This is a genomic window from Phocaeicola vulgatus ATCC 8482, assembly GCF_000012825.1.
GTDB lineage: Bacteria > Bacteroidota > Bacteroidia > Bacteroidales > Bacteroidaceae > Phocaeicola > Phocaeicola vulgatus.
Map to the genome: position 1 here is coordinate 230686 of NC_009614.1, position 115343 is coordinate 346028.

Consider the following 115343-nt stretch of genomic DNA (forward strand, 5'->3'; position numbering starts at 1 on the left):
AGTGCTGTTTCAAGTTCTTGCCATCCCAATCGAATGCCGCCAGCACAGTGCGGGTATAATATCCGCGGCACATCACCACACTGGGATGTACTCCATCCAGATAAGCCACACAAGCCAGGAAACGGTCACTGCGGTTGGCACGATTGTCTCCCCAGTCGGTCAGCTTACCACGAGCCGGAACATAATCAATTGTTTTCATCGCTTCTCCTGTCAGTCCGTTGAATACGGTCAAGTATTCGTTACCAGTCAGGATACGTCCTTGGTTACGAGGTGTATTCCCGTGGGAATTTCCGTCTGTGATACCCGGTTCACGGTAATCAGCCTTGGCATCACCTATTATCTTTCCTTTTCCATCCTTTGTTCCATCAGAAGTCTTCATGACTACTTCTGCTTTACCATCTCCATCCAAATCAAACACCATAAACTGGGTATAGTGTGCTCCGGCGCGGACATTATGCCCCAAGTCAATACGCCATAGTTTTTCTCCGGTCAGGCGATAACAGTCAAAATAAACATTTCCTGTATAACCATCATGTGCATTATCATGTGCATTGGAGGGGTCCCACTTCAAGATAATTTCATATTCACCGTCGCCGTCCACATCACCTATAGATGCGTCATTAGGACTATAGGTGTATTTTTGTCCCGAAGGAGTCACACCTTCCGCCGGTCTGTCCAGAGGAATATCGATATAACCTGACGGAGCATTAGCCGGCAAAGTATAATTTCCATTCAACTTACCTGTTTCAACCCCATTTATCACCGGTTTTACAGTATATACCGCTTTTTCATTACCTGAGTAAGTATCCCGGTAAAAAGTACCTGTAGAATGGGGAACTTCCGCTATTTTCTCTCCATTTCTATATACATTGAAAGAAGTATTGATCGGATCGGAAGACAGGTAACGCCACGACACCACTACGTCCGATGGATTTTCACGAATGGCCACAACGCCACGCCCCAACTGCTCTTTTTGCAGTTTGGAATAATTGTAGGCCGGTTGGGCAACCGTACCGGTTGCCACACACAGAGCTGCTAAAGCACTCCATAGTTTTTTTTGTGTTTTCATTGTTTATCTTGTTTCTCCTTGTAAATTATATTTTCCTCCACCACATTCTCCGCATTTACCACATTCTTCACAAACTTTGTCACTTCCCCCACAGTCACATTCCTTATTTCCACGTTTTTGATAGGAAGGCGGGCATCGCCTTTCAAATCATAAACAGCCTCGGTACGGTCGCAAGTCACACTATCCATATAAAGTCCGTTGATGAATGTAATGCTATCCTGATAGGTAGGTACCAAATCACGCCACTGGTAAAGCACATCCGTATCCACTTCGAGTACACGTTGCATCTTTCCCGCCTTCACATTTTTCATCCAGATATTTTCAATAAATCCACCACGACGATGATTGGTTTTGGCAAAGAAAAGACGGAATACAGAATCGGGAGCCGTACAATTGTGCATGTACACATTCCGTACACCACCAGACATTTCACTACCGATTCCCAGTAACGTATGTCCTTTCAAGATATTACAATGGCGTATCACAATATTCTCACAAGGAGTATTCAGACGCCATGCATCCTGGTTACGCCCTGCCTTTATAACCACAGCATCATCCCCCTGATCGAATACACAGTTCTCTATCAGGAAGTTACGGCTCATTTCCAAGTCAATTCCATCATTATTATGGCCATGAGCCTTTACATCCAGATTACGTACGATACCACCATCACACATATAAAGATGTATCGTCCAGAAAGGACTCTGGCGAATCTTGAATTCATCCAGAAGCACATTTTTACACCGGTTGAAATGAATCAGATGAGGACGAAGATGGTTTTCTCCTTTTGCCATCTGACGCTGTTCTACAGGTACATCGGTAGAAGCCATCGTATATAACTCTTTCAAAGCATCCATGTGAGGTTTAGGACGTTTGAACCAGATTTTCCAAGTATCCATGATAGGAGCCAGTGTCCCTTTTCCGGTAATAGCAATATTCTCACAATCCATAGCATACAGCAACGGAGAATAGTTATAACATTCCATACCTTCCCATGAAGTCATCACAGCAGGCAGATAATCAGAGGGATTATCTGTAAAGCGTAATATGGCATTTTCTTCCAAATGAAGATTTACATTACTTTTAAAATGAACAGGTCCTGTCAGCCATTCCCCTTCAGGAATAACCACACGGCCTCCTCCGGCCTTATTACAAGCTGCGATGGCTTTGGCGATGGCCTCCGTATTCACTGTTTCCCCACCTTTCACCGCACCATAATCCACAATGGAAAAATCTTGTTCGGGAAAAACACATTCTTTGATGGGTTCCATAGCAAAAGGAGCATCGACAACCACCGTTTTATACTTTGGAGCCGGTGCCGTACATGATACGGCAAAAGCTACGGCCGCAATACCAGCCAAGGATTTTAAAAAAGTCTTCTTCATTTTATCAGTTGTTTTTCATTGTAATTTCTGTATGCACAAATATCCTGAATATCTTTGTTCACCCTATTTTATCCGAGGCATATAAAGGTATATCTGATCCAATACCACACCTTCATCCAATGCGGTAAAAATTAAACGATGGGAAGCTTTCCGTGCAACAGGAAGAACCATCCGTCGGACAGCCTGATTACACAAAACATTCTCCTTCCATTCTTCACTGCGTCCTTTGGTTTCATACGAAACAGCCTCCGTGGCACTTCCATCCAATGAAATGGTAAAACGCAACCGTTCTCCTTCCACCGGATGATTAGGCAACAATCGTACTTCCACCTCTACAGAATCCGTTTCCCATGCAGTAAATTCAAAAGTCAGTTCTTTATTCTTTGACACCGCCACCGCCTTCCCTTCATAGCCTAGCCCTTCACAAATTGCCGATACCCCTTCAGCGCAATCAGCGCCATTCCATGTATAGACAGCCTGACGTTTTTCAGGCAACCCGGACGATAGTGCCTTTCTTTCCACCCGGTTGAAAACCGGAAGTCTGCGTGGTTGGAAATCCATCATACGGTTCCATTTTGTTGTGTTATAGCGTTTTGTCAATGAAACTATACTGTCATACGCCCTGTCACTATCCGCCCAATCAGCCTTTCCATGACGCGCCAACTGGGCTGTCAGCAGTTTGTTATTCATCTGAGCAGCCGCCTGGACAGGATACTTCACCAACTGAAAATAAGTTTCTTTTTTCTGTGCAGGAAGTGCATGCCATTCCTGCTCCACCTTATCTGACAATTGTCTGTATGCTGCCAGACGTTCATTGATTTCCTGCTCACTCCAAGGCAAATCACTGATCACTTTAAACTTAGGATCCTTCTCTTCCGTGCGGGTATTCCCCATAAATTCCGGCTTACGGATATAAGCCAAACGATAAGCTTCCTGCATGACGGGCTGTAACCGGTCAGCCCTATTTTTTCCAAACTCACGCTCCAGGAAATGACGTTGATGAGCAGCAACTCCCTGCTGCTTCACCGCTTCCAAGTTCCATGCCATATCCAGGAAAAGTTCTACCTGATATTCAGCCGGTTTAATATCTCCGACATTCAATATCCACATTTTCTGTATACCCCGCTCATATGCCAAAGACATTTGCTGGTATACCAAGGAAGGATGGACAGTCCCCAACCAAAGATAATCATGCGGACGCCCCCAATAAGATATATGATAATATACCCCGTTTCCTCCCTTACGGGCACGTTCTTCTGCTGTAGGGAAATGACGGATATAACCATAATTGTCATCACACCACATTAGCGTCACTTCATCGGGCACTTGCAGCCCGGCATGGTACACATCCAACACTTCCTTATAAGGAATAAAGACTTGAGGCACTTGGGTCACATCCTTATTTACATATTTAGTCAACAAATCGCGCTGATCCTTCAAGACCTTGGTCAAAACAGCTTTTTGTTCTTCTATGGTCTTAGCACCATTCATCGCACCGTCGTGCACGCCACGCATACCTAAAGTATACAGATTATCCAACCCTGCAACCTCCTTTACACGTTGTTCCCAAAAGGACAAGACATGAGCACTGTTGTGAACATAGTCATACTCTCCCACTCCATCCCGTTTCCACTCACCATTGGTATTCCGCATCATCGGTTCACAATGAGAAGTTCCAATGAAAATACCAAACTTATCAGCCACTTCTTTGTTGCCCGGTGTAAAATAAAAAGGTACAGAACAGCCATGCATAGCCGGCCAGAAGGTATTGGCACGCAGACGAAGCAATAACTCAAAAATCCGCTCATGTGTTTTCGGACCGATTTGTCCTTTCACATCACTTGGCTCGTATGTCTGCCAGCTCCAAGGGGTAAGCCCCCAGTCCTCATCGTTGATAAAAATCCCCCGATATTCTACGGAAGGAGACTGCATATTCCGATAAGAAGCCGGTAGTTGAAAAATCTCTTTCTTTGCAGGGGTCGCATCTGCCCACCACTCCCATGGAGAAACGCCTATCAACCGTGAAAGTTCCATGACGCCGTATGCAGTACCACGCTTGTCACTGCCGGCTATAACTAATTTACCAGTGGAAGAAACAGCCAGCAGAAAAGCTTCTTTTTTATTTTTTATAGGAGATAAATCAACACCTGCCTTATCGATCAAATCACTTTGTCCGATGGTTCCGACTATAATCATTCCTTTTTTACTTTCCGGAGTAACGATTATGCGGGTAGAAAAAACAGACTCTACATCACGATTGAGCAAATTCAAAGCTGTATGTACAACTTCTTCCTCTGAATTACCACAGGCAATAGTCACCGGTTCACCTGATTTCAAGATAAAAGGGTTCTGTCCATATACTGACAAAACAGCTAAAAAGAAAGCTAGAAAAGAAATGAGTTTTTTGTATTTCATAGTTTTTATTTTCAATATTGCAAAAATAAGACGAAATAGGATTGGATTCCATAGAATAAGATACAATAATATGGAAATTCGTCCATAAAGCCTGTATTATTTATCGTATTTACGGTGCTTTTTACACTTACAATAAATTTATAAAAATATAGGGAAGAGCATATAGGAATTTTCTCTTCCCCACATTAAGTATCAATTTTCGTATCCGGGATTCTGTTTTAAATTACTATTTTCATTCAATGAAATCACAGAATATATCTTCCAAAACGGTAGATTACAGAATTCAACAGGCACTAAAACAATTACGGAAAGAATTAAAAGACTACTTACCCTTACTTCTATTCTTTTTTGCCCCTTAATAGGAACCCGTACATCCTATTATATCCTTGTACCCTATCACTTCATAACTGATATGATGATAAGAAGTGTTTCTGCCGGGAATATATGCCTCTCCAAAAGTTGTGTCAATGTTCCCAACGCTTTACCCCGAAACAGAATAGTAGGTTCTTATCTTTCTGATTATGTTCTTCATACAAAACGCTCCTTTTTACAAAAATACAAAATAGGTGCGATAAAATATTACCCTATCCGTCTAAAGACATCTATAACCTAAGAATACAGTAATTTTTCTAACTCTATAGATTTCAAAGAGGCATATTTCTTATACAGATTTGCAGAACAAGTTGGAAGACAATATGCTCTCATGCCCTCATTAACGATGATAATCATCTCATTAACAATGCACTATATTATGAGTGTATCATCTTTATGCTCTCATAAATGCCCTCATGCCCTCACAGTGTTTACTTTCTCACACAGACGTATATTACTTACTATCAGATACATACATTAATATTTATCTATTTCCCGAAATTCAAGAAACAGCCGTTTTTCAGGCTTTTTCTCTTCCATGTCATGCCCAATGCAGCCTTTACGGATTTATACCGATAGCACAAAGCATATCTCCCGATTATACGATACAAACATAGGGATGTAGTTACGCAAGGATAGGAACAGGTTTACATCAAAATTCCTTCATGATTGCTCAACCAAACTACAGGGCCGACGCATTAAAAATTATTGTCCTGCAAAAGTTGTGACAAATAGTTTTCATCCCATCCCGCTTTTAGTCTTTTCAGATTCATACTTCCTTTTGTTGTTTTCTCATTCTTAAGTATGGTAAGCGCCATCTTTGTTGCCACCGAAAAGTTTCCGGCAGCATTTTTCACCTTTTTACTGTAGTCTTCTCGAAAGGTAACATCCAGTTGCCAATGAAGATTATTCCCAATAGACCAATGCTGCCTGATGGCAGATGCAATCTTCTCAGGTCGGGTATTATCAAGTGAAGTTACATAGTATCTGACCTCTTGAGTATATTCCCCTATTGCGACTATTGTTCTTTCCGACTTTATCCTTACAACAGACTTCAACCCCACAAGTTTCTTCTTGAACATTTTCTCCATTATAGATCCATAACTGACTACAGTACAGTTTCTTTTCTCAATCCTTCCATGTCCGGCATTTTTCCGACACATGCCTGATGACTCTATTGATTATTTCATCTCTATCCTGATAATCATCAATGATTTGTTTAGCCGGTTGATATTTTTTTTTCTTATTCTCCTTTATAGCGATAATATAATTTGCATCATGCCCAATAATGGTCTGGGTTATATCTTTCTGGCATCCCATCGCGTCAATTGTAACAATACAACCACTTAGTTCCAAAGAGTTAATCAACAATGGAATAGCTGTAATCTCACTGCTTTTGTCATCTACTTTCACCTGACCTAAAGAAATTCCATTAGCGGCAGACCAGGCGGAAACCATCCATAATTTGAATCCTTCTTTTCCCCTAGTATGTTCTCCATCACATTGGCTTGGACCACGCATGAGCTTGCCATCTATAGCTACAACGCCTTTCACCTCCTGACAGACCTGTTTTACCCAATTACGGAAGATCAACTCAAAATAATCGGGCTTTATCATACTGAAGAATCTGTTAAAAGTATCATGACTGGGGATGAACTCCAGGCTAGGTATGCGACTCTTGAAAAAAGCAATTTTCGCATTGCCAAATTCCTCAATCTCATTCCAGGATTGGGCGCCACAGATTACAGCAGCAATGGATATATAGATAATAGTTTCCATTTTATGGACTTTTTTGCGGTTCATCCTAGGATCTTCTATTTGTTTACAAAGGTCAATTATACCAATTTTCATGTTAGTTTATGTTTTAATATATCTTATAAAGACAAGAAAAACAATCGACATAATCAAATAATAACGCATTAATAATCAACAATATAACAAATAAATAACAAGGAATAATATAGTAAAAAATATAATGCATCCGCCATAACCACGGATGTGATTAAGTCTAGTCACCTTTGTGGTTAACTTTAACCACTCTTGTGGTTAGACTTAACCACCTAGGTAGATAAGCAATTACAAACATATAAAAAGTAGGAAAAGAAAAGAAAGAAAAGAAATAAGAGACAGGGAAATATGCACACATAGACTACCACCAACTCGATTCACAAGCCATGCAGCTGCTTTATAAGAACGAACGTTAGGGGGTGAATGATGAAAAAGAGTAGGGTATTGTGGCAAAACAACACCGAATTTGAGCAAATTTTGCCTTTGGAGCAGTTTTTCAAATATCACTTTTCTTCTGCTACTTCAGAGAAGAAGGAAGAAGGGAGACCGCTCATGAAGATTTTCAATTACCCGAAAGGACATACGCATAAAAAGAACTATAAATCAACAATATAAATTATTCCAGACGCATTCCCTGCAAGCTGAGCATTCCCCCAAAAGCCAGCAATAAAAGTACTTTGTATCATGCGATAAAGTCTGAATAATTTATTTTTAAGCATCGGTGTTAGTGAGGGCAATGCCCTCACTAACACCGATGCTACCACCACTAATAAGCAGTTCATTATAAATAAGTTATGGCAAAAAATGAGGGCATGATGGCATTTTCGCGTCCAACTTTCTATTATTTTTTGCCATGTCCCAATAAATTTCTTCAGATGAACCCATTTTTGCCTGTTACTGATTATTTCTAATAAGGTATCTCATAAATTATACTTTATCCACATCAACCATCGACATAAATTAAGAAACAAAAGATCATAAAATCCTTTTAGGAGAGAACAAAAGATGAAAAGTTTCTGTATTCCCCTCTGTGACATACCTACTTAAAAACAAAACATTATTCCAAAAGAATTCGCTGAAAATACAGGAAATAAAAAGGAAATCAGTAACTTTGTATGTTATCATTTAAAAACAAAAAAGTATGGGCAATAAGATTTATCCTATCGGTATACAGAATTTTGAAAGTCTCCGCCTGGATGGCTATTTCTATATTGATAAAACAGCATTGATTTATCAATTGGTGAAATCCGGACGCTATTATTTCCTGAGCCGCCCACGCCGCTTCGGAAAAAGCCTGCTTATCTCCACTCTGGAAGCTTATTTCCAAGGGAAAAAGGAACTTTTTCAAGGACTGGCTATGGAAAAACTGGAAAAGGACTGGACAAAATATCCCATACTGCACATTGACCTGAATACACAGAAATATGATAGTCCGCAAAGTTTGGAAAGCAAACTGAACCGTACATTGGTAACCTGGGAAAAGCTATATGGAAGCGAGCCTGCCGAAGATTCCTTGTCCATGCGTTTTGAAGGCACCATTCAGCGCGCTTATGAACAAACAGGCCAACGTGTAGTGATTCTGGTAGACGAATATGACAAGCCCATGTTGCAAGCCATCGGCAATAAAGAATTGCAAAATAGTTTTCGCGAAACACTTAAAGCATTCTACGGAGCATTGAAAAGCAAGGATGGCTGCATCAAATTCGCCATGCTGACAGGAGTAACTAAGTTTGGAAAAGTAAGTGTATTCAGTGATCTGAATAACCTGGATGATATTTCGATGTGGAATGAATATATAGAATTATGTGGCATCAGCGAAAAAGAAATTCATAAGAATTTGGAAACCGAACTTCATGAATTTGCAGATGTACAAAAGATGACCTATGACAGCTTCTGCGAAAAACTAAGACAATATTATGATGGCTATCACTTCACCCACAACTCCATCGGCATGTATAATCCGTTCAGTCTGCTCAATGCTTTCAAGCGCAAGGAATTTGGCAGTTACTGGTTCGAGACGGGGACTCCTACTTACTTGGTGGAACTGCTAAAAAGACATCATTACAATCTGGAACGGATGGCACACGAAGAGACCAATGCCCAAGTGTTGAACAGCATTGATTCGGAGTCAACCAGTCCCATTCCTGTTATCTATCAAAGTGGATATCTTACTATAAAAGGATATGATGAAGAGTTCGGTATCTATCATTTGGGCTTTCCAAACAAAGAAGTGGAAGAAGGGTTCATACAGTTTCTTGTACCTTATTATACCAGCATGAACAACGTTGAATCTCCATTTGAGATATAAAAGTTTGTCCGTGAAATACGTTCCGGCGACTACAATTCTTTCTTCCAACGCCTGCAAAGCTTCTTTGCAGACACTACATACGAGATTATCCGTGAACAGGAACTGCATTACGAGAATGTACTTTTCATCATCTTTAAGCTGGTAGGTTTCTATGTCAAAGTGGAGTATCACACCAGCAGGGGCCGCATAGACCTCGTTTTGCAGACAGACAAGTTTATCTATATAATGGAGTTTAAACTGAACGGAACAGCGGAAGAAGCCTTACAGCAGATTAACGACAAGCATTACGCACTTCCTTTTGAAACAGACGGACGAAGACTGTTTAAAATAGGAGTGAACTTCAGTGCTGAAACACGGAATATTGAAAAATGGATTGTTGAATAATGATTCTGTCATTTCTATTATTTTGAATATTAGTGAAGAATCTGTAAACAATAAAAGAGTTGTTGTAAACAGATTCTTCACTCATGTTCAGGATGATAAGCTATACAATGATATCATCAAACAGATACGAAAATATCCTATCTCATACCATCCACCGGAATCACTTCCTGCATATAAATGGCATCCAGACTCCAAAGGGCGGCATCATTGGTACTGATACTTGTACATTCATCCAAAGGAGCGGGAACTTCCGGCGGAAGAACAGTTTCTATACGGAAAGGTGGAGCCGGAGTATGTTCCAAGCGGGAAAACAAATCAGTCCAAGCCTCTTCCGCCATTTTTGCATTACGGGTATGATAGGCTGCATATCCCAACAAACGGGATATACGGAAACGATTTTTCCTTAACTCCCATGCTTTCTGCTTATAACGGGCGGCAAGATCAAGCCATGCCTCATTCCATTCGGGATAATCAACCATACGGATCATTTCATTCATGACTTCAAAACCTCCCATGATGGTCATCAAATGATTTGTACTTTCTAACTTGGGATCACATTCGCTGGTAATAATCCCTGTAGCCGGATCATAACCTAAAGCCAACGGACCTGTAAAGATACGGTTGGGCAGTGCCACAATACTTTTCATCCCGGCTATAATTTTGTCACGGTAAACCGTATTGCCGGTACGTTCCCATTCAGTCATCCAGTTTCCGGCGTATGCCAACCAGTCGGGACCGATGCGGAGACGTGCAGGTGCCGTACAAGGATACTGACTGCGAGGTTGCGCCAGACGCATGGGGTCCAGCGTGTACAGTTTCTGATCGGCATCTTTTACTTCGGTCATTAAATCACCGCATCGGTCGTCCGTAGTAAGATAATAGTAGAAACGATTCCAGGCAGCCTGACTGATCCGTGCTTCTTTGGCTCCACATCCCCAATGACTGACGTTGTGCCGGCTACCCAATCCTGCATTCGGACCGATATGATACACATCCACTTCCGCCGTATGACGGGTCATAGCTTCTGCCATGCGCCAGATATCAGCACGTCCGGTACGCAGGAAATTATACCATAGCCACATATTAGAAGCCAGTTCCGTGTTATCCCATGCAAAACCTCCGATGTCATAACGCCAGGTATGGCGGACAGGATCGTATGCATGCATCACATCCCCATAATTCCAGAAACCATACCATTTATTTTGTTCTATCGCTTTTTGATAGAAGCTGATATAAGCATCCAGCCTGTCTTCCACCCGGGCACGGAAAGGAGTACTACGATCGGGAAGGCTCCAAACACCAAATGCCTGCTTGGCATGCAAATAGTCAGGTACAGGCATCAGCACTCCCGGTCCGGCAAGTTGTTTAGCTTGTTCTGCAAAAGCTTTCTTTCCGCTATAACCACCCTGAGGTATCAAGGTAAGAGTCGTTGTACGGGCAATCCCGTAAGGGGTGCTCATTCCTTCTTGCACATCTTCGTAACTGGCATTCAAGTCATGGGCCACATTATCATAATGGCGCAAGTCCATCGGTTCAGCATCCGGACTCCATATCCATGCGGTAAGAGCAGCCACCGGAGTTTTTGCATCCGAGATTTCAATAGAAGACGGATAAGACTGCCAGAAATCATGCAACTCAAGCCCCATGCCTCCGGTTATATCTCCGGCAAAGGCATAACCCTCACTACGTGTACCGGAAAAAGTACCTATCCAAGGATTATTGTCATTGGCACGTTTACGGATTGAAAATGCATCCGCTGTCAGTTGGGACAGACGATAACTGTCCCAAGAAGCCCAATGATCAAGCAAAGCACGGTTCTTTTCGTCAAAAGCTTCATAAGAAGGAATGCGTTTTCCTTCCATCTGCTGTTGCTGTAATGAAGATTCTCCATTTCCGGTTTTACCCAATGTAAGTATGCGTCGTCCCACCAAAGGCTGAACGGGCTCGCTCCAGACTCCACCATCGGCACAAGAGAAAGCTACATGGCGATTGTATAAAGCCTCACGCATAGGAACGTCAAAACGAACTCCCAAGGCGCGAATGAAATCTTTGTTCTGATCTCCGTCATATACAAAGCTATGCACCATTTTCACTTGCTCACTGCCACCATAAAAATAAAGCCGTACCACAAAGGGCAACCACTCACGACCATTCGGACTTTTGTGTACCCCTTCCAATTTAACAAGCGCACGCACAGAACCGGCACGCTCTACAGTCACAGATTTCAGTTCTCCTATATAATTAGTGAAAGAAACTTGAGAAGTACTTTCAAGTACCGGTTCGCTTTGCGTATGGCAGATAAGCCTAGCCTTTTCTCCTACTTTCACACCTTTATATAACAGACTATCTATCAAAAATTCGCCTTGACGAGGTATATATGCTGAAATGACTCCGGTAGAAATATGAATACCCTGTGATGTTTCTGCCACAGAAACGGACTTCTTTTTATCTGTATCCGGCAGTTTGGATTTCGCTTTAGATTTCTTTACCGCCTTTTCCAGAGTCAGTTTTTCTGTTCCGGCAGGAATAACTCCAGCTATTCCTCCCCACTTTACAGAACCATCCGGCCAATAAGCCAAAGTCCAGGTATCAATAGGAATATCCTCACCACTTTCTGCAGATAGCCGTAACTTGTTTTCCGGAAAAACTTCCCCTTTATCAAAAGGCACTCCGAAACTTACGACCTTATCCTGCCGGGGAGTCTCACCAATCCATTGCAAGGGAACAGCAGTCGCCTCTTGCGATGAGCATTCATAACTGAAATTTGTAATACGAGTACGCGACAAAGTGGTACGAAAACCAAACCAGCCTTCCCGTAACGGTTCAGCATCCCTGAAGTCCACCAAGCGCTCACCGTCTATGTAATAACTAACCCTATTGTTCTCGTTGGTAATCTTGATGTGATACCAATGATTCGGCTTCAGCAAATGTCCGGCATCCGTATATTCCTTTAGAATAGCAGGACGGGCTTTAGGATTTGTAATACCCGACTCATCCCCATCATAACGACGGAAACGTGTAGTAGAGTTATGATTGCCACCATATCCCAAATAGTAAAGCTGTAAAGAATAACAATTCAAAAATATACCGCTACGCCATTTTTCGCGCTTCCATAAATTATCGGGATATTGAGGGTCTGATGCCATCCAGAAGCAGTTCAAATCACTCAGACGATCTCCATCCGACTCCACCACCACACATGCATCATATTCAATGGTCACTTTTCCACTCATCTTCTCTTTTCTCCAAAGAGTCAATCCTTTGGGAGATACTATTTCAGCGGTATCTCCCTGAAACGTCACTTTATAATCAGGCGATTCCGATTCAACCTTCCAGTATTTAGTAAACTGACGGGAATTTAAACCGGAAACCCTATTATCCTGTGCCTTTGACGTAAAGACAACTAATAGAAATAAAAACAGAAACAGATTTTTCATACGATGTTGTTTTGTTTTCATTTACTTTAAAAAGTCTTTTAACGGACAGTCCGTAGCTTTCAGCCCGTCAGCAATACTCCGGGCATTCATACGGGCACCTTTCAAAGAGGTATGGGTATGGTCATGATTGAAATACGTTCCTACTACACGCAAACCTTGATTGTATCCCATATCCTGGAGCTTGTCTCCTGATATTTTATTCAAATCTATAAAATAAGCCCCGGCCGCTTCTGCCGCTTCACGCGTCCATTTACCAAAAGAACTGGTATTGCGCTCTATCTCACCATTATCAAACTTATTGCGGGGTGTATGACTCAGGACAATAGGAACAGCTCCCTTTTCTTTTACATCCATAATAAACTTACGCAAATACCAGCCGAAAGAATAAACCACTTGATAGCTGCCGGTTTTCTCCATTTTGAAGACCTTGCTTTCATTTCCTGAACCGGGTAATTCCGCACGCGCTTTCCCTGTGTTTATGTCACCTGCATCATTATGTCCGAATTGTATCAAAACAAAATCTCCCGGCTGAAGTGCATGATAGATTTTATCCCAACGCCCTTCATCTAAATAAGTACGCGCACTGCGGCCCGCTTTCGCATGATTCTCTACAGAGATCCTTTCCGTGTCAAACAGTTCGTGAATAACACTTCCCCATCCCCACATACCCTTTTCATCTTTATCGGCATTCTTCACAGTACTGTCTCCCACCGTAAACAATACAGGATTCCCCTTTTTACGGGTAGCCCCCGTAACCGTATCTTTTTCTACCGGTTTCAAATAACGAGCCAGTTCCAACCCTTTATAATTACGGATTCCTTCGGCTGCTGATTCTGCATTGACACGTGCGCCAAAAGCACTTGTGTGAATGCGGTCCAGATAGAACATATACTTTACTTTTTCTTTGCCGAATTTCTCAAATTTGCGTGCCGAGATATCATTCAGATCAATAAAAGGAACTCTCGCTTTTTTAGCTACCTGCTTCGCCCATAATCCAAATGTCTGATTTACCCGGGTAATAATAGTGCTGTCTGCATCTTCCCAAGCGTTGCGAGGAGTCAGGGACATCAAAATAGGATGAGCGCCTTTTTTCTTCACATCATGAATAAAACGACGCATATATTCCCCATACGTATATACGGTCTCTTTTGCTCCTGTCTCTTTAATAGTCACATTCAGACTGTCTTTGCCAATTCCCGGAATAGAGGCACGGGCACGGCCACTATCGTACGGACCATTGTCATTATGTCCCAATTCTATGATAACCCAGTCACCTTTACGAACTCCTTTCAAGACATCAGGCCATAACCGGTTATAAAAAGTACGGCTGCTGGTTCCTCCCAATGCGTGATTTTCAACGGTTATCTTATTTTCATCAAAATACTCGTGTTCAAAATATCCCCATCCCCATTGACCGTTATTTCCATTGCCCAACGTACCGGTACGCATCGTTGAATTTCCAACAAGGAACAACACCGGATTATCCCCTTTCCGGCTGGAACCTGAAACAGGACGGGCGGAACGCGCCACATTCAAACTATCAAGTGTATTATCAACGACTTGATTCACATCCTTCATCGGAGCAGCTATTTTATTTTGAGCATGTGCTCCCAATCCTACTCCGGCAGCTAACAAAAAGCATAAACAAAGTTTGTTTCCTTTCATGACATTTATAGTGTTTTTCTTTTATTGCATTTCAAATTTCTCACAAAAATAAGATGAACGAACAAACCGGAGAATAGAAATTCATTCATTTTCCTGTTTATTCGTTCAACCAATAGTACATATATCCTAATCAGAGTAGCGACAAGGCTAGAAACTAGGGTGCGGCGGTTGGTTATACGCTACATTCTGCCAAGCTATCGCCAACCTGTACTGACGGTCATTCATCCATGTGGCACGTCTGTCCACAGCCGGTATGGTAGTAGAATAAATACGTAATTCCGTCTGGTCTTCGGAAGGCCAAATGACCTCTTCTCGCCAATCTCCTAAAATATCACCCGACAAACACGGATTACCTTTTGTTCCATTATTGGAAACAACTCCCTCGGCTTTCAATAATAAATCCGTACTTTCCGCATTCCAATTCCATTTACTGATGGAAACATGATCCAGTAATTCCGCTAAGGGATCAGCGTCCCAATAAATGGTAAAATTACAGGAGTCAGGCTTTCTATTACAGATTATTTCTCCGGTATCCCCTCTTCTCAAACCTCCTATATTGCACCAACACTCTGCTCCATCATAACGCGGATCGATATCGGCAGCTACTCCACGACCGGCATCTTGTCCCAAACCATCCTGCCAGATAATTTCTCCGGTCGCTCCATCAAACATAGCTACGGCAGGAGTACGCTTTACAATTTCATTATCGCCTTCATTTTCATGCACGCCAAAAACCTGCATACCTTGACGGGAAGGAATAAAACGTCCGGCATGTAAAGCATCACCGTGACGCAAGCCCGTAGTAAACAGTCCTTTACCATCATGGTCTACAGTCATAGCCCCCACACAGATTTCATCACAACCATCACCATCAAAATCCGCTACGGTCACACTATGATTTCCCATGCCCGAATAGGCCTCCCACCCCGGTGCCGCACTATCAAAAGTCCATGTATGTTTCAATGCCCCGTTTGTAAAAGTCCATGCAGCCACCACCGTCCGTCCGTACCATCCTCTTACCATGATAGGTGAAGGCGTTTTTCCATCCAGAAAAGCTACTCCAGCTGTAAAACGGTCTGAACGACCACCAGTATTATCATTACCACAATTGCCACCGACACCTCCCCAACCATCCAAGGGATAACGGGTTGGAATATATTCTTTCGAATCCAGTTCTTTTCCGGTACGTCCCTCAAAAACCGTGAGGTATTCCGGGCCATTTACTATCTTACCATACGTAGGACTTTTTTTATCCCATGTCCTCCAGTCGGCTTGGGCATCTCCTATCCGATGTCCCAGCCCATCGACAGTACCATCTCCTGTCTTACAACAGATTTCCGCACATCCATCTCCATCAAAATCAAAAACCAAGAAATTAGTAGTGGCTGCTCCGGAACGTACATTCGGTCCCAAATCAATACGCCACAATCTTCTTCCATCCATTTTATATGCGTCCAAATAGGTATTACCGGTAAAGCCACGTTGTGGCGGTCGCTTTGAATTAGAAGGAGACCATTTTAAAATAATCTCATACTCTCCATCACCATCCAGATCACCTACACTACAATCATTAGCTGTATAAGTGAATGATTCACCTGCTATTTCTCCGTCCTCCGGTTTACAAACAGGAATACTTAAATAAGGATTCCGTTTCTCTCCCTTCAAACGGGTCCAGGTAGCGACTTCCCCGGTAGTTGCTTTTAAAGTCCAACGATTATCCACCGTATAATCAACCGTACGGTCTAAAAAATCGGAAGTCCGATCTATCGGTTCTTTATTTAATTTTACCTCCGCACCTCCACCGGAACTACGGTATAAATCAAATTGTAATCCGGCTGCATCCTCCAAGGTCATGCGCCAGCTAAAATACATTCCTTCCTCTGTAGGAATTCCAATCAATCCTCTTGAAAGCTTTTCTCCACTATAAGGTTGGGAGAAAGCGAATATGCTTCCGACAAGCAGAAGCATATTCATCATAACCCAATGTTTCATCTAACAATTTATAAAACCTTAATACAAGCGGGGAGTTTCCCCGCCTATCTACTTAAAAAAGAAACTCCTGTCTATCAATCTTTACCTCTAAAAAATATCCACATCTCTATTGCCACAAATTCTCTTTAAACTCAATTTCAACAATGCGTAACTCGTGATTGGTTTTATCGCCATTTTTTGCCTTAAACAAATCCAATTCACCCGCAGCAGGCGCAGCAACCTCTACAATTTGTCCGAAACCGTCACCTTCCTTGCTGGCACCTTTCAAACGAATGGTTATCTCATTTGTCAATACAGGTTTTACATTCAGGTGGATATATCCCAAACTCTTTTCAGTCTCACCACTCCAAATCAGTTCATCACCTGCATATATTTCCAAAGGATAGCTACGCAAACGCCAACCGGTAAGTTTCATGCAAATTTCATCCACACGGGCCGCACGTTCCAAACTATAAGTTATCCATGCACTGTTCAGTCTGCCATCATTCTTCCATTCACTCAATTCATTATCATCGAAACTTTTTATCGTTTCATCCTGGTTGGCTCCGGCAACCGCCGATAAGATATTCACATCGACTTTCGTATCTTTGTAAGAAGGAGTCAACGGAGTTTCTCCACGGGTCAGCCTGCCCTCCAGTTCATCTCCCGGAATATAGTTACTCAAGCCATTCTTCACTTCAACCGGTGCGGAAGAAAGACTGATTTCGGCAGATTGCAATCCATCAGCCTTGGCTGTTATACGAACTGCTCCCGGAGTCGTAAGAGAGCGTATCAAAGCCCGGTTGATTCCACATTCTACAGGCAAATCTTTTGAAAGAATATAATTATCTTTGCCCTGTGCTATTCCACCACGCCATTCAGCCGGTCCCTCTACGTCAAAATGTATCAGATCATTAGCCAGCGGGCAACGTCTGCCATCTTTATCCATCACTTCCACTTGAAGCAATACCATATCAGCTCCATCCGCTTTCCAGCCTTTAGGACTTTGAATCACACTAAGTTTAATCTGTTCCGGCTTGCCGGCAGTCTGCAATTCAGCGCGGCAACATTCTTTTCCATTCTTATCATACCCTACAGCTTCCAACTTGCCCGGAACAAATGCCACATCTTTGAAAGTATACAAGAAATGATAATCTCTTTGACCGTTTCCTAAAGATTTACCATTCAGGAACAATTCCACTTTTTCAGCACTGGATACCACATAAACAGGTTTAACCACATCTTCTTTATAGTTCCAATGACCAACGATATGAATACGGGGATTCTCTATATCCACCCATCCGTCCCACATCACCTGATGTGCATAGAAAGGATCTTTAGGGATACGCATGGCATCTGTCACACCACTACGACGATAATTCTCCACACCACGATAATGTGTATTCGTATCCGAGAAGATGATTTTCACACCTCCTGAGCTGACACGGTCACCTGTACCCGGGCGTTCACGCCAATAATCAAACCAACGAATCACATTCTCAATAGTAAAGGAATCCTGATTGTGATTATAAGCACGGGCATCCACCTTTTTCTGGACCTTATTAGTCATTGCAGAACGGAATGAATTATTTCCTTCCCCATTTTTATGATATGGATAAGAATATTCATCCCAATATTTGCGCAGACCTTCATCACGGCAGTATTCCATGGCCCACATCGGATGATGTTTGCTCTTATTGATATAAAGCATCTCGCCACCATATTCGGCTTCACGAATATCAAGCATTTCACGGGAACCGATGGCACGGCCTCCATGAGGGTCATACTTATCACGAATCGCTTTCATTTCTATCATGTGTTCACGACTGATTGATTCGTTTCCACATTCATAGAATAAAATACTCGGATTATTACGGTTGTAAATAATGGCATCACGCATCAATTCTGTACGTTGTTCCCATTGACGGCCTTCACGGTCCTTTTCTGCATCACCGGCCTGCATCGCCTGAATCAATCCGACACGGTCACACGATTCAATATCCTGCTTCCAAGGGGTGATATGCATCCAACGAACCAAGTTGGCATTATCTTCCACCATCAGACCGTTGCTATAATCACTCAGCCATGCAGGAACACTCATACCGACTCCCGGCCATTCATTACTGGTACGCTGTGCAAAACCTTTCATCTGAATCACCCGGTCATTCAACCAAATCATTCCTTTGCCGAAACGAGTTTTACGGAAACCGGTACGGGTAGCCACTTCATCTACTTTTCTGCCATCCACCCATAAACTGGTTTTTACTGTGTACAAATATCCGTATCCCCAACTCCAGAAATGAAGTCCGTCTATTTCTGCCGAAGCTTCCAAAGTCGCAGTTTCACCCGGTTTTACTACCGTCTGAGTACCCTCAAAACTTTTTATGCTTTTCCCGTCACGATCAAACACTTCAACCTTATAAGCGACTTTCTTATCCCGATTATATTCATTTTTTATTTCAGACTCCGCATGAACCACAGCCTTACGAGACTTCACACGGATATCTTCCGCATAGATATAGACACCGGTAGTTTTTAAATTACTGTACAAGGGAAGTGTCTGATAAAGTTTATCAGTAACATGAAGCCATACATTCTTTGGTATACCTCCATAATTGGCGTTGAAATTACGGTCACTCCATTGATATTTGGTGCCGGTAGCACGTTCCTTATAATTCCAATTGTTATCAATGCGGACCGCCATTACATTCTCTTGTCCATATTTAATATAAGGAGTCAAATCGAAACCTACAGCCATCGCACCATTTTCATGCAAGCCGATATATTCGCCATTGATATAAAAATCAGCTCCTTGACGAACCCCTTCAAATTCAACAAAGACTTTTTTGTTCTTGCTATCGGCAGGCAGACGGAAATGTTTACGATACCACATCACAGTATCTGTCAGTTGTTCTATACTCAAACGAAAAGCTTCATCTTCATTAAAAGGACGGGGTAATGTTACTTTCTTCCAATCCGTATCCTGGAAACGTACCTCTTTGGCTTCCGGTGTATCGCCAACATAAAGTAACCATTCAGAATTAAAATTGTATTTATCACGGACAGATGATGCTGCCGCAATCTGACTTATTCCTATAAAAGTCAATAAAAATAAAAGAATTTTGTTTCTCATAGCTATCTCAAATTGTTTGTTGCAAAACTAGCATAAAGTCCTCTTGCCTACCATAGAATAAGATACATTTATATAGAAATTCGTTCAAAACGAAATTTCAGGGTATTCATGTTGCGCATATTCACATATTACATTAATACTCAACATATTACACAAACACCCTGAAACATTTATTCTATAGGTTGCAACATCAGGACTATATAATTCATTGCTTCACCATAGCCGGAGTCAACGTTACAGGTCCCAATAGTCCTGAAGATTTTGGTTCCCAATCAGAAGCATCAAAGATACCATTTTTCACATTTTCCTTTTTTCTTGCAGACATATTTACATTATAGAAAATCTTCCAGTCCACTCCCTTCTTATCCATATAAGCAATTCGATTCGCCATAGAGTTGGCTACTCTGACAACTAACTCATCCTGTCCTTTGAATTTTTCAGCAGGGATATACAATTGATAAGGAGAGTCAATCACTGTACCGATATAATCTCCATTCAAATAGACAGATGCATTTTCCGCTACAGAGCCAAGATCCAATTTGATCACATCCGCTACAGGCACCTTATTTATAGTAGTCGTATAAACGGCTGTTCCAGAAAAAGCTTTATATTCATCCCCTACAAAATCAGTCCATGAGCCCAAACTATCAACCGTTATAGAAGCAGGAAGTTGAGGACCTCCTTGAACAAAAGAAACAGTCCAACTGCCGGAAACTGGATTTGGCTCACCTGCATTTTGATAATAAGCATAGGCATCTCCTGTAAAATTCTGACTGGAAGTTGATACAATGACAGTTTCACCCGGATTCAATTCCAGGTAAACATCTGTTTGCCCGTCATTGCGTTTCATAGCAGCCAAACCACTGGCACCAGTCATTGGATTGAAAATCGCCGCACTCCGAGCTTCTGTACGAAGTGGAATCCAATCCTCTATTTTACGGTCGCTACTATTTTCTATAAAGTAATATTTTCCCGTCGCACTATTTCTTCGGATACATTGCAGACCTGCCTGATACATTTTCTCGGCACCCACATTCGCCTCATTCATCAGAGCATTAATATCATCTGACAAACAAATCTTCCCCTTACCTACACGAGCACATTTAACAGCACCTTCAGCATGAAAGTCCAGAGCATCCAGCATTTCTTTAAAATGAGCCTGTTTCTCTTCCGAAAGAATCATTCCGGCCATATCTTGAGGAATTCCCTTATAAAACACAACGGTAGCACCTTCATCAGCCAAAGCCATCAGTTTTTCCATTGTTTCATAAGGAATATATTGCGCCGCCGAAACAAGAACGGTTTTATATGCGGCACCGGGCGTTACAATCATTTCTTTCTCAACATTAGTTTTAAGAAGTTGCTTGTCAGAAATCATATCCCACGCATAACCATTCTCTGTTAAAGTTACCGCACTTTCTCTGACCGAAGATTCCAACATATTACGATCCAATCCGCTAAAGTGTTGAAGGCTTCTGTTCCCTTGTTCAGACATCACATCGGCTATGTTATAGTATAAAAGAACATCATTATCAGGAGTGCCATCCTGTAAAAATGACTGCACACGAGTAACATACTGATTCAAATATTTAAAATCCTCCCAAAACGGATTGTTCGGATGAAAATGGACTGCCGCATAAAATAACCATCCCGGCCAGGGAGCCTCCTGCGGACTGAAACAAGTGCCATGATAAAAAATATGATTCACCCCGCCCAGAAAGAAAAGGTCAAGTGCTTTCTTTACATCTCCCAGATTCGATTGGAAATGTTCATCCAGCCAAGTCGCACTTTCCGAAGATGAGAGTTTCTTTCCTTCCGTATGGGCTACAGACGGAGCCGCTTTTATACTGACCAAATCACGCCCTTCTATTTCGGGCACATCACTCACTGCATACAAATCCAGAATATTGGCAGGAGAACCATGAGCCTGATTCCTTATACCCTTTCCTTGTTTTGCCGCCCAATGTTGCCAACGAATGGAATAATGATTTATCAATAAATCGTTTATGGTTTGTCTATAATCATACAACACCCTTGCATTCTTGTCCGGTGTATCCATACCTAACAATGCAGGTAAGTGCTGACGCAAGTCATATCCCCTATACTTTTGGAATTCGTCAAAAAAAGCAGGAGTCCAATTTGACTCGCCTCTTGCATCGTCCACTTCATAAGAGTCATTAAAATAATACCTCAGATAACTGATATCCTTTCCTTTAAAAGCCTCATCAAATTTACTGAGATAATGATCAATGGCCGAAGCTGAAAAATGGTCTATCACATCACCTTCACCACCAGGCCCTGCACGTTCTACCATTTTTCCATGATGACCTTGGAACAGAGCGCAAATAGTCCAGTCACCTTGAGGAGCCGTCCAGTCCAATGTACCATCCGGCTTTATTTTTGAAGTCAAGTCAAGACATTCACCTTTATCACTATTAGCGGTCACTATAATCAAAGGCAGTTCCTTTTTATATCGTACCTGATCCAATGCCAATGTCTGTAAATCAGCATTCGCACTGACCGGTTCTTTCAAATCCGCCAGTTTTACCGGAGTATGCCCTGCCAATCTGACAAAGCCTTCTTCCTTATACCGGACAGGTTCACTTAGTTGTTCGCCTTCTTTCAATTGATAAGTTTTATAAGCCACCGTCTTGCACGCATCTTCGGGAGGGACCCAAGGTCCTCCAAACGGCCATCCCGAAGCATTAGCCAAATCAATTCCTAACCCCAACTGCTTCGCTTCCTGCAAAGTATACAGAAACAAATCAACCCATTCCGGAGAAAGAAAATCTTTAAAGCGATCCTCATAACCATGTATTCCATAAATAGGAGTGATCTCCAATCCACCCAGATTTGCCTCCTGGTACTTACGCATAACCGTATCCAAGTCAGTAGTCCTGACCGCATTGCCTTCCCACCACCATCGCGTCCAAGGCTTGGTCTCGTTAGTCACTTGCGGCCATTCAATCTTATGATTCTGTGTACAAGCCAAACAGCCACAAACTGCAAAAAGTACATAACAGAACTTACTGCATTTCTTTAAAAATAAGGATTGCTTCATAAATCTTACTTGTTTAAAAATGGAAACGGGCATTTTCAACACGTTGACCACCTATCATATTCTTTAATTTTTTTGCCACATCAGGATATTGTTTTATCACATTGGAAGTTTCCGCCGGATCTGTATAAATATTATACAATTCTTCGTAGGTTTTAGACGGATCACTAACTTCCAGTCTCACCAACTTCCAACCATCAGGTGTCATAATAGATTGCTTTCCTCCAAATTCAAAGAACTCATAATAAATACAATCATGCTCCTTCTGAGTACCTTTTCCCGTAAGAGTAGGCAAATAAGATATACCATCAATATTTTGAGGAATATCCGCCTGCACCAATTCACCTATAGTAGGCAAAAAATCCCAAAATGCAGAAATATGATTGGTAACTACTCCTTGTGGAATAACTCCCGGCCATTGAATGACGAACGGAGTACGGATACCTCCTTCATATAAATCTCTTTTCTGACCTCTGAACGGACCATTACTGTCAAAATAAGATGGATCGTGCCCTCCCTCCGAATGGACTCCATTATCGGAAGTAAAAACAATGATCGTATGATCATACAAACCTTTCTCTTTCAACTCTTTAATAATCAAGCCCACACTTTTATCCAAATAAGTAACCATCGCCGCATACGCCGCACGCGGATTTTGCTGCGATTTATAACCGTCTCTGCTTCCTCCAAAAGGAGTTTCACAAAATTCCCCCTCATACTCCGTCATCGCTTCCCCCATTATATCAAGATCCGCATGGGGTATGGTCGGTGAAAAATAAAGGAAGAAAGGTTTCTGCGCATTTTCATCAATAAAGTTCAAAGCCTTTTCCAACATCAAGTCATGCGAATAATATTTCCCATCCAGCATAATCTTCTGCTCATTCTCATGCAAGAACTCAGGGTAATAACTATGAGCAAAACGTTGTCCCAGATAACCGTAGAAATAATCAAAACCATGTTTACCGGGCATACCTTCCGTACCCGGTCCTCCCATTCCCCATTTGCCTACACATCCGGTAACATAATTCTTTGTTTTAAAAATATCGGCTACGGTAACTTCACCGGCAGGAAGCGGAGTTTCATATAACAATCCATCCGAACCTGCCACTTTTGCATTTCCTCTGATTGCGGCATGTCCCATGTGCTTTCCTGTAATCAGAGCACAACGGGACGGAGCACTGACCGTAGAACCGGAATAATGCTGCATAAACTTCATCCCGTTCTGAGCTATCCCATCAATATTCGGTGTCTTAATCTGACGCTGACCATAGCATCCCAAATCACCTATTCCCAAATCATCCGCCATAATATAAATAACATTGGGCGATTTCTCTGCCGTTGTAGTCTGGGCCATCGTAAGCCCTGAAGACAACAAAGCTGCGGAAAATAATATCTTACGTGTATTTTTCATATCCAACCTTACTTTATTTAAAGGATGAAATATCCACCATCATTAAATTCAATCTTTTTCCATTTGTAAAATGTCCGGATTGGAAAAGAACTTTCGTACCATCCGGACTAAAGCTGGGATGTGCATGATCTGGTTTCATCTTGGTATCCGACGCCAACCAATGACGCTCCCCGGTCTGTACATTAACCAACCATACATTTCCTCCAAAAGTATCTCCGGCAGCCCATTTATTATCACGGCTGGCATTACAATGCCAGAAACCTCTTCCTACCAATTGGCCGTCAATCGCTTGGCGATCTTTTTCTAATTCCACCTGCCCTATCAACTCTACATCATCCGTACGCAAATTGATACGCACAATACCACTCGCCTGTTTGCGAAGGCGCGGCTGAAATCCCAAGATATTGAAATATACAAAATCTTTGGTTGCAAAAGTTTCATGAGTCACCCAATCTAGCGGAGTTTCTTTATATAAAGGTTTAAAGACAGTTCCATCTGCCGTGCAAAACCACATACGCTGATGGGCATCGCCACCGGTTTCGTTACAAAAAACAATTTCACCCGGAGTAAAACGGCTGGCTTGTATATGTCCTGTTTTAAATTCCGTATCAATAACCTTAGTTACTTCTCCCGTACTGAGATTCATTTTACGAATTCCGCAAAGAGTTGGCTTTATCTTTACCGGCTGGTTACTTTCAGGCAGGAAAGCGTTTTTCATCATACGTTCCTTTTCCTCTTCCGTACCCTCACGCTCAACAGTTATGTAGGCATAATCATCATTACAATCCACAGCATATCCTCCCGGACGTCCCATCTCAGTGGGGAAAGTGCCTATGAAAGTTTCATAAGCGGATGGTTTACCTACTTTTCCTTGTTTTACATCGGCAAAGAATTTATTCAAGTCCATTACATACATGTTCCAGTTTTCTTTTTCTTTCCGGCTGACAAACATACGATTCGTTTTATTAGCCAAAAAAGCACTGCCCAAGTTCGGTCCTTCCGTAGCTTGAATAATCTTACCGGTGGCCATTTCAATAAAGTAAATCTGTGTAGGAGTCCATTTACGTTTTTCTCCGTTAGGAAGCGTACTTTCCACCTCTTTGTCATTTCCACGGCTGGAAGACCTGAACAATAAGTATTTGCCATCAGCCGTCCACATGGGATCAGTCTGATAAAGAAAACGGTCATTCTTCATCGTGTCGGTCAACATAGTGATAGTATTGCCGGTCGCACTATCTACATAAGTCCGCATTTCCGATGCAGTGCAGTTTCCAAACTGAGCCAATGCGGCTTTACTAAAAGCTAAAAATAATGTAATAGCTAAAAAAGTCTTTCTCATAGCATGTCATTTTTTATCTGATACTACAAATTTATGCATGAGAGAAATTATATCAAATAGAATTTTATCCATTTATATGGTTAATTGTTCACTTTTTAGTTAACTCATAAAAAAAAGTAAGGTAACACCGACAATGCCACCTTACTTTTTTAACGAGTTAATCAAATTTCCTAATTAACCTCATTTCCAAGAACATATTGATATTATCAATTTAATTAATATCCATAATTCTGATAAGCTTTTTTTGCAGCTTCATCCAACAACACACCATTTTCATCTGTCAGCAACTCTATGAAAGTTCTAGAGAATGGTTTCAATGTCATATAATTCTGGAAATTGCCTTTAGCATTTCCTGTTTGACCATTACCACCATTCACATTATCAGAAACATCCCATGAACCTACCGGATAAGTGTTATTAGCCGAATTTGCTCCCATTTGGTTATGCCACTGAATACGCTGAGCTTGAACACCTGCATGGTGAATCACTCCATAGTAGATAAATTCTTCATTGAACTCTCTCGCATATTCATTATATATAAATTCCAGAAAACGTTTTTCCGGAGTATCAGCAACAGGAGTATAATTTTCTAATTTTGATTTTTCGGAAGTTCCATCCCAATATGAAGCATCGACCTTTATTGCATCATAACTATTATTATCTACTTCATACGGCCATTGTTGTGACTCGTTACTTAAATTTTCATGTCCAGGATATAAACGTGCAAGTACTTCATTACGAGTTTCACCAGGTTTAAAGGCTGCACGTCTGCGTAATACATTAATATCTTCAATTGCTTTACCGTATTCTCCCTTACGTCCATAAGCCTCAGCACGCACCAAGTACATTTCAGCAGAACGCATAACCGGAATATCCCGACCTCCACTTTCACTATCCAAAGCACCACGATTAGGATCATCATACTTCATATTTGTAACCTTACCTGTTTTAGAAGTATTCTCCAATCCATAGAAAATTTTACTATCGGCAAACGAATAATCATCATTACCAACAATTTGTGGGCGATAATAATACTTATTGCCATCTTTCACCCATCTGGCAAATACAGGATATGGCTGAGCATTAATAACCTCCACATCAATAGCGGTTTCTTTTGTATTCTCAATCATAGCACGTGAGATATCTCCTGTTCCCATTTTATGTTCTCCCGCCACAGCTTTACGACCTCCCCAAGAAGGACGATTATAAGTAGGCAAAATATGTTCATTGAAATAAGCTGCTTGTTCCTCATTCCAAACATACGTTTTATTTCTTTCATCATTGTAAGCATAATAATCTCCATTTGCACTGGGAGTAGAAGCCCCCGAAGTGTTTATGCCTGTCACATATTCCAAACGGAAAGTTTTTTGATAACGAGAGTCATTTAGTTTATCTGTAAATACATCTATACCAAAATCATCATTACAAAAACCTTGATTTGACTTACCGCCATATTCCCACAAACGACTAGGAATACCATACTTGTCACCTGCATAATCACCGACAAAGAAAGTCAAAGCACGTACACCGTAACGATAGTTATCACCACTTTCTGAAAATACTGCGTTCAAAACATTCTCTGTTGTCTTTTCATTCGAGAAATCACCTAGGTCATGGCGGAACAATTCATGATAATCATCTACCAACGGATGAGCATTAATCACCATATTAGCATAATAAATACAAGAATCCAAATCCGCAGCCCCCTCACCTTTATAAAGCATACCCAAATATGACTTTTCATTGCCATTATCTATCGTTCCATCAGCTCTACGACCATATTCAGGAGTACCATACTCTTTACCTTGATAACGATTCAAATAAATCTTAGCCAATAAATGAGCCGCTGCATATTTTGTTGCACGTCCATATTCAGCTTCACTATATTGCTCTGGCAAATGCTCCACCGCATAACGCAAATCACCAATCAGTTCCTTGAACATGACAGATGCAGGAGTACGCGTATATTGATAATTTGAAGGCAAAGAAGTACTACTTTCCGTTGAAAAATAGACATCACCAAAAACTGTATTCAGCAAATAATACACGTAAGCACGATTAAATAACACCTCAGACAAACGTGCTGCTGCAAAAGAAGGGTCAGAAGCATATTTTCCTAAAGCATCCCCTGAACGAATAGCAGTAATAGCCTTATTACAATTATCGATAATCGGATAGCCATTGATCAAAAATCCAGCCTGCTGCTTTGACTGAAATCCCATAAACTGATTAGCCTGATTTCCTATGAGCCCCGAAGGAGACCACTCAGATATTGCAAACTTATTCAATGACGTCGCACCACTTTTCATAGCACAGTCATGACCTGTTTCCAACATATGCAGACCTTCAGTGTACAACAAAGGAAAACGAACCGAATTATATGAACTCACAATCAATTGATCCAAACCTATTTCAGTATTCAAATAGTCCTGTGTTATGGAAGATACCATTTTTTCTTCCAAGAAACTATCAGAACAACTTGCCAATGCAAGTGCAAATGTACCAGCTAATATATATTTTTTCATTTTCTTCATATTATAAAATCAATACTATCAATTAGAAGCCCAATCTTACTCCCAAAACAAGACTGCGAGTAATACAAGTATTATTAGTTTGTCCACCAATATGATTACCTGCATCCCAACCAGTCAAATCATCCGGATTAATACCAGCTTTAACCAATTCTCCACCAAAAAGGAACGGATTCAATACCTGAGCATATACCTGTGCACTGCTTGCACCACACTTCTTCAACCAACTTTGAGGAACTGTATAAGACAAAGCTATATTCTTTATAAGAACCATATTTCCTTTTGTATAATTTCTTACATAGTCATATTTAGTTTCACGAGTTGCAGTAGTAGGCTGAGCAAACTTTGCATCTGTATTAGTTGGTGACCATGTATCTTTTTCAATTCGACGACCAATAGTCTGGGTCAGACCATAATAAGTATTACCAAATCGAAAATAAGTAAAGAAGCTCAAATTCCAGTTCTTATAGGTAAATGAATTATTGATACCGCCTGTCCATTTAGGAGATTTATTATAAATTTTCTTATCATTATCATCAAATTTACCAAATCCATTATCCATATAGGAAACAACTTCACCTGTTTTATTACCTGCAGCATCTTTTATTTCTACAGTCTTTGATCCTTCTGTACCTTGTGGAACTTCAACTAATGGTTGATCCACAATCTTATATTGTCCAGGAAGGAAAGTCAATCCCAAAGAACGATAAACATCCATCAAATGATTATCCTCCTGAGTATTTTGCCAAATGCGGTCATACTGGAAATCATAAAAACTATTCAAAGGCTCACCCACCATCCAAGGACCTGTTGAATCATACGTAGCACCACCGGCCAATTCTTTAATTTTTTCATTATTCAAAGAGAAAGTCCAATCCGTTTGCCATGTGAAGTCTTTTGTTTTAACATTTACAGTTGACAACGAAACTTCAAAACCTCTATTTTCTGTCTTACCTACATTATTCAAGATTTGTGCATAACCGGTAATTACCGGAATCGACTGATTCATCAGCAAATCAGAAGTCTTAGCAATATAATATTCAACACTACCACTAATACGATTCTCCAAGACTCCAAAATCAACACCAACATTTAAAGATGAAGTTTTTTCCCAACCTAAAGAATAGTTAGGCATAATATTAGTCTTTGTACCAATAGTATTCGACGAAACATTGCCCACTCCAAATGGGATGCTAGCATAGGTAGAAGTAACAGAACCTGCTGTTTGATAAGGATTAACAGCAGAGTTACCTGTAACACCATATCCTACACGAAGTTTTAATTGGTTAATCCAATTAATTTGCTGTATCCATTTCTCTTGTTCCATACGCCATGCCAATGCAGCAGAAGGAAAGAAATCCCATTTGTTTCCAGCAGCCAACATAGAAGCGCCATCAAATCGTCCGGTAACAGTCAACAAATATTTATCCATCAATCCATAATTCACACGTGCCATATAAGAAGCTCTTGACCAAGTAGAAAAATTGGAGCCTGGAGCATATTTTGCATTATTCGATGCACCAATATTATACCACAAAGAAGAAGGAAATGTGATTTCATATCCACGCATGTTCAACCCTTCAGTACGATAACGTTCAGCTGATTGCAACAAAGTAATATTTACCGAATGAATATCTTTTATTGTTTTATTGATATACAGCAAGTTTTCCAATGTCCATGACAACTTCTGACTGTGCTCATTATTGGCTACATTAGGAGCCATTGCAGGATTTTTAAAAGGATTAGTATATCCCTCACCATAATAACTACCCACACGGGAGTTACGATATTGAGCGCCTAAATTCGTACGCCATTTTACACCTTTCAAAGGTTCCCAAAATTGTCCAAAATCCAATTCTGCATAAGAAGAGAAGTTCACGCCATAATAACGTGTTTCATTCCAAGCATCATCTATATTTCTCAAAGGATTATGATAAGCCTGATCATCGGCACTTGCAACCTCCAGTATAGAACCATCTTCATTATAAGCCGGTACCCATGGCATCATACCCATAGCCAAACCATAAGAGTCTTTTGCTCCTGTATTACTTGTATTACTTACAATACCATAATTTTTAATAGAATGAGTAGCATTCAATCCCATTCCCACTTTCAACCATTTAGTCGGAATAATTTCACCGTTTATATTGGCTGTATAACGTTTGAAATCTTGGTCTTTCATAGGTACTTTCTGATCCAAATATCCCAATGATACATACAATTTGGAAGTTTCCGTTCCTGCTGAAAGAGAAATCTGATGATTATGAGTAAATGCTGTACGTGTCACCAATTCGCCCCAATCAGTTGTTTCTAATTGTGAAGGATCATAAGAATAAGTTCCATCAGCATTTTGCTGATATACTTTTTCCAATCGTTTATCCATATATGACATATTGTTGGGATTCAGCCATAAAGCTTTATCACGCTCAGGATCAGGGTTGTCACCATATCTACCATTATAAGTACCACCCGTAATAGCTGACTGACGATTATAATCCAACAATTGACCAGAATTCATATAATCAGTTGTTGAATCCAAGAAACCAAAACTAAATGAGCCATCATAATTAATAGTAGTTCTACCCGTTTTACCTTTTTTGGTTGTCACCAAGATAACACCATTAGCACCACGAGAGCCATAAATAGCGGTAGCAGAAGCATCTTTCAAAATTTCCATAGATTCAATATCACTCGGATTAACATCAGCAATCGAACCTGCTGACATAGGTATTCCGTCAATAACATATAAAGGATTATTATCCGCAGTTAAAGAACGATTACCACGAATACGAATATCGCCCAACTCACCAGGACGATTATTAGACGTAATATCCACACCTGTCACACGTCCTTGCATAGCCTGCAAAGCATTTTGAACAGGACGATCCTCTATAACCTTACTCGTAACACGTGCCATAGCACCAGTCACATCACTTTTTTTCTGAACACCATAACCAACCACTACCACTTCATCCAGTGTTTCGGTATCCTCCTCCAAGATTATTTTAACGGTAGATTGTCCTTTCACTTGGATATCTACGGTCTTGTACCCCACAAAACTTACTTGGATCGTTCCATTATCAGGAACATTCTGAAGTGTGAACTTACCATCAAAGTCGGTAATTGTACCATTGGTAGTACCTTTCACCACCACACTGGCACCGATTACAGACTCACCTGTTTTGTCAAGGACAGTACCCGAAACGGTTTTGCTCTGTGCAAAGGCCCCTACAGCCAATACGGATAACAAAGCAACGAAGAAAAGCCGCTGGAACTTCTCCAAACGACGTAACAGACTTGAATTCTTTCTGTCTTTCATACTTTAATTATTAAGTTAAACAAAAGTTAACTTGATATATAAAGTTGAAAGTATCAAAAAAAGCCCATTTCATCGAATTTTATAATATAGATGATACAATAATAGAGAATATAAAGTGCTCTTATTGCTGTTGGGAAAAAAAACTCTTTTAGTTAGTATTTATGAAATATTTCACTTTGCTCTCAAATTTATATGGAGTAGTTTATATCCTGACTTAAACTTAAAAAATATCCCCAAAAAGCAAGTGTACTTTATTAGCTGTCTAAGTGCATTTGCTTGATTTATGAACCACACTTACTTTTTAAGGTAATACAATAATAACATTTACATGATATGAAAGACATTTATGCATATATAATAACATTGACTATTTAAGCAATTGATCGAAGATTTCTCTAAAAACTTTATCGGCGTGCTCTTGCATTATTCGTATATAATTAAATATAGGACGATTGTTTTTCATACTATGACCAATACAATATTCTATTTTTTCTATTTCGATACCTATATCATAACCATGTTGTGCAAATGTTTTTCTTGCAGAATAATATGAAACCTTTCTATTTATGCCTGCCAGATCAGTCACCTTCCCTATATGTCTAAAAACCAAACTATATACTTTTTCATAAGATTCATATTTGCCAAAAACTAATTTCCCATTTTCAGAAATATATCGTTCAATAATTGTCTGTGCTTCTGGCTGGATAGTGAAAGCTATTTCATTTTCATTTTTTTTGCTATTACGGGTTTTATGTCTTATATATCTCATACAGTTTCCTTTAGTGAAATCATACTCCATTAGGTCTCTTAGATTAATGCCACCTAAATAATAAGTTAACATAAATATATCTCGAGCCATGATATGCACAGACTTGAATAATTTCACATCACGTATTTTTTTTAATTCATCAACGGACAGATCTAGTTCTCTGATATTACTAACTGGCATTTTAAATAAAACAAAAGGATGAACTAAATAAGTTACATAATTCATTTTCCTGGCATAGTTCAATATTACTTTTATTAAAGTGAGGTAAATTCTGATAGAAGTTTCTTTTAATCCTTCAGCCTTCATTACATCAGCGAAACTTTGTATATGTGTCGGACTGAGTTGTACCAAAGGAAAATCACCTTTCATATGTTTAAGGAACTTTGCACAAGCTATATTATATAATTTATGTGATTTTTTACGATCGTCTGCTTCCATCATTGAAAGATATTCTTTCACTACCGTATTAAAGGTTATTCCTTTTTTTTGTTGTTCCCGAGTTATAACATGTATCAATTCAGTGCATGAAATATTCGACTGATAATGAATAGACGAAAGAATCTCTTCGTATTCATTAATCAACTTGCGCAAACAAGCATTTATATTAGCTGCATTTTCATGTTTTACTACTCGTCCATTTTTCATTTGATTTGCAGAATCCAAAATGAATTGAGTTGAAATATATCTCGTTTGTGAACGATGAGCCACTGCGATCCTGACTCTATGTCTACCGTTAGATAATTTTTTAGCAGGTACAATTACTATTGAAAGATTAGCCATATTCAAATTTTAGTTTATACGTTTTACAATACAATATTAAAGTAACAATCAGAAATAAAAGCACTCTTGTATAACAAAAATGCTCTTGAAACTATCCATTTTGAGATTGTTCACAGAAGTTTGTACTATTTTTCAGTTGAAAAGACGGGAAATTCCATGCTTTTGTACAATCCTACATTGGCTTTTTTAATATTCGTGCATATATTTGCAACACTTTTTCACAGGTAGGAGACCTATTTCTCCTGAGAGAATAGAAAACTAACTTTTGTTTAACTTAATAATTAAAGTATGAAAGACAGAAAGAATTCAAGTCTGTTACGTCGTTTGGAGAAGTTCCAGCGGCTTTTCTTCGTTGCTTTGTTATCCGTATTGGCTGTAGGGGCCTTTGCACAGAGCAAAACCGTTTCGGGTACTGTCCTTGACAAAACAGGTGAGTCTGTAATCGGTGCCAGTGTGGTGGTGAAAGGTACTACCAATGGTACAATTACCGACTTTGATGGTAAGTTCACACTTCAGAATGTTCCTGATAATGGAACGATCCAAGTAAGTTTTGTGGGGTACAAGACCGTAGATATCCAAGTGAAAGGACAATCTACCGTTAAAATAATCTTGGAGGAGGATACCGAAACACTGGATGAAGTGGTAGTGGTTGGTTATGGTGTTCAGAAAAAAAGTGATGTGACTGGTGCTATGGCACGTGTGGGTTCTGAAGAATTGAATACAAGACCTGTGAACAATGCTTTTGAAGCCTTACAAGGCAAAGCTGCCGGTGTAGATATCACCTCAAGTGAACGTCCGGGTACTGTAGGATCAATCCGTATTCGTGGTAACCGATCTATCAGCGCATCATCAGACCCTCTGTATGTAGTAGATGGAGTGCCCTTGAGTGCTGGAGGAATTGAAACGATCAATCCGCGTGACATAGAATCCATTGATATCTTAAAGGATGCCTCTTCTACAGCTATTTACGGTTCTCGTGGTGCCAATGGTGTCATATTGATAACCACCAAACGCGGTAAAGCAGGTAGACTCGCTTTAAACTACTCAGGTTCTGTCACATTAGAAACCCTAAAAGACAAATCACCTGCCATGAGTGCAAGCGATTATATTACCTGGCGCCGTTGGGCTTATTATAACTCAGATCCGGTAAACAATCCTCGCGGTGACCAACCTAACTACGATAAAGACCAAATTTATTTCGCAGCATCAGGTGATCCCGCAGCTTTGGCTAATGTAAATAAAGGTTGGAATAACGGTACTTGGGATGGAAGTAGAGTAACAGATACCGACTGGGCAGACATAGTGACCCAAACAGGTATCACACATGAACATACCATCAGTGGTAGTGGCGGTAACGAAACTGCACAAGCTTTCTTCTCTATTGGTTATCTAAATAATCAAGGTACTCAGAAAGGACAGGAATATGAACGTTATAATTTCTCAATGTCTGTCGATTTACAAGTAAAACCTTGGTTTAAAATGGGCGGATCTATCAACGGTTCATGGGCGGTTCAAGACTATGGTTATTCCCGTACCGGACAATCTTCAGGCTCGGGCCCTGTTGATATATATAGCGCGGCAAAAGCTATTCCACGCTTTGGTGTTCCTTATGATGAAGAAGGCAATATCATTACCAACCCCTGTGGCTCCACCACCAATGTCTATACTGTGATTGACGAATGGAATAAGTCAACCGATAACCGCCAAACTTTCCGTGCACTAGGCAGCTTTTACGGACAATTTGATTTTGGAAAAATATGGGCACCACTAGAGGGACTAAGCTATAAAATCTCTTTCGGTCCTGATTTCCGCCACTATCGTCAAGGTATTTTTATCAGCAAAGACTCTGCCGTGAAAATGGGCTCAAAAAACTATGCTAAATAACGTGAGTTCGAAATAAAATCAAAAAATAGCAAGTTGTCCGTCATTGACAAACTTTACGTCAATGGCGGGCTTCTTTTCAAAAAAGCAGTATGCCGCGATAGCCGACAAGGAGTTGGCTATAAAGTTACTGAATGAACGATGTCTTGAGTGTTCAATCTGTGCGATGTTCTTCAGTTCGTCATTGACCGTTTCAATCAAGGCTCTTTTTCTTAGCAAAATCTTGTCGGCAATACTCATCAGTGAGTTCCTCATATTATTTTTAACTTTAGTAACAAGTTGTATGCCATTAAGGAAAAGGTTTTCAAACAGAGCCTGACCTATATATCCCTTGTCTGCACATAGTTTTCCTTTGATGTTTTCCAGAAACCTACCCTGTTTCAACGGTTCCCGGTCATCCACGTTTCCAGGCGTGAACATGAAATTGAGGATTTCACCCTTGTCATTGATTATCAGATGCAGCTTGAATCCGAAGAACCATCCCATAGAACATCTTCCACGCTCGGCAAGCCCTTCAAATGTCTTATGAATCAAGATTCTTTGGTTACGACATACACATAAGGGAGTGGAATCAACGAAACTGATGCCGGTACAAGTTCCCAGCAGTACTCTTTTGATGAATATGGTCATGGGAAGCAATACTTCCTTCTCCAGTTCCACAAAACGGTTATAAGAAACCTGACGAGGAAAAAGGTGTTTCAGATGTTTACAGACATACTCCTTGTAGTAATGCTTGAAACAACGGAAACCACCGGAGTGAAACAGGATTAGAATAACCATAATCTCTGCATCACTCATACGGTTGGGTTTGTTACGATGCATGGTCTTCATATCCTTAATCATATATTTTTCCTGTTGCAATGTAAATTCCTTGCAAAAATCATCGGCCATACAATAAATCTCTGTAACTTTAGACTCTGGAAACATAGTGGTAATCGTTTAAATGTTATAATTCAGCACTATAAATTTAATACTTTTATCGCTATGTTTCTAATTATAAGTGAAATATATTTATTCTTATTTCGAACTCACGTTAAATATGCAACAGATCGTTACTTGTCATGGACACTGGATAATCAGATCAACTATAACAAGACATTTGGCAAACATAACTTAGGCGTAACCTTATTGCAATCAGCTTCCAAATATAATAAAGAAAGTGGTTCCGAAAGTGCTAACGCCATTCCTAATGAGAATTTTGAATGGTACAACATGGGCAGTGTAGACATTACAGATGCAGCAACTTATGGTGCTGGTATGAGTACCGGTATGTCTGAAAATCAGCTGGCATCATACATGGCACGTATAAACTACGCATACAACGACCGTTATTTATTGACTGTATCCGGACGTTATGACGGTTCTTCTGTATTAGCAGACGGACACAAATGGAGTTTCTTCCCTTCTGCCGCCTTGGGCTGGCGCATTGACCAAGAAGACTTCATGAAAGATATTTCTTGGATAAACCAGTTAAAGCTTCGTTTCGGTTTGGGAACAACAGGTAACTCAGCTGTAAGTGCATATTCTACATTAGGTAATATCCAGTCATTCTATGTACCTTTTGGCTCTACTCTAACACCTGCTTATGCTACAAATGAACCTTATTACACTTCTTCTCAAGTAAAAATGGCAAATAAAGATTTAGGTTGGGAAAAGACAACACAATATAACTATGGTGTAGATTTCAGTTTCTTGAATGGACGTATCAGCGGTTCAATGGATATTTATCACTCTAACACCAATGACTTATTATTAAGCATGACTATTCCAACCTTAACCGGCTTTAATTCTACTTATGCCAATGTAGGTAAAACAAAAAACTTCGGTGTTGACTTATCTCTGAACTTGGTTCCCATACAAACCAAAGACTTTGAATGGAGTTCCACTATCAATGCAGCCTATCAAAAAGATGAAATCGTAGAACTTGCCAACGGCAAGCAGGATGACATTTCCAATGCCTGGTTCATTGGTGAGTCAATCAATGTTTTCTATGGTACTGCCAGCGATGGTCTGTGGCAGGAAAGTGATGCGGCAGAAATGGCTAAATTCAATGCCAACGGACATAAATTTGAAGCAGGTATGGTTAAACCAGTTGATCAGGATGGTAACTATATTATAGACAGTAATGACCGTATTATTCTTGGCAACAAAAATCCTAAATGGGTACTGGGATGGAGCAATACATTCAACTATAAAGGTCTTGAACTAGGTATCGAGCTAAACGGACGATTTGGTTATATGGTTGATACGGGTGGTGAAGGCCAATACGGTATGTACAACCAACGTGAAATAAGCTATTGGACTCCGGACAACACTGGTGCTGATTATCAAAAACCGATTTACAGTACAGCAGGTGGTGATGCTTATTCAAGTCTGCTAGGCTTTAAAGATGCCTCATTCATCAAGATCCGTAACATTTCTTTAGGTTATAACTTCAATTCCAAAGCATTAAAGAACATCGGAATCAGTTCTCTTAAATTATATGCACAAGCTAAGAATATAGGCAACCTCTATTCTTCAGTAGATTTTATGGATCTGGACTTAGGCACTACTTATTACAATAGAGGCTTTACTTTCGGTTTACAAGTTGGTTTCTAATTTGATAATAACACATTAAACTGTTTTTAAAATGAAAAATTTAAAATATACATTATTCACAGCTGCCCTGTCTGTCGCAATGACTGCCGGTTTCAGTTCTTGTAGCGATAGTTTCCTAGATGAAAAAAACAAGTCATCCTATACCACTGATTATTTCAAAACGTCACAGGGCATTCAAGATCTGGCTACCGCACTGTACGGTAACATCCGTTGGCATTTCGGTTATGAATGGGCGTATGGTATTACCCTTTACGGCACTGATGAATTCACAAACGGCTCTGACCTGACGGCAGAACCATGGAACACTTATGACAGCCGTCTGAACCCATTGGACTGTACAAAAGCAAACGGAGCGGCCAACAATAACTGTCCGGGTATATCAGCTCTTTGGGATCAGATGTATTACGGCATCGCTTCTGCCAATCAAGTTATCGCATCAGCTGACTATGTTACTGATGCGGAAGTCCGTGAAAAATGCTTGGGTGAAGCTTATTTCCTACGTGGATATAACTACTATCGTCTTTTCGCACAATATGGTGGTGTGGTTCTGCAAACCCAAGTTACTGAAGGTGTGGTCAGAACCTTTACTCGCGCTTCTGCAGAAGAAACATTAAACCAAGTGATTGATGACTTGCAGAACGCTTACGACAAACTGCCTACAGACAGATGGCGTGGTACAGGTACATGGACTAAATACACAGCAGCACACTTCCTGGCAAAAGCTTTGCTGTACCGTCAGTCTGAACGTTGCAGCGACTGGAACTCAAGTTATCCTGCTGATGCTGATTTGAAAAAAGCGATTACGTTATGCGATGAAGTCATCTCAAAATGTCCGTTAGAAAGTGATTATAATAACCTTTACGCCAAATGGACCGGTATAGACTGCAAAGCCGAGGAGTCTAATGAAATATTAATGTCATGCCAACACACTTCTTCGGCAACCGGACGTTTCGGAAACCGTACTTATAGTTACTTCAACCCACAATTCTCCAACTTCTCCGGTGGTTGGACACAACGTGGCCAATATATTGGTGGTATGGACTTCCAACGTTGCCGCCCTACAGAATACGCTTATGCTATCTTTGACAATGTGAATGACTCACGTATGTGGAAAACATTCAAAACTGTCTACGGATTGAATAATATTGCATCGAAAGCAGATGATGTAGTGGCTACAAACGGTATTACAGCCGATCAGGTTCCAACACTAGGCGACCAAGGCATCATCTTTATTCTTAATAAAAAAAGTGACAACCGTTTTAAAGACGCCACAAACTCCGATTATGGAACAGTAGGTCGTGGTGGTATAGCCCACTCCTTTGTAAACCCCGAAACAAATAAATGGGTGCCGAATGTGTTCCCTGTATATGCCGGTGGTCAATATGTATTGAACACCTATGGTGTTAGCGGAAATCCAGCACAGTCCAATGTCTTCTGTGGTATCAATAAAACTGATGACGGCTCGCGTACAGCAGAAAAAGGGGACGCACATCGTGATGTCATTATGGCCCGTACAGGCGAAACTTATCTGATAAAAGCGGAAGCTCAAGTACGTTCCGGTAACTTCCAGGATGCTATCTCTACCATCAACCAGCTCCGTGCACGTGCCGAATGGAAAAATGGTGAAGATCGCGAATACTACACCGATGGTTCTATGGCTTTCTTGAAAAGCGCAGGTGGTGACGAAGATAATTCAACCGCACTAAGCACTTTAGGTAAATGCAAAGATGCCAATGGTACCAAAATCAATAACACAGAGGCATTCAAGGCTTCTTTCCTTCAAAAGAACACTTACTATCTTTCAACTGGTATAGAACGCACTACAGATGCTTCCAGTCTGCAAATTTCAAGTTATTCATCATTACCGGCCGAGGATGAAGCTATTCTATCAGCTATGGGCGTAAATGGGGACAAAGACCGTTTGATCAATTTCATTTTAAACGAACGTACCCGCGAATGCCTAGGTGAATGGAACCGCTGGGAAGAATTAAGCCGTACCAAGACTTTGGTTCAACGTGCTAAATTATTCAATCCGGAAGCAGCTGCCAATATAGCAGACAAACATTTGCTTCGTCCTATTCCACAAACATTCTTAGACCAACTTCAACATGAAGACGGTACGAATTTAAGTGATGAAGAAAAAGCCGCAATGCAGAATCCAGGCTATTAACAGACTAGATTTTTGCAGTCAATAATTAATAAGGGGAGTGCCGGATTCAGTACTCCCCTATTTTCCACACCATAAATACTTATTTTATAATGAAAAAAATCGGTCGGTTTATATGCTTCACTACACTATTCTTGTTAATAGCGGGATGCAAACAACAAAAAACTATACGCTATGAACTTGTAGATGGCAATCCACAAATAGATTACATAGATTTCCTGAACGACACGCTATGCCGATTTGTCGCACCAGGACCATTGGTTCTGACAAGCCACTACACAAAAGAAGGAGATATTTATATAATACAAATCAACGATATAGTGAGCGCACGACTATATAAAACAGAAGAAGGAAAGCTACGAGGTGAGGCTCCTTTTTTTGAAGGAATATGGATTATAAAAGAAAAGTGATATCAACAAGTTCTGTACAGTTCATTCACTCATTTCTTTTCATATAAAGAATCTATCTGTCAGCCCCCCAAAAAAACAATAACTAAAATCCAATACAAATCCAACAAGATGAATAAAGATTGTTATCCGTATATGGAAAAAGAACAGAAAGAATATGAACAATATTCCATGTAAATGAATAAAATTCCATAGGTAAGATACCTTCTTCGTCTATATTTGCACAAATCAAAAATCAAAGATACTATGGAACTATTACCAACAATCAGAAAAAGCATAATTGCATTCGTTCTGCTACCCGCACTTCTATATGCAGGTATCCCTCCCACCCTACAAAGCGATGCCTCACAAAGAATGACCAAAGATATCATGAACCGTGCTTACATCACCCCCAAACGTATTGTTACCAAATACGCAGGATGTAAGAATAATCTAATAAAAGACGAACACTATTTGTTAGAGCGTGGAAACGGCCAATCGGAGATGAACAGAAAAAAATGTTGCATAATGACCTCTACTGAAACAGAGAAGGCATCCTTATTACTGGATTTCGGCAGTGAACTGCATGGAGGATTAAAGCTCGTCATGGGTAGTTCCAGCCGTAGGGAGCCTTCTTTGGTAAGGATACGTTTCGGAGAATCTGTTGGAGAAGCCAACAGTACCACTTCAAATACCGAATGGAAAGTGGGATTTTCAACAGACGATCATGCCAAACGTGATATCATCATGGAAATTCCCCGTGACGGCATGATTGAAATAGGCAATACCGGTTTCCGCTTTGTCCGTCTCGACTTGCTGCAAAACAACGCTACTATCTCTTTAAAAGAAATTTCAGCTATCCTGCGCTACCGTGATATTCCCTATCTGGGGTCTTTTGAATGCAACGACCAACGTTTAAACAAAATATGGATTACCGGAGCCTATACTGTCCACTTGAACATGCAGGAGTTTTTATGGGATGGCATCAAACGTGACCGGGTAGTCTGGCTGGGCGATATGCATCCTGAATTAATGACCATCAGCCGTGTTTTCGGATACAATGAGGTGATTCCCAACAGTCTGGACCTGGCCTGCAAACAATTTCCTTTACCCGATTGGATGAATGGCATGAGTGCATACAGCCTATGGTATCTGATCAACCAATATGAATGGTATCACCAGACCGGAGATATTGATTTTTTAAAGAAACATTCCGACTATATCAGCGGATTAATCCATCTGATAAACGGAAAAGTGGATGATGCGGGAAATGAAACGTTAGCACCTGCCCGCTTTTTGGACTGGCCATCCAGCGGAAATAAAGCCGGAGTTGAGGCAGGCTATCGCGCACTGATCGTATGGGCCATGCAAGATGCGCATCAATTGTCTTTAAAACTTGGCAACACCTCTGATGCTCAATTATGTCTGGACATTATCAACCGGATGAAAAAAAAGATATTACCTCACAACAATCTGAAACAGGCAGCTTCATTAATGGCCATCACCGGATTGATGGATCCCCAACAGGCTTGCGATGAAGTTGTCTCTGTAGGCGGTGGAAAAGGTTTTTCCACTTTTTACGGGTATTATATGCTGGAAGCATTAGCCAAAGCAGGTGAGTATGAGAAAGCAATAGATATCATTAAAACTTTCTGGGGAGCCATGCTGGATTTGGGAGCAACCACGTTTTGGGAAGATTTCAATCTGGACTGGATTCCTAATGCCGCTCCTATAGACGAACCTGTTCCAGCCGGGAAAAAAGACATACATGGCGATTTCGGTGCCTATTGCTATCCCGGATTCCGTCACAGCCTTTGCCATGGGTGGTCTTCAGGACCTACCACATGGCTGTCAGATCATGTATTAGGTATAAAAATCGTGGACGTGGAACGCAAGCAGATCAGTATTGAGCCACACTTGGGTAAATTAGAATGGGCCAAAGGTACTTATCCCACCCCTTGGGGCGTGATAGAAGTCAGCCACGAGAAGAAAGCCGATGGTAAAATCGCAACCAAAGTAAAACTTCCGAAAGGTGTAAGACAAATTTAATTATAAAAAATCGTTATCAAACTTCTATAAAAACTGGATCTTATGAAAAACATAATGATATGGATTATGCTCCTCTTGAGTATAACTTATACTGACGCCCAAAATGGAAAATCTCCTAGAAAAGACTATGCCAAATTAGCTAATTATGATGAAAGTAAGGTTCCGCAATATACCTTACCTTCCGTATTAATGTGCCACGACGGAGAAATGGTTCAGACCAAGGAACAATGGGAGCAAAAACGCCGCCCCGAAATTTTAAACCTGTTCACGACTTATATGTTTGGCAAAGCACCTGTATTAAAACACAAACTGCCTTGTACAGTCAGTCGGATCAATGAAAAAGCTCTGAACGGACGTGCCACCCGGAAAGAAATAACCATCCAATTAACAGACGATCCACAGGGGCCCCACATCGACTTGCAACTGTATCTTCCTAATCATGTATCAGGAAAAATTCCGGTTTTTCTAGGCATCAGCTTCATGCCCAATTACACGATATATGATGATCCCGATTTATCTGTCCCCGAAATAACAGATGAAAAAATGAAGAAAAGATCTTTCAGGGGATCAATGGACAAATCCTGGCAGCTTGATAAAATTTTGGAACACGGATATGGTCTGGCCACTTTCTGTTATAATGATGTGGATCCCGATTTTGACGATGACTTCCAAAATGGTGTGCATCCTTATTATTACGAGAAAGGGCAGAATTTCCCAGATCCGGATCAATGGGGTTCCATTGCAGCTTGGGCATGGGGCATGAGCCGTGCCATGGATTATCTGGAAACAGACAAAAAAGTGGATGCTAAAAAAGTTGCCGTGATAGGTCATTCTCGTCTTGGCAAAACCGCTGTCTGGGCCGGAGCCTCCGATCCGCGTTTTGCTTTAGTCATATCCGGGAATTCGGGATGTTGTGGAGTTGCCATCTCACGTCGTTGTTTCGGTGAGACTGTAGAAGCTATGAATGTACGTTTTCCTCATTGGTTCTGTGGTAATTACAAACAATTTAATGACAGGGAAAAATACTTACCTTTCGACCAGCACGAACTTGTTGCCCTAATTGCTCCAAGACCTATATATATAGCCAGTGCAGAAGAAGACAACTGGTCCGACCAAAAAGGTGAATTTCTAGGAGGTAAAGGAGCTGAACCTGTATATGCCCTCTATGGTTTGGGCGGAATAGGTTGTGAAGAAATGCCTCCCGTAGATACACCCTACATGAATGGCCCTATCGCATACCACAATCGCAAAGGACCTCATGCTGTTCTTCCATACGATTGGGAACAATTCCTTCGCTTTGCTGACAAATATTTTAAAAACAAATAATTAATATATAAATCAATGATGAAAAACAAGAACCTACTTATAGGATTATGCTCAGTACCACTATTGCTTAGCATATCAACAAGCATGACAGCCCAAGACTTGCGTGAACGTACATATTATTACGAAATACTAGAACCACGCCATGAGCCCAAACCGGAAATCAAAGGTTTTGCAACAGAAAGAATAAAAGAAAACTTAGACAGAGGATTAACGGCCACTCCATCTGCAAACGGGAAAGGTATCTACCTCAGTTGGAGACTATTGGAACAAGATGGAACTGACACTTCCTTCCACCTCTACCGTTCTGCAAACGGCAAGACACAGCGTTTATCAAAAAATCCAATTAAAAACACCTGTGACTTTGTTGACCAGACTCCCGTTTCTGGAAAAGCAACCTATTGGATCTGTGCATTAGATAAAAAGAAAAAAGTAATTGACACATCTTCCAAATTGGATGTGGACTGTTCTTTATTGAGAAACTATCAGTCCATTAAATTGAACCGTAATATAAAAGCAGGCAAAATAGCCGTTGCTGATTTGAACGGGGATGGCATTTACGATTATATCATCCGCACCCCGGAAAAAAATGTGGATCCCGGAATGCCCGGTACTTTGGATGGTTCAACTTATCAAATTGAGGCTTATTTAAGTGACGGCACTTTTTTATGGTCTAAAGATTTAGGACAAGGTATCGAGCCCGGTGTTTGGTACTCCCCTTTCATCGCATACGACTTCAATGGAGATGGCAAAGCAGAAATTGCCTTAAAAACAGCTTCGGAAACAACCCAACGAAATGAAAAAGGACGGGTAGATTCCGGTGAGGAGTATCTAAGTGTATGGGATGGAATGACCGGAAAAGAAATTGCCCGCGTGGACTGGCCTGAACGGAATGACAGGTATGGAAATCTGGTCCGGCAGAACCGTAACCAAATAGGAATGGCCTATCTGGACGGCAAGACCCCTTATATATTGGCATGTCGTGGCACTTACAAACTGATGACTGTAGATGCATGGCAGCTGAAAGATAACAAACTGGAACGTGCATGGCGATGGGACGGCGATGAAGAAAATCCCGTAGTAAGAAGCATGGGTTCCCATAATATGGTATGTGGTGATGTGGATGAAGATGGAAAAGATGAAATTCTGTTAGGCTCATGCATGCTTGATGATAACGGGACTTTACTATGGTCTACCGGACTAGGACACCCTGATAAAATCTATCTGACTGATATCGACCCGGATCGTCCGGGTATGGAAGTGTTCCTTTGTCTGGAACCTTGGCACGAGAACGGACGTGGCGTTTGTGTTGTGGATGCCAGAACAGGACAACCGGTATGGAATATCGGTCATAAGACATTCCATGTAGGCGATGGGATGGTTGCTGATTTTGATCCGGTCCACAAAGGTCTGGAATGTTTTGCCAGCGAAGACCGTAAAGGAGGCAGCACAGACAAATATCTACTTTCGGCTGACGGTAAACCTTTAGGTAAAAATGAGGAAGTGCCCTCCTGCCGTAATTGGGCTTGGTGGGACGGTGACTTATTGCGCGAAACATTCAAAGGGGACGATAACCGATGGGGGGCAAGTTCCTCTTCAAACGGTCGTTCACTAAGTATTGTAAAATGGAAAGGAGAAACACTGACACAAGGAATTGAAGGTGATATCTTAATGATTGCAGACTTATATGGAGACTGGCGTGAAGAAATAATCACCGCATTGCCCGGTGAAATACGTATCTACACAACCAATCTTCCGGCAAAAGACCGTCGCACCACATTGATGCAAGACGGAATATATAGAAGTTATGTAGCTCATCGTTCCATGGGATATCCACAAGCTCCTGTTCCCTCCTATTATTTAGGAGAATAATATTAAGATTAGCATGAAGGATTCCTCTAAAAACTGTAACGGATATCCTTTTGCTGTAGGGGCGCTTTGATGCGCCCTTATGCATATAAGACTCAAACCTAATCATAAACATCATGCAAAAGATACTATTACTCATTGCTTCCCTTTTTTATTTCAACTTTATACTCGCAGAAAATGAAATAAAATCCTGGCAAGGCATTCATGAAACACCCCTTTCCCGTCTAGAACAACAATTTGCAGAACCTCCTGTGGAATTTGCCAACCACGTAATATGGGGTTGGGAAGGGAAAATGGATAAAAAGACTATTTGCAATGACTTGGATTCTATCAAAAAGAAAGGATTCCGTGCCGTAATATTTGAAGCAGGTTACAAACTACCTTTCAAATATCTTTCCGAAGAATGGTTTAAAGCGATTCGTACCGGAGTACTTGAAGCCAAAAAGCGAGGCATGAAAGTCTGGATTATTGATGAAGGAAAATATCCCAGCGGATTTGCAGGAGGAAAATTCTCACAGGAACGTCCCGATTTGAGAATGCAAGCTCTTGTGATAGGTGATACCATACAGATAAAACGGGGAGAAGTAATGACAAACCATAAAATAGCACCGGAAATCATCAGTGCGGTAGCCGTCAGTACATCCGGTGCTCCTAACAGAACTGTAGCAATTAATAATGGTGAAATAAGTTTCAACGCCGGACTGGATGACTGGAAGATCCTATTGGTCAAAAGCGACTTTCGGACGGCCGTAACCCGAGCCGTTAATAATCCCAACGGCGGCAAAGATGCCACTAATTCTCTGTGTGATTATCTGAATCCTGTTGCCGTACAACAATTCATTGATTGGACACATGAACAGTATAAAAAATACCTTGGTAAAGAGCTGGGTACCACCGTACTTGGTTTCCGGGGAGACGAACCCGATTATGCACATTTACCCTGGACTCCTTCCATTGTCCAAACATTCAAAGATACAAAAGGGTATGATCCGACTCCCTATCTGGCCTCCTTTTTTACCACTTCGCCCACCATACAGGAACAAAGGGTAAAAGCCGATTATTGGGATGTCTGGTCCAGCTTGTTCGCCACCCATTTTTTCAAATTACAGGCCGATTGGTGTGCGGCTAATGGAGTAGCCCACATTACCCATCTTAACAAAGAACATGAAATGCCCGCATGTGTTAAAGCTGAAGGAGACTATTTCCGGAATTTAAGTAAAGTTCAAATACCCGGAGTAGATGCAATCTGGAACCAAATATGGCCCGGTACCCTTAATGATTTCCCCAAACTGGCCTCATCTGTAGCTCATGTTTATGGAAAACCTAGAGCATTCAGCGAAAGTTTTGCAGCTTACCACATCTCCCCTACCATTCCCCAAGCCAAATTTGTTGTAGATCATCAGATTGCCCGTGGGATTAACTTCTTTGAATTCATGTTCTGGCCGGCAGGGTCCAAACATCGCAATTGGATGAGTGATCCCGGTATGAAAGGCCTGAATGAATATACGAATCGCACCACTTACCTGATGAGTCAGGGGAAGCCGGGAGCACGAATTGCCATGTATTACCCCACATCTGCTATGTGGCTGGGTAACAATGAAGTTTATAAGGATATCGTCACTCTTACCCAACAGCTGTTAACTCATCAACGAGATTTTGACTACATAAACGATGATGCTTTTACGGAAGCACTGACCATAGGTTCCGGCTATCTGGAAAATAAAAGCGGACAAAGATATGAAACATTGATTATCCCATCATCAGATGTTATTTCCGCATCTGCCTGGAAAGTGATAGAAACATTTTCCTCACGTGGAGGAAAGGTCCTGTTTTGGGGAAGGAAGCCTGCTTCTTTCATTGACAAAAGTTTCACTGCTCCCGGTTCCCTATCAGATTTAACCAATAGCAGGATTGAGCCATCCACCAGATGGACTGCACGTGTAAGCTCTTCCCTTCCGGAACCGGAAATGAAAATCATTTCACCTGCCAATGATTCTATCCGCTACACGCGCAGAGTAATGCCCGATGGCGACCTCTACTTCATATTCAATGAAGGGAATAAAGCTACAGAATTTACAGCAGACTTTGATAAAGTAGGAGTCGCAAAAGAATGGAATGCGACAGATGGCACACTCCAACCGATAAATGCAACAATTGTCAATAACCGTACCCGTCTGACCATTAAACTGGAAGCATGGGAAAGCAAGCTCATATCTATCGGAAAAAATAACAGAGAATATAACATTAAAGAATATGGCGTAAAAGGAAATGGCTATTCGGAGACAGCCACTTTACAACGTATCATTAATGAAGCAGTTCACAATGGAGGTGGAACGATAGTTATTCCTGCCGGGGAGTATCTAAGCGGCGCTCTATTCTTCCCACGTGGTGTAGATTTACGTATAGAAAAAAACGCCAAACTAATCAGCACTGTCGACCCCAATGAATTTCCTGTCATCCCTACCCGTTTTGAAGGTATAGAAAAAAGGTGGCGATGTGCTTTCTTGAATTTCGACCATTCAGACGGAGTTAAAGTTTATGGTGAAGGAGTTATCGATGGTAAAGGAGTAGAATGGAAAAAAATTCCATTCGGAAACTCCGGACGTCCCAGACTGTTATGTTTCACAGATTGCCCGGGAGGTAAGATTTCCGGTTTAAAAATGATAAATCAGGCCTCATGGTGTCTTCATGTACTTTACACAAACGGCTTCACTATAGATGGAATCGATATCCGTGCATTGGAATATATACCCAGTTCCGATGGCATAGATATTGATTCGTCCAATGATATACTGATTACTTCCACCCGCATTGAGGCACATGATGATTGCATCTCCATCAAATCCGGACGAGACGAGGACGGACGCAGAGTAGGACGTCCCAGTGAAAACATTCTGATAGAAAACTGTCATTTTGCATACGGTCATGGTGGAGTGGCTATGGGCAGTGAAATATCAGGCGGCATACGCAATGTGACCATACGTTCCTGCCTGATGGATAACGAAAACTGGAGCCCCTTACGTTTTAAAAGTCAGCCCAGCCGCGGCGGAACTGTGGAAAATATCACTTTTGAAGATATTACCATCAAAGGAGCGCGCAGTATCTTTGATATCAATATGGAATGGCGTATGGTTCCTCCGCTTTCACCTGCACATTATCCGCTGACCTGTTTGCGCAATATCCATTTCAAGAATATAAATGGAGAAGCACAATCAGCAGGAACCATGTATGGTTTTAAAGAGGCTCCATTCGGAAATGATACATTCTTTTTTGAGAATTGCCATATCAAAGCTCAAAAAGGATTAAGCATCTCAAATGTGGCCAATGTTAATTTTAAAGGTTTGGAACTAGAGATAAAAGAAGGAGAAAAGATTTATGAACGGTCTGCAAATAAAGACAAATAACCCAATAAGAACACTGTTAAATAAAAAATACACTCGAAATGCGTACACATGCATAATATTCAAGGAAGATGTACACATTTCCATTGTAGGAAATCCCAGACCATCCTATTTTTGCGCTACCATTAAAACACTAAAACAACATGATGAAGAAAAAATTAATACTATCATTCTTTTTTGTTGCATTAGGTTTTGGAGTTGTAAAAGCACAAGACTTGCCGGACAAAAAAGAAACGTTGAAGACTGTTACAAAAGTCAATGATTACTTCATGAAGAAGTATGCCGATTATCGTACTCCTTCTTTTGTAAAAAATGTAACCCGTCCCAGTAATATCTGGACACGCGGAGTATATTATGAAGGATTAATGGCTCTTTACTCCGTCTATCCACGCGATGACTATTATAAATACGCTGTCGATTGGTCAAATTACCACGAATGGGGATTCCGCAACGGTACCACCACTCGCAATGCTGATGATTACTGTGCCAGCCAGACTTACATTGATTTATATAACATTTGTCCCGATCCGGAAAGAATCCGTAAGGTCAAAGCCAATATAGATATGCTGGTCAACACTCCTCAAGTAAATGATTGGTGGTGGATTGACGCCATCCAAATGGGAATGCCTGTATTTGCCAAACTGGGAAAATTGACCGGAGAACAAAAATATTTCGACAAAATGTGGGATATGTATGAATATACCCGTAACAAACATGGTGAGAATGGCATGTACAACCAAAAAGAAGGTTTGTGGTGGAGAGACCAAGACTTTGATCCCCCTTACAAAGAACCTAACGGTAAGAATTGCTATTGGAGTCGTGGTAATGGATGGGTATATGCAGCACTGGTACGTGTATTGAATGAAATTCCTACTGATGAAAAACATCGCGCCGACTATATCAATGATTTCCTGACCATGAGTAAAGCTATCAAAAATTGCCAACGTACTGATGGTTTTTGGAATGTAAGTATGCATGACGAATCAAACTTCGGAGGTAAAGAAACCAGTGGCACCGCTTTATTTGTATATGGCATGGCATGGGGGGTACGTAACGGACTGTTGGACAGAAAAGAATACCTGCCAGTCTTGTTGAAAGCATGGAATGCTATGGTGAAGGATGCCGTTCACCCTAACGGCTTCCTAGGACTTGTACAAGGAACCGGAAAAGAACCGAAAGACAGTCAACCTGTCACATACGATAAAGTACCCGATTTTGAAGATTTTGGAGTAGGGTGTTTCCTGCTCGCCGGAAGTGAGGTTTACAAATTAAATTAATAATATGATTGGTTAGTGAATCGATTTTTCATAGACTATGATTTAAAGGTTAGATTTAGGTTAAGTAAAAAGGAGCGACTGTGAAGCCGCTCCTTTTTGTTCTATCAATCATACGTTTTCAATCAGTAATAGAAAATACCAATACTCCTGCTGTAGGAATTACCGGCTCTCCTATCAGCACTTTGGCTCCCGAAGGAAGTACGAACTTATAAGGTTTATCTGTATAATTCAGTACAATCCCCATACCATTGCGGTACTCTAAAGTAACACCGTATGGTAAATCCATCACAGGAATATTCAATTGCGCATATAGTTTCTTCAAAATATCTTTCTCCAATAATCCGTCCGTACTATCCACTCCCACGTAAGTAACAGTACCTTTTCCCAACTTACGAGTAGTGACTGCCGGTTTTCCTTCATAAAATTCCTGTGTATAAGTAGCCCATACTTGTGAATCCTTACCCGATTTCAATATCTCTCCCCAAGTATTCCACGTATATTCTTTTCCATCCATCCGTAATTTGCCCGGTTCTTCAAGAAGTAATAAATCATAAAACTCCATTTCATTACCGGTCAGTTCATTTATCATGGAACCGAAAGGAGCTTCGGGTAAACGTCCATGGCGGTCTTTTTGGGCTGTACGGCAAGTTAAGACCAAATTACCACCCTTCTTTACATAATCAGTCCATCTGTCTACCAATGCCTTGTCAGCCAATTGATAAGCCGGAGCTATGATCACAGGATAAGAGGAGAACTCCTTGCTTTCATTGATAAAATCTACGGGCGCGCCAAAAGATTTCAACGTGCGATAATATTTCTCAATATGCCCTAATGTATTCCATGTACGATTTTGCTTCTGGCGCTCAATGCTCCATGAATTTTCATGATTAAAAAGAATGGCAGTACGACGCGCCAAATAATCGGCCGGTTTCACCTCACGAGCTGCAACCTGTCCCCGCAGCTGTCTGATTTCTTTCATGAACTGCTCATATTCACGTCCACCGGGAGTTACCGTTGTTCCGTCTGTACCTACAATGCCGTAGTGATATTGTTCCGTGCCATACAGAGGCTGGCGATAACGATAAGTACAGATAAAGTCGCCTCCACCGGCAAATACGCTCCACATCCATAAACGGATAGCTCCAGGCAGCGGTTGAGGATTGATACTCCCCCAATTCACCTGCCCTGGCTGAAGTTCCATTACTCCATAAGTACCTTGTATGGGTCTGAAAAAGTCATTGGCAAAAGCAATACGCAACGGATTTCCCACTCGATATCCGCGACGGCCGATCCCTTCATTGTCTCCATACACCATATAGCGAGTATAACTTTGAAAATCAAGTGTAGGGCTGCCACCTATATGTCCTTCCTCATAATTAGGAATATAGTTAGTAGTCACCCATTGGTTCTTTGCATATTTTTTAATCAACAAACATTGTTCATTCAAAAAGTCGTTTGTCTGACTGGCAGCAAAACGGCGGTAATCCAAAATCTGATGATGATTCATAAACATCTGGGCAGTTTTAGGAAGAGTTATTTCATCAAAAGAAGAATAAACCTCACTCCAAAAAGCCGTTCCCCAGGCATCATTCAATGCTTTAATGTCATGATGATATTTTTCACGTAAAAAATCCCGGAAAGCCAGTTCGGCTTTCGGATTATAATCAAATTGTACGGCCGGCTCATTATCGAGCTGCCAGCCGATTATTCTGGAATCATTTCCATAATGCTGAGCTAACTTCTCTATCATTTTATAAGCCAGTTCTCTATAAACGGGAGAAGCAAAAGAAGCATGTTGACGTGCTCCGTGATCAAGCACGGTACCATTTTCATTTTTAATCAAAATTTCAGGGTATTTACGGCTCAGCCATACCGGTGGAGTTGCCGTAGAAGTACACATAATGACTTTCAAATCATATTTGGCAGCCAAAGCCACCGCTTTATCCAACCAGGCAAAATCATATTTTCCCTCTTCCGGTTCCAATTGCGCCCAAGCAAATTCCGCGAAATGGGTGAATTCAAAACCCAAATCGTGCATCTGTTTAAAATCTCTCTCCCATTGACTCTCATCCCAATGCTCAGGATAATAATAAGCACCGGTCAAGGTCAAATCCTTGTCTTTAAACCAAGGCTGTTGTGCAAAAAGTCCTCCGGCCAAAGAACAAGCCAAAAGAACGGTCACAAATCGTTTTTTCATGATAAAATAGTAATTTAATAGATTTTCCATTCCCATAATCCGGCTGCACCTTTATCTATGTGCAAACGCAAATAACGTACTTTATCTCCCACCGTCACCACATGAGGTGAACATGCCTTCACCTCTTTTACTCCGGCACAAGGTTGCCAATTAGTACCATCATTGGATTTTTCGAGATGCCAGGCATGACCTTCAGCAGGGTGTACAAAGGCAAATTGACACTCCGTTACCTGCATGGCTTCACCCAAATCCACCATCAGCCAAGGATGATCATCATTTGTTTCTGCCATCCAGCGTGTTCCATTAGACCGGTCGCCTGCATTTCCAGGATGATATATATGTGTGCGTTCCACCTTGACAAGCGAAGTTTTATCGGCCAAAGGACAATTAGGCTGAGTTTCTATTTCAACCTTAGAAGTACGGGGAGAACGTATGCTGGATGCACTGAAAGAAGCTTTCAGCGCCTTATTTTCGCGCTGTTCCTGGCTGACAGCCAAGTAACCAACTCCCTTTTCATCAGGAACAAGTGTCTTTATAGTGCCATCCTCATTAAATTCCATCCGATTGGCATATACTTGGCGGGTAGTTCCTCCGTCACCGTACTCCAGATATACGAAAATATAATCGTCTGTTTCTTCATTATAAAATACATTCCCATGTCCCGGCCCCCAAACATTATCAGCAATGGATGAAAAAAGAAAAATATCATTGCCTTCGGGCTTTTCAAAGCCCGACAAAGGGGACTGCCGGCTCATCATGTAAGCATTTACATAATTCTGATTCCCTCTCAAAGTATAGATGTAATAATAAATACCTTTACGTTTAAACATAACCGGCCCTTCCGAATACCCTTGACGAGCCGTACTCATCACAACAGTATCACCGGTTAAATGCTGCCAATCGTCAGTCATACGGGCAGCCATCCGGCGGCGCCAGAATAAATAAGCAGTTCCATCATCATCCACAAAAGGTTCCCCATCTATATCCGGAGCAATACAAGATTGATCAAACCCATCCAAAGAATGAGAAGACATAGAATTACGTCCGGCAAAAAGGAAAGGACCTTCGGGACGGTCGGACTTCAGCACATAGGTACGTGCATTCTCATCCGGTTTTACAAAAGTGGTATAAAGATAATATTCACCATTCTTCTCCACTACTCTGCCGGGTGCCCAATAACGAAAATATCCCGTCTTTTTCTCTCCTTTGGCATTGACATATTCATGTCCTTTATGCCAATCGAATCCCACAATATGTGATCCATCAAAACTCCAGTTTACAAAATCTTTAGATTTCCATACCACAGGAGTCCCTGCTTGTGACAATCCTTTATCAATATCAGTAGTACCATAAAGATAATAAGTATCACCAAATTTGGATAAAGAAGGATCAGCGATATTATCCGGAATAAGAGGATTGAAGTGATGGATACGAAGCAATTTATCAAGTACAGCCTTCTCTACGGTAAAAGCAGTTCCGTGACGGGTTCCTTTTGGAAAAGATACACGGTCAGACACATCCTCCCATGTCTTTCCATGATCACGACTGCAAACAGCTCCATATTGATGATTACGGTATTTATCAAAATAGACATAAAGAGCATCATCTACAAAAAGTGGCGCAGGTCCCTCACACCAATAATTTCCTGTAATGGAAGGAGAAACGGTAGTAGGAAATCCATCCTCTATCCGTGTTGTCCGTGTTATTCTCAAATTCTTCTCTGCCGGCAACGAGTTTTCATTCTTCACCACCATAATCAAGTCTTTCATCACCGGATCGCGTACAATAGCTGCATCAATCACACTGAAATCGGGATTAAAGAACAGTTTGGTTTCAGAAAATGTATTAAAATCCTTCGTCGTAACATAGTAAATACGATGGTTCAGCCCTTTCTCACTCTCAATGACCGGCACTTCCTTATGACGTCCGGGAATGGTCGTTGCCCAAAAAATATAATAAGTTTGCGAAGGTTCATCATAAAACAATTCAGGTGCCCAGCAATTATGTGCAGCAGGCTCATGCATCATTACCGGAATAGAACGCTGCTCACTCCAATGGATTAAATCGGGAGAAGAGGCGTAACCTATAATCCGGTCTGTCCAACTGGAAGTCCACACCATGTGAAAAGTTCCGTCCGGCGCCTGACAAATACTAGGGTCACGCATCAGACGATCCTTCCCGACCGTGGGTATCAAGAAAGATTTTCCATGATTCAGAGGAGTCCATGTCAGCCCATCCAAACTATAAGCCAAATGAAGACCGTCCCGACTGTCATTAATGAAATAAGAGAACAAATAAGCCGTATCACCGGCAAATAATCCGGCAACCGTTCCTAACAAGCAGAACAAACTGAATAATCGTTTTTTCATGTATACAATGATTTAATTGTGAGTATACAAAGATAAAAAGAGATTTGGACTTTTTTCTGCACATACAAGGCATATCCATGTAAAATCGTACAAATATATCGCACATTACCCCTATTTTATACGAATTTCCATCTATATGTACTTCTTTCTATTTACATGCAGATGAAAAGACCTTAATTTAGCAACATCAAATTCAAAGTAAAAAGATACTATGAAAAAAACGTTATTGACAATCTGCCTAGTATGGATGTGCTTCTCGTTAAGCGCACAAAAAATTATTGACTTATCCGGGAAATGGTCATTCAGTATAGACCGTCAGGATAATGGAGAAAAGGAAAAATGGTTCAGCCACACTTTGAATGACTTCATCAACCTGCCCGGTTCCATGCCCGAGAAACTGAAAGGTGATGAGGTTACCGCAAAGACCCAATGGACAGGCAGTCTCTATGACAGTTCCTACTATTATAATCCATACATGGAAAAATACCGTAAAGAAGGTAATATTAAATTTCCATTCTTTCTGACTCCCGACAAACATTATGTAGGAGCTGCTTGGTATCAGAAAGAGGTGAATATACCTGCCGACTGGAAAGGTGAACGTATTTTGTTGTTCCTGGAACGTCCCCATATAGAAACAACCGTATGGGTGAACGGACAAAAGACAGGAATGCAGAATAGTCTTTGTGTTCCCCATCAATATGATATAACCCGTTATGTCCGTCCCGGAAAATGTACTATCACCATCCGGGTGGATAATCGTATCAAAGAAATCAATGTCGGACCGGATTCGCACAGCATAACCGACCAGACCCAAGGAAACTGGAACGGCATTGTAGGACGCATCTGTCTGCAAACGACTCCGAAAACATATTTCGATGATATTCAAATATATCCGGAACCGGAACAAAAACTGGCACGTGTCAAAGTCGTCATCAAAGGTACAGGCACTGCAAAAGTAAAATTATCAGCAGAGAGCTTCAATACGGATAAAAAGCATATAGTTCCCGCCATACAACAAGAAATCAAACTTAACAAAGGAGTGACGGAAACAGAAATGGTATTACCTATGGGGAATGATATGCTGCTATGGGATGAATTTCATCCGGCCCTGTACAAACTGAAAGCAGAAGTCACCAATGGGAAAAAAACTGAGATAAAAGAAATACAATTCGGTATGCGCCGATTTGAAATCAAAGGTAAATGGTTTTATGTAAACGGGCGCAAAACCCAGCTTCGCGGAACAGTTGAAAACTGTGACTTCCCGTTGACCGGTTACGCTCCGATGGATGTAGAAAGTTGGGAACGGGTATTCCGTATCTGTCGCAGTTATGGACTGAATCACATGCGTTTCCATTCATTCTGTCCTCCCGAAGCCGCTTTTATGGCTGCCGACCGGGTAGGATTCTATCTGCAACCCGAAGGTCCGAGCTGGCCCAATCATGGTCCCAAATTAGGTTTGGGACAACCTATTGACAAATATCTGATGGACGAAACCATCGCATTAACCAAAGAATATGGCAACTATGCCTCTTATTGCATGTTGGCATGCGGAAACGAACCTAGCGGACGCTGGGTAGAATGGGTGACCAAGTTCGTAGAATATTGGGAAAAGAAGGATCCCAGACATGTATATACCGGAGCATCGGTAGGCAACGGATGGCAATGGCAACCTCGCAACCAATATCATGTAAAGGCTGGGGCACGTGGCCTGACCTGGTCCAAGAAACAACCGTCCACTCAAGACGACTATCGTTTCCAAAATCATCTTGACACCGTGAGACAGCCCTACGTATCCCATGAAACAGGTCAATGGTGCGCTTTCCCCAATTTCAATGAAATACGTAAATATACAGGCGTCAATAAAGCCAAGAACTTCGAGATTTTCAAAGACATTCTGGCTGACAACCACATGAGCGACCAAGCCCATCTATTTATGATGGCCAGCGGAAAGTTGCAAGCCCTTTGTTACAAATATGAAATAGAAAAGACACTCCGCACGCCCGATTATGCCGGTTTCCAATTATTGGCACTGAACGATTATTCGGGTCAGGGAACTGCACTGGTAGGTGTTCTCGATGTTTTCTTTGAAGAAAAAGGATATATCAACTCCGCAGAATGGAGACGTTTCTGCTCACCTACAGTTCCACTGATGCGTACAGATAAATTTGTATATAATAACAAGGAGATTTTAAAGGCGGATATTGAAGTCGCTCATTTTGGTGCCGAGGCATTAAAACAAGCAGAAATTGTATATACGTTAAAAGACGAATATGGCAAAGTATATGCGCAAGGCACATTGGCAACACAAGACATTCCTGTCGGAAATTTAAATCGCACGGGTAGCCTTGAGTTTCCGCTCACTGACATCCAAGAGGCTAAAAAGCTGAATCTGGAAATACGCATTACGGGAACAGAAGCTGTAAATGACTGGAATTTCTGGGTTTATCCCGCCCAAGTGACAATAGCCGAAGGAAAAGTATACACTACCGACACCTTGGATTCGAAAGCCCTGGAAATTCTTCAGCATGGTGGAAATGTGCTTATTACAGCTGCAAGCAAAGTGAGTTATGGTAAAGAAGTGGTTCAGCAATTCACTCCTGTATTCTGGAACACCTCCTGGTTCAAAATGCGTCCTCCTCATACCACAGGTATCTTAGTGAACCCCAAACACCCGTTATTCCGTCAGTTTCCGACAGAATATCACAGCAATTTGCAATGGTGGGAACTGCTGAATCGTACTCAAGTGATGCAATTCACCCACTTTCCACCCGCTTTCCAACCTACGGTTCAAAGTATCGACACTTGGTTTATAAGCCGCAAGATAGGTATGTTATTCGAAGCCAATGTATTAAATGGGAAAGTGCTCATGACAAGCATGGACATTACCTCCCAGCCAGAGAAACGCATTGTAGCTCGTCAGATGCATAAAGCCATTTTGGATTATATGAATTCGGACCAGTTCCGTCCGCAATTTACTGTAACGCCTCAACAAATCAGTGAGTTGTTCACAAAAACAGCCGGTGACATAAAATCTTATACCAATGACTCTCCGGATGAACTAAAACCGAAAATCAATTAATAACAATCTATATCAATCATGAAACAGATAGCCCTATTAGCTCTTGGACTTTTAGCGACATTAGGAGTCGAAGCACAAACTTACAAATTCGATTTTACCACAGGTAAAAAGACGAAAGACGGTTATACCAAAATAACTCCCGCCGACAGATACTCGGAGGAAAAGGGATACGGATATGACAGACAGCCCTCTCCGGAAGGTAAAAGTACAGCTCCATTCTTTTTCTCTGTTACGGTTCCCGATGGAAACTACCATGTCACAGCCGTGATAGGAAACAAACGCGCTGCCGGAGAAACAACAGTGCGAGGAGAATCACGCCGCCTTTTCTTCGAAAATGTGAAGACAAAAAAAGGGGAGTTAAAATCTTGTACATTCGTGATCAACAAGCGCAACACACATATTTCGGAAAAAGAAAATGTGCGCATCAAACCGCGTGAACGCCAAAAATTGAACTGGGATGACAAACTAACTTTGGAATTCAACGGGGATGCACCCCAATTGTCCGAACTGATTATTGAGAAAGTAAATAATGTACCCACCGTATTCCTATGCGGTAACTCCACGGTAGTAGACCAGGACAATGAACCTTGGGCAAGCTGGGGACAAATGATTCCCCGCTTCTTCAATGACAGCATTTGTTTTGCCAATTATGCAGAATCCGGCGAAAGCGCCAATACTTTTATCGGTGCAGGACGACTGAAAAAGGCATTGACACAAATGAAACCCGGAGATTATATTTTTATGGAATTCGGTCACAACGACCAAAAGCAAAAAGGTCCCGGTAAAGGAGCTTATTATTCATTTATGACCAGCTTGAAAACATTCATTGATGAGGCAAGGGCACGAGGAGCCTATCCTGTACTGGTAACCCCGACACAACGCCGCAGTTTCGATGAAAACGGGAAAATCAGAGATACTCACGAAGATTATCCCGAAGCAATGCGCTGGTTGGCTGCCAAAGAAAACGTTCCTTTGATCGATCTCAACGAAATGACCCGTACCCTCTATGAAGCAATGGGGGTGGAACCTTCCAAAAAGGCATTCGTACATTATCCTGCCGGAACCTATCCGGGACAAAACAGGGTATTGGCAGATAATACCCACTTCAATCCTTACGGAGCTTATCAAATCTCCAAATGTATCATTGAAGGGATAAAGAAAGCGGGATTACCTATCGCTAACTATTTGCGCAGCGACTATTCCGGTTACAATCCTGCACATCCGGATGCTTTGGACAGTTTCAAATGGAATGACAGCCCGTTTACAGAAATTGAAAAGCCGGACGGCAATTAATTTAAAAGTAGGAACAAATGAACAACAAAACATTATTATTAACCCTATCATTTACCTTAGGTACCCTCTTTACCAATGCCCAATCCCTCCCCGGATTCCAATGGGGAGAAGGGATGGGAACTCCTGACCTTTCGTGGACTGCCCAAGTAGGAGCCAAAACCTATCCGAAGGGAAAAATATTCCAAGCAGCCGATTACGGATTGAAAAATGACAGCACCCGGTTAAGCACTGCCGCCCTGCAGAAAGCCATTGACGAATGCCACCGTTCCGGAGGGGGAACAGTGGAAGTAGCCCCGGGATACTACCGGATTGGTGCCATCTACCTGAAAAGTAATGTAAACCTCCACCTCAACCAAGGTACGACGCTGATAGCCAGTGAGAATATTGATTTATACCCCGAAATGCGCTCCCGCGTGGCAGGTATCGAAATGGTATGGCCCTCGGCAGTCATCAATATTCTGGATGCGGAAAACGCAGCTATCAGCGGAGCAGGTACGTTGGATTGTCGTGGAAAAATATTCTGGGATAAATATTGGACCATGCGGAAGGATTACGAGAAACGCAAACTGCGGTGGATTGTGGACTACGACTGCAAACGTGTAAGAGGTATGCTCATCTCGAACAGCCGCCATATAACACTGAAAGACTTTACCTTGATGCGTACCGGATTTTGGGGTTGCCAAGTGCTGTATTCCGACCAATGTACCTTGAACGGACTGAAAATCAATAATAACATAGGGGGGCATGGTCCCAGTACGGATGGTATTGACATTGATTCCAGCACCAATATCCTGATTGAAAACTGCGAAGTAGATTGCAACGATGACAATATCTGCCTGAAAGCCGGAAGGGATGCCGACGGCCTGCGCGTAAACCGCCCCACAGAAAATATCATTGTTCGTGGATGCATTGCACGTAAAGGTGCGGGACTGATTACCTGCGGCAGCGAAACTTCAGGCTGCATCCGAAATGTATTGGGATATAACCTCCAAGCATACGGAACCTCTTCCACCCTCCGTCTGAAATCTGCCATGAACCGCGGCGGAACCGTAGAAAATATCTACATGACCCAAGTGACAGCAGACCATGTCCGCCATGTACTGGCAGCGGACCTGAACTGGAACCCCAGCTATAGTTATTCTACTTTGCCGGCTGAATATGAAGGTAAGGAAATTCCCGAACATTGGAAGGTTATGCTGACTCCTGTCACACCTAAAGAAAAAGGGTATCCGCATTTCCGTAATGTATGGCTCAGCGATGTAAAAGCTACTAATGTGCAAATCTTTATCACTGCTGCCGGCTGGAATGAGGAACTGCCTTTGCAGAATTTCCATATTTCCGGCATAAAAGCCAAGGTAAATAAAGCAGGAAGCATTATCTTTACCGAAGACTTCCACCTGGAAGATGTCCGGTTACAAGTAGAAGACGGCAGTCGTGTGGAAGAAAAAAACAATAAGAACGCACAAATCGATATCAGCTATGAAAACAACATGGAATTATAGCCGGCGGCTACTTCCGTTCTTTCTCTGTATGCTGTTGTCTGTCTTTGGCAACAACGCCCAGACTCTTCCCTTCCGTTTATCCAAAGGTGCGGGAACTTTCCGTCTGGGAGTGGTTTGCGGCAATGAAAGTTGCTGGCTGGACCAATGCAGTGTCAAGAAAAAGGGACAGGCTTATACCATTAAAGATAAATTATGGAAAGAAGGTGAAATAAAGCTGATTGTATGTCCATTGACGGATAGTAATGGTTTTATCATGGAGGTTTCGGGTGAGCGATTACCCGAAGAGTTCAAACTTTGCTGGGCTTTCGGTGCATGCGACGGTGCAGACGACTCTGCCGTAACAGACAACAGTATTCCGGTAGCCTCCTGCTTCCATAATGTATTCAGTATAGAAGGAAACGCTTTTACCACCTATTATGGTGAAAGCATGAAACTGAGAACGGTTCATGGGGTATCTCCCATCGGTTCCGAAATTCGTCTGTCCGACGGACATAAACAAGCATCCCCGCTTGCTTTATTCAACTCCGGTAAAAAGACAGATGCCCCCGTCATCTCTGCCCTATGCCCGTGGAAACCGCAAGAAAAGCTCTACTTTTGTTTCTACCAACGAGGCGATTATAATTATTTCATGCTACCCGGATTATTCGGGAAAGAACATAAAACCCGATCAAAATGAAACGATTGTATCCATACCTGTTCTTCCTTTTCCTATGCCTGTCTGCCCAGGCACAGGAATTCAAGGTGTACCAATTTCCGGCAGATAAGGTTCCTGCCATAGATGGCAATACCCACGACTGGGATTGCGTTCCGGCTGATTATAAGATAACGGAAGCAGCTTTAAAGGAAGACGAGGGAAAACATGCACAGCCGGACACTACCACATTGAAAGTCAGTGTCAAAGTAGGTTGGTGTGCAGAAACTCAGAAGTTGTATTTTCTATATGAAGCATACGATAATTATTGGCGGTTCAGTGAGAACTCCTTGAACACGGATATTTTTGAAGTAGTGGTGGATGGCGATTGTTCAGGGGGGCCGTTCATCGACCGTTTTCATCCCACAGCTCCCAAAGATGTGTGGCAAGCCTGGTTCAAATTTCACGGATGCCATGCCCAGAACTATCACATCTTCACCCCGGCTCACGGCAATGACTGGTGTATGTTATGGGGTCCTCAGGTATGGCTGAAACAAAAGCCATACGCTGATTATGCCTATCAGTACTCTTTCAAGGAGGGAGAAGCGGGTAAGCTGGTATTGGAATTCTATATCACCCCCTTTGACCATGCGGATGCCGACGGTCCCGAACTATCTCGCCCTACTTTATTAAAGGAAGGAAATGAAATCGGACTATGCTGGGCGGTGATTGACTGGGATGCCCACCCTGCCTCTAAAGACGGATTCTGGAATTTATCCGATGAGCATACCATGTATGGCAATGCATCTTATTTACGCAAATTCAAACTAATGCCCATTCAGTAAAAGCAAAGACAGACCATGAAACAACTCATACTCTTCCTTTTATGCCTCAGCACATGGACAGCACAGGCAAAGATCTATAATGTAAAAGATTACGGAGCGAAAGCCGACGGTACTACCATTGATAGCCCCGCCATAAACCGGGCCATTGAGGAAGCTGCCTCCCAGGGGGGAGGAACCGTTTATTTCCCTGCGGGAGAATACGCCTGCTATTCCATACGTTTGGCCAGCCATATACATCTGTATATAGAACAAGGAGCACGGATTGTCGGCGCCTTTCCATCAGCAACGGAAGGCTATGACCCGGCAGAACCGAATGAACACACCCAATTCCAGGATTTCGGACACAGTCATTGGAAGAACTCACTTATCTGGGGAATCGGTCTGGAAGACATCACCATCAGCGGACCGGGACTGATTTATGGCAAAGGACTCACCCGTGAGGAAAGCCGTCTGCCCGGTGTAGGCAATAAAGCCATCAGCTTGAAACTCTGCAAGAACGTGACATTGAAAGACTTCTCTTTGTTGCATTGCGGTCATTTCGGCCTGCTGGCTACAGGAGTAGACAATCTGAGCATTCTGAACGTGAAAGTAGATACCAACCGGGACGGTTTTGACATAGACTGCTGCAAAAATGTCCGCATCAGTCATTGCACCGTCAACGCTCCCTGGGATGACGCTATCGTGCTTAAAGCGTCCTACGGATTAGGCTATTTCAAGGATACGGAAAATGTAACCATCTCCGATTGTTTTGTCAGCGGATACGACCGTGGCAGTGTATTGGATTGCACTTGGCAAAGGGACGAGCCCCAAGCGCCGGATCACGGATTTGTAACGGGACGCATTAAATTAGGAACGGAATCCAGCGGCGGTTTCAAAAACATAGCCATCACCAACTGCATCTTCGAGCGTTGTCGCGGACTTGCCCTGGAAACAGTGGACGGTGGCAAACTGGAAGATATCGTCATCAGTAACATCACGATGCGCGATATTGTCAACGCCCCCATCTTCCTGCGGTTAGGAGCCCGGATGCGCAGCCCGCAAGGAACACCCGTGGGCACAATGAAACGCATCCTCATCAGCCACGTCAATGTATTTAATGCCGACTCGCGCTACTCCTCCATTATCAGCGGAATACCGGGAGCCCTTATTGAAGATGTGACACTGAGCGATATTCATATCTATCACCAAGGAGGATATACAGAAGCCGACGGACTTCTGACTCCTCCCGAACAAGAGAAAGTATATCCTGAACCGTGGATGTTCGGAACGATTCCCGCCAAAGGTTTCTACATCCGCCACGCACGCAACATCACCTTGGACAATGTAAATTTCCATTACGAGAAAGCGGACGGACGTCCCTTGTTTGTCACGGATGATGCCAGTGATATCAGATACAGGAACATCACAGTGGATGGAAAAGAGTTCAATACAGCCAACTAATAAAAAACAAAATAGAATGAAGAGAAAATATTTATTTTTCAGCCTGTTGCTGGCCGGAAGTAGCCTTTACGCACAAGAATGGCCGGCAGTGCGACCCGAAGCTCGCCCCGCCACCCGCTGGTGGTGGCTGGGAAGTGCTGTCGATGCAACCAATCTGACCTACAATCTGGAAGAATATGCCAAAGCCGGACTGGGAGGTGTTGAAATCACTCCTATTTATGGTGTTCAAGGCAACGATAAGAATAACCTTCCTTTCCTCAGCCCGCAATGGATGAATATGTTGCAACATACTGAAGCTGAAGGAAAACGTATCGGTATTGAAGTAGATATGAACACCGGTACCGGATGGCCCTTCGGCGGTCCTCACGTGAGTATGACAGATGCTGCTACCAAAGCTATTTTTCAATCCTATCAAGTAGAGGGTGGAAAAGAAATTACGCTAGATTTGAAAGTAGAAGAAGAAAAACAACGCCCTGTAGCCACTTTAAGCCGGGTTATGGCCTATAATGCGGACAATAAGCAATGTCTTAACCTCACTTCCAAAGCGAAGAACGGACAATTACAATGGAAAGCTCCGGCAGGACATTGGAATATCATCACCTTATATATAGGCAAGACTTTCCAAAAAGTGAAACGTGCTGCTCCCGGTGGAGAAGGCTATGTGATGAACCACCTGGATAAAGGAGCCGTAAAACGCTATTTTGCCAACTTTGACAAAGCCTTTAAAGAAAACAAGACCAATTTTCCACATACTTTTTTCAATGACTCTTACGAAGTATATGGTGCTGACTGGACTCCTGATTTTCTGGAACAATTCGCCCGCCGTCGCGGCTATAAACTGGAAGAACACTTCCCTGAATTTATAGCTCAGGACCGTAATGAAACCACCGCCCGCATAGTCAGTGACTATCGCGAAACCATCTCCGATTTATTGATTGAGAATTTCAGTACCCAATGGACTAACTGGGCACACGGTCACGGCAGCATCACCCGTAACCAGGCACACGGTTCCCCTGCCAATCTGATAGATACCTATGCCTCCGTGGACATTCCCGAATGCGAAGGGTTCGGCCTGTCGCAATTCCATATTAAAGGATTGCGTCAAGATTCCCTGACACGTAAGAATGACTCCGACCTTTCCATGCTGAAATATGCTTCTTCCGCCGCTCATATCGCCGGAAAGCCCTACACCTCATCCGAAACATTCACCTGGCTGACAGAACATTTCCGTACCTCACTTTCCCAGTGCAAACCGGATATGGATTTGATGTTCGTATCAGGTGTAAACCACATGTTTTTCCACGGAACTCCCTACAGTCCCAAAGAAGCCAAATGGCCGGGATGGAAGTTCTATGCCTCTATTGACATGTCTCCTACCAATAACATTTGGCAGGATGCTCCTGCTTTCTTTGAATATATCACCCGTTGCCAGTCTTTCCTGCAAATGGGGAAACCGGACAATGATTTTCTTGTTTATCTGCCTGTATATGATATGTGGCAGGAACAGCCGGGCCGTCTTTTGCTGTTCAGCATCCATGATATGGCAAAACGTGCTCCCAAGTTTATAGAAACCGTTCATACCATCAGCAATTGCGGCTATGACATGGATTATATCTCTGACAACTTTGTGAAAAGCACCCGTTGCGTAAATGGCAAATTACTGACCAAAGGAGGAACTTCCTATAAGGCCATCATCATTCCTGCTGTAAAACTAATGCCGTCCGAGGTACTCGGCCATTTACTAAAGCTGGCACAAGCCGGAGCTACTATCATCTTTACCGAAAACTATCCGCAGGATGTACCCGGTTATGGAAAACTGGAAGCACGCCGGAAAGGCTTTGCGCAATTACAAAAGCAACTTCCGGAAATTGCTTCTTTCGATGAGACGGTGGCAACTCCTTATCAAAAAGGGATCATCATTACAGGAAACAACTATCAATCTGCCTTGGAAAAAAGCGGTGTTGTTCCCGAAGAGATGAAAACGCGGTATGGCTTACAATGTATCCGCCGCTCCCATGCCGATGGACATCATTATTTCATCTCCTCATTGCAGGAAAAAGGAGTAAACGACTGGATAACCTTAGCCGTTCCCGCAGAAAGTGTCATGCTGTTCAATCCGATGACGGGAGAAAAAGGGAAAGCACAAACCCGCAAGCAAGAAGGCAAAACCCAAGTACACCTCCAACTGCATTCCGGCGAAAGCGTGATCCTGCAAACTTTCAACCATACCCTGACAGACGTTGCCGAATGGAAATACGTTCAAGAACAACCTGTCAGCCTCAGCCTTGATCACGGCTGGAAACTTCATTTTACAAAAAGCACTCCCCGGATAGAAGGTACATTTGATATCGACACTCCGTCTTCGTGGACTGAAATTGCTCACCCCAACGCTCCGATTACCATGGCGGCGGGAGTATATACCAATATCATCACTGTTCCCCATATTCCCGCCGATGACTGGATACTGGATTTGGGCGATGTGCGGGAAAGTGCCCGTGTGCGCATCAACGGACAAGATGCCGGAACGGCATGGGCCGTACCTTATCAGTTGAAAGTAGGCAAATGGCTGAAACCGGGAGATAACAAGATAGAAATAGAAGTGACCAATCTGCCTGCCAACCGCATTGCGGATATGGATCGTCGGGGTGAGAAATGGCGTATCTTCAATGAAATCAATGTGGTGAATCTGCAATACAAACCGGTACCTTATACTGATTGGCAACCATTGCCATCGGGATTGAATGGTAGTGTAAGGTTGATACCGGTTACTTATAAATAAGATATCCGATAGTGGCAGCCTATTGGCGGAGTTAATCCAGACTGTATTTGAAAGACTGAATTAATTCCGCCAATGTTTTTTACCTCATGCTCAGTGAGTGCACCTGCAACCGATCAAGCCGCAGCGAGACAGCATTTTATAGCAAAACGGCGTATTTACGGATAGTATCCAAATGTTCCCTAAGCGTCTGATCATTACCAGCCTGCCGCATATTATATTCCGGTTACAGCCGCATCAGCGAACCGACAGGATATCCAGCATCGCTTCAAACATCATGACTGTAGGAGTAGTCAAGCCTCAATTGAATGTATATCACTCCCTACCCTATAGCATAAGCCTTTTCTTTCTCCAGGTTAAGCCTTTTTATACGGATATGTTCTATCTCCATAGCCTTTGGAGTTATCTCCATAAGCTTTGGAGTTATCTCCCAAGGCTATGGAGTTAACTCCAAAGGCCTGCGGAGATAAAACAGGCAGGAAGAAAAGCCTTAACCATACGTCAGGAAAGGGTTAGGGATACGGATAAGATCCTTTAAGGACGAATCGGATGCCAAAGTCTTTTGCAGATGCCTTTTTCGGATGAAAGTCCCGCTAACATTCTACAGCTCCAAAACTTTTCCGTCAGTGAATAGTCGAGATGCCATCCGTACCGGTTCCCGATAAGCATACCAACCGTCCGTATCGTTACATACAGCCTACAGCTTTCAAACGGATGTGTCTATTCCAAGGGGTAACGAAGCTAAGACAAAATGTGACAGGAATTCCCAAACTATCAGAGGAAAGGGAAGTGATAACAGATAAAAAGTGGTGGTAGCAGATGTTTTTTCATGCTGCTACCACCACCTTTGAAACGCCCTGTTCATGGGTGTTTACGAAAGAGGATGGTAGTAGTGGTAGCAGTTTTGCAAAACTCTGTTGCAGGTGGGAGGAAAATTCAAACAGGAACTAAAATTATAAAGTTTTCATCTTCTTCCCTATGCCCACTGCTTTAGAAATTTTGCCTGTTCCTTTTTCCTTATACAAGTAGCCACGGAACATGCCTCCGCTATTAAACGGCATGGCAAAATTACCTTTCTTGTCCACTGCAATCAATCCACCATTTCCCTCCTTGGTATTCAGTTCCTGATGGATAATATAATCGGCAGCCTCCCCGACAGGCTGATGCAGCAACTTCACACGAGTAGAAAGATTATAAGCTACGACGTGACGGATAAAATACTCCCCATGCCCGGTGCACGACACAGCACAACCTTCATTATCCGCATAAGTACCTGCACCAATCACCGGAGAATCTCCCACACGGCCCCATTGCTTCTTGAACATACCACCGGTACTTGTTCCCGCTGTCAGGTTACCTTGCTTGTCCAGTACCACACAGCCCACAGTTCCATTCTTCTTGCTCTCCTTCTTCAAATCCTCTATCCACTTCAACGTCTTAGGAGTAGCAAAATACATATTATCCACAATTTCCAGTCCTTGTGACTTTGCAAACCGGTCAGCACCCTCACCTGCCAGCATCACGTGAGGTGTTTTAGTTTTTACCGCATAAGCTGCATTAATCGGATTCTTCACCGTTTTCAACCCGGCGACAGCTCCTGCTGTCAAATCCTTACCTTCCATAATAGAAGCATCCAGCTCAAAAGTACCGGCACTGGTACAAGTAGCCCCTTTACCTGCATTGAACAAGGGGTTATTCTCAAAGTAGTTGACAACTGCCATTACCGCTTCAGGCCCTTCGCCTCCGGCAGACAGTATAGCATTTCCAATGCTCAAAGCTGAATCTAAAGCCGCATAATACAAGGTTGATTTCTCCTTATCGTCCTCGAGGTTTTCCATAGCACCGGCACCTCCATGAACAACAATTACGTATTCTCTCTCCTGTGCCAGCATGCGGCACAATGGTAATAAGAGCAGAATTGTGATAAATAAGTGTTTCATAATAGTAGTTTAATATCAATAGTATGGTGCGAATGTAACAAAACAATTTGTAAAAAGGAAACTTTATGCAGAGATATAGACATAAAAAAAGGAGCAACGCCTTGCTCCAACCTTTGTTAACCTTAAATCTAATACTATGAAAAACACAATGCAAAGGTACGAACATTATTGAAATTTGCAAATTCGACAAAAAGAAAATTATGTTCTCTAACATGATTTAAGGAGATCCGCCACATTTGTTAATGAACATTTCCCTGTCAGATTATAAGTGACATTTTTACAGTTATATTTCTTAACGTATACTAAACCATAAGACAAAATACACATTAAAAGTTAAATAAAGCGGATTGATACTATGTTTTAAAACATAAATAGGAATTTTGGTGTTATCTTTGCAGTAGTAAAAGAGAAAACAAAAGGTTTTTAGGAATAACCAGTTCTCCAAACGGGAGAACATAAAAAAGATGTAATTATGAAAAGAACAAATGACACAATCGAGATGTTGCAGTATCAGTTAAGAAGATACAAAGCAATGAGAAAGGGAGCTGCTTGCCAATCTTTGCAATACAAGCTTCAGAAATTAATGAGCCAACAGGCTAATGCCTGATGAGCTCTACCATAAAGAACACAAGTTTATAATTTTATAATATAAGAAAAAGGATATGATTTTTATCATATCCTTTTCTTATTATTATCTAGAATGAAAGTTATTCATATAGATAAAACATTCTATCCATCAACTGCCATTTTTCAGCCGAAGACGCTCCCGGCTCTGCCTGTTGAAAGACAGACATATACTCTTCCCATTCTGCCTGACGAGGCAACGTAGCCATTCTGGCCATGGCCGTATCCCAATCAAAATCGAGAGGAGTTTCCACTATCATAAACAAATTAGTTCCCAGGATATAAATTTCCATTTCCAAAATACCGACTTCACGAATAGCTGCCAATGTTTCCGGCCAAACCTTGCCTTCCGAATGACGCTTTCTATACTCGGCTATCAAGGCCGCATCGTTTTTCAGATTCAACATCTGGCAATAACGTTTTACCGGTCCCTGATATTTCCGAACTTTATATCCTTGCTTTTTGTTTTCCATTATTCTCTTACTTCCCAGCCTAATGCACTAGCTCCCAACACGGCGGCATCAGCATCCTTCAATTCAGAAATCAACAATTTAGTCTTACCTTCGTAAATCTTCAAGATATTATCATCTATAGCTTTACGGATCGGCTTCATGATATAATCACCTGATTTTGCCAATCCACCAAACAGGATAATCGCTTCCGGGCTGGAGAAAGCAATGAAATCCGCCAAAGCCTCACCCAAAATACGTCCTGTATATTCAAAGATATCTTGTGCTAATTTATCCCCTCTTACAGCCGCGTCAAAAACATCTTTAGATACAATATCTTCAGCCGGGATATCTCTTAACAAACTAGGTTCGGGACGGGCAACCAGAAATTCACGTGCCGTGCGTGCCACACCTGTAGCCGAACAATAAGTTTCCAAACAGCCCTTACGACCACAACCACACTGACGTCCGTCACGACGAACTATCACATGTCCCAATTCTCCGGCAAAACCATCGTGTCCGTAAACCAGTTGTCCATTTATTACGATACCACTACCAACACCGGTTCCAAGAGTAATCATAATAAAGTCTTTCATGCCACGAGCCGCACCATAAGTCATTTCACCGATAGCGGCAGCATTAGCATCATTTGTCAAGGCAGTAGGAACACCTATTGCTTCTTCAAACAAAGTAGCCAAGGGAATCACCCCTTTCCAAGGAAGATTCGGAGCAAATTCAATGGTTCCGTTATAGTAGTTTCCATTAGGAGCACCTACACCCATACCTTTAATTTTTTCTACGCCACCGAACGATTCAATCAACGGACGCAATTTTGAACTGACAGCCTCTACATAATCCTCTATCTTAGAAAATGATTGTGTCTTAACTGAATCGGTAGCCAATACGTTACCACGCGAATCTACGATGCCAAAAACTGTATTAGTTCCGCCAATGTCCATACCTACTACGTAGGGTTTTTCCATGCCTGTTACCATGATATATTATTATTTAGGGTTAGTTATTTTGAGCAAATGTACACAATGAGAAAAAAGAGAGCAAATTTTTTTTCAATTATTTCATATAGCATTGCAACTTTTTGTATCTTCGGCACGTCTAACCAGACAAACACAAGTTAAATTCATCGGTAATGATACATTTAGAGAATATCAACAAAACCTATCATAACGGAGCTCCGCTACATGTTTTGAAAGGTATCAACCTCGACATAGAACGAGGTGAGTTTGTTTCCATTATGGGGGCTTCAGGTTCCGGAAAGTCCACTTTATTGAATATTTTAGGCATCTTGGACAATTACGATTCGGGAGAATATTATTTGAACGATGTATTAATCAAGAATCTGAGTGAAACCCGCTCTGCCGAATACAGAAACCGGATGATAGGATTCATCTTTCAGTCTTTCAACCTGATTTCTTTTAAAAATGCGGTAGAAAATGTAGCTCTTCCCCTCTTCTATCAGGGAGTGAGCCGAAAAAAAAGGAATCAAATGGCATTAGAATACCTTGACAAACTAGGTCTTAAAGAATGGGCGCATCATATGCCCAATGAATTGTCCGGCGGACAAAAACAACGTGTAGCCATAGCACGTGCCTTGATATCCAAACCGCAAATCATCCTTGCCGATGAACCTACCGGAGCCCTGGACAGCAAAACATCCGTGGAAGTGATGAATATTCTGAAAGAACTGCATAAAAACGAGGGGCTGACAATTGTTGTCGTCACTCATGAAAGTGGAGTAGCGAACCAAACGGACAAAATCATCCATATCAAGGACGGACTGATTGAACGGATTGAAGAAAACATAGACCATAATGCCTCTCCTTTCGGCAAGAACGGATTCATGAAATAACTGACACACATGATTGATCTTATTCAAGAAATATTCGGAACAATAAAGCGCAATAAATTACGCACGTTCCTCACCGGCTTTGCCGTAGCTTGGGGTATCTTCATGCTGATCGTACTGCTGGGGGCAGGCAACGGACTAATCCATGCTTTCGAAAGCTCATCTGCAGATATGGCTATGAATTCCATCAAAGTATTTCCCGGCTGGACTTCCAAAGCATACGACGGATTAAAAGAAGGACGCCGCATTGAACTGGACAATAAAGACTATCGGATAACCGAAACCGATTTTCCCAAAAATGTCATCAGTGTAGGAGCTACCGTACGTCAGAGTAATGTGACTTTAACATATGGACAAGACTATGTATCCACCACATTGGAAGGAGTATACCCTAATCATAAGGATGTAGAAAGAGTAAAACCTGCAGGGGGGCGATTTATCAATGACATCGATATCCGTCAACGGCGAAAAGTAATCATTCTTCATACAAAAACCGCAGAAATGCTCTTTAAAAAAGACGCAGACAAAGCTATCGGAAAATTTGTCAACGCCAATGGAGTAGTATATCAAGTGGTAGGCCTTTTTACCGACAAGGGAAGTTTCCAACCTAACGCCTTCATCCCATTCACCACCTTACAACTCATATATAATAAAGGTGACAAGCTGAACAATTTGATATTTATGACACAAGGACTCGATACAGAAGAAAAAAATGAAATCTTTGAAAAGGAGTACCGCAAAGCTATCGGCGTACACCACCGGTTTACAGCTGATGACAAAGGCGCTATCTGGATGTGGAACCGTTTCACCCAATTCCTGCAACAAGAAAAAGGTATGCGCATTCTGACTATAGCCATTTGGGTAATAGGCATATTCACTTTGCTGAGTGGCATCGTAGGTGTAAGTAATATCATGCTGATCACAGTAAAAGAACGGACCCGTGAATTTGGTATCCGCAAAGCGTTGGGTGCCAAACCTATATCTATCTTATGGCTAATCATAGCCGAAAGCGTAACAATTACCACCTTTTTCGGGTATATAGGAATGGTGGCAGGCATTGCTGCCACGGAATACATGAACACAGTGGCAGGAAACCAAACTGTAGACGCAGGCGTTTTCACCGAAACAGTTTTCCTCAATCCCACAGTAGATATCAGTATAGCCATACAAGCAACCATGACATTGGTGATAGCCGGTACACTGGCAGGTTTCTTTCCTGCCCGCAAGGCCGTCATGATCCGACCAATCGAAGCACTTAGAGCAGATTAAAATTATGAGAATAGATTTAGACAGGTGGGAAGAAATATTCATCACCATTACCAGAAACAAGACACGTAGCCTATTGACCGCTTTTGGTGTTTTTTGGGGCATATTCATGCTGGTTGCCCTTATGGGGGGTGGCCAGGGACTACAAGATATGATGTCGGCCAACTTTAAAGGATTCGCCACCAATTCCGTTTTTTTCGGAAGTAATAAAACCAGTGAAGCCTATAAAGGATTTAGAAAAGGACGTTATTGGGATATGGAGTTTAACGATGTGGAACGTATCCGCCAAGCCGTACCGGAAGTAGAAGTTATCACTCCCAATATCAGCCGATGGGGCTCTACTGCTATTTTCGGAGACAAGAAAAGCTCCTGTGCCGTCAGAGGGTTACAACCTGATTATGAAAAGATAGAAGCTCAAAATATTACAATGGGGCGCTTTATCAATGACGTAGACATACTGGAAAGCCGGAAAGTATGCACCATAGGAAAACGAGTATACGACGAACTGTTTCCCCAAGGAGGAAACCCATGCGGACAATATTTGCGTGTGGATGGTATTTACTATCAGATTGTAGGTGTTAGCTTATCAACCAGTAACATGAATATCAATGCAGGAACAGAGGATAGTGTAACTCTTCCATTTACTACCATGCAAAAAGCATACAATTTTGGAAAGCGCATTGATTTAGTCTGTATTACCGTAAAACCGGGTGTGACCGTTACCAGTATAGCTGACAAAATAGAACAAGTAATCAAGAAAGCGCACTATATCCACCCGGACGACAAACAAGCGGTGATCATGGTCAATGCAGAAGCAATGTTCAGCATGATTGACAATCTGTTCACAGGAATCAAAATTTTGGCATGGATGGTAGGTTTGGGAACATTGCTGGCAGGAGCTATCGGAGTAAGCAATATTATGATGGTTACCGTGAAAGAACGTACAACCGAAATCGGCATCCGCCGAGCCATTGGCGCACGCCCTAAAGATATTCTAAACCAAATTCTTTCTGAAAGCATGGTATTGACAACTTTTGCAGGGTTGATGGGAATTAGTTTCGGAGTCTTGATCTTACAAGGGCTGGAAATAGGAACGGCAGCTTCGGGTACAGAGGCTCATTTCCAAATCAGCTTCTGGATGGCCGTCGGGGCCTGCATCTTATTGATGGTCCTAGGTATGCTGGCCGGATTGGCACCGGCTTATCGCGCTATGGCCATCAAACCCATTGAGGCTATAAGAGACGAATAAAGCCGTCCGACGTAACGGATAAAGTTTCCATGCAAGAACAAACAAGAATAAAAAAATAATAAAACAAACAGATATGAAAAAGTATGTAAAAATTGCACTATTAGTCATCGTTGCACTGATATTCATCGGAACATTTGTATTTCTCTATCAAAAATCACAACCCAAAGCCAGCGTGTATACTATATTAAACGCAGAAATCACCGATCTGAAAAAGACCACTGTAGCTACCGGAAAAATAGAACCGCGTGACGAGATTCTGATTAAGCCGCAGATTTCAGGTATCATTGACGAGGTATATAAGGAAGCCGGACAAAAAATAAAGAAAGGAGAAGTGATTGCCAAAGTAAAGGTGATCCCCGAACTGGGACAACTAAACTCGGCAGAAAGCCGTGTAAGACTGGCAGAAATCAATGCCAGACAAGGAGAAACGGACTTTGCCCGTATGAAAAAACTGTTCGAAAGCAAACTTATCAGCAGTGAAGAATATGAAAAGAGTGAAGTAGCCGTAAAACAGGCACGTGAAGAATTACAAACAGCCAAAGATAACCTGGAAATAGTCAAAGAAGGTATCACTAAAAACAAGGCTTCATTCAGTAGTACCCTTATCCGATCTACTATTGACGGATTGATTTTGGATGTGCCCGTAAAAGCCGGTAACTCCGTCATAATGAGCAACACATTCAATGACGGAACCACTATCGCCACCGTAGCCAACATGAATGATCTGATTTTCCGAGGCAATATTGATGAAACGGAAGTAGGACGCATACACGAAGGCATGCCGGTAAAAATAACTTTAGGAGCCTTACAAAACATGGAATTTGATGCACAACTAGAATATATCTCTCCTAAAGGTGTAGAAGAAAATGGTGCCAACCAATTTGAGATCAAAGCAGCCATCACAGTCCCCGACAGTATTACCATCCGTTCCGGATATAGCGCAAATGCGGAAATCGTTCTGGCACGTGCCAGCAAGGTACTGGCAGTACCCGAAAGTACTGTTGAGTTTAAAAACGACTCTACTTTTATATACGTATTGACAGATAGTGTACCTTCACAGAAATTCAGCCGTCGTGCCGTTATTACAGGTATGAGTGACGGTATCCAGATTGAAATAAAGAACGGTCTGAATGTCAATGAAAAAGTACGCGGAGCAGAAAAGAAATAACAGAATATCATTATGAAGAAACAAATCATTATAGCCTTGGCCACCCTGACTGCATTACCGGCCGTTTCCCAAGAAAAATGGGATTTACGTAAATGCATTGATTATGCTATAGAACACAACCTGAGTATCAAGCAACAGGAAGCTGCAAGAGATCAGAATGCAGTGGATTTGAATACTGCTAAATACAGCCGGCTGCCTAATCTGAACGGTAATGTGGGCCAGTCATTTAACTTCGGCCGTGCCTTGCAGGCAGACAATACGTATGGCGACCGTAATACCAAAAACACCAACTTCTCACTCAGTACCAGTATTCCTTTATTTACAGGATTGCGGATACCGAACAACATCGCTCTCAGCAAACTGAACCTGAAAGCAGCTACAGAAGACTTGAACAAGGCCAAAGAAGATATCAGCATTTCTGTCACCTCTGCCTATCTACAAATTCTTTTTAATGAAGAATTGGCAAAAGTAGCTCACAACCAAGTAGAGTTAAGCCGGGAACAGCTGGAATTGAAAGAAGCCTATTTCAAAAATGGGAAAGCATCTGAAGCCGAAGTCTATGAAGCCCGCGCACGCGTCGCACAAGACGAAATGTCAGCAGTACAGGCTGACAATAACTATCAGTTAGCTTTGTTAGAACTGAGCCAGCTGTTGGAACTTCCTACTCCTGACGGATTTGGAGTAGTATCTCCCCGTGTAGAGGATGATTTTACTCTGCTTTCACTTCCCGAAGATATCTATGCACAAGCTGTTCTGAACAAACCAAGTATTAAAGCAGCCCAATTTCGTCTGGAAGGTGCGGCCAAAAATATCCGTATTGCCCAAAGTTCCTGGTATCCGCAATTAAACTTCAGTGCAGGTATAGGAACAAACTACTATAATATCTCAGGAGTAGAAAATGCTTCATTCAGCAGCCAGTGGCATCAAAATTTTAATAAATACCTGCAATTCTCACTCAGCATTCCGTTGTTCAACCGTTTTGACACACGAAATAAAGTAAAGAACGCACGCATCCAGCGCACTGCTTTATCATGGAAGTTGGAAGAAAGCAAAAAGGCTCTTTTCAAAGAAATACAGCAAGCATACTATAATGCAGTAGCTGCCGAAAGCAAATACAAAAGCAGTAATACAGCTACGGATGCTTCTGAAGCTTCCTTCCGTCTGATGAGCGAAAAATATGCCAATGGTAAAGCCAACGCTACTGAATACAATGAGGCACGTACCAATTGGATGAAAGCCGTTTCGGATATGCTTCAAGCAAAATATGACTATCTGTTCCGTACCAAGATTCTGGATTTCTACAAAGGAGTTCCTCTTACTTTGGAATAAATTATTAAGATTCACCACAGATTTTCACAGTCTATTCAGGGACATTCATTAAATATTACAAAATCAGCCAACTAATTCATACACAAAGTATTGCGAATTAGTTGGCTTTTTTGTATCTTTAGGTATTCCCCCGAAAATAAGATTTGACGGCCAAAACGGGGGAAATATCCAAACTAATAAGATATGGCAAAGATAGTGAATATTTCAGAAATTCACCCTACTTTGGGTTTTACAGAATTTGATATTCTGGAAAAATACCGCAAGAGTTTTAATGAGAGTGAGCTTGGCAAGCTTCATTCGGTCTTTCCGTTTGAATGTATGGCAAAAGCCGCCGGCCTGTCGGACCGGCGCCTGGGACGCAGGAACAGATTCAGTCCTTCCGCAAAGATCGCCCTTATGGTCCTGAAGGCATACACCGGATTCTCCGACAGGCAACTGGTGGAACATCTGAACGGGAACATACACTACCAGATTTTCTGTGGAATTATGATTCCCCCGTCCCTTCCCATAACCAACTTCAAGATAGTCAGTGCCATCCGTAATGAGATAGCATCCCGCCTTGACATTGATTCTTTCCAGGAGCTCCTGGCTTCACACTGGAAACCTTATCTTGATAACCTTCACGTCTGCATGACCGATGCCACATGCTATGAAAGCCACATGCGTTTTCCTACGGACATGAAACTCCTTTGGGAAAGCCTCGAATGGCTCTACAGGCATATATGCCGGCATTGCAGGGAGTTGGGCATAAGGCGTCCGCGCAACAAATACAGGAATGTGGCGGAATCCTATCTGTCCTACTGCAAGAAAAGAAAGAGGAGAGCTTCAAGGACAAGAATGCTTAAGCGCCGTATGATCAAGCTTCTTGAAAAGCTCCTCAGTCAAAGGGATGGGATCCATAGCGAGTACGGTGCTTTACTCCGATATACCCAGGATTATCATAAGCGTCTTTCCATCATCAGAAAGGTGCTTGTACAAGAAAAGGAAATGTTTGAAGGGCGGAAAGTCAGTGACCGCATCGTCAGCATTGACCGTCATTATGTACGTCCCATCGTCAGAGGCAAGGAAACCAAGTCCGTCGAGTTCGGTGCAAAGGTCAATAATATACAGATAGACGGCATATCGTTCATCGAACACCTCTCGTTCAAGGCATTCAATGAGGGTATACGCTTGAAGGACTGTATCCGTATGCAGCAGAAGCTTATGAATGTAAGGGTAAGATGTGTGGCTGCCGATTCCATATATGCCAATAATGCCAACAGAAAGTTCTGTACAAAATATGGGATATCCACATCCTTTGTGCGCAAGGGAAGGGCGGCCAAAGATGAGCCTTTGAGGAAGGTGCTTAGAAGCGAACTCTCAAAAGAAAGGGCAACACGGCTTGAAGGAAGCTTCGGCACTCAAAAGCAACATTACTCGCTCTCAAGGATAAAGGCCAGAAACAGGAAGACGGAAATACTGTGGATTTTCTTTGGAATACATACGGCAAATGCCATACTGATGATAGAAAAAATCAGAAACAAAACAGCTAAAGCAGCATGATATGATTTTACTCACAGAATCAGAAGAGGTCATCAGACTTCTTCCGGAACGTCATGTCCTGTCGGATAGAAGTATGTGAGAAAGCACGGAAAAATGACAATAAGAATGGCATATGAAATGGTCATGCCCTATCATCTTCATATGCCATCTTATTTTTTAGAGACATTTACTGAATATCCCTATTCATAATCAGATTCTGCGTTGACCTGTGGTGAATCATCATAAAAACGACCTTTACAATTCCGGACAATTCATTGTGTTTCGGACTCTTATTTACGTCGGTTTTCGTTGTTTTTCAAATCATACTATACCGTACGCATACGCACTGCTGTTCTTTCCTTAGAATTACTTTTATTGCTTCCTCCTGAACGGTCCGAATCTTTCTCTTTCTTACCATTTCCTCTTCTCACATCCCTGCCGGATGGAGTAATACGCCTATTTTCATGACGGTCTTTATCAACCTGTGAGTTCTGTCCACGTCGTGAAGGGCGCCCATCATGCTTGTTATTCTGATCCTTCTTCGGTCTGTCCGGCCTTGCCTGTGGAACAGACGGACGACGATGATCACCCGACGGCCTGTCAGGATGGATTTGAGGTCTGTTTGGACGAGTCTGAGGAGGAGTGGCCGGGCGATGATGCTCCTTTTGTGGAGGACGAACAGCTATATTGAAATCACGACGACGGTGCATATCATACGTCATTCTGTCATGGCGGATACGATAATGGCCATCGTACACATCATGGCGGTAATGGTCACGATAATGGGTCTTATAATAACTGACATTATTGAAATGAGTACGATAATGCCCTCCGCAATAACTAGCATAATGATGCGGTTTGCCATAGTAGAAAAAATTCACATTATTATATACCAGATAAATACGGAAATGCCATTTGTTCTCATGCGCATAAATGGGACGGTAGAAATGCTCAGCCCTCATAAAACGACGATATTGCGCACTGGAAAGTATCCAACGAAGATCATCATTACGCACATCCAGAAAATCATAGTAACGTTCCAACGCATAATCATAGCCTCTTACCACATCATCCATCAGATAACGGACATTATTGATAAAATCATAATTCACCTCATATACATCATTGTATTGCCGCGGAGTGAGTTTCAGTTCATATGCCATACGGTCGGTAAGGAAACGAGTGTTCTGTCTCATTTTGCTGATACTCATGGCCCCCATTGCGGGAATAGTTATACCTAGCATACAAATCACTATCAGTAATGTAGTCCATCTTTTCATAGCTGTTCCGTTTTTAGTTTGTTAGTTCTATGGCACAAAAATAGGGGAAATCGCTTTCCCCCACAATTGATTTTCCCCATAAGTTCATAGGGCTTTTCCTATATCCGGTAGGGAAAAGCTCCACTAAGTGAGGCGTATCCCCTCAGCTTCCAAAACAACCAGGCGTTTTTTATATAAATCCCCCACCGCTTTCTTGAAAGTTTTCTTACTGACACCAAAAGCATCATAGATATCCTCAGCAGCACTTTTATCATTCAATGGAGTGAAGCCTTCATGATCTTTAATATATTGTAATAACACTTCCGAAAAATCATCCACCTTCTTTGCGCCCAACTTTTGCAGAACCAAATCGATCTTACCATCCTCACGCACCTGCTTTACATAAGCCTTCAGCCTCATACCGGTTTCTAAAGGTTGGAAAATCTCATTATCGTAAAGCAAACCACTGAACTTATTTTCCACAATAGCCTTAAATCCCAAATCTGTTTTCTGCCATATCAGGATATCCACTTCCTGTCCCAGCCGATAGTCGGGATGTTCTTTAGAAAGATAATGCTCCACTTTAGCAGATGCCATAATGCGGTAACTATCTTCGTCTATATGTGCGTGTATTATATACTTTCTCCCTTTCTGTATTTTCATCTTTTGTTCACGGAAAGGTACAAAAAGGTCTTTCATCAATCCCCAATTCAAAAACGCACCAAACTCATTAATCCATGCCACTTCCAAACAGGCAAACTCGTCCACCTGCACCAACGGCTGCAAAGTGGTAGCTATCAGCCTTTCCTCATTGTCAAGATAAAGAAAGACATTCAGCACGTCGCCAGGCTTACAGCCTTCGGGTACATAACGCGTAGGCAATAAAATCTCTCCGTCATCGCCTCCATCTAAATAAACACCAAAATCTACTTCTTTTACAACCTCCAGCTGGTTGTATTTTCCCAGTTTTACGTTCATTAGCTAAATTTTTTCTCAAAGATAGGAAAAAAGCATTATCTTTACTCAGTATTAACCAAGAAAACCCCAATTAGTTATGGATAATTTTATCTTTCACAATCCTACACGCCTCATCTTTGGCAAAGGCATGATTGCCCAATTGTCCCAACAGATACCGGCCGACAAGAGAATCATGATCACTTTCGGAGGTGGCAGTGTAAAAACCAATGGAGTCTATGAACAAGTAATCCAAGCCCTTGAAGGACGTGATTACACGGAGTTTTGGGGAATAGAATCAAATCCCGATATATCTACCTTGAAAAAGGCGATAGAATCAGGCAAAGAAAAAAACATTGACTTCCTGCTGGCAGTAGGTGGCGGCTCAGTTATAGACGGCACCAAGTTGATTTCCGCTGGTATTCCCTACAACGGAGATGCCTGGGAACTGGTTAAAAAAGGCAGTGCACAAAACACGATTCCTTTAGGAACTGTGCTAACCATTCCCGCCACAGGTTCAGAAATGAATAACGGAGCTGTAATTTCATGCCGTGAAACTCATGAAAAATATCCATTTTTCTCCTCCCATCCTGTATTTTCTATCCTAGATCCGACAGTAACTTTCTCACTGCCCGACTATCAGATAGCTTGCGGACTGGCAGACACTTTTGTACACGTCATGGAACAATACATGACCAAAACAAACGAATCTTATCTAATGGACCGCTGGAGCGAAAGCATCCTTCGTACATTGGTACAAATCGCTCCGCAAATCAAAGAAAACAAACAGGACTATCACTTGATGAGTGAATTTATGATGTCCGCCACTATGGCTTTGAACGGTTTTATTGCTATGGGAGTATCCGAAGACTGGGCCACCCACATGATAGGGCATGAGCTGACCGCACTACATGGCATGACACACGGCCAGACCCTGGCAATCGTATTTCCCGGAACTCTACGGACACTCGCCGATAAAAAACGTGACAAAATACTACAATATGGCGAACGTATCTGGGGGGTTACTTCAGGAGTTCCCAGTGTACGGGTATCGCTAACCATAGAAAAAACTGAAGAATTCTTTAGAAATTTAGGACTTAAGACTCGCTTGGATGAAGCAGGAATAGGCGATGATACCATTGAAGAAATAGTACGCCGGTTCAATGAGAGAGGCGCAGCATACGGAGAGGACGGTGATGTAACGGGAGAAGTGGCACGCCGGATTCTGCAAAACTGTAAATCGAAAAAAGAAACAACTGATACAGAAGGAACGAGTATGAAAACAGTTATTCTTACTTCTTTCAAAAGTGATGTCCGCGCACACATGTTACAGGATCTTCTAAAAAATGAAGGTATAGAATCCATGTTGCAGGGAGAATATACAGCCCAAGTTTTGGCTTATATTCCGGGAATGGAAATAAAGGTTCTAGTCTTCGAAAAAGATTATGTCCGGGCATTTGAGATCCTGAAAGCCAGTTTTCCCGAGAAAGTATAAGCATAACTTTCTCCTATACCATTCAAACTTTCTCATCCATATCTTGTTATAGGGAGTATTCAAACCTAAACTAAAGATGTACATGAGAAAGTTTTTATTTTTACCTTTACTGGCACTGCTAGCTTCGTGCGGTAAAAACGAGGATTGTGACATTGTCACTCCCCAACCAGAAGATCTGGTATCTCCGGCACTATATGCCACTCTGAGCCAAAGTAGCACAGATCCTTACAATGGTCCATTAGAAGTACTACCTTGTGAAACGAATGGAAGTTTTTATATAGGCAATTATACAGCCAAGGGAAAACAAGTTCCTTTTCCAGCATATTACTTAATCACGAATGGAATAGGAAAATCCCAAAAATATCCTTTAAGGCTTCCTGTAGGTACATACAATGTGATATATTGGGGATATCCCGATTACTTTGGTACAGCAGGTGATGCCTATCTGGCAGATCCCACGCTAATTATAGGCAAAAAACTGAATACAACCAGTTTAGGATTAAGGAAAATACCGGGAGATACGGTATACTACCCGATACATAGCCTTGTATACGGAACACAAAATATAAATATAGGGAAAGATGACCTGCAAGCACATCTTAAACATGCTTCAGCAGCCTTAAGCGTCATAGTGTCTGAAACAAACGGTGATGCTTTCAGTGATGCCATTGATTCAATGTGGATATACATCAGTAATATCCATAGCAACCTGAATTATTTTTCAGCCCGGCCCGAAGGCACTTTCAAAACAATCAGCTTCGGGTTGAAACCCAGCACTAACCGTACAGAATTCAACAATAATTTTGTATCGGTGTTCCCCTCTCAGCCTAATCCTATGTTTCAAATCTTTGTACAGTTAAGTAACGGAACAATAAAGCATTACCAACAAAAACTAACTACACAACTTAATGCCGGGACAAGAACAACAGTCAACCTGAGTATGGACGGTGTACTACTGGAAGAGGGAGATACCGGAGAATTCCAGATAGACAAATGGAAAGAACAGCATGACAGTATTCACATATCATTAAACTGATCTTTACTCTATTAAATTTTCAAAGAGATCCTGCCATCTACCATGTGAATAGTACGGTCTGTCAAACGAGCCAGATTTTCATCATGAGTAACAATAACAAAAGTTTGACCTAACTTATCACGTAAATCAAAGAACAACTGATGAAGTTCCTCTTTATTGCGAGTATCCAGACTGCCCGACGGCTCATCCGCAAGGATAACCGCCGGGTTGTTTATTAATGCACGCGCTACCGCCACCCGTTGCTTCTCCCCTCCCGACAATTCAGCCGGTTTGTGCGAAGCACGTTCGGACAAGCCCAAAAAAGCTAGCGTTTCTTTGGCTTTCCGCATAGCTTCGGAAGAAGATGTACCTGCTATCAACGCAGGCATCATCACATTCTCTAAAGCTGTAAACTCAGGAAGTAACTGGTGGAACTGGAACACAAAGCCAATCTGCCGGTTACGAAAAGCCGACAACTCTTTTTCCTTCAAACAACTCACTTCTGTACCATTCAGTAAAATAGTACCCGTATCCGCCTTATCCAGCGTTCCCATAATCTGCAATAATGTAGTTTTCCCCGCACCGCTGGGACCCACAATACTTACCACTTCTCCTTTTTCTATCATCAAGTCAATACCTTTCAGTACCTGCAATGTCCCGAAACTCTTCGTTATTCCCTGTAATTCTATCATAATCAAATTCTTCTTATCACATACTCCGCCAGATAACAGCCAAAGACTGCCGGCATATAACTCACGGTTCCGGCAGTAGATTTCTTATTTTTCTCATCATCTACCAATATCACCGCATCCTGATCGGCCTGCTCTGTACTAAATACAACCGGAAGTTTTCGCTTCATCCCCATTTTCTGCAAACGCTTCCGCACGGCTTTGCTTAATCCGCAATGGTAAGTATCCCATAAATCGGCAAAACGAACCTGAGTAATATCCCATTTAGCACCGGCCCCCATACTACTCACAATGGGCAGACGGCGTTGAAGCACATTATATATAAGGTAACATTTAGGAGCTACCGTATCAATGGCATCCACCACAAAATCAAATTTTGCACTGTCCAGCAATTCCGGAATACGCTCATCTTTCAGATACTCCACCAATACAGTCAATTCCAAATCGGGATTAATATCACGGAAACGTTCCGCCAAAATTTCCGCTTTGGGACGTCCCACAGCAGAGTGAAGGGCCGGAAGCTGACGATTAATATTACTGGGCTGCACAATGTCTGCATCCACTATTGTCATACGGCCTACTCCTGCACGACAAATCATCTCGGCAGCATACGCCCCAACTCCACCTAAACCTACCACCAGCACATGAGCGTGACGCAGGCGTTTCATCTTATCTTTTCCCAGCAACAACTCCGTACGTTGCTGCCACTCTATATTAATTTCGTTCATCACCTTTCTTAAACCATTTGTAGAACCATTTTCCTACATTATCATATACTCGTGTTTCCGATTGCCCGCGAGGGTCAGAAAACGAAACAATCTCTTGCGGATCGTCCCCTAACTGATCCGGATACACAATCAACAAACTGTTATTGGCAAAGTACTTGCTGATTTGTGACGGCAGACGTTCAAAAGAAGTCTGATAAGAGATGGAACCTTTACGCGAAGACACAACCACAAACAGATGGTCATAATTCACCTGTCCGGTCAATAAAAGCAGATCATCCCACTCTTCCAATAAAGAAAACTCCGTAAAAGTATTCGCCTCCTGTTTTTCTGTCAGGGCACGCAAATGCTTCAATGTATCTTCCGTAGCAAAGAAATGCACGCGGCATCCCAATTGTTTACCCATACGGCAGAGCTGTGTCATCCATTTCAAGAAACCTTTTTCATATTCCGCCTTATCGGGAACCGCCACCACAATCCGGCGCAACGTATTGACAGGCATCAATAATTTAGCGATCATAATCTGGCGGTTCGTGCCCTTCAACAAGTTTTCCGTCATTGTACCAAAGAAAGAATCCATCAAATTCGTCTTACGATGCAAACCTATTACAATATCCGTTACCGCATATTCTTTCTGCGTATGAATAATACCTTGCGCAATATTCAAATCATAACGCAACACAGCCTTTACAGACGCATCGGCAGCAGCAGCAATCATCGCCGTACGCTCCAAGTTACGCTTGCCTATGAGTTCCTTGGTTTCTGAAGTATTATTATCATTGATCACACTCAGTGCCACCAATGACTCTTTTTGTTTAGGATGCCTCATCATCAAAGCCATGCCTACCAACCCTTCTATGGTTTCAGGATTAGCTACCGGAATCAAGATGCGTTCCTGTTCCTTACCTTCGCTGCCCTCCATCAGATTTTCCTGGGTCACCATTTTGCGTGCGGCACGCTCTGTCACAACAGAACTTATAATACAAGTGAACAAAATCATGACCACCGTACCATTCAAAACATCATCATTCAACAACCGCTCTCCATTTTCCATAATAATACCGTGACCTATCAACACAGCGGCCAAAGTCGCAGCAGCCTGTGCATTGCTTAATCCGAATATCAGGCTGCCCTCCACTTTTTTCATGCCATATATCTTCTGGGTTATCCATGCAGCCAGCCACTTACTGAATGTCGCCACTACGGTCATTACAACCGCCACTTTCAGCGCTTCACCTTCCGTAAAAAGGCAACGTACATCAATAATCATTCCCACCCCAATCAAGAAATAGGGAATAAACAGCGCATTACCCACAAACTCCAGCCGGTTCATCAAAGGAGAAACATGAGGAACAAAACGATTCAATACCAGCCCGGCAAGGAAAGCTCCCAAAATACCTTCCATCCCCACCAGTTCCATCAAGCCTCCGCCCAGGAACACCATAGCCAGCACAAATATAAATTGCATCACCGCATCCTCATATGTACGGAAAAACCACCGGCTGATGCGAGGCATTAAAAATATGATAAGTCCGAACAGCAAAACCACCTTGGCAACCAACAGCACCCAAAACAGTCCGCCTACGTCCTCACCTTTATACATACCACCAATAACAGCCAGCACCATCAAAGCCAGCACCACAGTCACCGCCGTACCACCAATAGTGATACTGACCGTCCGTTGCCGCGACAAGCCATACCGGCTGATAATAGGATAAGCAATCAAGGTGTGACTGGCATACATACTGGCCAGCAGCACAGAAGTCAGGAATCCATAGTTCAGCATACTCATGCTACTCCATATGCCCAGCCCCATCGGGATGAGGAAAGTAAACATACCAAAGACCAATCCTTTTGTCCTGTTTTTCTTGAAATCGTCCATATCCATCTCAAGACCGGCCAAAAACATAATGTAGTAAAGTCCTACCTTTCCAAACAATTCAAAACTGCTGTCACGCTCCAGAATGTTAAAGCCATACTTGCCTACCACTACCCCGGCAAGTATCATACCAATAATATGCGGAATGCGTAAACGCCCCAAAATCATAGGGGCAAACAGAATGATAATGAGTACCAGGAAGAATATCCAGGTAGGATCTGTGACCGGAAAATGTATGTTAAGGTCGAATAGTTCCATCTTTTTTTAAGTTTTATACCATAATATCGACAAAATTACGAAAAAACTTTCTTTTTTACTGATTTATATTCTAAAATGTTCTAATTTTGCACGCAGAACGTACTTACATGCTGAGAGATAGTTCTAAAGTATTACTAAATTTTATCTTATAAAACAAAAAACAAAATGAAAGTAGCAATTGTTGGTGCGAGCGGAGCTGTAGGACAAGAGTTCCTGCGTGTGCTCGATGAAAGGAACTTCCCGTTGGATGAGTTAGTGTTATTCGGTTCTTCACGCAGTGCAGGACGAAAATACACATTCCGCGGTAAACAGATTGAAGTGAAACTCCTTCAGCACAACGATGACTTTAAAGGTGTAGATATCGCTTTCACATCAGCCGGCGCAGGTACCACAAAAGAGTTTTGTGAAACCATTACCAAACATGGTGCCGTACTGATTGACAACTCCAGCGCTTACCGTATGGATGCCGACGTGCCTTTGGTAGTGCCCGAAGTGAATCCGGAAGATGCTTTGAATCGTCCCCGTAACGTGATAGCTAACCCCAACTGTACAACTATCCAGATGGTAGTTGCGCTGAAAGCCATCGAAAATCTTTCACACATAAAACGTGTGCATGTGGCTACTTATCAAGCTGCCAGCGGTGCAGGTGCAGCAGCTATGGATGAATTGTATGAACAATATCGTCAGGTATTGGCTAACGAGCCCGTGACCGTAGAGAAATTCGCTTACCAGTTGGCATTCAACCTGATTCCCCAGATTGATGTATTTACCGACAATGGATATACCAAAGAAGAAATGAAGATGTTCAACGAAACACGCAAGATTATGCACTCCGACATTCAGGTTAGCGCCATGTGTGTACGTGTTCCCGCCCTCCGTTCTCACTCGGAAAGTATCTGGGTAGAAACTGAACGCCCCATTTCTCCTGAAGAAGCCCGTGAAGCCTTTGCCAAAGGGGAAGGCCTGGTACTGATGGACAATCCCGAAAAGAAAGAATATCCGATGCCTTTGTTCCTGGCAGGTAAAGATCCGGTTTACGTAGGTCGTATCCGCAAAGATCTGGCAAACGAAAACGGACTGACTTTCTGGATTGTAGGCGATCAGATTAAGAAAGGTGCGGCATTGAACGCTGTTCAGATTGCCGAATACTTGATCAAAGTAGGAAACGTGAAATAATTTATTAAATAATTTGTCATAATCTTTATCTTTGCGTCAATCATTGGTTTAATGAATTGACCAAGATAAAGATTATATTGTTTCTTACAGTTATTCGCCCGTCAAACTATCCCACAACATTATGCTGAAAGGAAAAACACTTCGGCGGATACCGAAAAAACGAAGTGTTTTATTTATATCCCCGATAAAACAATCTTCTTGTTTCCGTCAAGAGTTCTTCTTAATATAATATAATTAAGCCGTTTTACCCCAACCTTTAAACCATTCCTTACAGACAATGGAACGCGTAGCAAGCGGATAAAAGAACCATTAACCATACCAAGGAAAACGCCATACTTCCCAAAAACATTTCAGCAAATCCCCAAACAATTCACCTGACAGGCCCCCCCCGTCTCGTCCAACCGACATGAATCAAAACACCATAAAAAAAAGAGCATTGCAACAAACTGCAATACTCTCTTCTTTCCAATATTCTATGATAGCTATTTTTTAGCATCCAAGGTATCATCAATGCTTTTTCCCGTACCCTTCAACGGGAATATATCAACCAAATTCACATCAAATATCAACGTTGAATATCCGGGAATACCTTCTGTACCATCTTTTCCGTAAGCCAATGGATAAGGAATATAAAGCTTCCATTGGTCACCGGCTTTCATACCACCAAATCCTTTCATCAAGGCCGTACTCCACCCTGCTATCACCGCACCTACCAGAAATTTTCTAGGAGTGGCAGTTTCCGGATCAAGCTCACCCTGATAACTTTGGTCAAAAACCGTACCGTTAATCAATTGACCACGATAATTCACCGCTACCGTATCCGTAGCAATAGGACTCTCAGTACCATCTCCCACTTTCTGAATCTTACAGTAAACATTATCAATGATCTTTCCTGTTTCATTCAATCCCAAAGATGGAAGTTTATAGGAACGGATGATTTTCCATTGCCCTTCTCCATTGCCTCGATTGGCTTCCGCCACTGTAGCAATGGAGTCAATATACCGCTGATTACGCTCTTCCCAGTTTGCATATGGATCTTCTGTCCCATCCGTTTCACTACATGAAACAATGGACAGGGAAGTAACAAACAGCAGACCAATCAGCCAAAGAATACTTTTATTCATAATACATTTATTATTGCAAAGTCTTCAGCAGACTTGTTATACTTACTTTATCGGCAATGATATTGTTCAGTTCCGAAATAGCTACACGCTCCTGCTGCATGGTATCACGATTACGCAAAGTTACACAATTATCCTCCAAAGTCTGGTGGTCTACTGTGATACAATACGGAGTACCGATGGCATCCTGACGACGGTAACGCTTGCCGATGCTGTCTTTCTCATCATACTGGCAGTGGAAATGGAACTTCAAGTCATTCATAATCTCACGCGCCTTCTCGGGCAGGCCGTCTTTCTTCACCAACGGCATCACGGCCAGTTTCACCGGAGCCAGAGCAGCAGGCAATTTCAATACCACACGAGTTTCACCATTCTCCAATGTCTCTTCTGTATAAGCAGCACTCATAATGCTAAGGAACATACGGTCCACACCGATAGATGTTTCAATAACATACGGAGTATAGCTTTCGTTCAATTCCGGATCGAAATACTTGATGCTCTTGCCACTGAACTTCTCGTGCTGACTCAAGTCAAAGTTCGTACGGCTATGAATACCTTCCACTTCCTTGAATCCAAACGGCATCAGGAATTCAATGTCTGTAGCTGCATTGGCATAATGTGCCAGTTTATCGTGATCATGGAAACGGTAATGATCATCACCGAAACCTAATGCCTTATGCCATTTCAAACGAGTTTCTTTCCATTTGGGGAACCACTCCAGCTCAGTACCCGGTTTTACGAAGAACTGCATCTCCATCTGTTCAAACTCACGCATACGGAAAATGAACTGGCGGGCTACGATCTCGTTGCGGAAAGCCTTACCAATCTGAGCGATACCGAAAGGAATCTTCATACGACCGGTCTTCTGTACATTCAGGTAATTGACAAAAATACCCTGCGCTGTTTCCGGACGAAGATAAATCTTCATGGCACCATCGGCAGTAGAACCCATTTCGGTAGAGAACATCAAATTGAACTGACGTACTTCAGTCCAGTTCTTGGTTCCCGAAATAGGACAAACAATCTCTTCATCAATGATAATCTGACGAAGTTCATCCAAATCATTGTCGTTCAAAGCTTTTGAGAACCGTTCATGTAAAGCGTCGCGCTTGGCCTGATGCTCCAGAACACGACCGTTGGTGCTACGAAACTGAGCCTCATCAAAAGCATCACCAAATCTCTTGGCAGCCTTGGCCACTTCTTTGTTTATCTTCTCGTCATATTTGGCAAGCTGGTCTTCAATCAGCACATCGGCACGATAACGTTTTTTAGAATCGCGGTTGTCAATCAGAGGATCATTGAATGCGTCCACATGTCCGGAAGCCTTCCAAATAGTAGGATGCATAAAAATAGCAGAATCAATACCTACGATGTTCTCGTGCAGCAGCACCATACTCTGCCACCAATATTGCTTGATATTATTCTTCAACTCCACTCCCATCTGACCGTAATCGTATACAGCGCCCAGTCCGTCATAGATATCACTGGACGGAAATACAAAACCATACTCTTTACAGTGCGATACTAATTTCTTAAAAACATCTTCTTGTGCCATTTTCTTATCTGTTTATTCTTACACTTTTGTTGTTTTTTCCTGTTTTCAACCTTTAATAAGGGCGAAATAATATGCAAAGTAAATGATTTTTTTCAATAAAAGTCGTATTTTTGCGTGCATATCATCAGAACATTAAGGAATTTAAATATATATGAGCGACGATTTTATTGATAAAGAGGAACAAAACGAAGAAAATATCCCCACGCCGGAGAACGGACACTTGGACTATAAACCTGCCGATACCAAAAACACAGGGGTGAAGCACCAGCTGAGCGGAATGTATCAGAACTGGTTTTTGGACTATGCCTCTTACGTAATACTGGAACGTGCCGTACCGCACATCAATGATGGTTTGAAACCTGTCCAAAGACGTATCCTCCACTCTATGAAAAGATTGGATGACGGCCGATATAACAAAGTTGCAAACATTGTAGGACATACCATGCAGTTTCACCCGCACGGCGATGCTTCCATAGGCGATGCGTTGGTGCAGCTAGGCCAAAAGGATCTGTTGATAGACTGTCAGGGAAACTGGGGTAACATACTGACAGGCGACGGTGCCGCTGCCCCCCGTTATATCGAAGCACGTCTGTCCAAATTCGCATTGGATGTGGTTTTCAATCCCAAAACCACCGAATGGCAAGCATCATACGACGGACGAAACAAAGAGCCGATCACCCTACCTGTCAAATTCCCGCTCTTGCTCGCTCAGGGAGTAGAAGGTATTGCTGTGGGCCTTTCTTCCAAAATCCTGCCACACAATTTTAACGAACTGTGTGATGCCTCCATTGCCTATTTGCGTGGTGAGGAATTCAAACTCTATCCCGATTTCCAGACAGGAGGCTCTATTGATGTATCACGCTACAACGATGGAGAACGCGGCGGAATGGTGAAAGTACGTGCTAAAATCAATAAAATAGACAACAAAACATTGTCCATAGCCGAAGTGCCTTTCGGAAAGACTGTCCCGGGGGTATGCGACTCTATTGTCAAAGCCAGTGAAAAGGGAAAAATCAAGATCCGGAAAGTGGAAGATCTTACTTCTGAAAAAGTGGAAATCCTAGTGCACCTTGCTCCGGGAGTATCCTCGGACAAAACCTTGGACGCGCTCTATGCATTTACTGATTGTGAAGTAAGCATATCTCCCAATTGCTGTGTAATTGATGAAAAGAAACCCCACTTCCTTACAGTCAGTGCCGTCCTTAAAAAAGCCACGGACAACACGTTGTCCCTGCTTCGTCAAGAGTTGGAAATACACAAAGGAGAATTGCTTGAAAACCTTCATTTCGCATCATTGGAAAAAATCTTTATCGAAGAACGGATTTATAAGGAAGTAAAGTTCGAGCAATCCGAAAATACAGATGCCGCCTGCGAATTCATTGATGAACGGCTGACTCCTTTCTATCCGCAATTTATCCGTGAAGTGACCAAAGAGGATATTCTGAAGTTATTGGATATCAAGATGGCCCGGATTCTGAAGTTCAATAAGGATAAAGCAGATGAGAACATAGCCCGTATCAAGGAACAGATTGAAGAAATAAACAATCATCTGGCACATATCGTAGAATATACCATTGATTGGTATCAGATGTTGAAAGATAAATATGGCAAACAATACCCCCGCCGTACAGAGTTACGTAACTTCGATACCATTGAGGCGGCGAAGGTAGTGGAAGCTAACGAAAAACTCTATATCAACCGCGAAGAAGGCTTTATCGGCACCGCCTTGAAAAAAGATGAATTTATAGCCAACTGTTCAGATATTGACGATGTGATTATCTTCTATAAAGACGGCAAATACAAAGTGGTTCGTGTAACAGATAAAATGTTTGTCGGCAAGAATGTTCTCTATGTCAATATCTTCAAGAAAAACGACAAACGTACCATATACAATGTGGTCTATCGGGATGGAAAAGAAGGGTTTCACTATATCAAACGATTCAACATTACCTCCATCACCCGCGACCGTGAATATGATGTAACGCAAGGTACGCCCGGCTCACGTATCGTTTACTTTACAGCCAATCCCAATGGGGAAGCGGAGGTTATCAAGATTACCTTAAAGCCGAATCCGCGTATCAAAAAAATCATATATGAAAAAGATTTCAGTGACATCAATATAAAGGGACGCCAGTCCATGGGCAATATCCTGTCTAAATACGAAGTACATAAAATAGCCTTGAAACAACGTGGCGGCTCTACCCTGGGTGGAAGAAAAGTATGGTTTGACCGGGATGTACTCCGCTTGAACTATGACGGACGCGGTGAATATCTGGGAGAATTCCAAAGTGACGAATTGATTTTAATAGTCCATGAAAATGGAGAATTCTATACCAGTAACTTCGATTTGAACAATCATTATGATCCGGGGATCCACATCATCGAGAAGTTCGATGCCAACAAGGTATGGTCCGCCGCTTTATTTGATGCCGACCAGGGATATCCTTATCTGAAACGATTCACTTTTGAATCCACTTCACGCCGTCTCAATTATTTGGGCGAGAATAAGGAAAGTCGTTCTATATTGCTTACTTGTGTGGCTTATCCACGCATACAAGTCATATTCGGAGGACATGACAGTTTCCGTGATCCATTGGAAATAGATGTGGACGAATTCATCGGAATCAAGAGTTTCAAAGCGAAAGGAAAACGAATCAGTACTTACAACATTGAACAAATAAATGAACTGGAACCTTTACGCTTCCCCGAACCTTCCAAAGAAGAGGACGGTGCGGAAGAGGGGACTGATGAAAACGAAGAAACTGCCGAAATTGAAGATCCGGATCATGGTAAGAGTGAAACAGATATCATTGATGAAATTACCGGCCAGATGAAACTGTTTTAAAAAATGAAGAAAATTCTCCTGTTATTACTGTCCCTGTTTTTGGGTCTGTCTTCGCAGGCGCAGGAAGACAGCTTACAAGCAAACCGCTACGTTATGAGAGCTACTCTTTACGGTGCCGGTTTTACAAATATATTGGACACCTATCTTTCACCGATGGAATATACCGGACCCGAAATTCGTATCCTGCGTGAAAGTATGCGCATGACCAAACTGATGAATGGCAACGTGTCTGTTCAAAGTCTGTTCCAAGCCAATCTGTCCCTGACAGAAAATAAAGCAGAAACAAGTAATGAAATGGCAGGTATGGTCAATTGGAATTATGCACTGCATTACCAGTTCCGGCTGACAGAAAACTTGAAGATACTGGCGGGTCCCATGCTGGACTTGAACGGCGGGTTCATCTATAACATGCGAAATTCCAATAATCCCGCCCAAGCTAAAGCATATGTCAATCTGGCGGCATCGGGTATGGTCATCTATCGGTTTCATATCGGTAACTATCCGCTGATAGCCCGTTATCAAGCCAATCTGCCTGTCATGGGGATTATGTTTTCCCCGGAATACGGACAATCTTATTATGAGATATTCAGTTTAAAGAATGGCGGCAAGAATGTGCTGTTCACTTCCCTGCATAACCAACCTTCCTTGCGACAGCTGGTTACATTGGATTTTCCTATCCGGTCGGTCAATATGCGTTTCGGATACCTATGTGATATCCAGCAGGCGAAAGTCAATAATCTGAAAAGTCATATATGGTCACACGCCTTTATGATAGGTTTCGTGAAAAACTTTTATTTATTAAAAGGTAAGAACAAAGTGGCGATGCCCAGCCGGGTCAGCCCTTATTAATATAGAGGATGAAAAGAAATAGTTATATTTTTATCAGTCTGTTATTGTCTGTTGTATTATTTACTTCGTGCATCACGGAGGACGAATACGACAACTCCCCCGAAGGCAACTTCGAAGCATTATGGCAGACTATCGACCGCCAGTATTGTTTCCTTGACTATAAAAAGCAGGAATACGGATTGGACTGGAATGAAATATACAGCCAGTATAAACAGAGAATATCCAAAGGCATGAATAATGAACAGTTATTCGAAGTTCTGGCAGATATGCTGAACGAGTTGCGTGACGGACACGTAAATCTGTCTTCCAAACTGGAGTACTCCCAATATCGTGAATGGTTTGACAGCTATCCGGCCAATTTCAGCGACAGCATCCAACGTGTTTATCTAGGTAAGGATTATGCCCAATCCTCGGGTATGAAGTATCAGATATTCGAGGACAATATAGCCTATATTTATTGTGGCAGTTTCCAATCGGGCATCGGTGAAGGAAATCTGGACGAGGTTCTAAACAAACTGGCTATTTGTGATGGGTTGATTATTGATGTGCGAAATAATTCGGGTGGTAATCTTACCACAGCCGAGAAATTAGCCGCACGTTTCACGAATGAAAAAGTGCTGGTAGGCTATATGTCCCATAAAACCGGACCGGGGCACAATGACTTCTCCACTCCCAAAGCAGTTTGGCTGGAACCGTCACTAGACCGTGTACGCTGGCAAAAACAGGCGGTAGTGCTGACTAACCGCCGCTCTTTCAGCGCCACTAATGATTTTGTGAACAGAATGAAAATACTACCTAAAGTAACCATCATCGGTGACAAAACAGGTGGCGGTTCCGGCCTGCCCTTCTCCTCCGAACTACCCAACGGCTGGTCTGTCCGCTTCTCGGCCAGCCCCATGTACGATGCGGATATGCAACATCTGGAATTCGGTATAGATCCGGACATCAAAGTCAATATGAGTTCAGAGGATATGCAACGCAATGTAGATACCATTATTGAGGCTGCACGTGAATATTTACATAGCCACAAAGAATAATTTTCTAAAAATCTTTGGTACTTAAGAAATATTGCTTATCTTTGCACCCGCTTACCAAAAGCAATGTCGCGCGTGTGGCGTAATTGGTAGCCGCGCCAGACTTAGGATCTGGTGTCGTGAGACGTGTAGGTTCGAGTCCTATCACGCGCACAAGTTTCCGTATAGAAACAGACAAAAGCCCTCGAAATCGGATAATTTCGAGGGCTTTTCTTTACTAGAAGAAACTAGTTCTCAAAAATCATGTGGCATACTAAAATTTCACATTTATTTTTTTCCCTTTATAAAGCACTGTCTTTTCACTTCCATCCGGCATTCGAACTGTAAACTTCCGCTCATCCAGCATCCCTTCATAGCAGCCACGACGTGCATCAATAGTCAATGTCCGCTTGGCATCATTCCAAGTCATCGGAATTTCAGTATAAGCACCGTTTTCGTAATTATAGTTATTGCCTTCATCCTCATAAAGCACAAAATTACCATCGGCACCAGGATAAACACAAACCTTGAGATTGTCCCATTTCTTCTCGGTCACGTATTGCACATCGGGACCTAACGGCACGATGCTTCCAGCACGTACATAAAGCGGAATACGATTGAACACAGTCGTCACCTTCAGCTTCTGCCCACCTTCTGCCACTTCGTTCGTCCAAAAATCATACCATTGGCTACCGGCAGGCAAATATAGTTCCATTTCTTTAGATTGAGTAAAATCGACAGACAATAGAGGGATATCAGACTCCTGCGCTTTGCAGCCCCACCCTTCATTCTCTTTCAAGATTTGCTGTGCCTGCTCAGGAGTGTATTGGGCATGTAATACAGGTGCCACCAAAAAGGATGATCCAAACATATACTCACTGCCCATGTTCCATGTCTTAGGATCACTGAGAAAATCCATGAATAGTGCCCGCATAAACGTGGAATTACGATGACTTACTTCCCAAGATGTAGAATAGATATAAGGCATCAACGAATAACGGAGTTTTATAGCATCAACCAATGCATCATACACCGGCTCACCAGCTTTACCATAGAGGAAAATTTCGCGAGGTGCATCAGCCCCGTGACTACGCATCATTGGACAAAATACACCGAATTGCGCCCAACGCACATACAATTCATGGAACATAGGATTTTTTGTAGCCGTTCCACCTCCCAAGCTATTGTTATAAGAACCGGCAAAGAATCCGCCAAGGTCAGTATTCCAATGCGGCATTCCCGTCAGAGAAAAATTCAACCCGGCAGTAATTTGCCTACGAAACATATCCCATGAAGATCCTACATCGCCCGTCCATACATTTGAGCCATAACGTTGTTGCCCCAAGAATCCTGAACGGGTCAAGATAATGACACGCTTATCGCGAGTCAGAGCACGCTGATGATCAGACACTCCGCCTACTGTTACGAGCGGAAAAGCGTTCCGTACGCTACGGAAGGAACCGGAATAAGTCTGTCGGTCGAAATCCGAATCTTTGGGGTTAAAGTGGTCAGGTTCTGTCGAGTCCATCCACCATCCGTCCATGCCAAGCTGAAAGATACCTTTGTTCAAGTAATTCCAATAAATATCACGAGCCTTCGGATGATATGGATCATAAACCTTCACGCCAGAAGGATAATCAAAGTTAGGCGGCCATCCTTCCACACCCGATTCGGGCCATGTAGCCATATCCATCAGCAACCCTTCCTTCTCAAGTTCCTTGAAAGGTTTAGTCTTTGGACCAAAAGAAGACCAAATGGAAATCATCATGTGTGCATTCAAGCCGTGGACTTCATCAATCATCCTTTTCGGATCACGGTACTCGTAATTCAGGAACTCCATTGCATTCCATAAATAGTTACTTCCCCAATATTGCCAATCCTGAATGATACAGTCAAGCGGTATGCCCAATTCACGGTATTTCTTCACAACACTTACCACTTCATCCTGACTCTTATAGCGCTCTTTGCTTTGCATAAATCCATAACTCCACAAAGGCATCATAGGAACAGAACCGGTCAGCAAGCGAATCTGTGCAATTACACCGTCAGCCGAACCGCCATACATGAAATAATAATCGATACAATCGCCTACATCTGAACGGAACGACGTTTCCTCTTCATTATCAACATACATCGTACCTGCATAATTATCCCAAAATACACCATATCCCTTAGTCGACTGAAAAACAGGAGTTACGTCTTCTGTATTGCCTTGCACCAGATACTTCTCTATTCCACGTTGCATCATCTGTCCGTTTTGAAGTTGTCCAAGTCCATAAAGCCCTTCATCCTTATCGGTTTTAAAACTTTGGTAAACAGAATAAGTAGCCCGCCCTGCGTCATTGACAGGTATGAATGCCTTCACATTCTCCAATTCCTTCAATAGGGGCATCCCATTACGTGTTTCATAAATCAGAACACCTGTTTTTGTGTCTAGTTTCACCGTCAGTAAACGGCTCTTCATTACAATATTGCCATCTTCCGACGTAGAAACTTTAAGAGCCGTTTTTTCAGGTCTTGCAATAACCGAAAGACTTTTCTTATCTACCGATTGCCCATGCGGCATTTTCAACACGCGCAGACTATTAGCATTAAACCATTGCACTTCCACATCTATCTTTTTCCCAAAAATAGAAGCCTTAATGCCTGTTTCTGTCCGCTGATATTCCTGCGACCACACCAAAGTGGTCAACAGACAACAGAATGTAAAAATAAGTTCTCGTTTCATAAACTCTAACTTTATATTAGTTATCAATAAGTATTAATTAACCTTCCACCAATCCAGCATAAACTATTTTTATTCTATCTCCTCAAAGGGATAAGCTTATCTATCATCATTAATAAAAACTTCCATAGCAATATCAAAACAATTGTCTATATGCTAAAAACACTTACCCTTATCCTATTTCCTCAACTTAACCCATACCACAAAACCTCCGCGAGGCTGGCACTCTATATTCAATTCTTTGGTATCGAATGCCGAATTTTCAATTTTTATTTGTTTCCCATCAGTAGTATCCGAAAACAGTTGGATAAGCTGAATAGAATCTTTAATAAACTCCAAATTCACACGAAATGATTTTGTATTTTCCGTACCATTCAAACCGGAAATATACCAACTATCCTTACTTTTACGAGCAATAACAACACTTTCAGCCGGATAACCGGACAGCAGTCTGGTATCCTCCCATGCAACCGGAAGATACCTGATAAAGTTCTGTACCTCTACCGGTTGTTGCCTATACCCTTCAGGACGATCTGCCAAATGCTGTAGAGCCGACTCAAAAATAACAAGTAACGCCAATTCATGCGCATCGGTAGTGATATGTGGATGTTGTGAATTGGTAAATGTACAAGGCGTATAGTCCATCGGACCTATCACATTACGGGTAAAAGGCAAGGTACAATTATGCCAAGCTGCATTATCAGTCAATGTCGGTTTATTATTATACCATTCGGACCCATATACCGCTTCCACACTCATCAGGTTTGGGTATGTCCGTTGCCAGCCTCTGGGAATAGCTGCCCCATGAAAATTGACTAACAATTTATGCCTGGCTGCATCCTCCAGCAAATCAATATAATAATTCATCGTACCTATAGAATCTCCACCAAAAAAGTCTATCTTAACTCCCTGAATACCTATTTCTTTTAGCCATTCAAATTCTTTGTCACGCACTTCCGGGGTATTCAACCGATATAACGGAGTAGGATCACACCATGCAGTAGAAGAATTATACCATATCAAAGGAGTTACATTTTTCTCTTTACAATAGTTCATTGCATCATTCAGATTTCCTCCATTCCCCATTGCATCCCATTCCCAATCAATCAACATATAGGGCAAATCAAAGTCTGCGGCAAAATCAATATATTTCTTCACTATTTGATAATCCTTAGAACCATGATTATATGCCCAATATATCCAAGAGACCAATCCAGGTTTTATCCATTGGGTATCTTGGATTTTACATGGTTCACTCACATCAGTTACCAAAGTCGATTCGACAATATCAGCTAATGTTCCTATGATAGCGACACGCCAAGGTGAATACCAGCCGGATGGGCATATCAACCGTTCATCCGATAATTTTATCTTATAGATAGAAGAATCAGCTGCATTAGTAAGATAAGCTCCTGTGTTATCACGTAATATGTTGGCTTCGGTTAATAGTACAAAAGCGCTGTCCGAAGGTTGGAACAATGTTGGAAAACTCCACTCACGTCCCTCATTATCTGCAACGCCGTCCGTATTTGGCCAATAAAAGCCCTCATAACCTACAGTAAATTTTTGTGTCCAACGCTTGATACCTGGAGTAAAAGCAAATGCAGTGTACTCATCAAGAACCACAATCTCTTCTTTGGTTTTAGGAAGATGATAACGGAAAGCTATACCATCATTATAAACCCGGAAAATAAGATCTACCCGAAGTCCTTTGACATTTTCAAACCGATAAGTACATTCATTAGCCTCATTATGGCAATGCCTGCGTTTACCAGTCAGCATTTCATAATCATCAACTACAGAAGTTACAGGAGTTGAGCTTATCAATTTAAAGCAATCATCCGTATCCGACGTTTTTAGACCTATTTCAGGTAATGACATCATTTTAACTTTATCCCGCCCACTATGATAAATAACAGAAAAACCTTTTTCAGCATGATATTCAATGGCTATCTTACCGTTAGGAGATTGTAATAAATTGTTCTGCATCGTACATGAAATGCAGGATAAGCACAACAGTGCAATGATAGTAAAATATTTCATAATCATTAAATTGTTCAATGTACCTTCTATTATATTTTAAGGAAAAAGAGAATACTTCATCAGCACCCTCTCTTTCCTCTCTTTTTTAATTATTCATATAGATAAAACATACGTTCCATCATACTCCATTTTTCTTTAGCAAGTTCCCCTTTCCTGCATTGTTGGAATACCGATACAAAATCTTCCCATTCCTGCTGTCGGGGTAAAGTCGCAAGTTTAGCCATAGCAGATTCCCAATCGAAATCAATAGGAGTTTCGACAATCATGAATAACCGATTACCGCATATATATATTTCCATTTCTAAAATACCAACTGAACGGATCCCCTCTCTGATCTCCCGCCACGACTTCTCCTTACTGTGGCACTCCCGATACTTCGCTATCAGCTCCGGATCATCCTTCAAATCCATTGTCTGACAATATCTCTTTACCGGATAGCCATATCTTTTCATTTCATATCCATTTTCTTTCATCTTATCTTAAACTTAATCCTGCTTAATTATATCCCTCATTCTGTTTCAGATTCTTATTTACATTCAAATCATTTTGAGGAATAGGAAAATATCGGTTATGGGGTGCCCATGTACGTTTCTCAAATTGATAATACATATTTTCATCCACCGGAGAAGCAGTAGCCCCACTCCCTCTATAATTACGAGCTTGAGGATCATCCGACAATTTTACTCCGGTAAATGTATGATTAAGTTCTTTCTCGGCAATGCCCCAACGTAACACGTCATAATATCGAAGCCCCTCGAATGCCAGTTCCACACGTCTTTCTTTACGAACTGCTTCACGAACAAGTTCCTGTGTCGCTACGTCTGTCTTTTTTATTCCAACCAATTTCACACGATCACGTATATCATTGATAGTCAAATCCAATAAATTCTGGTCTACTGCATTCGGCTGCGATTCATTTACCGCTTCCAGATAGCTTAATAGAACCTCAGCATAACGCATTATAGGAGTATAAGTGGGAGTAGAACCTAAATTATTAGTTATAGACGGATCACAACCTTTCTTCGGACAATATCCATTAAATAAGGCAAATTTATTATAGCTATCTGCAGTATTAGCTCCCTTAAAGCAATCATAAATTATATCATTATACTTAGTTCCCTCATAACTTCCCAAAGGAGGTAAAAAAATAGAAGCATACAAGCGCAAATCCCGATTAACATAAGGATCATTCTCATCATAAACCTCAGAAGTCTTAATGTCCTTGCCGTCTGCACAGAAATATTCTTTCACCAATTCGTTATATGGTGAGAACTGATGCCACCCTCCATAAGCAGCTTCAGGATATAAATATTGATAACGTGAATTAGTATACAAATCCTTTATCCCCATAATACAAAATATTATCTCAGGGCTATATTCACCTCCTATTTGAAAAAGTTTCTCATAGCTGTCCTCTCCATTACGACGATCCAATTCATATATTCCCGACTCAATCACACTACGTAAAATAGTAGCAGCATCTCCCCATCTCTCTTGTGCCAGATAAAGACGACTTAAAAGTACCTTAGCCGCCCCCCTGGTAAACCGGCCATATTCCTCTGAAGAATATTGGACAGGCAACAAGTCTATAGCAGTCTTCAAGTCCTTCTCCACTTGCGAATAGACTTCAGTCTGAGGTGTTTGAGAGATAGAATTCGCTTCGTCCACCGACAGAGTTTTCAAAGGCATAGGAACATCCTTATAATAAAATGCCAAATTTAAAAAGAAATAAGCTCGTAAACACTTCACTTCGGCAGACCACTGTTCTTTTTTAGATTCTTCCATCGGACAGTCCGTAATATTCTCTAGAAAAGTGTTGTACTTAGCTATTTGCGTATATGCATTTCCCCAATACCAACGTAAATTACTGTTAGTAGCCACCGTATTGGAACTAGCCATTAAAGTAGAAAAATTTTCCTTTTCCGTTCCGTTTCCACCTGCAAAATCCAAATAGAGCAACCCTTGTGGCGTAGCAAAATCATCATGCGACCAACCAGTCTGGAAACGATAACATCCTGTCAAAGCCAACATGGCATCCCCTTCACCAGTCCAAAAACTACCATCAGAAATTGCTGAAGGTGGCTCCTTATCTAATAAATCCGAGCAACCAGTTGTTACTAGTGATACAGCCAAAGCACATAAACAAGCCTTTGTCATTCCTAATGTATTATATATATTTTTCATAATGATTCTTGATTGAATGATTTACTTAGAACTTGAAATTAAATCCGAATGAATAAATACTATTGACCGGATAATAAGAGGGAGAATCCCCTGTTCCTATCTCATTTTCAGGATCCCAACCTTTATAGAAACTATTGAAAGAGAACAGATTTTGTCCGCTTACATAAACACGCACATTTTCCAAACCTATTTTTTTAGTCCATGCTTTTGGGAATGTATATCCTATTTGTATATTCTTGACTCGTAAGAAACTAGCATTACGGACCCAATAATCAGAAGTTTGAAGATTAGTGTCATTCATATTCAAAGTTTCCAATCGAGGATATTCAGCCCATTTATCAGGATTTTCTTCCTTCCAACAAGATTCAGCCTGCCATCTCTGTATCTGTCCACCGTTGTAGAATGCATAAGCCATATAAGATCCTATCAAACGCTTATGACCTCCTAAACCTTGTAATAAAGCTGAAAAATCAAAACCTTTATAAGAAGCGGAAAGATTCAAACCATAATAAAACTTCGGGGTAGTACTTCCCAATACGGTACGATCATATTGCGCATCCACCTTACCATCGGGAACCCCGTCAGGACCACTAATATCTTTGTATTTCACATAACCAGGTTTCAATCCTGACTTACTTACCAATTGCTCAGGAGCCGCATCTATTTCCGCTTGGTCTACAAACAGTCCATCAGTTTCATATCCATATATAATACCTATCGGTTGCCCTACAATTCTGTTATTATTAATTTCTTCGGTAGCTCCGTTCGCCAATTTCTCAACTGCATTTTTTACCCATGTAAAATTAGGAGAAATACTAAACCGGAAATCACGTCCTATTTGTCCGTTATAAGTCAGATTTATTTCAATTCCTTTGTTCGAAACAGCTCCAACATTAGATTGTCCGACTTCACGTCCCATAATACTAGACACCTCAACTGGTGCTAAAATGTCCGAAGTATATTTATAAAAATAATCCAATGTTCCACTAAAACGTCCATTCAATAAACTAAAATCTAAACCAATATCCGTTATAGCCGTCTTTTCCCAAGTAATTTCCGGATTATTATAGGTTTTCATGTAAGCCCCAGACTGAAGAGTTGCCGGATTTCCAAAAGGATAATCATGTCCAAGTTCATAAATCTGTTGGTAAGGATAAACACCTATATTTTGATTACCAAGTACACCATAGGAAGCACGCAATTTCAAATTATCAACTACAGCTGAAACTGCCGCATTCTTCCAAAAATCCTCCTCAGAAATTCTCCACCCTGCAGAAACTGACGGGAAAAGTCCCCAACGATGACCGTCCGCAAAACGTGACGATCCATCATAGCGCAAATTAGCCTCTAATAAATAACGATCTTTCCATGCATAATTTATACGCCCGAAAAAAGAAAGCAACGCATATTCTTCCAATGAACTATCATTAGTAGCTGTTGATTTATCTCCAGAACCTAATTCATACAAATAATTATTAGGAAACGTATTTCTATAACCTTCCAAACCTTTATTATTAGATTGCTCCACAGAAGTACCCGCCAATAACTTAAAAGTATGATTTTTAATTTGTTTTTCATAAGTAGCTAATGCTTCAAAGGTAGTATACGTATTATTTGCAGTCCATACATTTAAAGTAGCGGGCCCCACTGTCTTACTATCATCAAAATAAGTATCAGCCCGGTACGCTTTATCATATTTAGTCCAGTAATTCACCCCAGCTTTACCTATAAAAGAAAGTCCGTCTACAGGAGTATTCCATGTCAATTGTCCGGAAGCACTTATATTTCTACTCACATTCTGCACAAAAGATTCACTCGCCAACCACGCTTCCGGACTATAATTATCCTGATATCCAAAACTTCCATCCGACTTTTGCCCGGCATAAATAGGTCCCTGACGAACAGCATATCCTATCATTCCATCAATACTTTGTGGTTCGCCATTAGGAGCATTATATTTATTATTATAAGCATTAATATTCAAATTAAGCATCAGCCCTTTGGCGATTTCACTTTTCATAGTAAACAGTGCAGTCATTCTTTCATTAGACGTTTTTGCCGTCATACCTTCCTGATTTCTATAACCTACTGATAAATTATAACTTGTCGTAGCATTTCCTCCTTGTATGCTGAGATTATGTTGGTGTTGAAAACCAGAACCAGATTCCAACAGCCATTTTAAGTGATTTACATTCGGATAATTATCCGGATCAGATCCATCTCTATACTTTTGAATCTGTTCAGGTAAATAAGCTTCCTGCTTACCCATATTCCGCATAGCCATATTATAATATTCCGCATATTCCCATGATGGTAAAAAATCAGGCAATTCCGTAGGCCGTTGCCAACCAAAAGAATTACTATATGTAATAGTCGTTTTACCTTGTGCACCCTTCTTTGTTTCAATCAAGATCACCCCATTAGCAGCACGATTACCATAAATAGAAGCAGAAGCTGCATCTTTCAAAAAAGAAATGCTCTGAATATCATTAGGATCTACATCATCAATGTTACCTGATAAACCATCAATCAAAACCAATGGATCTGTTCCAGCTTTTGAAAATGTACCAGTTCCACGAATTTTAACAGTTGCTCCTTGTCCGGGACGACCTGAAGTTTGCAATACACTTAAACCTGGAGCCAAACCTGCCAGTGCTTGAGCAGTACTCATAACAGGCTTACTAGCCAAGTCTTCAGCTGAAACAGCAGATACGGCTCCTGTTAAATTCACCTTTTTCTGTGTTCCATATCCAACTACAACTACTTCTTCCAACTTTTTTGTATCTTCTTCCATTATAATACGAAGTAACTTGTTACTTTCAACCTTTATTTCTTGCGAAATATAACCTACATAACTTATCTGGAGCATGTTTCCCATTTCAGCAGACAGAGAAAATTTGCCATCCAAATCAGTAACAGTTCCATTGGAAGTACCTTTAACCAAGATACTGACCCCAATTAACGGCTCACCGGAAAAATCAGTAACCAAACCATTGACATTACTCTGTGTCTGTGCCCAAGTAGTATAGCTCAGGCAACACATCAACAAGACCACCAAGAATCTTATTGGCTGCATACATTCTAATCTGTTTTTCATTATTCTATTGATTATTGGGTTAATTTTCAAGACATAACAAGGGCTTACCGACCTAAAAAAGCCGATAAATAAACCTACTTTATGCTATATTCACTTCTTTATCTTAAATACGGGAGCAATCTTATTCAACTGTACATCAGGCATATCAATAACAACTCCTTGCGCTGTACGAGTAAAAGATACCTTTCCATAACCTAACAATTCAATTTTAGTAATTTTATCAGGATACAACTCACTTCCCGTTGCCAGCGATTGAATGACAACTTGCTTTTCTTCCGGCCATGCAAGGACTGTAGCATAGAGATATTTCTTGGTTTGAGTAAAACGGATTTCAGATGCAGTGGCTTTAGTGTAAGCACCTTCATTGAAACCTTGGGCATTAATCTTGATATCAGCATTGGCTATCGGACCTTCTCCGAAGACTTTCCACGGGCGTGTATCATAAATAGCCTCTTTATTCATACTCATCCAGTTACCAAATTCATTTAAAATGGCTTCTTCCTTTTCATCGAAAGTTCCGTCAGCCCGAAGAGGAACACTAAGCAACAAATTACCGTTCTTACTGACCACATCCACTAATAGTTTCACTACATCGGAAGCACTTTTATACCAGCCGTTCTCCGCCAATCTGGTATCATAATGCCAACCGCCTAAACAAGAACAAGTCTGCCATGGCTCTTCATAAATACTATTGGGAGATCCCCTTTCCACATCCCATACCAAAGCTTTACGTTGTTCATCGGTAAGAATTTTACCAAACATAACAGCACTGAAATCCCCCTTACGAACAACCATGTTGTGATTATAAAAATGTGCGGCAATCTTCAAACCCGCATCACTGATAGGATAAAACGGTACACCAGTCACATCAAAATAAATCAAATCGGGATTATAACGGTTTATTGCATCGACTGTACGATCATAAAAGTTTGTCACATATTCTTGAGTAGGAATACAAACACCATTTCCCCATGCCCATTGACGGTGAATCATACCGTCAGCCCAACTTCCAGCGCTTAACGGGTGATTCTGTGCATAAAGTTTTTGAGGATCGTAGCCTTCCCACCACTTACCCTTACCATCTTCTTTAGTCAAACATCCATCGTAGGGTACACCTGCCTTCTCGCCATGACGGTCGTATCGTTGAGCCGGTTCATACCAGCTCCACGCATGGTCCGCATGGAAACTGATACCAAATGGAAGACCGTTTTTCTTAGCTGCTTCAGCCCAGCCCGCCAATATATCCTTCTTAGGGCCTATATTCACGGAATTCCATTCCTGATATTGGCTATCCCATAAATCATAATTATCATGGTGATTACCTAAAGCGAAGAAATACTGGGCACCAATCTTCTTATAAAAGGAAACCAATTTGTCCGGATCCCATTTCTCGGCTTTAAACAAAGGCAATATATCCTTGAAGCCCACTTCAGAGGGATGGCCATAATGTTCCACATGGTGCTTATACTCGCGCGAACCTTCCAAATAGAGAGAACGCGCCATCCAGTCGCCGGACCCTTCCACACATTGCGGTCCCCAATGTGCCCAAATACCAAATTTGGCATTTCTAAACCATTCAGGAACTTTATAGTTCTGCAATGATTCCCAAGTAGGTTCGAACTCTCCCTCCTGCATTTTTTCATTTTTCTCTGAAACAGGTACCTGGTAAGTCTGAGCCTCCAAAACTCCCGTCCAAAGCAACAAAGCCGAAGCCAAAAGAAAATGTTTTGCTTTCATAGTATAATTGCTTTATATGTTTTTCAATTATCAATAGTGCAAATATACAGAGTTGAAACCAATTTATATTATCCAAATGCGCCATTATGTAGGATAATATCGACTTTTACCTGAAATAATTCAAAAACAAATACCAAAACAGGTGATTTGATATGAAAATATCGATTTCCCATTGGATTATATATATACTTTTGCTTACTTTGTACGAAACTGAATCTTTCATTCTAATAACTTAAGGAATATGACACAATCAATCGACCAATTACATTTACTTATATTAAATGTAGGACTAGCCATTCACAATGCAGACTGGAACTGGAAAAACGTAAGCAGCCCTTTTACCCGACTCTATTATATAATGGAAGGAACCGCCCAAATAATATTTCCCGATGGAATGCAGGAACTAAAACCACATCATCTATATCTGGTGCCATCATTCACTACCCATAGTTATCAGTGCAATTCTCATTTCACTCATTATTATCTCCATATATATGAAGACCATCAATCGGAATCCGGCATTCTGGAAGATTGGAATTTCCCGATAGAAATACCTGCGGGCAACCTGGAATTACCACTTATTAAAAGGTTATGTGAAATAAATCCTACCATGCAGCTTCCTCAATCCGACCCGACAAGCTATGACAACAACCCCACATTAATCAGAAACATCATTAAAAATAAACAGCGTACCTTCTGTGACAAAGTCGAATCCAGAGGTATAGTATATCAACTTATTGCCCGCTTTTTAAAAGACGCCAAACCTAAAGTGGAAGTCAACGATAACCGTATCCAAAAAGTTTTGTCCCACATCCGAAAAAATATCTATAAAACAGTAGATATAGACTCATTGGCAGCAATCTCATGCCTCTCAAAAGATCATTTTATCCGTCTTTTCAAAAAAGAAGTCGGTACCACACCGCTACAATATATTAATCAGAAAAAAATAGAGAAAGCCCAATTAATTCTGATTACAGAGGATATTCCCGTAAAAAACATAGCCTATCTCCTTGCTTATGAAGACCATTCTTATTTTAACCGCCTATTCAAAAAAATCACAGACGTTACTCCACAGCAATATAGAGAACTATATAAAAAGTAACCGTCTTATTATTTTTACGCAAAGGTTTACGTACTTTTTTCAACCTCTTCCACCATATACCTAAAGGTTATTCCTCTATTTTTGATGCCGGAAATAAATCTAAAAATAAATAGAGCTATGAATTACAATGAAATCGGGAAAACCGGTATGCGGGTTTCCAATCTTAGTTTCGGCGCATCTTCATTAGGAGGAGTTTTTCATGATATCCGCGAAGCAGAGGGTATCAAAGCTGTTTACACAGCAGTAGAGAATGGAATGAATTTTATTGATGTATCTCCCTACTACGGGCACTACAAGGCCGAAACCGTATTAGGCAAAGCATTGAAAGAAATACCACGTGACAAATATTATCTCTCTACCAAAGTGGGACGCTATGGAAAAGATGGAGTCAACACATGGGATTATTCCGGAAAACGTGCAACGGAAAGTGTGTATGAAAGCTTGGACAGACTCCACATTGAATATATCGATCTGATTAATGTACACGATGTAGAGTTTTCAGACATGAATCAGGTAGTCAACGAAACATTACCTGCACTGGTAGAACTTAAAAAGAAAGGTATTGTGGGACATGTAGGTATCACAGACTTGCAATTAGAAAACTTAAAATGGATCATTGATCACTCGGAACCGGGAACAGTAGAAAGCGTACTTAACTTCTGCCATTATTGTCTGAATGACGAGAAACTGACTGATTATCTGGATTATTTTGAATCAAAGAATATCGGCATTATCAATGCCTCCCCCCTTTCAATGGGCTTACTCTCCCAACGTGGGGTTCCTGCATGGCATCCGGCCCCCCAATCACTGGTAGAAGCCTGTCGGAAAGCTGTTCAACATTGCCTGTCCAAAAATTATCCTATAGAGAAACTGGCTATTCAATATTCTGTCAGCAATCCACGTATCGCCACCACTTTGTTCAGTTCGGCCAATCCGGATAATGTATTGAAAAATATAACATATGCCGAAGAACCCATTGATTGGAACCTTGTAAAGGAAGTGCAAGAAATTATCGGAAAACAAATGCGTATCAGTTGGGCTAATTCATAATACAAAGGAAAATAATGATGGATTTTAACATAATAGATGCACACTCCCATCTTTGGCTACGGCAAGATACGGAAGTCAACGGATTGCCTATCCGTACTTTAACCAACGGACGTTCGTTATTTATGGGGGAAGAACGTCAGATGGTTCCGCCCTTTATGATTGACGGGCGGAATAGTGCCGAGGTTTTTCTCTCGAACATGGACTATGCACAAGTATCGGCTGCCGTAGTCACTCAGGAATTTATTGATGGCATCCAAAATGAATACCTCGCAAAAGTGTCCCATAAATACCCAGACCGTTTCTTTGTATGCGGTATGTGCGAATTTCGTAAACCCGGTTATCTGCAACAGGCCAAGGAATTAATAAGTTCCGGTTTCAAAGCAATAAAAATCCCGGCACACCGCCTTTTTCTAAAAGAAGGAAGAGTCATGCTGAACAGTGACGAAATGATGGAAATGTTCCATTACATGCAAGAAAAAGACATTATCCTTTCCATTGATTTAGCCGATGGGGATACACAAGTACAGGAAATGAAAGAAATCATTCAGGAATATCCGCAGCTTCGAATCGCTATCGGACATTTCGGCATGGTCACCACACCTCATTGGCAAGAACAAATAAAGTTGGCCCGCCATAAAAATGTCATGATAGAATCCGGGGGGATCACCTGGTTGTTCAACAGTGAATTCTATCCGTTTCACGGAGCGGTTAAAGCCATTAAAGAAGCAGCAGATCTGGTAGGTATGGACAAACTGATGTGGGGATCGGATTACCCTCGGACCATTACGGCCATTACTTACAAGATGTCTTACGATTTCATCCTTAAAACGACTGAAATGACACAAGAAGAGAAAGCACTTTTTTTAGGTAAAAACGCCGAAAGATTTTATGGTTTCAAAAATCTCATATCTCTTCCTTACATAAAAAACATGTCAGAATAATCAACTGACACTTATAAATCCATACCATGAAAAATAAGAACTATTATGTACCATTGATGCTCATATTCTGCCTGTTTTTCCTATGGGCTATCAGCAGCAATCTGCTACCTACTATGATAAGACAGCTGATGAAAACCTGTGAGTTAAACGCTTTCGAAGCATCATTCACAGAAACAGCCTACTGGCTTGCCTATTTCATCTGTCCCATTCCCATCGCTATGTTCATGAAAAAATACAGCTACAAATCGGGAATTATTTTCGGGTTATTACTGGCGGCATGTGGTGGGTTACTGTTCTTCCCCGCTGCCATGCTGAAAGAATATTGGGCATATCTATGCATATTCTTTATCATTGCCACCGGAATGTGTTTTTTAGAAACGGCAGCCAATCCTTATGTAACCGCTTTGGGAGATCCGAAAAGTGCGCCCCGTCGATTGAATCTGGCACAATCATTCAATGGGCTGGGAGCTTTTATAGCTGCCATGTTTCTCAGCAAACTGATTCTGAGTGGCAACCACTATACCCGCGACACCCTGCCCACTTCTTTTCCCGGTGGCTGGGAAGGTTACATTCAAACAGAAACAGACGCCATGAAACTTCCTTATCTGCTGCTAGCTATGCTACTCATTGTTATTGCCATCATCTTTATCTTCTCCAAATTACCTAAAATCAAAGAAGGAAATACGATGGAAGGAGTAGAATATAAAGGAGAAAAATTAATTGATTTCGGAGTCTTAAAACGTTCTCATCTTCGTTGGGGAGTTATTGCACAATTCTTCTACAATGGTGGTCAGACAGCCATTAACAGTTTATTTCTAGTCTACTGTTGTACCTATGCAGAACTACCTGAAAATACAGCCACCACCTTTTTCGGCCTTTATATGCTGGCTTTTTTGGCAGGAAGATGGACAGGCACACTACTCATGGTAAAATTCCGTCCACAAGACATGCTATTGGTATATGCGCTGATTAATGTCTTGCTATGTATTGTTGTGGTTTGTTTTGGCGGTTGGACAGGTCTTTATGCCATGCTGGGCATCTCTTTTTTCATGTCTATCATGTATCCCACTCAGTTCTCGCTCGCTTTGACTGATTTAGGCAACAACACCAAAAGTGGCTCGGCATTTCTAGTTATGGCCATCGTTGGAAATGCTTGCTTACCCCAACTCACAGCTTATATGATGCATCTGAACGAACATATCTATCATATAGCCTATACTATTCCTATGATTTGTTTCCTGTTTTGCGCCTATTATGGCTGGAAAGGATACAAAGTGATTGATTAAACTGATTAAAAATAAATAAAAAATGAAAGCAATTCAAATTACCGCTCCTTCCGAAATGAAGGTAGTAGACATCGAGAAACCGGTCTTGGAACCGGGAGAAGTTCTTGTGAAAATTAAATACGTCGGTTTTTGCGGCTCGGACTTGAATACATTCTTAGGCCGTAACCCAATGGTAAAGTTGCCCGTTATTCCTGGACATGAAGTAGGAGCTGTCATAGAAGCTGTGGGCAAGGATGTGCCGGATTCTTTAAAACCCGGCATGAGCGTTACAGTTAATCCCTATACCAATTGCGGTAAATGTGCTTCCTGTCGTAACGGCAGAGTAAATGCCTGTGAACATAATGAAACTTTAGGGGTTCAGCGCAACGGAGCCATGTGTGAATATATCGCATTGCCTTGGAGTAAAATAATCCCGGCCCATCGAATTCCTCCTCGTGACTGTGCACTGATCGAACCGATGAGCGTAGGCTTTCATGCGGTTTCCAGGGCACAAGTTACAGATATTGATATAGTGATGGTCATTGGTTGCGGAATGATCGGTATGGGAGCTATTGTACGTTCAGCTCTTCGCGGAGCTACCGTTATCGCTGTAGACCTGGACGACGAGAAATTGGAACTTGCCAAACGGATAGGTGCTCACCATACCATCAATTCCATGACAGAAAATGTACATGAATGCCTGACAAAGATTACGGAAGGACTCGGTCCTGATGTAGTCATTGAAGCTGTCGGCAGTCCTGCAACCTATGTTATGGCCGTCAATGAAGTCGGATTTACCGGGAGAGTGGTATGTATAGGGTATGCAAAATCAGAAGTTTCTTTTCAAACTAAATATTTTGTCCAAAAAGAACTTGATATCCGCGGATCACGTAATGCATTGCCCACAGATTTCAGAGCAGTTATCCGCTACATGGAACAAGGTACTTGCCCAAAAAATGAATTGATCAGCAAAGTAGTCAAGCCCGAAGCAGCAATACAGGCCATGAAAGAATGGGCGGCAGCTCCCGGAAAAGTATTCCGTATACTAGTCGAATTTGACTAACCACATCTATACAATTACCCAAAATGTGCTCAAAGTGATCGTTTTCTACTTCGAGCACATTCTCTTTTTTGATTAAATCCTACTTGATTGGATAATATCAATTAATATCGGACGGAACCCGCTAACGAAACACTCTACTGCTATTACCATCAGAATAAGTCCCATCAAGCGCATCATCACGTTATTTCCAGTTTCACCAAGAATAGAAACCAACCGGGTAGAAGCCCGCAATATAAGATAGGTGATAAAATAAATCAAACCAATTATTCCGATCAGAATTCCCTTCATGGTCCAAGTATTTGCATCATCCATTAACATTATTCCGTTAGCTATAGCACCGGGACCGCAAAGCATAGGAATAGATAACGGGGTAATTGAAATATCATTGGCATACGTTTTAATTTCTTCATCTTTCAACTTCGTATTAGTAAAACGTGCCTGCAACATATCATACCCAATCTTCAAAATAATAAAACCGGCAGCAATACGAAAGCCATTGGTCGATATTCCAAAGAATTTGAATAAAAATTGCCCGGAAAAAGTAAAAGCCAGAAGTGTAATAAAGGAAATGATAGTAGCACGTTTCACAATATGACGCCGTTCTTCATCATCCATTCCTTTAGTCATAGTCAAAAATACAGGCATGGTTCCCAACGGGTTGGTTAATGTGAAAAAAGAAGTAAAGCATAGTAATGCAAATGGTAATAATGTATCCATTGACGTATTATTTTTAGGTTATGGGCAAAAGTAATCCATAATTGGGAGATGAGCAATAGTAGAGGTCACATTTCACACGTGCGGATACAAAAAAAGCCTCCGGAACTTCTTCAAGTCCGGAGGCTTCAATCAAAACGGCGGCTACCTACTCTCCCACTGTGACGCAGTACCATCGGCGTGACAAGGCTTAACTTCTCTGTTCGGAATGGGAAGAGGTGGAACCCTTGTGCTATAGCCACCTGAATAAGGTTGACATATTGTTGAGCTGTTATCGTAATTTCATTCTGTAGTAAAAACCAAAGGTATACACCATCCGACATATAAGGAAAGTGAACGGGCAATTAGTAATGCTCGGCTTTGATGTCTCCATCTTTACACCTGCATCCTATCAACGTCGTAGTCTACAACGACCCTGAGAAATCTAATCTTGTGGCCGGCTTCGTACTTAGATGCTTTCAGCACTTATCCGATCCAGACTTAGATACCCGGCAATGCACCTGGCGGCACAACCGGCAAACCAGAGGTCTGTCCAACACGGTCCTCTCGTACTAGTGTCAGAGCCACGCAAATTTCATACGCCCACGATAGATAGAGACCGAACTGTCTCACGACGTTCTGAACCCAGCTCGCGTGCCACTTTAATGGGCGAACAGCCCAACCCTTGGGACCTTCTCCAGCCCCAGGATGTGACGAGCCGACATCGAGGTGCCAAACCACTCCGTCGATATGAGCTCTTGGGAGGGATCAGCCTGTTATCCCCGGAGTACCTTTTATCCTTTGAGCGATGTCCCTTCCATACGGAAACACCGGATCACTATGCTCTAGTTTCCTACCTGATCGACTTGTCAGTCTCCCAGTCAAGCGCCCTTATGCCATTACACTCTAAGGCCGGTTACCAATCGGCCGGAGGGCACCTTTAGAAGCCTCCGTTACGCTTTTGGAGGCGACCACCCCAGTCAAACTACCCACCAATCAATGTCCCCGTTCCACGGGTTAGAATCCAAACAAATAAAGGGTCGTATTTCAACAGCGGCTCCACAAATACTGGCGTACCTGCTTCAAAGCCTCCGACCTATCCTACACATCACGTGCCCAGATTCAATGATAAGCTATAGTAAAGGTTCACGGGGTCTTTTCGTCCCATCGCGGGTAATCGGCATCTTCACCGATACTACAATTTCACTGAGCTCACGGTTGAGACAGCGTCCAGATCATTACACCATTCGTGCAGGTCGGAACTTACCCGACAAGGAATTTCGCTACCTTAGGACCGTTATAGTTACGGCCGCCGTTTACTGGGGCTTCAATTCAACGCTTCTCTTATCGATGACATCTCCTCTTAACCTTCCAGCACTGGGCAGGTGTCAGGCTGTATACTGGATCTTTCGATTTGGCACAGCCCTGTGTTTTTGTTAAACAGTTGCCTGGACCGATTCTCTGCGCCCTCCCATAAAAGGGTAGGGACCCTTTATCCCGAAGTTACAGGGTCAGTTTGCCTAGTTCCTTAACCGTGAATCACTCAAGCGCCTTAGAATATTCATCCCGACTACGTGTGTCCGTTTGCGGTACGGGTACCTGCAGGATTAAGTTTAGCGGATTTTCTCGGCAGCATGCTTACGCGCACTATTGCCTTGTCCCGAAGGACGCGGCATACTATCAGGTTCGGATCTCATGGTGGATTTGCCTGCCATGATCGACTCCTACACCCTTCAACCATCTATTCCGTCAGATGGCGGCACTGTCACTACTGCGTCTCCACGTCACTCCTGAAGGTAGTAACGGAATATTAACCGTTTCTGCCATCGGCATCGCCGTTCGGCTGAGCCTTAGGACCCGACTGACCCTGATCCGATTAGCGTTGATCAGGAAACCTTAGTCTTTCGGCGAGGGGGTTTCCCGCCCCCTTTATCGTTACTTATACCTACATTTGCTTTTCCAGACGCTCCAGAATACCTCACGGTACGCCTTCGACGCTGACTGGAATGCTCCCCTACCGATCATATTAATGATCCCACTGCTTCGGTAGACAACTTAATACCCGATTATTATCCACGCCCGACTCCTCGACTAGTGAGCTGTTACGCACTCTTTAAATGAATGGCTGCTTCCAAGCCAACATCCTAGCTGTCTTAGCAGTCAGACTTCGTTAGTTTAACTTAGCTGTCATTTCGGGACCTTAGCAGGTGGTCCGGATTCTTCTCCTCTCGGGCACGGACCTTAGCACCCATGCCCTCACTCCTGCGGTAGAACTGATGCGCATTCGGAGTTTGTCAAGACTTGATAGGCGGTGAAGCCCTCGCATCTTATCAGTCGCTCTACCTCACATCAGTAACCCGCAAGGCTGCACCTAAATGCATTTCGGGGAGTACGAGCTATCTCCAAGTTTGATTAGCCTTTCACCCCTACCCTCAGCTCATCCAGAAGCTTTTCAACGCTTATTGGTGCGGTCCTCCAGCTGGTGTTACCCAGCCTTCAACCTGGCCAAGGGTAGATCACTTGGTTTCGCGTCTGCCACTGCCGACTATACGCCCTGTTCAGACTCGCTTTCGCTTCGGATACGTGTGTCGTCACACTTAACCTTGCCGGCAAAGGCAACTCGTAGGTTCATTATGCAAAAGGCACGCCGTCACTCATTAACGAGCTCCGACCGCTTGTAGGCGCACGGTTTCAGGAACTATTTCACTCTTCTGTTCGAAGTGCTTTTCACCTTTCCCTCACGGTACTGGTTCGCTATCGGTCTCTCGGGAGTATTTAGCCTTACCGGATGGTCCCGGCAGATTCACGCAGAATTCCTCGTGCTCCGCGCTACTCAGGATACTACTATGCTTCGACAACGTTCGAATACGCAACTGTCATGCTCTATGGTCTTTCTTTCCAGAAAGTTCTTCTCTGATGTCTTCATGCAACGGCGTAGTCCTACAACCCCACCCATGCCGTAACATGGATGGTTTGGGCTGTT

Annotated in this window: 67 protein-coding genes, 1 tRNA gene, 2 rRNA genes and 4 pseudogenes (2 of these 74 only partly in view); 37 read left to right on the plus strand and 37 right to left on the minus strand. The window is 41.9% G+C overall.

Features of this window, described 5'->3' with window-relative positions:
• From BVU_RS00780 to BVU_RS00790, 3 genes are all read right to left on the minus strand, one after another.
• On the minus strand, positions 1–1069 hold the 5' portion of the coding sequence (locus tag BVU_RS00780; protein ID WP_011964637.1) for a rhamnogalacturonan lyase. The gene continues 839 nt to the left of window position 1, outside the view; 1069 of the gene's 1908 nt are visible here — the first part of the coding sequence; it begins with the start codon at positions 1067–1069; its stop codon lies beyond the left edge, outside the window.
• Positions 1066–2454, minus strand: a complete 1389-nt coding sequence (locus BVU_RS00785; protein WP_011964638.1) for an alpha-d-galacturonidase — start codon at positions 2452–2454, stop codon at positions 1066–1068. Before BVU_RS00785 ends, BVU_RS00780 begins: the two co-directional genes overlap by 4 nt.
• A gap of 63 nt (positions 2455–2517) precedes the next feature.
• The gene (locus BVU_RS00790; RefSeq protein WP_011964639.1) at positions 2518–4869 is read right to left on the minus strand and encodes a glycosyl hydrolase 115 family protein; all 2352 of its coding nucleotides are present in this window, start codon (positions 4867–4869) and stop codon (positions 2518–2520) included.
• A gap of 254 nt (positions 4870–5123) precedes the next feature.
• On the opposite strand from BVU_RS00790, the pseudogene BVU_RS21135 reads away from it, so the two are divergent.
• Positions 5124–5228, plus strand: a pseudogene (locus BVU_RS21135) (RNA polymerase sigma-70 factor); the annotation flags it as partial.
• Positions 5229–5939: 711 nt separating this feature from the next.
• Here BVU_RS21135 and BVU_RS22975 read toward each other — a convergent pair.
• Positions 5940–7092 (minus strand): annotated as a pseudogene (locus tag BVU_RS22975) (ISAs1 family transposase).
• A 1078-nt stretch (positions 7093–8170) separates the two neighbouring features.
• Between BVU_RS22975 and BVU_RS00815 the strand changes: the two are divergent.
• Positions 8171–9721: pseudogene (locus BVU_RS00815) on the plus strand (ATP-binding protein).
• 137 nt (positions 9722–9858) lie between these two features.
• On the opposite strand, the gene BVU_RS00820 reads toward BVU_RS00815, so the two are convergent.
• The 10 genes from BVU_RS00820 to BVU_RS00865 form a co-directional block, all read right to left on the minus strand.
• Positions 9859–13158, minus strand: a complete 3300-nt coding sequence (locus BVU_RS00820) for a DUF6250 domain-containing protein (RefSeq protein WP_032953563.1) — start codon at positions 13156–13158, stop codon at positions 9859–9861.
• A 21-nt stretch (positions 13159–13179) separates the two neighbouring features.
• A complete protein-coding gene (locus tag BVU_RS00825) occupies positions 13180–14823 on the minus strand; it encodes a rhamnogalacturonan acetylesterase (RefSeq protein ID WP_005845717.1) in 1644 nt (547 codons plus the stop codon).
• 147 nt (positions 14824–14970) lie between these two features.
• A complete protein-coding gene (locus tag BVU_RS00830; RefSeq protein WP_011964645.1) occupies positions 14971–16815 on the minus strand; it encodes a rhamnogalacturonan lyase in 1845 nt (614 codons plus the stop codon).
• 106 nt (positions 16816–16921) lie between these two features.
• Positions 16922–19927: a glycoside hydrolase family 2 protein gene (locus tag BVU_RS00835; protein WP_011964646.1), complete on the minus strand. Its 3006-nt coding sequence runs from the start codon at positions 19925–19927 to the stop codon at positions 16922–16924.
• 205 nt (positions 19928–20132) lie between these two features.
• Positions 20133–22988, minus strand: coding sequence for a glycosyl hydrolase (locus BVU_RS00840; protein ID WP_011964647.1), 2856 nt, complete (start codon positions 22986–22988; stop codon positions 20133–20135).
• 13 nt (positions 22989–23001) lie between these two features.
• Positions 23002–24396, minus strand: coding sequence for an arylsulfatase (locus BVU_RS00845; RefSeq protein WP_011964648.1), 1395 nt, complete (start codon positions 24394–24396; stop codon positions 23002–23004).
• Between the two features lie 13 nt (positions 24397–24409).
• Complete coding sequence (locus tag BVU_RS00850) at positions 24410–25735, minus strand: oligogalacturonate lyase family protein (RefSeq protein ID WP_005853530.1); 1326 nt, start codon at positions 25733–25735, stop codon at positions 24410–24412.
• A gap of 215 nt (positions 25736–25950) precedes the next feature.
• Positions 25951–28260: a RagB/SusD family nutrient uptake outer membrane protein gene (locus BVU_RS00855; RefSeq protein ID WP_011964649.1), complete on the minus strand. Its 2310-nt coding sequence runs from the start codon at positions 28258–28260 to the stop codon at positions 25951–25953.
• A gap of 31 nt (positions 28261–28291) precedes the next feature.
• On the minus strand, positions 28292–31585 hold the full coding sequence (locus BVU_RS00860; protein ID WP_011964650.1) for a SusC/RagA family TonB-linked outer membrane protein: 3294 nt from the start codon (positions 31583–31585) through the stop codon (positions 28292–28294).
• A 367-nt stretch (positions 31586–31952) separates the two neighbouring features.
• The gene (locus BVU_RS00865; RefSeq protein ID WP_005841224.1) at positions 31953–33134 is read right to left on the minus strand and encodes a tyrosine-type recombinase/integrase; all 1182 of its coding nucleotides are present in this window, start codon (positions 33132–33134) and stop codon (positions 31953–31955) included.
• 288 nt (positions 33135–33422) lie between these two features.
• Here BVU_RS00865 and BVU_RS00870 point away from each other — a divergent pair, with 288 nt between their 5' ends.
• Positions 33423–35018, plus strand: coding sequence for a SusC/RagA family TonB-linked outer membrane protein (locus tag BVU_RS00870; protein WP_011964651.1), 1596 nt, complete (start codon positions 33423–33425; stop codon positions 35016–35018).
• A gap of 18 nt (positions 35019–35036) precedes the next feature.
• Here the strand turns inward: BVU_RS00870 and BVU_RS00875 are convergent, their stop codons facing one another.
• Positions 35037–35942 (minus strand): IS982 family transposase, encoded by a 906-nt coding sequence (locus BVU_RS00875; protein ID WP_016270147.1) that lies wholly within the window; start codon positions 35940–35942, stop codon positions 35037–35039.
• A 96-nt stretch (positions 35943–36038) separates the two neighbouring features.
• Here BVU_RS00875 and BVU_RS00880 point away from each other — a divergent pair.
• The 8 genes and pseudogenes from BVU_RS00880 to BVU_RS00915 form a co-directional block, all read left to right on the plus strand.
• A pseudogene (locus BVU_RS00880) lies at positions 36039–37613 on the plus strand (SusC/RagA family TonB-linked outer membrane protein); the annotation flags it as partial.
• A 31-nt stretch (positions 37614–37644) separates the two neighbouring features.
• Complete coding sequence (locus tag BVU_RS00885; RefSeq protein WP_011964653.1) at positions 37645–39783, plus strand: RagB/SusD family nutrient uptake outer membrane protein; 2139 nt, start codon at positions 37645–37647, stop codon at positions 39781–39783.
• 89 nt (positions 39784–39872) lie between these two features.
• Positions 39873–40190, plus strand: a complete 318-nt coding sequence (locus BVU_RS00890; RefSeq protein ID WP_011964654.1) for a hypothetical protein — start codon at positions 39873–39875, stop codon at positions 40188–40190.
• 243 nt (positions 40191–40433) lie between these two features.
• Positions 40434–42215, plus strand: a complete 1782-nt coding sequence (locus BVU_RS00895) for an alpha-L-rhamnosidase C-terminal domain-containing protein (RefSeq protein ID WP_005841404.1) — start codon at positions 40434–40436, stop codon at positions 42213–42215.
• A gap of 42 nt (positions 42216–42257) precedes the next feature.
• Positions 42258–43541 carry an alpha/beta hydrolase family protein gene (locus BVU_RS00900; RefSeq protein WP_005841402.1) on the plus strand — a complete coding sequence of 428 codons (1284 nt, stop codon included), beginning with the start codon at positions 42258–42260 and terminating at the stop codon, positions 43539–43541.
• 15 nt (positions 43542–43556) lie between these two features.
• On the plus strand, positions 43557–45410 hold the full coding sequence (locus BVU_RS00905; protein ID WP_049764062.1) for a silent information regulator protein Sir2: 1854 nt from the start codon (positions 43557–43559) through the stop codon (positions 45408–45410).
• 113 nt (positions 45411–45523) lie between these two features.
• Positions 45524–48811, plus strand: coding sequence for a glycosyl hydrolase (locus BVU_RS00910; RefSeq protein ID WP_005843665.1), 3288 nt, complete (start codon positions 45524–45526; stop codon positions 48809–48811).
• Positions 48812–48954: 143 nt separating this feature from the next.
• Positions 48955–50085, plus strand: a complete 1131-nt coding sequence (locus tag BVU_RS00915) for a glycoside hydrolase family 88/105 protein (protein ID WP_011964656.1) — start codon at positions 48955–48957, stop codon at positions 50083–50085.
• Positions 50086–50203: 118 nt separating this feature from the next.
• On the opposite strand, the gene BVU_RS00920 is transcribed toward BVU_RS00915, so the two are convergent.
• Together BVU_RS00920 and BVU_RS00925 are read right to left on the minus strand one after the other, a co-directional pair.
• On the minus strand, positions 50204–52318 hold the full coding sequence (locus BVU_RS00920; protein ID WP_041174386.1) for a beta-galactosidase: 2115 nt from the start codon (positions 52316–52318) through the stop codon (positions 50204–50206).
• A complete protein-coding gene (locus BVU_RS00925) occupies positions 52297–54651 on the minus strand; it encodes a family 43 glycosylhydrolase (protein WP_011964658.1) in 2355 nt (784 codons plus the stop codon). Before BVU_RS00925 ends, BVU_RS00920 begins: the two co-directional genes overlap by 22 nt.
• 211 nt (positions 54652–54862) lie before the next feature.
• On the opposite strand from BVU_RS00925, the gene BVU_RS00930 reads away from it, so the two are divergent.
• Genes BVU_RS00930 through BVU_RS00960 form a run of 7 tightly spaced genes read left to right on the plus strand, consistent with a single transcriptional unit; the run spans position 54863 to position 66220 of the window.
• Complete coding sequence (locus BVU_RS00930) at positions 54863–57730, plus strand: exo-beta-1,4-galactosidase (protein WP_011964659.1); 2868 nt, start codon at positions 54863–54865, stop codon at positions 57728–57730.
• Between the two features lie 18 nt (positions 57731–57748).
• Entirely contained in the window at positions 57749–59023 is a 1275-nt protein-coding gene (locus BVU_RS00935; protein WP_005843654.1) for a rhamnogalacturonan acetylesterase, read from the plus strand.
• 17 nt (positions 59024–59040) lie between these two features.
• Positions 59041–60525: a glycoside hydrolase family 28 protein gene (locus BVU_RS00940; RefSeq protein ID WP_011964660.1), complete on the plus strand. Its 1485-nt coding sequence runs from the start codon at positions 59041–59043 to the stop codon at positions 60523–60525.
• Complete coding sequence (locus BVU_RS00945) at positions 60503–61201, plus strand: DUF4450 domain-containing protein (RefSeq protein ID WP_011964661.1); 699 nt, start codon at positions 60503–60505, stop codon at positions 61199–61201. The genes BVU_RS00940 and BVU_RS00945 overlap by 23 nt, the downstream gene beginning before the upstream one ends.
• On the plus strand, positions 61198–62001 hold the full coding sequence (locus BVU_RS00950) for a hypothetical protein (protein WP_005843648.1): 804 nt from the start codon (positions 61198–61200) through the stop codon (positions 61999–62001). The genes BVU_RS00945 and BVU_RS00950 overlap by 4 nt, the downstream gene beginning before the upstream one ends.
• Positions 62002–62016: 15 nt before the next feature.
• The gene (locus BVU_RS00955) at positions 62017–63441 is read left to right on the plus strand and encodes a rhamnogalacturonidase (protein WP_011964662.1); all 1425 of its coding nucleotides are present in this window, start codon (positions 62017–62019) and stop codon (positions 63439–63441) included.
• A gap of 16 nt (positions 63442–63457) precedes the next feature.
• The gene (locus tag BVU_RS00960; RefSeq protein WP_011964663.1) at positions 63458–66220 is read left to right on the plus strand and encodes an alpha-L-rhamnosidase; all 2763 of its coding nucleotides are present in this window, start codon (positions 63458–63460) and stop codon (positions 66218–66220) included.
• A gap of 353 nt (positions 66221–66573) precedes the next feature.
• On the opposite strand, the gene BVU_RS22610 is transcribed toward BVU_RS00960, so the two are convergent.
• Together BVU_RS22610 and BVU_RS00965 are read right to left on the minus strand one after the other, a co-directional pair.
• Entirely contained in the window at positions 66574–66651 is a 78-nt protein-coding gene (locus BVU_RS22610) for a hypothetical protein (RefSeq protein ID WP_229035920.1), read from the minus strand.
• Positions 66652–67170: 519 nt separating this feature from the next.
• Entirely contained in the window at positions 67171–68157 is a 987-nt protein-coding gene (locus BVU_RS00965) for an isoaspartyl peptidase/L-asparaginase family protein (protein ID WP_008670369.1), read from the minus strand.
• 472 nt (positions 68158–68629) lie between these two features.
• On the opposite strand from BVU_RS00965, the gene BVU_RS22615 reads away from it, so the two are divergent.
• Positions 68630–68764 (plus strand): hypothetical protein, encoded by a 135-nt coding sequence (locus BVU_RS22615; RefSeq protein ID WP_005843640.1) that lies wholly within the window; start codon positions 68630–68632, stop codon positions 68762–68764.
• 100 nt (positions 68765–68864) lie between these two features.
• On the opposite strand, the gene BVU_RS00970 is transcribed toward BVU_RS22615, so the two are convergent.
• Together BVU_RS00970 and BVU_RS00975 are read right to left on the minus strand one after the other, a co-directional pair.
• Entirely contained in the window at positions 68865–69254 is a 390-nt protein-coding gene (locus tag BVU_RS00970) for an L-rhamnose mutarotase (RefSeq protein WP_005843638.1), read from the minus strand.
• Positions 69254–70225, minus strand: coding sequence for an ROK family protein (locus tag BVU_RS00975; protein ID WP_005843636.1), 972 nt, complete (start codon positions 70223–70225; stop codon positions 69254–69256). Before BVU_RS00975 ends, BVU_RS00970 begins: the two co-directional genes overlap by 1 nt.
• Before the next feature lie 152 nt (positions 70226–70377).
• Here BVU_RS00975 and BVU_RS00980 point away from each other — a divergent pair, with 152 nt between their 5' ends.
• The 6 genes from BVU_RS00980 to BVU_RS01005 all read left to right on the plus strand — a co-directional run bounded on the left by BVU_RS00980 (position 70378) and on the right by BVU_RS01005 (position 77648).
• On the plus strand, positions 70378–71097 hold the full coding sequence (locus tag BVU_RS00980) for an ABC transporter ATP-binding protein (RefSeq protein ID WP_005843634.1): 720 nt from the start codon (positions 70378–70380) through the stop codon (positions 71095–71097).
• 9 nt (positions 71098–71106) lie between these two features.
• A complete protein-coding gene (locus tag BVU_RS00985) occupies positions 71107–72363 on the plus strand; it encodes an ABC transporter permease (protein ID WP_005853707.1) in 1257 nt (418 codons plus the stop codon).
• A gap of 4 nt (positions 72364–72367) precedes the next feature.
• Positions 72368–73609, plus strand: coding sequence for an ABC transporter permease (locus BVU_RS00990; protein WP_005853705.1), 1242 nt, complete (start codon positions 72368–72370; stop codon positions 73607–73609).
• A gap of 73 nt (positions 73610–73682) precedes the next feature.
• A complete protein-coding gene (locus BVU_RS00995; protein WP_005843627.1) occupies positions 73683–74777 on the plus strand; it encodes an efflux RND transporter periplasmic adaptor subunit in 1095 nt (364 codons plus the stop codon).
• Between the two features lie 12 nt (positions 74778–74789).
• A complete protein-coding gene (locus tag BVU_RS01000; RefSeq protein ID WP_005843625.1) occupies positions 74790–76106 on the plus strand; it encodes a TolC family protein in 1317 nt (438 codons plus the stop codon).
• Positions 76107–76289: 183 nt separating this feature from the next.
• The gene (locus tag BVU_RS01005) at positions 76290–77648 is read left to right on the plus strand and encodes a transposase (protein ID WP_008667781.1); all 1359 of its coding nucleotides are present in this window, start codon (positions 76290–76292) and stop codon (positions 77646–77648) included.
• Positions 77649–77953: 305 nt separating this feature from the next.
• Here the strand turns inward: BVU_RS01005 and BVU_RS01010 are convergent, their stop codons facing one another.
• The gene (locus BVU_RS01010; RefSeq protein WP_005843622.1) at positions 77954–78907 is read right to left on the minus strand and encodes a hypothetical protein; all 954 of its coding nucleotides are present in this window, start codon (positions 78905–78907) and stop codon (positions 77954–77956) included.
• Between the two features lie 123 nt (positions 78908–79030).
• Positions 79031–79864, minus strand: coding sequence for a CvfB family protein (locus BVU_RS01015; RefSeq protein WP_011964665.1), 834 nt, complete (start codon positions 79862–79864; stop codon positions 79031–79033).
• 76 nt (positions 79865–79940) lie between these two features.
• Here BVU_RS01015 and BVU_RS01020 point away from each other — a divergent pair, with 76 nt between their 5' ends.
• Complete coding sequence (locus BVU_RS01020) at positions 79941–81335, plus strand: iron-containing alcohol dehydrogenase (protein WP_005843618.1); 1395 nt, start codon at positions 79941–79943, stop codon at positions 81333–81335.
• A gap of 82 nt (positions 81336–81417) precedes the next feature.
• Complete coding sequence (locus BVU_RS01025; protein ID WP_005843617.1) at positions 81418–82371, plus strand: FimB/Mfa2 family fimbrial subunit; 954 nt, start codon at positions 81418–81420, stop codon at positions 82369–82371.
• An 11-nt stretch (positions 82372–82382) separates the two neighbouring features.
• Here BVU_RS01025 and BVU_RS01030 read toward each other — a convergent pair whose 3' ends face one another.
• From BVU_RS01030 to BVU_RS01040, 3 genes are read right to left on the minus strand one after another with little or no spacing between them, the layout of a single operon-like run.
• Entirely contained in the window at positions 82383–83042 is a 660-nt protein-coding gene (locus tag BVU_RS01030; protein WP_005843614.1) for an ABC transporter ATP-binding protein, read from the minus strand.
• A gap of 2 nt (positions 83043–83044) precedes the next feature.
• The gene (locus BVU_RS01035) at positions 83045–83767 is read right to left on the minus strand and encodes a tRNA threonylcarbamoyladenosine dehydratase (protein ID WP_005843612.1); all 723 of its coding nucleotides are present in this window, start codon (positions 83765–83767) and stop codon (positions 83045–83047) included.
• Positions 83754–85901: a cation:proton antiporter gene (locus BVU_RS01040; protein ID WP_011964666.1), complete on the minus strand. Its 2148-nt coding sequence runs from the start codon at positions 85899–85901 to the stop codon at positions 83754–83756. The genes BVU_RS01035 and BVU_RS01040 overlap by 14 nt, the downstream gene beginning before the upstream one ends.
• Positions 85902–86066: 165 nt before the next feature.
• Between BVU_RS01040 and BVU_RS01045 the strand changes: the two genes are divergently transcribed.
• Positions 86067–87077: an aspartate-semialdehyde dehydrogenase gene (locus BVU_RS01045; protein WP_005853694.1), complete on the plus strand. Its 1011-nt coding sequence runs from the start codon at positions 86067–86069 to the stop codon at positions 87075–87077.
• Between the two features lie 482 nt (positions 87078–87559).
• Here BVU_RS01045 and BVU_RS01050 read toward each other — a convergent pair whose 3' ends face one another.
• Both BVU_RS01050 and BVU_RS01055 read right to left on the minus strand, forming a co-directional pair.
• A complete protein-coding gene (locus BVU_RS01050; protein ID WP_008670377.1) occupies positions 87560–88201 on the minus strand; it encodes an FKBP-type peptidyl-prolyl cis-trans isomerase in 642 nt (213 codons plus the stop codon).
• Between the two features lie 10 nt (positions 88202–88211).
• Complete coding sequence (locus BVU_RS01055) at positions 88212–89753, minus strand: glycine--tRNA ligase (RefSeq protein WP_005843603.1); 1542 nt, start codon at positions 89751–89753, stop codon at positions 88212–88214.
• Positions 89754–89904: 151 nt separating this feature from the next.
• On the opposite strand from BVU_RS01055, the gene BVU_RS01060 reads away from it, so the two are divergent.
• The 4 genes from BVU_RS01060 (at position 89905) to BVU_RS01075 (ending at position 94634) form a co-directional block, all read left to right on the plus strand.
• Positions 89905–92598 (plus strand): DNA gyrase/topoisomerase IV subunit A, encoded by a 2694-nt coding sequence (locus BVU_RS01060; RefSeq protein WP_005843601.1) that lies wholly within the window; start codon positions 89905–89907, stop codon positions 92596–92598.
• A 3-nt stretch (positions 92599–92601) separates the two neighbouring features.
• Positions 92602–93447: a DUF3316 domain-containing protein gene (locus BVU_RS01065; protein WP_005853691.1), complete on the plus strand. Its 846-nt coding sequence runs from the start codon at positions 92602–92604 to the stop codon at positions 93445–93447.
• An 8-nt stretch (positions 93448–93455) separates the two neighbouring features.
• Positions 93456–94484: a S41 family peptidase gene (locus tag BVU_RS01070; RefSeq protein WP_005843596.1), complete on the plus strand. Its 1029-nt coding sequence runs from the start codon at positions 93456–93458 to the stop codon at positions 94482–94484.
• Between the two features lie 68 nt (positions 94485–94552).
• Positions 94553–94634 (plus strand) — tRNA-Leu (locus BVU_RS01075).
• Positions 94635–94734: 100 nt separating this feature from the next.
• On the opposite strand, the gene BVU_RS01080 is transcribed toward BVU_RS01075, so the two are convergent.
• The 6 genes from BVU_RS01080 to BVU_RS01105 form a co-directional block, all read right to left on the minus strand.
• A complete protein-coding gene (locus BVU_RS01080) occupies positions 94735–97188 on the minus strand; it encodes a glycoside hydrolase family 31 protein (RefSeq protein WP_005843594.1) in 2454 nt (817 codons plus the stop codon).
• Positions 97189–97362: 174 nt separating this feature from the next.
• Positions 97363–99234 (minus strand): glycoside hydrolase family 97 protein, encoded by a 1872-nt coding sequence (locus BVU_RS01085; RefSeq protein WP_005843592.1) that lies wholly within the window; start codon positions 99232–99234, stop codon positions 97363–97365.
• Between the two features lie 83 nt (positions 99235–99317).
• Positions 99318–99701, minus strand: coding sequence for an L-rhamnose mutarotase (locus BVU_RS01090; RefSeq protein WP_005843590.1), 384 nt, complete (start codon positions 99699–99701; stop codon positions 99318–99320).
• A 22-nt stretch (positions 99702–99723) separates the two neighbouring features.
• Complete coding sequence (locus BVU_RS01095) at positions 99724–101412, minus strand: RagB/SusD family nutrient uptake outer membrane protein (protein ID WP_005843588.1); 1689 nt, start codon at positions 101410–101412, stop codon at positions 99724–99726.
• Between the two features lie 25 nt (positions 101413–101437).
• A complete protein-coding gene (locus BVU_RS01100; protein WP_005853680.1) occupies positions 101438–104509 on the minus strand; it encodes a SusC/RagA family TonB-linked outer membrane protein in 3072 nt (1023 codons plus the stop codon).
• A gap of 90 nt (positions 104510–104599) precedes the next feature.
• Entirely contained in the window at positions 104600–106246 is a 1647-nt protein-coding gene (locus tag BVU_RS01105; RefSeq protein ID WP_005843582.1) for an alpha-L-fucosidase, read from the minus strand.
• 241 nt (positions 106247–106487) lie between these two features.
• Between BVU_RS01105 and BVU_RS01110 the strand changes: the two genes are divergently transcribed.
• The 5 genes from BVU_RS01110 (at position 106488) to BVU_RS01130 (ending at position 111667) form a co-directional block, all read left to right on the plus strand.
• Positions 106488–107348, plus strand: a complete 861-nt coding sequence (locus tag BVU_RS01110; RefSeq protein WP_005843580.1) for a helix-turn-helix domain-containing protein — start codon at positions 106488–106490, stop codon at positions 107346–107348.
• A gap of 117 nt (positions 107349–107465) precedes the next feature.
• On the plus strand, positions 107466–108398 hold the full coding sequence (locus tag BVU_RS01115; RefSeq protein WP_005843578.1) for an aldo/keto reductase: 933 nt from the start codon (positions 107466–107468) through the stop codon (positions 108396–108398).
• A 17-nt stretch (positions 108399–108415) separates the two neighbouring features.
• Positions 108416–109339 carry an L-galacto-1,5-lactonase LgaB gene (lgaB, locus tag BVU_RS01120; RefSeq protein ID WP_005843576.1) on the plus strand — a complete coding sequence of 308 codons (924 nt, stop codon included), beginning with the start codon at positions 108416–108418 and terminating at the stop codon, positions 109337–109339.
• A 26-nt stretch (positions 109340–109365) separates the two neighbouring features.
• Positions 109366–110625: an L-fucose:H+ symporter permease gene (fucP, locus tag BVU_RS01125; protein ID WP_005843574.1), complete on the plus strand. Its 1260-nt coding sequence runs from the start codon at positions 109366–109368 to the stop codon at positions 110623–110625.
• Between the two features lie 22 nt (positions 110626–110647).
• Positions 110648–111667 (plus strand): zinc-binding alcohol dehydrogenase family protein, encoded by a 1020-nt coding sequence (locus BVU_RS01130; RefSeq protein WP_005843572.1) that lies wholly within the window; start codon positions 110648–110650, stop codon positions 111665–111667.
• 72 nt (positions 111668–111739) lie between these two features.
• Here the strand turns inward: BVU_RS01130 and BVU_RS01135 are convergent, their stop codons facing one another.
• The 3 genes from BVU_RS01135 to BVU_RS01145 all read right to left on the minus strand — a co-directional run.
• Complete coding sequence (locus BVU_RS01135; RefSeq protein WP_005843570.1) at positions 111740–112384, minus strand: MarC family protein; 645 nt, start codon at positions 112382–112384, stop codon at positions 111740–111742.
• A gap of 132 nt (positions 112385–112516) precedes the next feature.
• A 5S ribosomal RNA gene (rrf, locus tag BVU_RS01140) occupies positions 112517–112627 on the minus strand.
• A 78-nt stretch (positions 112628–112705) separates the two neighbouring features.
• Positions 112706–115343 (minus strand): 23S ribosomal RNA (locus BVU_RS01145) (it continues 250 nt past the right edge of the window).

What these genes read in the sequence shown, in the direction of transcription:
- BVU_RS00785 (WP_011964638.1), bottom strand. Translation starts at nt 2,454, where the DNA reads ATGAAGAAGACTTTTTTAAAATCCTTGGCTGGTATTGCGGCCGTAGCT.
- BVU_RS00790 (WP_011964639.1), bottom strand. Translation starts at nt 4,869, where the DNA reads ATGAAATACAAAAAACTCATTTCTTTTCTAGCTTTCTTTTTAGCTGTT.
- BVU_RS00820 (WP_032953563.1), bottom strand. Translation starts at nt 13,158, where the DNA reads ATGAAAAATCTGTTTCTGTTTTTATTTCTATTAGTTGTCTTTACGTCA.
- BVU_RS00825 (WP_005845717.1), bottom strand. Translation starts at nt 14,823, where the DNA reads ATGAAAGGAAACAAACTTTGTTTATGCTTTTTGTTAGCTGCCGGAGTA.
- BVU_RS00830 (WP_011964645.1), bottom strand. Translation starts at nt 16,815, where the DNA reads ATGAAACATTGGGTTATGATGAATATGCTTCTGCTTGTCGGAAGCATA.
- BVU_RS00835 (WP_011964646.1), bottom strand. Translation starts at nt 19,927, where the DNA reads ATGAGAAACAAAATTCTTTTATTTTTATTGACTTTTATAGGAATAAGT.
- BVU_RS00840 (WP_011964647.1), bottom strand. Translation starts at nt 22,988, where the DNA reads ATGAAGCAATCCTTATTTTTAAAGAAATGCAGTAAGTTCTGTTATGTA.
- BVU_RS00845 (WP_011964648.1), bottom strand. Translation starts at nt 24,396, where the DNA reads ATGAAAAATACACGTAAGATATTATTTTCCGCAGCTTTGTTGTCTTCA.
- BVU_RS00850 (WP_005853530.1), bottom strand. Translation starts at nt 25,735, where the DNA reads ATGAGAAAGACTTTTTTAGCTATTACATTATTTTTAGCTTTTAGTAAA.
- BVU_RS00855 (WP_011964649.1), bottom strand. Translation starts at nt 28,260, where the DNA reads ATGAAAAAATATATATTAGCTGGTACATTTGCACTTGCATTGGCAAGT.
- BVU_RS00860 (WP_011964650.1), bottom strand. Translation starts at nt 31,585, where the DNA reads ATGAAAGACAGAAAGAATTCAAGTCTGTTACGTCGTTTGGAGAAGTTC.
- BVU_RS00865 (WP_005841224.1), bottom strand. Translation starts at nt 33,134, where the DNA reads ATGGCTAATCTTTCAATAGTAATTGTACCTGCTAAAAAATTATCTAAC.
- BVU_RS00870 (WP_011964651.1), top strand. Translation starts at nt 33,423, where the DNA reads ATGAAAGACAGAAAGAATTCAAGTCTGTTACGTCGTTTGGAGAAGTTC.
- BVU_RS00875 (WP_016270147.1), bottom strand. Translation starts at nt 35,942, where the DNA reads ATGTTTCCAGAGTCTAAAGTTACAGAGATTTATTGTATGGCCGATGAT.
- BVU_RS00885 (WP_011964653.1), top strand. Translation starts at nt 37,645, where the DNA reads ATGAAAAATTTAAAATATACATTATTCACAGCTGCCCTGTCTGTCGCA.
- BVU_RS00890 (WP_011964654.1), top strand. Translation starts at nt 39,873, where the DNA reads ATGAAAAAAATCGGTCGGTTTATATGCTTCACTACACTATTCTTGTTA.
- BVU_RS00895 (WP_005841404.1), top strand. Translation starts at nt 40,434, where the DNA reads ATGGAACTATTACCAACAATCAGAAAAAGCATAATTGCATTCGTTCTG.
- BVU_RS00900 (WP_005841402.1), top strand. Translation starts at nt 42,258, where the DNA reads ATGAAAAACATAATGATATGGATTATGCTCCTCTTGAGTATAACTTAT.
- BVU_RS00905 (WP_049764062.1), top strand. Translation starts at nt 43,557, where the DNA reads ATGATGAAAAACAAGAACCTACTTATAGGATTATGCTCAGTACCACTA.
- BVU_RS00910 (WP_005843665.1), top strand. Translation starts at nt 45,524, where the DNA reads ATGCAAAAGATACTATTACTCATTGCTTCCCTTTTTTATTTCAACTTT.
- BVU_RS00915 (WP_011964656.1), top strand. Translation starts at nt 48,955, where the DNA reads ATGAAGAAAAAATTAATACTATCATTCTTTTTTGTTGCATTAGGTTTT.
- BVU_RS00920 (WP_041174386.1), bottom strand. Translation starts at nt 52,318, where the DNA reads ATGGGAATGGAAAATCTATTAAATTACTATTTTATCATGAAAAAACGA.
- BVU_RS00925 (WP_011964658.1), bottom strand. Translation starts at nt 54,651, where the DNA reads ATGAAAAAACGATTATTCAGTTTGTTCTGCTTGTTAGGAACGGTTGCC.
- BVU_RS00930 (WP_011964659.1), top strand. Translation starts at nt 54,863, where the DNA reads ATGAAAAAAACGTTATTGACAATCTGCCTAGTATGGATGTGCTTCTCG.
- BVU_RS00935 (WP_005843654.1), top strand. Translation starts at nt 57,749, where the DNA reads ATGAAACAGATAGCCCTATTAGCTCTTGGACTTTTAGCGACATTAGGA.
- BVU_RS00940 (WP_011964660.1), top strand. Translation starts at nt 59,041, where the DNA reads ATGAACAACAAAACATTATTATTAACCCTATCATTTACCTTAGGTACC.
- BVU_RS00945 (WP_011964661.1), top strand. Translation starts at nt 60,503, where the DNA reads ATGAAAACAACATGGAATTATAGCCGGCGGCTACTTCCGTTCTTTCTC.
- BVU_RS00950 (WP_005843648.1), top strand. Translation starts at nt 61,198, where the DNA reads ATGAAACGATTGTATCCATACCTGTTCTTCCTTTTCCTATGCCTGTCT.
- BVU_RS00955 (WP_011964662.1), top strand. Translation starts at nt 62,017, where the DNA reads ATGAAACAACTCATACTCTTCCTTTTATGCCTCAGCACATGGACAGCA.
- BVU_RS00960 (WP_011964663.1), top strand. Translation starts at nt 63,458, where the DNA reads ATGAAGAGAAAATATTTATTTTTCAGCCTGTTGCTGGCCGGAAGTAGC.
- BVU_RS00965 (WP_008670369.1), bottom strand. Translation starts at nt 68,157, where the DNA reads ATGAAACACTTATTTATCACAATTCTGCTCTTATTACCATTGTGCCGC.
- BVU_RS22615 (WP_005843640.1), top strand. Translation starts at nt 68,630, where the DNA reads ATGAAAAGAACAAATGACACAATCGAGATGTTGCAGTATCAGTTAAGA.
- BVU_RS00970 (WP_005843638.1), bottom strand. Translation starts at nt 69,254, where the DNA reads ATGGAAAACAAAAAGCAAGGATATAAAGTTCGGAAATATCAGGGACCG.
- BVU_RS00975 (WP_005843636.1), bottom strand. Translation starts at nt 70,225, where the DNA reads ATGGTAACAGGCATGGAAAAACCCTACGTAGTAGGTATGGACATTGGC.
- BVU_RS00980 (WP_005843634.1), top strand. Translation starts at nt 70,378, where the DNA reads ATGATACATTTAGAGAATATCAACAAAACCTATCATAACGGAGCTCCG.
- BVU_RS00985 (WP_005853707.1), top strand. Translation starts at nt 71,107, where the DNA reads ATGATTGATCTTATTCAAGAAATATTCGGAACAATAAAGCGCAATAAA.
- BVU_RS00990 (WP_005853705.1), top strand. Translation starts at nt 72,368, where the DNA reads ATGAGAATAGATTTAGACAGGTGGGAAGAAATATTCATCACCATTACC.
- BVU_RS00995 (WP_005843627.1), top strand. Translation starts at nt 73,683, where the DNA reads ATGAAAAAGTATGTAAAAATTGCACTATTAGTCATCGTTGCACTGATA.
- BVU_RS01000 (WP_005843625.1), top strand. Translation starts at nt 74,790, where the DNA reads ATGAAGAAACAAATCATTATAGCCTTGGCCACCCTGACTGCATTACCG.
- BVU_RS01005 (WP_008667781.1), top strand. Translation starts at nt 76,290, where the DNA reads ATGGCAAAGATAGTGAATATTTCAGAAATTCACCCTACTTTGGGTTTT.
- BVU_RS01010 (WP_005843622.1), bottom strand. Translation starts at nt 78,907, where the DNA reads ATGAAAAGATGGACTACATTACTGATAGTGATTTGTATGCTAGGTATA.
- BVU_RS01015 (WP_011964665.1), bottom strand. Translation starts at nt 79,864, where the DNA reads ATGAACGTAAAACTGGGAAAATACAACCAGCTGGAGGTTGTAAAAGAA.
- BVU_RS01020 (WP_005843618.1), top strand. Translation starts at nt 79,941, where the DNA reads ATGGATAATTTTATCTTTCACAATCCTACACGCCTCATCTTTGGCAAA.
- BVU_RS01025 (WP_005843617.1), top strand. Translation starts at nt 81,418, where the DNA reads ATGAGAAAGTTTTTATTTTTACCTTTACTGGCACTGCTAGCTTCGTGC.
- BVU_RS01030 (WP_005843614.1), bottom strand. Translation starts at nt 83,042, where the DNA reads ATGATAGAATTACAGGGAATAACGAAGAGTTTCGGGACATTGCAGGTA.
- BVU_RS01035 (WP_005843612.1), bottom strand. Translation starts at nt 83,767, where the DNA reads ATGAACGAAATTAATATAGAGTGGCAGCAACGTACGGAGTTGTTGCTG.
- BVU_RS01040 (WP_011964666.1), bottom strand. Translation starts at nt 85,901, where the DNA reads ATGGAACTATTCGACCTTAACATACATTTTCCGGTCACAGATCCTACC.
- BVU_RS01045 (WP_005853694.1), top strand. Translation starts at nt 86,067, where the DNA reads ATGAAAGTAGCAATTGTTGGTGCGAGCGGAGCTGTAGGACAAGAGTTC.
- BVU_RS01050 (WP_008670377.1), bottom strand. Translation starts at nt 88,201, where the DNA reads ATGAATAAAAGTATTCTTTGGCTGATTGGTCTGCTGTTTGTTACTTCC.
- BVU_RS01055 (WP_005843603.1), bottom strand. Translation starts at nt 89,753, where the DNA reads ATGGCACAAGAAGATGTTTTTAAGAAATTAGTATCGCACTGTAAAGAG.
- BVU_RS01060 (WP_005843601.1), top strand. Translation starts at nt 89,905, where the DNA reads ATGAGCGACGATTTTATTGATAAAGAGGAACAAAACGAAGAAAATATC.
- BVU_RS01065 (WP_005853691.1), top strand. Translation starts at nt 92,602, where the DNA reads ATGAAGAAAATTCTCCTGTTATTACTGTCCCTGTTTTTGGGTCTGTCT.
- BVU_RS01070 (WP_005843596.1), top strand. Translation starts at nt 93,456, where the DNA reads ATGAAAAGAAATAGTTATATTTTTATCAGTCTGTTATTGTCTGTTGTA.
- BVU_RS01080 (WP_005843594.1), bottom strand. Translation starts at nt 97,188, where the DNA reads ATGAAACGAGAACTTATTTTTACATTCTGTTGTCTGTTGACCACTTTG.
- BVU_RS01085 (WP_005843592.1), bottom strand. Translation starts at nt 99,234, where the DNA reads ATGATTATGAAATATTTTACTATCATTGCACTGTTGTGCTTATCCTGC.
- BVU_RS01090 (WP_005843590.1), bottom strand. Translation starts at nt 99,701, where the DNA reads ATGAAAGAAAATGGATATGAAATGAAAAGATATGGCTATCCGGTAAAG.
- BVU_RS01095 (WP_005843588.1), bottom strand. Translation starts at nt 101,412, where the DNA reads ATGAAAAATATATATAATACATTAGGAATGACAAAGGCTTGTTTATGT.
- BVU_RS01100 (WP_005853680.1), bottom strand. Translation starts at nt 104,509, where the DNA reads ATGAAAAACAGATTAGAATGTATGCAGCCAATAAGATTCTTGGTGGTC.
- BVU_RS01105 (WP_005843582.1), bottom strand. Translation starts at nt 106,246, where the DNA reads ATGAAAGCAAAACATTTTCTTTTGGCTTCGGCTTTGTTGCTTTGGACG.
- BVU_RS01110 (WP_005843580.1), top strand. Translation starts at nt 106,488, where the DNA reads ATGACACAATCAATCGACCAATTACATTTACTTATATTAAATGTAGGA.
- BVU_RS01115 (WP_005843578.1), top strand. Translation starts at nt 107,466, where the DNA reads ATGAATTACAATGAAATCGGGAAAACCGGTATGCGGGTTTCCAATCTT.
- lgaB (WP_005843576.1), top strand. Translation starts at nt 108,416, where the DNA reads ATGGATTTTAACATAATAGATGCACACTCCCATCTTTGGCTACGGCAA.
- fucP (WP_005843574.1), top strand. Translation starts at nt 109,366, where the DNA reads ATGAAAAATAAGAACTATTATGTACCATTGATGCTCATATTCTGCCTG.
- BVU_RS01130 (WP_005843572.1), top strand. Translation starts at nt 110,648, where the DNA reads ATGAAAGCAATTCAAATTACCGCTCCTTCCGAAATGAAGGTAGTAGAC.
- BVU_RS01135 (WP_005843570.1), bottom strand. Translation starts at nt 112,384, where the DNA reads ATGGATACATTATTACCATTTGCATTACTATGCTTTACTTCTTTTTTC.